The sequence below is a fragment of the Psychrobacillus lasiicapitis genome (genome assembly GCF_006861795.1).
In the GTDB taxonomy this organism is placed as follows: domain Bacteria; phylum Bacillota; class Bacilli; order Bacillales_A; family Planococcaceae; genus Psychrobacillus; species Psychrobacillus lasiicapitis.
The window spans coordinates 230687-313778 of sequence record NZ_VDGH01000006.1; the positions used below are offsets into that span (position 1 = coordinate 230687).

Here is an 83092-nt window from a genome sequence, read left to right on the forward strand (position 1 = left end):
ACTCACGCAACTTATGCAGAGAAGTTCGATGGAAAGTTTGAAGATCTTGGTGCTAGTATGACGGGTGTAAAAATAGGTTTAGTTGTCCCGTCTTATATGGACATTACATCTATTGAAGACTTACAAGAATAAAAGTGTATATGAAAAGGCTCATCATTCGTAATAGGTGATGAGCTTTTTTGAATTAAAGACAGTATAGGGAAACTGCGAGATAAGATACTAAGATGTCCGCCATGATTTCCGCTCCAGGCGGACGCTTTCCGTGGGGCGAGCGGTGAGCCTCCTCCTCCGCTAACGCTACGTGCGGGGTCTCACCTGTCTCGTTAATCTCACAGGAGTCGTCGCCTTGCACTCCAATCAATAGAACCTACTAATAATCACTAAAAAGTAAGTCTTATTCAATTAATCATAGGTTTTCCCTATAGAAAAAACAATATAGTACTAGATCTTGTGCATTATGACTTAGTAATTAGCAAACTTTACTGGATTGTAGCGAAAGGGTGGCGACTCCAGCGGGAACAGCACGAGCTGAAAACCCCGCAGGAGCGTGAGCGACGAGGAGATTGAAGCCGTGCCCGCGGAAAGCGTCCACCCTGTAGCGAAAATCAAGGCGGATACCTAATAAAGCCTTACCGCGCAGTTTCCCTATAATGTACGTCATTCTATTCACAGCTTCTACTTGCTAGATCGAATCAGAGACAGGCACATTGGTCTTTTTCTTACTTTAGACTCGGTAATAATTTATTCAATATAATTGCAACGATGGCAGCAGTTGCAACGGGTGAGTTAAATAAATATTGTAATGTAGTAGGTAAAGCGTATAAGAAATCATCAGGAATGAATGTTAAAGCTAATGTCAAAATCATTGGCACAGCGATGACATACATTTCTTTTTCACCGATATGCTCATTTTTCATCACTTTCATTCCACTAATAGCAATGACGCCGCATATGATGACGAAAACGCCACCGATTACGGCAGATGGAATGGACGATATTAGGGCAGATAATTTACTTGAAAAACCAAATAATACAAACCAGACACCAGCTACAACAAAAACAATTCGGCTAGCAACACCGGTAATGGAAATGATTCCAGCATTCGTTGAATAACCAGTTACAGGAGTCGTACCCAATAACGAAGCTACTAGACAGCCAATCCCCTCACCGATAACTCCACGATTAATGTTTTGATCGGTTAATGGTTTGTCTATTACATTACTTACCGCAAACCACGTGCCAGTTGTTTCTGCCATTAACACAACGTAAATAATAATCATTGTAATAATCGCTGATGGGTTAAAAGAAAAACTAAAATCGATAAAAGGAATTTGGGGAAGACTAAACCATTTTGCTTCTGCAACAGCAGATAAATCCAATACTCCCATAAAACTAGCCGCTATACACCCGACGATTAGCGAGATAATAACCGAAGCAATACGGAAAATGCGACCATTATTTTGAAACAAAGAACCTAACATCACACATAGAATAAGCATAGTACCTGAGATAAGTGCTAAATACACATTTTGGGTAACAGTAGCACCAACCGCATTATAAATATTATCATTTAAGGCAACAGGCATTAAGGACAGGCCGACTACAAAAATGATGGTACCCCCAACAATTGGAGGTACAAAAGATCTAATCAATTTATGAAAGATGCCAGTAAATCCTAAAATAATTACTAGAACAGCGGCAATTAAGCTAGCACCTAAAACCGTACTCCATCCATTTATTCCACCACCACTAGCAGCGTATATACCTACGATAGCCCCGATTGGAATAAAAGAAGGCCCTTGAGCAACAGGTAGTTTCATACAGAAATAGGTTTGTACAATGGTTGCAATCCCAGCAGCTATAAAGGTAGATTGTATTAAAGCTGTTGATTGACCAGCTTGTAGGGAAATCAGCATGGCGATAATAAAAGGAACTACATATACGTCCATAGCTAATACATGTTGTAAACCGAGTAAAATAGACTGCCCACGTGAGACTTTTTCGTCGGGTCCAACCGTTAAGTGTGGATGGTTCCTTTTTTCTTCCGTTTGTTTGTTTATTGGTACTACCATTCCTAGTGAACACTCCTAAACATTCGTATTTGTTTAATATATTTGATATTATAGAGTAATATAAAACAAATTTCTACACCAAACACGAACTATATTTATATTTATTTTAAATAAAGTTTGTGTTTTATGGTGTTGCGAAACGTTCGGAATTAAATTTTATTATTACAATCATGATTTCAATGGAATTTTAGTTCAACTATTGATTCGTTTGAAATTGGGTCATAATTTGTAAATGAAATTACATACAATTCGATTGCAAGTTGTATTTCATTGGAATAACATGAAAAGAAGGAAAAAGTCGTTTGAAGTTTTAAGGGGGAATACGAAAATGGATGCAATAGAAGTACTAACGAATTTAGATCAACTAAAAGTGTGTTTTCAACCAATTTTTAGTGCGGATGAGCATATAGTTATTGCATATGAAATCTCTGGTAAACTTATTGTTGACGATAAAGAGGTGAATTTGAATTCATTTGCCTTTGATGAGGATATTCCGGAAGAGTACCGTGTGGAAGTGACACATAAAATTTGGGATCTTGCTCTTTCTCGATTAGAAGAGGAAGCGAAAGACTTTGATATTTATTTGCCGTGTAATGCCAATTTACTTGTGCTTGACTATGGAGAAAGTTATTTTGATATCATTAAAAAATATATAACAGAAGATGAACTAAAACGCATAGTGGTCGTCCTATCGGAGCACGACTTTAAAGGTGCATTTAAAGAACTAAATAATGTACTTCGATATTTTCGAACATACGGGATAAAAATAGCTATAAACCAGGTTGGTTCAGAAAGTCATCTAGATTATATTAATATGCTATCTCCTAATATCCTGAAGTTGAATATAGCAAAGTTGAGCTATGAGTCATGGGGTGTAGAAAATGATTTGTTCACCTCCCTTAGTACAATGGCACGTAGAATTGGTGCAAATATGTTATTTGAAGGCATTGATAGTGTACACCAGCTTCAATTTGCTTGGAAAAACGGTGGTCGCTATTATCAAGGGAAGTATTTAGCGGATGTAAATACAGCAATGATTCCACGCGATCAGTTGAAAGAAAGCTTTAAAGAAAAATGTAAGCAATTCATATCGGCAGAAAAACGGCTTCTTGAAGAAAACTACAAGGAGTTAAAAAACTTACAGAGTATACTAGAAAAGTCCATACACCTGTTAAAGCCGACAAGTGATGATACAAAACAGCTTCTTGCACTTGCCGAAGCGTTAGATGATTATTCCTTCCGTCTTTATATTTGCGATGAAGAAGGTTTTCAAACATCTCCTAATATTATGCGTGTTAATGACAAGTGGAATATACAAAAAGAAGCGATTAATAAAAATTGGAGTTGGCGTCCATACTTTTTGAAAACGATTATTACTATGCGCAATAATCAAAGTGGAGTTTTTTCTGATGTGTATAGCGACATCGACACTGGAGAAATGACCCGTACTTTTTCAGTGCCCATTAATGCGAATGGCTATTTATTTATTGATATTTCTTATGAATACTTATTTAAGCATAATATTTTTAGGTAAAATAATATATGTTTTAATTGGTCCAAAGAACTTAGGTGAACGTGATGAGTTCTTCGGATTTTTATATGCGGAGGGATGCGACTTTGTCATATTCTTTCGCATTTTTTGATGAGTGAAGTAGTCGTCCGTCTCTCTAAAAAGTATGTCTAAGAGAGCCTAAATAGAGAAGTTAAAATAATATATCTTCATTCTTATAAAAAGTTTCTTATGCTGAAAGAGATATGAATGAAGAAGTTCTTGTCGAAAGTTGAATAACCTTAGTAACTCTGTTTATGACTAATCGTCATAGATGGAGTTTTTTTTCGTTGAAGTAATGGGGGAATGTGAGAGTATCCCATCATACGTAATCCATTTAGTTTATTTTATTGTAATTATATTGAAAAATATATGCTTTATTTCGCTTCGCTTTACTGTACATATTAATGTAATTATCGACAAAATACTAGTTCTTAAGTTCCATAAATTACGTTGACAAAGCTAACGCTCCTGAAGTAGTATTCAGAATATATAAAAAATTATAACAGTTAGTTTGAAAGGGGAATCCTAGTGGAGCCTATTCTAGAGATAGAAGCCGTGTCTTTACAATTCGGTGGAGTAAAAGCATTAGATGACGTCACCTATCATATAAAAAAGGGAGAGATCTTCTCGCTTATTGGTCCTAACGGGGCAGGGAAAACAAGTATGCTCAACTGTATCAGCGGTTTATATCAACCAACTAGTGGTTCCATCCGTTATAAAGGACAGGAAATAGTAAACATGAAGCCTTATCATCGGACAACGCTTGGAATTGCACGAGCTTTTCAAAATATAGCATTGTTTGCTCATATGTCGGTATTAGACAATTTAAAGTTAGGTAGACATACATTGATGAACTCAGGTGCAATAAGCGGGGGATTGTATGTGGGCAAAGCAGCGAAGGAAGAAATTGAACATCGAAGAAAAGTAGAAGAAGTCATTGAGTTTCTAGAACTGCAAGATATACGACATACGCCCGTTGGAACGCTCCCATACGGATTACAAAAAAGAGTGGAAGTAGGCAGAGCGCTAGCACTCGGACCGGAGTTAATACTATTAGATGAACCAATGGCCGGGATGAACAATGCAGAAAAAGATTTGATGGCCCGTTTCATACTTGATATGCATGAGGTGATGGATATAACGGTTGTACTGATCGAGCATGATTTAGGGATCGTCATGAATTTATCTGATCATATTGCAGTTTTAGATTTTGGAAAACGTATCGGATTTGGTACTCCGGAAGAAATACAGAAAAACCCGGATGTCATTCGAGCTTACATTGGGGAAGAAACCGTTATTTAGAAAGGTGGAACAAAAATGGGGTCAAAAAAAACATTACCTAATCTTTTAGCGGAACGTGGATTTAAACACGAACAAGAGGTTGCACTCAGGCAAAAACACCTGGGAATCTGGAACGAAATCACTTGGGGTGACTATTTAAAAAAAGTAGAACAATTAGCTATTTCACTTGCTAATAGATTAGCTTTCAAAAGCGGTGAAAAACTTGCCATCATAGGGGAAAATCGACCACAGTGGCTCTATTCACAAATGGCAGCCCAAAGTTTAGGAGGCATATCGGTTGGCATTTATCAAGAGTCCCTTCCAGAGCAGATTGTCTATTATTTAAATGATTGTCAGGCACGTATCGTTGTAGTGGAAGATCAGGAGCAAGTAGATAAATTGCTTGAAATCGAAGAGGAGATTCCGCTGGTTGAACATATTATTTATTACAACAAACAGGGAATGCGACATTACAGACATTCAAAGCTAATAGATTTGGAGGAACTATTAGATCAAGGAATCAATTTAATAGAGGAAATTCCACACTTTTTTCAAGATAAACTAGCGCAGATACTTGGAGATGATTATGCAATGATTGCATACAGTGCTGCGACAACTGGCAAATCAAAAGGGGTGTTACTTACACATGATAGTTTAATAGAGGCTGCTAAAAATCTTACGCTGGTCGACAAGATGGAAAATAGAGAGGATTACTTTTCTTTTTTGCCGCTATCTTGGATTCATGAGCAAGTGATAAGTAGCGTTATCCCGTTAACAACCGGAATCGTTATAAATTTTCCGGAAAAGCCACATACGGTTATTGGTGATTTACGTGAGATAGGGCCTAAAACACTACTAGCACCGCCAAGAGTTTACCAAAAAATCATGTCTGATTTTACGATCAGAATGGAAGGAGCAAGTTGGTTTAAGAAAAAAGTCTACCAAACCTTTAAAAAGTTTGGAGACAAAATGGCACAATCGAAGCTAAACAAACAAACACTTTCAAGCGGGGAAAAATTCATGTATCAACTTGGAGATGTCCTTATTTTTAGTGCAATCCGAGATCATCTTGGTTTATCTAGGATTAAAAGGGCGTACATTGCGGGAGCTGCACTTGAAGCAGAAGCTTTTTATTTCTTTCATAGTATTGGAGTGAATGTAAAACAAACGTATGGAGGGACAGAACTAGCTGGTATTGCCTTTGTTCAGCATGATAACGATATTAATGTGGAAAGTGCGGGTGTTCCTCTACCTGGAACTGAGGTAAGAATTGGAGAGGATGGAGCTATTTATGTAAGAAACTCCTCTATTTCTACAGAGTATTTACATGAAAAAGATAACGAAACAATTAGCGACGGTTGGGTTACTCTAGGGGATTGTGGGCGCTTAGGAACAGATGGACATCTTTATATGCTTGACCGCAGAGAAGATATTATAAAAGACCAAAATGGTAAACTTATCTATCCGAGAATCGTAGAAAGTAAATTGAAAACAAGTCCCTATATCCAAGAAGCTGTCTGCTTTGGCAAGGAAAAGCCGTACATGACCGCTATTTTGAATATCGACATGAATAGTGTAGGTCGCTGGGCGGATAAAAACAGAATTGTTTATACCGAGTATTCGGATTTAGCAAGAAATGCCCAAGTGGTAGAGTTTATCGAACAACAAGTTACTGAGTTAATGGGTCAAATACCAGCTTATGCACGGGTAAAAAGATTTACTATTTTACACAAACAGTTTACTGCTGATGATGGTGAGCTTACCCGTACATTAAAGGTGAGAAGGAAGTTCATCGAGGATAAGTACCAGATGCTTATAAATGGTATGTATTCAGAAACTCAAAAAGTGACGATGACTAATTTTGAAAAAGAATCTATAGGGGAGATTAGTTTACAGGTCATTCAATTGAACATGAAACAGGGGGTGGCATAAACATGACATTTTTTCTTCAAATGCTCGTAACAGGAGTGGTAGTCGGAAGTATATATGGACTTGTCGCATTAGGATTTGTCCTAATTTACAGAGCAAGCGGAGCCTTGAATTTGGCGAATGGCGAATTCGTTATAATCGGACCTTATATCTGCTTGATCTTAATGACGGCTTATAAAATTCCATTCATCTATGCACTACTTATAACGCTTATTTTCAGCGCTGTTCTCGGATTAGTTGTCGAGAGACTGGTTATCAGGCCTATACAAAATGCACCGGTTGTATCGGTCATCATGGCCACCATAGGCTTATCGAGCTTACTAGGTGGTGCGGTGCATATGATTTGGGGACATCAGACGCGTACATTTCCACCGGTGTTTCCACAAACCCCTATTAATATTGCGGGAGTAATTATTTCTCCTGTTTATCTTTGGTCATTTATAGTAGTAGTCCTGTTGCTTGTCATTTTTTCACTCTTCTTCAAGTTCTCTAAAATGGGAATTGCGATGAGAGCAGTTGCAGATGATCGTCAAGCTGCATTGTCCATGGGGATGAGTGTGAAATACGTTTATGCTGCAACTTGGACGATTGCAGCGGTTGTGGCTGCAGTTGGTGGAGTGCTTCTTGGTAACATAAATGGTCTAAGTCCTACCATGTCTGCAATTGGCTTAACGGTTTTACCAGTCGTTATTTTAGGAGGTCTGGATAGCGTTCTAGGAGCAATTGTTGGAGGATTTATCATTGGGGTTGTTCAAAACTTAGCTGGAGGATATTTGGATCCTCTCGTAGGAGGAGGCCTAAAGGATGTAGTTCCTTTTATCATTGTGCTTCTTATATTGATGTTAAAACCACATGGATTATTTGGTAGTCGAAGAATCGAGAGGGTGTGATGGAGTGCGTAATTTATTTGTAAGGGAAAGTGGGAATTATAAAACTTCCTATAGCGACGATATGAAGTTGTTTGGTACTACGGGAGCTAAAGTCAAAGCCCTACTCATTGTACTTATCGTGCTCGCACTGCCTCTGTTGGTGTCCAATTATTGGATAGGACTGCTCACCTTATGTGCAATTGCATCTGTCGGGGCAATCGGGCTTAATATTTTGACTGGTTTAACGGGACAAATATCGATTGGGGTAGGAGCCTTTCTAGGGGTGGGAGGTTATACTTCGGCAATATTGACGTCCACTTATGGTTTAAGCTTTTGGATTGCGTTGCCAATTGCAGGAATTGTAACGGCCCTAATAGGGGGTCTATTTGGGATTCCTTCCTTACGCTTGAAAGGCTTGTACTTAGCAATTGCCACACTGGCTGCTCAAGTAATTATACTTTTCGTTATTAGCAGATGGGATAGTGTAACAGGCGGAACTGCAGGAATGGTCCTGAACCGACCGTCAATTGGGGAGTTTTCTTTATCCAGTAATACAGGTTATTACTATTTATGTGCAATTATTCTTCTATTAACTATATTGTATGCCACAAATTTGATAAGAACACGAACTGGTAGAGCTTTTTTAGCGGTCCGAGATCGAGATATTGCAGCACAAATAATGGGGATTAATCTCTTCCAATATAAAGTAATGGCATTTGCTATCAGTTCCTTTTTTGTCGGAATAGCAGGTGCGTTATTAGCGCATTACACGATGATTGTTAGCCCAGAGCTTTATAGTTTTCATGTATCGATCGAATATTTGGCTATGATTTTAATCGGGGGCTTAGGAAGTATATTTGGTTCCATTTTAGGAGCTATTTTTATCACGCTTTTGCCGGTAAGTTTAAGCTCCATCATCGATGTTTTAGCTGCCTTTGCACCAGATTTGTACCAGCTCCTTTCTGCTTTTAAAGATTTTGTATTTGGTGCAGTAATTATTTTGTTTTTAATATTTGAACCAGGGGGATTAGCTCATATTTGGCTCAATATGAAGAAGTACTTTAGATTATGGCCATTTTCCTATTAATAATAAAAGGTTTTAACTTCATTCAGCAAATAATAACTGCTGAATAAAGTTAAAGCCTCCGGCGGATGCCACAGATTTTTAGAGGAATTTCTCGAGCAAGCTCGAGAAAATCTGGGCGCAAATACGCCGAGGCGAATTTGATAAAAAAGGGGGATATTCGTGAAAATGAGAAAAAGTAAATTTACGAGTTTGATAATGGGGATAATATTCGTTTTATTGCTTGGGGCATGTTCGGATGAAAAAGTAGCGGTAAACGGAGAAGTAAAAGAAGGTGGGAGAACGGTTAAAATTGGTGGGCTTTATGATATTACTGGAGGAACTGGTGATGTAGGAACTCCTTATGCGGAAGGAGAACAAGCCTATTTCAAGTATTTAAAAAGCAAAGGTGGAGTAGATGGCCTATCCATTGAGTTGACGGGGAAAGACTATGCATATGAAATTCCACAAGCCCAAAAAATTTATCAGGAACTTCGTGATAAGGAAGAGGTTTCCGCTGTTCTTGGTTGGGGAACTGGTGACACGGAAGCTTTGCGTCAACAAGTGGCTAGTGATAAACTTCCATTCTTTTCTGCTTCCTACTCAGAAAACCTAAAAAGTCTCGAGGAAAGTCCGTATAATTTCTTGGCTGCTGCATCTTACTCAGACCAAGGGCGCTCTGTTTTGAAATGGATCAAAGATAATCATAAAGGTTCAGATCCAACAGTCGCACTTTTATATAATGATACTGCATTTGGCCGTTCACCGATTGAAGATATTAAAGCATACGGTGAAGAAATAGGTGTGAAAATCGTAGATGAGCAAATCGTTGATGTACAAGCTACGGAAGCTCAGTCACAACTGCTCAATATGCAAAAGAAAAATCCTGATTATGCAATTATTCAAGAAACATGGGGGGCAACAGCGACTATTTTAAGAGATGCTAATACACTTGGAATCGAAACACAATTTATCGGTTTGAACTGGGCATCTGGTGAAGGGGTAATTGACATTGTTGGAGCTGACGTTGCAGAAGGCTATATAGGAATTCTTTCACATGCGATGCCGTCAGAGGATCTTCCAGGAATGGCTGAAATAAAAGAGTATTTAGATGCAGAAGGAAAGACGTTTGAAGATATAAACCAGAAATTCATTCAAGGATGGACCACTGCCAAAATCCTAGTAGCGGGAATTCAAGAAGCGGCTAAAAAACATCCGGAAGGAGATTTAACTGGGGAAGAAATTCGTTCAGGACTGGAATCTTTAAAGGATTTAGATCTTGGTGGTTTAGGAGCTCCTGTTAGCTTTAGTGCAGATAGCCATACAGGTACTGAACAGACACGCCTTGGTATTGTTAAAGGTGGTAAATGGGAGCCGTTAACAGATTATTTCAGCCACAACGATTAATAAATGCTTACAAATAACTGAATTTGTGGAGAGGAGAATAAGATGCTCCATGTAAATAATGTCGAAGCGGTCTATTCGAAAATCATATTAGCCTTAAAGGGAATGTCGCTTCACGTACCAGAGGGAAAAATTGTTGCATTGTTAGGTAGCAATGGAGCAGGTAAGTCGACAACCTTAAAGTCAATTTCTGGTCTACTGTCTGGTGAGGGGGGGCAAATCACAGCTGGTACAATCGAGTTTCAAGGGAAAAAACTGAACAATATTACGCCAGATGTAATTGTAAAGAATGGCATATTCCTTTGTATGGAGGGGAGGCATGTATTTAGAGATTTAACAGTCGAAGAAAATTTAATGGCGGGGGCCTATTCACGGAAGGATCGGACTAATATTAAAGCAGATATGGAAAAGATATTTGTCTATTTTCCTAAACTAAAGGCTTTACGCTCAAGAAAAGCAGGTTACTTATCCGGTGGAGAGCAACAAATGCTTGCTATTGGCAGGGGGATTATGGCAAAACCAAAACTATTATTGTTGGATGAACCGTCCTTGGGGATTGCACCGCTACTTGTGAAAGAAATTTTTCAAATCATCAAACGGATCAATGAGGAAGAGGGAACTTCCATGCTGGTTGTGGAGCAGAATGCTAATGTTGCCCTTTCCATTGCCGATTATGGATATATTATGGAGAACGGTAGAGTTGTCATGCAAGGAAAGGCGGACTATCTATTATCCAATGAAGAGGTTCGTGAACATTATTTAGGGATAGGAAAGGAGGAAAAAAACTATAAAGAGAATAAAGTATATAGACGACGTCAACGGGTAGTATGGTAATTGCATTGTGTCAATGAGCTGACCATATTAATAGAATAGAACCTCCTTATCGTCCTCTATTTGATGTCGATAAGGAGTTTTTTTAGTAAGTGTCATAAATTTTGTCATATAATTGAAATCTCCTTCTCATCATTTTGCAATAGTATTGACATCTTCAAATGTTAAACTAAGTGTCGTTAGTGAAAAGGAGGAAATTCATTTTATGAAAAAACAAATTGTTGCACTAACCGCTATTGCAGCACTATCAGTAGGAGCAGCGGGACAAGCATCCGCATCAAGCGTTCATACGGTAGAAAAAGGAGAAACACTTTGGTCTATTTCAAAAGAGAGAGATGTAACTGTACAAGACTTACAAGTATGGAATGGACTCGAATCAACTGTAATTTTTCCAGCTCAAGAGTTAAAAATTGAAGATAAACCTGAAACGCATGTCGTTGTTTTGGGAGATTCTCTTTTCAATATTGCCAAACAACATAATATCTCGGTGGATGAGTTAATGGATCGTAATCAATTAACTAGCGACTTAATCCATCCTGGAGATGAATTAATAATTGAAGGTACGAAAAAGATTGTACCGAAAGTAAGTGCTGCTTCTTTACCAAGTGCAGATGTATCTAATGAGACAGCTAAAACTGCAGAACCTGCTGTGGCTAAAGCAACAGCTCCAGTGGAAAAGGCAGTGAAAGAGCTGACGGTTACATCCACAGCTTATACAGCAAGTTGTGCAGGATGCTCAGGTGTAACAGCTACAGGGATTGACCTACTTGCAAATCCTAACCAGAAAGTTATTTCTGTAGATCCTTCCGTTATTCCACTAGGTTCAAAAGTTTGGGTAGAAGGCTATGGGGAAGCAATTGCTGGAGATACTGGTGGGGCGATTAAAGGAAATAAAATAGATATTTTCATCCCATCAAAAGAAGAAGCGGTCAATTGGGGCAAGAAAACCGTTAAAGTAAAAATTTTAGATTAAGATAGTTAGAAAAGATGGGGCCTAGCACTCGTCTTTTTTTGTGCTTGAAATGATAATTAAATCTAAGTTTTCTGGAAAACTTTTTCTCCACAGAATAAGGTATGTTACTTTATAGGGAAACTGCGCGGTAAGTTGCCCTATTAAGGGTTCACTATGATTTTCGCTTCAGGCGGACGCTTTCCGCCGGCATGGCTTCAATCTCCTCGTCGCTTACGCTCCTGCGGGGCTTTCAGCTCATGCTATTCCTGCAGGAGTCGCCGCCTTCCGCTTCAATCATTATGTATGGACTGCTAATTTGGTGTCTGCAGGTATCAAAGTTTTGAATTTATCAAGTTTACCACTCCATAAAAATAAAACCAAATTAGACAATGCTATCACCAAATATGTAGCTCGTTTATTAGGATAAAGCTCGGCTCGTCTTTTTCAACTATTTATTGGTATTACATCTTCTTTATATTCTTCTCCATCTAAGTACGCTTGTTGTTTGGGCGAAGTAATGCTTAACATTTCCCTAATAGCTAGTGGCATTAGGGTAGTAGCATGCTTTATTGGATTGAAGCGGAAGGGCGGCGACTCCAGCGGGATGAGTGAGACAGATAAGCCATCACATCGTACGCGTAGCGTCGGTGATGGCTTATCGCTCACCCCGCGGAAAGCGTCCGCCCTGCAGCGGAAATCCTAGCAGATACTTCATTCAACTCACTACCGCGCAGTTTCCCTATAATTCGAAGTATTACCATGTACTAATATCCAATAAATGGATAAGGGCAATCGAACATCTGTCGAAAGCAACCAGTTCTAGTCTCAGAGCAACCAAACGACAGTTGAGAGCAACTAGTTCTAGTCTGAAAGCAACCAAATCCCTCTTGAGAGCAATCCATTTTCATAAAACAAGTTTACTTGAATCGAGACGCCGATGACTACCGCACAGTTCCCCTAGAATGCGAAATATCCTTTATTACTTCCACTGATTTTGTTAGAAACAGTGTTATTCTTCCGCTCATTGAAGAAACGAGCGACAAACTATATAATAACTGGATAGGCAAAAACACTATATATACTAATGATATTGAAGGTGTGAAGTAAGTTATGGGTGTTCCGATGAAAAAATCGCGAGTGACGTTATTGACACAAATGACGTTACTTATAATAGTTGTTGTGTTAATCAGCACATTGTTAGTAAGCATACTCTTTTCTACGATGCTCGATGATATTGTGGAAAACAATATGGGAAAACAAGCGATGACTGTCGCACAACTAACTGCACAACACCCTACGATTATTGAAGCATTTGAAGACGAAGATCCATCTGAGCGCATTCAACTGATTTCAGAAACAATACGTAAAACAACCGGAGCAGATTACGTAACCGTTGCGAATGATAAGGGGATACGTTATTCAAATCCTAATCCTGCAAACATAGGGAAGCCTACGCTTACGAGTAATGCTGCGTCACTTCAGGAGCATAAATCTATCATTTACCGAGGTAACGGGATTTCAGGACCAGCCATAAAAGCAAAAACCCCAATTTGGAACGATAAAGGAGAAGTAATTGGAGTCTCCTCCGTCGGATTTTTAGTAAATAGCATAGAACAACAAGTACTCAATTATAAAAAACATGTGATTCAATTAGCTATTATTCCACTCCTAATAGGAATAGGTGGTGCAATATTAATAGCGAGAAGGTTAAAAAAACTGACATATGGTTTAGAACCAGCGGAAATCTCCTTTCTTTTTACAGAAAAAGAAGCAACGCTTGAATCTATTCGCGATGCAACAATCACTGTTAATATCGAGAAGAAAATTACATCAATGAATAGGCGAGCACGCGAATTATTTCATGATCAGCAGCTTATTAGTGGTTCAATTATTGCAGACAATCAGTTAGAGAACTATATAAATGAAGCAATCAAAACAAAAGAAAGTTTTACAAATAGAAAGTTGTTGCTTAACCAACAACTCTATGTTCTAGATGCTTCTCCCATATTAAGTGAGCATAATTTAATGGGGATTGTTTTAACAATACGAACAGTATCAGAAATTGAACAATTAACGGAAGAATTTTCGAAGATAAAAACCTTCTCTGAAAACATGAGAGCCCAAAACCATGAGTTTCTGAACAAATTAAATACCATCTATGGGTTGCTTACGTTGAAGGAATATGATCGTGCGATTAGTATCGTATCTTCTGAAGTGAGTGAACGACAAAATATTGTTTCTTTCCTTATGGAGTCAGTAAAAGATCCATTAATAGCAGCTTGCTTGCTTGGTAAAATAAACCGTTCAAAAGAATTGCAAGTCACTTTAGAAATTGATCCTGATAGTCGATTAGATAGCGTCTTAGACAATGCGGAATCGAATCATTTTGTCCCTATAATCGGTAATATTATAGAGAATGCAATGGAAGCAACAAGAAAAAAGAATGAGCATAAAGGATTAGTCAAAGTTTCTTTTACAGATTTAGGTAAAGAAATCGTATTTGATATTGAAGATAATGGTCCGGGTATTCCTACAATGATGGAAGATATTATTTTCCAAGAAGGATACACAACTAAGAGTGGAGAAAACCATGGTCTAGGTCTGGCTATTGTGAAAAATTCCATTGGATTATTGAACGGTCAAATTTACATCGATACAAGTGAATTAGGTGGTGCAAGATTTACAATTGTTATTCCACAAAACAGTAGGATAAAGTGAAACCACTTAACTTTTCGCTTTTCTTCAATCTTGAAGTGGGAGTCATACTGCCCGTTAACGCGGAATGAAAAAGGAGGGGTAAATGGAAATATGTCTAAAGAGATGATAAATGTCATTATTGTAGAAGACGATGAAGATGCAGTGAATATTTATAAACAGTTTACCAATCAACTCGATCATTTTAATGTCATTGCTACGGCAAGTTCTGGAAGCCAAACGTTACAACTATTAAAAGCAATACAGCCTCAGCTTCTATTGTTGGATGTTTTTTTGCCTGATATGAATGGAATCGAATTACTTAGAGAAATTCGAAAGCAGTATCTTGGTATAGATGTCATTATGATCACTGCGGCGAATGATACTAAAACCGTTAGTGAAGCAATACGCGGTGGTGCATTTGGTTATCTCATAAAGCCTATCATCATCGATAAGTTTATTGCCGCACTAAAGCAATATGACGAAGTGCGGGAGCAATTACATCAAAACCCACTAGTTAATCAGGAAAACATAGACGATTTATTCCGGTCGAACAATAAAATAAAGTCGATGCCTAGCATTAGTCAAGTAACTTATCCAAAAGGAATTGATAAACACACGTTGAAACTAGTTAGAAGTAAGATTATGCATATTAATGAGAGTTTAAGTGCAGACGAATTTAGTCGATTAGTTGGAATAAGTTATTCAACTATGCGTCGGTATTTGGAGTATTTAGTTTCACTAGAGGAAATGGAAGTAGAAGTTTTATATGGAAGTGTTGGAAGACCCGAAAGAAAATACAAACTGTTATCCAAATAAAATCCCTATTGATGAATTGTCACATACACTTCTCAATAGGGATTTTTTTATGTGAAGCAAATTCGTGAAAAATATGAAAATAATTAAAACAATAAAAAAAATAACCATTATTATTTTTTTGTATTTTAAATTTTTTATAGCTGATAAGATTAGAAAAATAAGAAAAAGGTGAAGAAAGCGCTATCATTTAATTCATTCATTGGGGATGTTAAGTGAAAGTGAGCACGTTTTCAAAGTAATGAGGGGGTTAATAAATGTTATCACTATTAGGTTTTTCAATGGTCGCAGTATTTATGTATTTGATTATGTCGAAGAGACTGTCGGCATTAGTTGCCATTATGATTGTGCCTATAATTTTCGGAATTATCGGTGGATTCCTGACGGATTTAGGACCAATGATGGCAGCTGGCGTAGAAAAAGTGGCTATGACGGCTATTATGATTTTATTTGCTATTTTATATTTTGGAATAATGATCGATACTGGTCTATTCGATCCTTTAATCGCTAAAATATTGCAGTTAGTAAAAGGTGATCCATTAAAGATTGTAATAGGGACTGCAGTACTTTCTATGATGGTAGCGTTGGATGGGGATGGGACAACTACTTATATCATCACAGTATCTTCCTTGTTGCCACTCTATAAGCGACTTGGTATGAATCGTTTAGTTTTAGCGACAGTAGCTATGTTATCTATGGGAGTTATGAATATGACGCCATGGGGTGGAGCATCCGCGATGGCTATGGCGTCATTAGGGCTAGATTCATCGGAATTGTTCATCCCGATGATTCCAGTAATGGGAATCGGACTTGTTTGGGTTATTGTAGCGGCATTTATGTTAGGAAAAATGGAACGAAAAAGAGTTGGAGTTATTGAACTGGAACCAATCCAAAAATCTGGGGGAAGTCAGTTTGATACAAACCCAGAGCTAGCTGCAACAGCTGAGGTACCTTATTATAAACGACCAAAACTTGTTTGGTTTAACCTTGGATTAACGATTTTACTGATGGTTTGTCTAATCCTTGACTTTATGTCACTTGCTGTCTTGTTTATGATTGCTTTTGGTATTGCATTACTTGTAAACTATCCAGATTTAAAACTGCAACAAGAACGTATTGCGGTGCATTCTAAAAACGCGTTAGCCGTTGTATCTATCGTTATCGCAGCAGGAATATTCACGGGTATTATGAGTGGCACTGAAATGATTGATGCGATGGCAAATACATTAGTTGCGATTATTCCTGATGCACTGGGACCATATTTGACAGTAATCGTAGCGTTTCTTAGTGCTCCATTTACTTTCTTTATGTCGAATAATGCATTCTATTTTGGTGTCTTGCCGATCATCTCGCAAGCTGCCGAAGCATATGGTGTTAGTGCAGTAGAAATAGGACGTGCATCGTTACTAGGTCAACCAGTTCACGTACTAAGTCCTTTAGTTGCAGCAGCACATTTATTGATTGGCTTAGTTGAAACAGAATTTGGTGATTTACAGCGATTTGCATTGAAATGGGCGTTTGGAACGGTTGTTGTAATGACAATTGCGGCGTTAGTGATAGGTGTTATTACAATTGGATAATACAAAAGACGATGAATCTAGGATTCGTCGTCTTTTTAGATTGATCTTAATAAAATGGTAGAAGTCGTTTTTGCGAGACTCATTACAGTATCTAGTCTCGTGCTATTTAATGATTTTATTGGGGAATCTGGGTCTAAATAATTCACAATTCCTTTTAAATGATAGTTACCTACAGCTGGTAACATATTATTGATCGCATATCCTGGAGTGAGGGGACCGTCTTTTAATATAATAGAACCAATTTGGTGACCATCTCCTAAACAGGCATCTACGCCGAAAATAATAGGATTATTGAATTGGAGATGAATTTCTTCTAGTACAGTTTTTAAATTTAGTGCATGTACGGGTTCTGCAATTGTTCCAAAAACATGGAAGGGGAAATTTTGTTCTTTTAACATAGTTCCAACAAATGGACCGAATGAATCTCCGGTCGAACGATCAGATCCAATACATAGAAAGACAATATCACTTTTGGATGCTTTACATAATGTTCGTAGCAAAGAAGCCATCTCATTCATATCTTCTTCCGTAGATGATTCTGCGGAATAAGTGAAATACAACGTATTGTTCTGCATGGTTACTTCTTTTCTTTTCTTAAAAGGAAACACCTCGTCACGCTCCCTCAGTTGAAAGTCCACTTTGTTCTTCAGTTGTAACTGTTTATATTAACTGTAGTATAAGTCTGGATTGTTTGAAACTCAAGTGGAGTTTCTTTGCTTTAATCAAGGGGTATTATGTTTCTGAGATAGCGCGCATAGAATAATTAGGATAAACAGTATGAAAGGGATGATGGGATGTATTTTTCAAACGTTCAATATCCTCCACTGCGGGTCATAACAGTGACGGGAAATGGAAAAGTTGATGCACAACCGAACTATGTACAACTCCAGCTAGAGGTGATTACAGAAGGGGAAGATTTAAGTAGAGTCCAACAAGAAAACGCGAACTTGATGAACCAGGTCATTCAGTCTATTTTAGCATTGGGGATACCTAGAGAGAATATCCAAACTTCTACTTATAACATAGTTCCGAATTATGACTTTGTAGATGGAAGACAAGTTTTTCGCGGGTATGAAGTAAGGAATGCGATTACAGTAAAAGTAACAGACACAGCTCAAGTTGGTACTGTTATCGATACTGCCGTACAAAACGGTGCAAATCGAGTTTCATCCGTGCAGTTTAGAATTGATGACACGTCCCCATACTACCAGCAAGCTCTTCGACTAGCACTCCAGGATGCACAAACAAAAGCAAAAACGATAGCTGAAACGCTGCAATTACCATTACATCCACATCCAATAGAAATAGTAGAAGAAAGTCAAAACCAACCTGTTGCATTTAAGTCAGTCGCCATGTCCGAACAAAATTTTACGACCCCAATTGAAGAGGGTCAAATCACTATTAACGCAACTGTAAGGGTTAAGTTTCAATACTGATAATAATCCCTCTCTGAGCTTGATCAGAGAGGGATTTCATCTTTAAGGAAACCAATCCTCCCTGAAGAGCTCTGTGAAAATGTTAACCTTTTTAATTGCAAGGGAAAATTATAACAATCGTTGGCTTACTCTATCTATCGAGGAAGCCAACAATATTTTCTTATATATAATTTGTTAGAAAAAGTCTGACTATTGCTCTTACAACATTTAATGAGTTATTTGTATATGTGTTCTACTAGAAATGCATTCATTTCGTAATAAATTTTTCTTCCTTTTCAACCAGATCATCATGATTAACAAATTTTTCGCCGAATATAATACACAGCTCTGCAACAAGAGCGCATCTTTCTGCAAACAAATCGAATCGTATATGTTCATGTCTGGCATGAGGACCATCCCCAGGAATGCCAAGTCCATCTATAGTAGGAATACCTAAAGCAGAAGTGAAGTTACCATCGCTTACTCCTCCTACGCTAGTTTCTGTAATTTCAATGTTAAGTTTTTTCCCTGCATTCTTGGCGAGCTTAAACAATTGTTGATTTGCTTCCGTTCTCTCAAGTGGTGGACGGTTTAACTCTCCTGCAATAGTTAGTTTAGCAAGTGGGTTTTTCGGAGTTAGTTGCTCAATGGTTTGCATAATTCGATCTGCTTCATCTAAAGAAGCGATGCGAAAGTCCACTTCAATAGAAGCGTTTTCGGGTACCACATTAGAAGTTGTTCCTCCACTAATAGTGCCAACACTTACAGTTGTCCCCTTTGTATAATCTGTCAGCTCTTGAAGTTGTTGCACTAGGTAAGCAATCTCAAGGATTGCATTCACACCATCCTCATGGTGGTTTCCTGCGTGAGCACTTATACCTTGTACATGCAATTCATACATACCTACCCCTTTTCTAGCTGTTTTCAACGCATTTGTTTTACCCTCAGCTGGCTCCATTACAAAAACGGCATCACAAGTTTTGGCTACTTCTTCGATTAACTCTCTAGAGGTTAAACTTCCAGTTTCTTCATCTGACGTAAATAGAAATACTGGTGAAATGGGCAATTTATCTAGTGTATTTTCTAATGAATTTATTGCCCAGATTGATGATAGTAATCCTGCTTTCATATCAAAAACCCCAGGACCGTAAAACACGTCTTCTTCGAAACGAAGAGGTATTTCACCTTTTTTCCAAACAGTATCAAAGTGGCAAAGAAATAATATACGAGGTTTCGTGTCTTCCTTTTTTTCGAATTGAAGGTGATTACCTGTCTCCCTGTTCTTATGTTCTGTACAGATGTAATTATCTCCAAGACGATTATGGATAATGTCCTTTATTAAATTTCCTGTTAAATCCACAAGGCTTTTTTCAGAACTTGGAGACTCCGATTGTACGAGACTTATAAGATCTTTTCTAATGTTCTCTAGATTTTGCGATATAAATTTATAACTGTCTGTCATTGTCAAATGCATCTCCTTTTCTCCGTTTTTATAGTAATAAGAATAACCTTTTACACTCCAATAAATCAATATATTTACAACATTTTAAATTTTATAAAAATTTATTGACAAGTCACTTTGTGTTCAGTAAGATGAAAAGAATTAATAATGGTAAATTTCCAAAAAGGGGGATAATAAAGCTTGGATAAAAGTATTTTTGAGTTTATTGAAGAGCATAGAGAAGAGTATATAGAGTGGCTGTGTAAATTTTGTGAGATACCTAGTGTTGCCGCACAAAATCGTGGAATGGTAGAAAGTAGGGATTTCCTAGAAAGTCTTTTTGCCCAAGCTTTACAAACTAAACCTGAAATATTGCCTACAAGAGGACAACCAGTTGTTTACGCTCATTTGGCTGGGAAGAAGACTACAACCTTAAGTTTTTATAATCATTACGATGTACAGCCGGAAGACCCCATTGAATTATGGGACAGTCCCCCTTTTGAACCAACGATAAAAAACGGGAAAATCTATGCTCGAGGTGTTGCTGATAATAAAGGAAATATCATAGCACGTATAGCAGCGATTCATGCTATTAAACAAGTAATGGGAGAGTTGCCTATTGATATTAAATTCATTTTTGAAGGGGAAGAAGAGATAGGTAGTATCCATTTAGCTGACTTCGCTAACCACCACCAAGATAAAATTCAATCAGATGGATGTGTATGGGAGTTTGGTTACCGGGATGCCGATGATCGTTTGCAAGTATCACTTGGTGTAAAAGGTATGTTATATGTAGAGCTTTTCATTAACGGTGCAAATACAGACTTACATTCAGCTCAGGCTTCTATTATTGAAAGTCCTATTTGGCGCTTGGTTTGGGCATTAAATTTATTAAAAGATAAGAATGATCATGTACTCATACCTGGTTTCTATGAATCTATTCAACCGGTTACTTCCGAAGAGGAAATTTTACTTTCTCGTTATATATTAGAGGAAAACTCTACATTGGAGCATTTAGGTCTCAAACAATTTATTAATGGACTTTCTGGGGAAAAGTTAAAGTCAAAGTATTTATATGAACCTACTTGTAATATTTGTGGAATCCAATCCGGATACACAGGAGAAGGCTCAAAAACAATTTTGCCTTCTTCAGCATTTGCTAAAATTGATTTTCGTTTAGTTCCAGGACAAAAACCTGATCAGTTATTAAAGGATTTACGAACTTATTTGAATGTAAATGGGTATGAAGACATTGGCATTCGAGTTTTTGGCGCTGAAGAGGCTGCACGAACCAATCCTAGTGAAAAAATTGCAGAAGCAGTCATTGAAACTATTAGCACATATAGCGAACTTCCACCAAATATTGTACCTAACACACCAGGAACAGGACCGATGTATGACTTGTGTCAACGATATGGTATTCCATCTGTTTCCTTTGGAGTAGGTCACTTTGCCTCCTATACACATGCACCAAATGAAAATATAAGAATTGAGGATTTTATTGAAAATATTAAATTGATAGCCGCACTCGTTTTTAAATTTGAAGAAAAGATGAATGAGGAAGGTGGAGTGACAAGTGAAGCAATCTAATACACAGATAAATCCATTTGAACGCGTGAAGGAGTTATCTCCTAAACTACTAGAAATGGTAGACGCTATATTTGATGACATGATTGTCATCAGACGTGATTTGCGTAAGTTTCCGGAACTCGCATTTCAAGAAAAACGCACATCATCCATTGTTGCCTCATGTTTGAAAGAATGGGGATATGAAGTAACGGAAGGTGTTGGTGGGACAGGAGTTATCGGTATTTTGAGAGGAGAGCATCCAGGACCGGTGATAGGACTGCGTGCTGATATGGATGCATTACCGATGCCAGATGAAATTGATGAAATCTACAGAAGTGTCAATTCAGGTATTGCTCATACATGCGGACACGATGTGCACACAACTAATTTACTTGGAGTTGCAAAAATAATTTCTGTTATGGGACTTGAGAGGGGGACCTTGAAATTATTTTTCCAACCTGGTGAAGAAGTAGGAGCAGGGGCTAAAGCGATGATTGATGATGGTGCACTACAAAATCCCCCTGTGGATTTAATGGCTGGCCTTCATGTTGCTCCTTCGTTACAAGTGGGTGAATTTTCTATTACAAATTCAGAATTTAGTTGTGCAGCAGTAGATATTTTCGAACTAGAAGTGACTGGTAAGGGAGGACATGCTGCACATCCTCACCTAGCCGTGGACGCTGTGATGATTACAGCGCAAGTGCTTGTTGCCCTTCAACAAATTGTTAGCCGTCAAATTGATCCACTGGACTCAGTAGTCCTAAGCATTGGACAAATTCAAGGAGGAACAAAAGGCACAATATTACCGAATACGGTAAAAGTCAATGGAACGGTTCGTACGATGATTCCTGCTACACGAGAATCGATGCCAATACGTATTGAGCAAATTGCATCAAATGTAGCCGCCGCTTTTGGCGGTTCGGTACGATTAACATATGAGAAAGTTACACCTTCAGTTCAAAATGATAAAACCGCAAAGGCATTACTTCATGATGTGGTAAGTGAGTTATTTGGAGAAGATGCATTGAAATATACTAATCCATCGATGGGTGGAGAGGACTTTGCTTACTTTTCCCAAGAAGTTCCCTCTGTATTTTTCAGGCTTGGAACGAATTCCGGAGAATCTACCTCTCATGGCATTCACACTACTAAATTTAATGTGGATGAAGAAGCAATTCGATATGGAATTACAGTATTAAGTTATCTTACTTATAAATATTTACAAGATGAAAAGAGGGAAACTAAATGAAGAAAAAGATATTTTCATTACTACTAATATTAATTCTTATTGTAACTGGGTGCTCTAATAGTGATAAAGAAGGTGCAGTAGGTGAAGCACCTGTTGAAAAAAGCGATTCAAAAACATTGGTTATTGCAAATGGAACGGATTTATCATCTTTTGATATTCATAATCACAATACAACTAGTACGGAAGCCGTTCATGTAAATATGTTTAATTACTTAGTGAAAAACGGAGGAGAAGATGGATTTTTACCCGACTTAGCTGAAAGCTGGGAAAACGTGGATGATAAAACGTGGTCATTTAAGCTAAAAGAAGGAGTAAAATTTCACAATGGTGAGGATTTAACAGCAGATGATGTTAAGTTCACGCTAGAACGCGTTGCAAAAGATGATACCTTATTAGAATATGGTTCTTACAAACAAATTAAAGAAGTTGTTGTACTAGGAGACTATGAATTCCAAATTATTACGGAAAATCCTGAGCCTGCGCTTCTAAATCGTTTGTCCCGTCTCGGTTCAAGTATTTTACCGAAAGATTATATTGAAACTGAAGGCTGGGATGTATTTTTAGAAGCACCAGTTGGAACTGGCCCTTATAAATTTAAAGAGTGGAAGAAAGATGATCGCTTAACAATTGAAGCTTACGAAAATTATTTTGGTGAGCCTGCAAAATGGGAAGAAGTTGTATTTCGCAGTATCCCTGAAGATTCCACACGCGTATCAGAATTGTTAACTGGTGGTGTTGATATTGCAGTGAATATTCCACCGACAGATTTAAAACGTATTGAATCTACTGAGGGTGTCGATATTTTAAAATCTCCTACGCAGCGAGTTATGATGCTTGTTGCACGTACAGGGGGAGATGGACCAACCGCTGATCCACTTGTTCGCGAAGCAATCGACTTAGCTATTGATAAACAAGCAATTGTTGATTCTTTACTTGAAGGTGCAGGGAAAGTTACTCGTACCCGTGTTACACCAGGTAACGTAGGTGCAAACGAGGATTTATACGAAAAAACTTTATATGATCCTGAAAGAGCCAAAGAATTGTTAAAGGAAGCGGGTTATGCAGATGGCTTGGAACTTTCGCTTAGCTCTCCAAATGGTCGTTATTTAAAAGATAAAGAATCTGTTGAGTTAATAGCAGCTATGTTACAAGAAGTTGGGATTACAGTTAATTTAGAACTGCTTGAATGGAGTTCGTTTAATCAAAAATATCAAGAACGCTCTTTCGGAGACTTATTTTATATTGGGTATGGAAACTCTATGTTTGATGCATCACTTGCGCTTGACCGTTTAAAGAAAGAAATGGCAGTGGGTGAAACAGATTATGATAACCCGGAAACTGAAAGTTTATTAGTAACTGCAGAATCGAATATGAACTTAGAAGAACGTGCTGAGCAATACAAAAAAGCCCAAGAGTTAATTGCTGAAGATCGACCACAAATTTATCTATATCAGTTGGAGTCCCTTTATGGTGTGAATGACCGAGTTTCTTTCGAGCCTCGTTTGGATGAAATGTTCTATGTAGATAACATTACATTGAAATAATAAAGAGGGGGACAATTCCCCTCTTTTTCAATATTTATCCCGCTTTAACGGGCAGTAAGACTCCAACTTCAAGATTGAAGTTTCACTTTATCTCTTAATACTCCATTTATTAGATTGAGTATATACGACTATAAAAGTCCAAAGGTTGAAAATTATTCGATGGGGATTAAAAGAATTCTACATATTGAATAGACAACTAGATTAGAGGAGGAGCCATTATATGAAATATTTTCTTCAAAACTTGTTAAAAACCATTCCTGTCTTGCTCCTTATTACATTGATTGTGTTCTTGCTAGTAAGAGTTACCGGAGACCCTGTATCCCTTATGCTACCTGAAACTGCAACTGATGAAGAACGTGAATCATTGAGAGAAGCATTAGGTTTTAATGACCCCCTTCCAGTTCAATATTTTACATATTTGAGTGATTTAGTGAGAGGAGATTTCGGGGAATCTTTTAGATACAATACGGATGCTTTTGCTCTCGTATTGGAGCGCTTACCAGCTACATTTGAATTGGCTTTTGCCTCCATGATTGTAGCAATTATAATTTCCATCCCTCTTGGAATATTATCCGCAGTAAAACGAAATAGTTTTCTAGATTTATTTATTACGGGTGGTGCAGTACTTGGTAAAGCAATGCCTAGCTTTTGGTTAGGTATTATGCTCATATTATTTCTAGCAGTTAACACCCAAATATTTCCTGTATCAGGAAGAGGAGGACTTTTGTACTTAGTGTTACCAGCAATTACACTCGGTACCGGTATCGCTGCTGAAATGACGAGACTCATTCGTTCAAGTATGTTGGAGATATTAGGTCAAGACTTTATCCGAACAGCACGTAGTAAAGGGCTAAAAGAAGCACTTGTTGTAAACAAGCATGCATTTAGGAATGCATTAATACCGGTTGTGACGATTATGGCATTACAAACTTCTACATTGGTCGGTGGAACACTGATTACCGAGACAGTTTTTGCTTGGCCTGGACTAGGTCAGCTACTTGTTCAAGCTGTTAATTTACGCGATATGGCCGTTGTTCAGGCAGCGACATTTCTGATTGCTATATTTGTTATTTTAAGTAACCTAATAGCAGATTTAACATATCGTCTACTAGATCCGCGAATCAAATACGACTAAGGAGGCTGATGAAATGACTTCCACTATAGAACGGACAGCTATTGCTGAAAATCGTAATTATGGAAAGCGATTAGGAAAATTAGGAAAACGTTTATTGAAAAGTAAAACTGGGCTTGTTGGTCTTTCAATTGTACTTGTAGTGAGTCTTATGGCTATTTTTGCGCCTTTTATTGCGATGTATGATCCAGCAAAAACAGATGTTGTCCATCGGTTATTGCCTCCTTTTTGGGCAGAGGGGGGAAATATGGATTATCCACTGGGGACGGATAATTTAGGACGAGATGTACTAAGTCGTATTATCTATGGCTCTCGTATTTCCCTATTAGTGGGTATTAGCTCTGTAATACTAGCAGGCATCATTGGTATGTTTTTTGGATTAATTGCGGGTTATTACGGGAAAATATGGGATTTCATAATAATGAGAACTGTAGATTCCTTTCTCGCAATTCCGAACATCTTATTTATGTTAATTATTCTAGCTGTGTTAGGACCAAGTTTAACAACGCTCATACTAGTGCTTGGTGGAACTTCATGGGTTGTATATGCACGTATGGTGCGAAGTGAGACGCTAAGTGTGAAAGAGAGAGACTACGTAAGGTCTGCTAAAGCTATTGGAGCTAAAGACTTTCGAATTATTACCAAATATATTTTGCCGAATGTCATTTCTTCTTTTATAGTCATAGCTACATTAAATGTAGCTACAACCATAATAATGGAAGCAAGTTTAAGTTTTTTAGGTTTAGGTATTCAATCACCTGATGTCTCTTGGGGGCTTATGTTAAGCGATGGACGACAATACGTTGCTACAAGCTGGTGGGTAGCGACTTTCCCAGGTATAGCGATAACAGTTACAGTACTGGGTGTTATTTTCCTTGGAGACTGGCTAAGGGACATACTTGATCCGAAAATAAAAGACTAATCGAGAGGTGATACTATGGTGGAAAAACTAATGAACGTTAAGGATTTAAAAGTACGTTTTAAAACTGAAGACGGTCATGTATCAACTGTAAATGGTGTTACGTTTAATGTGAATGAGGGAGAAACATTAGCGATAGTAGGTGAATCTGGAAGTGGAAAGAGCGTTACTTCTCTTGCTTTAATGGGAATTCTGCCTCCAAATGGTGAGGTATACGAGGGTGAAATGACATTTAACGGAAAAAACTTACGTACACTAAGTAAAAAAGATTATAGAGCATTACGGGGAAATGAAATCTCAATGATTTTCCAAGAACCTATGACTGCTTTAAATCCTGTTTTTACAATTGGTTATCAAATTCGAGAAACTTTAATTGTTCACTATAAAATGACAAAAGAGCAAGCGAATATTCGTGGAATAGAAATGTTAGAACTAGTTGGAATCCCGGACGCAGAAAAAGTAATGGGACGCTTCCCTCACCAATTATCTGGAGGAATGCGTCAACGTGTGATGATAGCAATTGCTTTATCTTGTAATCCACGATTATTAATTGCTGATGAGCCCACAACGGCGTTAGATGTAACTATTCAAGCACAAATTTTGACATTAATGCGAAATTTAAAAGAAAAATCTAATACGAGTATTATGATCATTACCCATGATCTAGGGGTGGTAGCGGAGCTTGCTGATCGAGTAATTGTAATGTATGCAGGCGAAGTGGTAGAAGAAGCATCTGTATTTGAACTGTTTAAGAATCCTAAGCATCCTTATACAAAGGGATTAATGGCATCGATACCAAAAGTACATGATGTCGTAGATGATTTATATTCTATAGAAGGAACTGTACCAAATCCGACGAATATGCCATCAGGATGTAAATTTCATCCTAGATGTCCATTAGCAGACGTTGAATGTAAAAGAATTCATCCAGATTTAGAATATGTAAGTGAAGGACATGCGAAGCGTTGCATTAAAGTGTAGGAGGTGAGGTTGAAATGATTCAATTAAATGAGGAATTAAGCACAGAAGAGAAAGTTATAATAGAAGTACAAAACTTGAAAAAACATTTCGACATGACAAAGGGATTTGTTAAAAAGACCACTACAAAGGTACGCGCGGTAGATGGCCTTAACTTTAAGGTGTATGAAGGAGAAACGCTTGGGATTGTGGGGGAATCTGGTTGTGGAAAGTCGACTACTGGTCAATTGATTCTTGGTTTATTGGATGCCACGGAAGGCCATATATACTTTAAGGATAAAGACATTGCGGGTATGTCCCAAGAGGAATTAAGGAAAGCGAGACGTGATTTGCAAGTTATTTTTCAAGATCCCTATTCTTCCTTGAACCCACGAATGACAGTTGAAGAACTCATTGGTGAGCCCTTGGTTGTCCATGGACTGGCAAGGGGACAGGCATTACGTGATGAGGTAATGCAATTGATGAAGTTAGTAGGCTTGGGAGAACACCAGCTAAAAAGATTTCCACACGAGTTCAGCGGTGGACAAAGACAACGCATAGGTATAGCACGTGCCCTAGCTTTAAAGCCACAAGTAATTGTATGCGATGAAGCTGTTTCTGCTTTGGATGTATCGATTCAAGCACAAATATTAAATTTATTAAAAAAGCTTCAGCGTGAAATGGGCTTGACTTATATATTCATTGCTCATGGATTACCGGCGGTTCGTCACATTAGTGATCGAATCGGGGTTATGTACTTAGGTAGAATGGTAGAACTTGCTGATCGGAATGAAATTTTTGAGAGACCGCTTCATCCATATACCCATGCTCTTCTCGATTCGGTGCCGATTCCCGATCCGCTTTTTCGAAAAGAACACCAATTAATCGAAGGAGAAATACCGAATCCGAGCAATCCACCATCAGGCTGCCATTTTCATCCTCGATGTCCTTATGCTACAGATCTTTGTAAACAAAGTGATCCGGATTATTTAGAGGTATTTCCAAATCATTTTGTCGCGTGTCATTACCTATTAAGTGACAAAAATACAAATATATTACCAGAAGTTATGAAGACTAGAAAGGATAAATGAATATGAAAGTGAGGATTGGAGCAATTGGACCAAGTGATTCACTTATCCAGATTAGGGAAGTGGCAAACAAGGATGCACGTATTGAATTAGTAGAATATGAATATTCGCACCCGAGTCAATTGTCCACCATTTTAAGTGAACATCGATATAATGTCACGCAGTGGATATTTTCTGGTCAAAATCCTTATTACTATTCATTGCATCATGGGTTAATTTCTGAAGAAGAAGCAAGTTTTCCCCCGCTTCATGGAATCAGTTTGCTTGGGACCTGTCTGCGAGTTGTTCAGGATAAGGAAACTATCGTGAAGCGGATAAGTTTAGATACCGTTGATGAGACAACAGTAAGGCTTGTATTGAATGAGTTTTCATTAAACAATTTATCATTCGAATTGTTACCTTATGAACGCTACAAACCATATGATGAGCTAATTAATTTCCACTCAGACTTATATGAAAAAGGAAAGACTCAGGTAGCGCTAACTTGTTTGTTAACGGTATACCAGGAATTAACGAAAAAAGGTATTCCTTGTTATCGTCTTGTCCCTTCTCAACTTGCCATCAAGACTGTTCTGAATTTACTTGTCTCCCGAGCGAATAGTCAAATATATGAAAAATTAAAAGTCGCTATTATTGGATTCGAGTTACGTGCGAAGTTATCATCTAATTTATCTACGTACATATATGAGAATCGGAAAAAAAGTCTTCATCTTGAGTTAGAATTACAAAAGGTTGCTGAATTACTAAACGGTGCTTTGAGCAATCAGCAGGATGGTCGATTCCATATTTACACGACGTATGGAGACTTTGAACTACTCAACTCGGAAAGGTCTTTTGAAGATATCGTTAAAGAAGTAGAATTGCAGACGTCTTTAGGGTTAAGGGTAGGTATCGGATCAGGCTATACTGTACATGAAGCGCAAAAGCATGTAGACTTAGCATTTTCACAAGAATCATCTAAACGTGAGACGAGTATTTTATTTGTTAATGAAGAAAAGAACGTTATTGATTATTCCAAAGAGCATACAAGCTATTATACAGTAGAGAATTTACCTGTTTATTGGAAGAAAACTTTACAAGAAAATTCTTATACACCAGTAATTCCTGCGAAAATATATCACTTTCTAAAGTTAAAACACATTCAGCAATTTAGCAGTGAACTAATAACAGACCTTTTAAAAAATACGGATCGAAACACACGTAGAATTTTAAATGAGCTTGAACAAATGGGGTTACTAGAAGTTGTAAGAGAAGAGTCTTCTGGTAGACCCGGGAGACCGAAAAAAATTTACGAAATCGTGTCAGAATTAACATAGCTATGTCTTTGGTATGAGGTTTTGTATCATTAAAATAGATACACATAAAAGCTCTAGTGAACTATCAAAGTTCTTAGAGCTTTTAATATATCATGCCCAATAAGACTCTCACCTTAAAGGGGGAGCGAAGGATAGTCTGTTAAATGTGAGGAATTACTCGAAATAGAAACTACCAAGTGGTTCGATACTATTTTCAACCATATAACTTGCACAAGTAATAGTAATTTATAAAAAACTACATACAAGAGAGTTTGATATTAGTGCATTTGTTGATCTGTCTGCCTCTCTAGCCTGTCAAAATGAATTTCATACACCTTTTTCGGACGTCCTCGTAATTTTTTCTGAAGTTGTGTAGATACAGTGGCAGCTCCATGTTCCTCTAATTTCTTTAATATGCGATTTGCAGCTCTTGTGGTAATTCCTAGATGGCTGCTTAAGTCTTCTGACGCGATCATGTTAGATTGTAACTTATCCATTACGGCCATAACTTTTTGTATTTGTAATGGAGAAGTGTTCAGTTTTAGACTTAACTTTTCGATCCCCAAATCGTATTGCGTGTCTATTCTGATCCAATCTTTGTCGCCTAGCGGTCCGATCAATGTTTCCTCCTTGGACAAAATATAGGACTGAGTTTCTGAAGTTGCACATATTTGCGAAGCTTTTTCTGCATTAAGTTGTGCTTCTTGAATGGAGTTGCCAATTCCCCAACCGATATGCACAGGAAATTTTAATTCCTGTGTTAAAAATGATGCCAATTGACAATTCTGCATCTCGTTTGTGATTAATTTGAAATCACTATAGTTAGTTATAATTTCATAATAAAAAACATTTCGATGGATAATAAAGGACATGTGGTTGTTCTTACTAAAATCAAGAATTGCTTTATGTAATGACATTTGTCGATATTCTAAATCTGCCATATTATCACGATTAATAGCCATTTCCAAGTGACCAATAACTACTTGGTTTTCAATCAATTGAAGGAGCTGTATTTCTTTCAATAACGCCTCAATTATCTTAATCATACTTTGTTCAGAAGGAACAACTAATATAGGTTTGATACCATGCGGTTCTAACATTTCAGGCAAATTACCTAGTCGCGTCATACTCACATCCACTTTGTTTTGTTTCCACATCTCTATATGAAAATCCCGCAATTTATTATATACATCCATATCTGCGTATGCTTGCATACTAAGATCAAAGAGATACGGGGTATCATCTTTTTCAGCCCATTCATATACACCTAAATAATTGTTTTCTTCATACAAAAAATCTACTAAACATCTTTTCATTTGGAAATCTTTATGTTTATAAATATATTCGGAAAGAGCTCTGTAAAAGTCCGCTTGAGTGACGTCAAAATGCAACATAGGGATGGGTACATTGGGAAAATGTTGTTGAATAAAAAAATAAGGAATCTGTCCACTAAACAATATACCATCTACTTGTTGAATTTTTTCTAAAAATATTTCTTGTAAATGAGCTAGTGAATCATAAACAGTAAACTCAAAATTACAAGGTTCAATGCTTAGTAATTCTACATTTTTAACCCACTTTAATGAATTTTTTGTAGTGAAAATACGAATTCTTGGCATTTTTATACTTTTCTCCTTTTTCTAAAAATATATTGATAATTTTTTTGTATTAGTTTACTCTGTTATTTAAAGACATATCACAAAGGGGTCTTTTAATCGAAAAAAGGGGTGATTCTATTGCAACAAGTATTTACTAAGGCTGAAAAGAACGAGGAAAATAGATTTTCAAAATTCTTGTCGTTTATTGAGAAAGTAGGTAATAAGCTTCCACATCCATTTATCTTGTTTTTCTACTTAACTGTTCTTCTCGTCATTCTATCATGGATTTTAAGTTTGTTTAAGGCGGCGGTTGTCCATCCGAATACGCAAGAGATGGTTGCGGTTAAAAGTATTATATCAGGGGAAGGTATTCAGTTTATTTTATCTGATACACTTAAAAACTTTACGGGCTTCGCTCCTTTAGGATTAGTTCTAACGATCATGCTAGGTATTGGTTTAGCTGAAAAAGTCGGATTATTGGAAATGCTCATGAAAAGGGCAATTTTAAGTACACCAAAAAAGATAATTACATTTGCAGTATTCTTCATCGGAATTTTAGGGAATGTTGCATCTGATGCAGCTTTTGTTGTAATACCTCCTTTAGCAGCACTTGTTTTCTTATCTGTTGGTCGCCATCCTATAGCTGGTTTAGCAGTTGGTTTAGCGAGTACGGGTATTGGATTTTCGGCGAATATATTAATTGCAGGTACAGATGCACTTTTATCTGGAATTTCTACTGAGATTTCGAAAGGAATTAATCCAGATGTTATAGTGACTCCACTTGATAATTGGTTTTTCATGAGTATTTCTACGTTTGTTCTGGCTGCTCTAGGTACTTTGATTACCGAGAAATATGTCGAACCACGTTTGGGAGTCTACAAAGGGGAGCAACAGTCTATCTCCAAAGACATAAGCCCGTTAGAAAAAAGAGGTTTACGTAATTCCTTTATCTCTGCAATCGTTTTCATCGCAGTTATAGTTGGAGGAATGCTTATTCCAAACTCACCACTTTTGAATGAGGATGGCACTATATTACGCTCGCCATTTTTATCAGGCATTGTGCCAATTTTATTTTTATTCTTTTTAGTAGTTGGAATCACTTATGGTGTTAGTACAAAAAAGATTCAGTCTTCTGCTGATATTCCCAAATTGATGACGGAAGCTATTGGAAGTTTATCTGGATATATTGTATTAATCTTTATGATCGCTCAGTTTGTAGCTTACTTCAACTGGAGTAATATTGCCATTTGGTTAGCAGTTCATAGTGCGGATCTATTGACCACACTAAATATGACGAATGTATTTGTTATTGTATTATTTGTTTTATTAACAGCATTCTTAAGTCTATTTATTATTAGTGGTTCTGCTTTATGGTCATTAGTTGGTCCAGTATTTGTTCCACTGTTTATGGTGCTCGGCTATCATCCGGCATTCATTCAGTTAGCATATCGTATCGGTGAATCATCTACCAATATGGTGACACCTTTAAATCCTTATTTTGCGATAATTCTTTCATTCATGCACGTATATGACAAAAAAGCAGGTATTGGTACGCTTATGTCTCTAATGATTCCATATACCATTGGGTTTCTGATTATTTGGACTATATTAATGCTGGTATTTGCATTATTTGGAATTCCAATTGGACCAGGTGTTTCATTGTATCTATAGTTTAAGGAGTGGAAAAGATGAGTATTTTTACGATTAACTCAAGTTTACCTGAACAAATGATGGAATGGAGAAGAGATTTCCACCAGTATCCTGAAATCGGTTGGACAGAATTCCGTACTGCCTCCATCATTGCTCATGAATTAAGTCAATTAGGCTTTCAAGTGGAGGTAGGAAAAGAGGTTGTATCAGAAGACCGGATGGGTGTACCTGTTCATGATCAATTATTAGCTTGTTACGAAAGAGCTGTAAGTAATGGCGGTTACATGGAATATATGGAAAAGATGGTTGGAGGATATACAGGATTAGTTGGAACGATTAAAGGGAAAAAACCAGGACCAACCATCGCATTCCGTTTTGATATGGATGCATTAGAAATAGAAGAATCTAAAGAAGCGTCCCATATTCCTCAGCAATATGGGTTCCGCTCTCGATATGAAGGAAATATGCATGCTTGTGGTCATGATGCTCATTGTGCAATCGGTTTAGGTTTAGCGACTGTACTTGCAAATAATACAGATCAGATTGAAGGAACAATTAAAATCATCTTTCAGCCCGCAGAAGAAGGTGTTCGCGGTGCAAAATCGATGGTAGAGGCTGGCGTAGTAGACGGGGTAGATTACTTTTTGGGTATGCACGTAGGAGCAGGGTCGCCGCTAGGTACAGTAATTGCAGGTACAAATGGATTTTTAGCAACAACTAAAATAAATGCAAAATTTGTCGGAAAAGCTGCACACGCAGGAGCAGAGCCTGAGAAAGGACGCAATGCTTTACTTGCTGCCGCTTCCGCTATTTTAGGAATTCATGCGATTCCCAATCATAGTGGTGGTGCATCCCGTATAAATGTAGGTACTTGTATAGCGGGAGATGGACGTAATATAGTGCCGGCTCATGCATCTTTACAACTCGAAACACGTGGCGAGAACAGCGAGGTACACACATACGTTCATGAACAAGCGATAGCTGTATTAGAGGGAGCAGCGAAAATGTATGGAACAGAGCTTTCTTATGAAGTAGTTGGGGCTGCTAAAACCTGTTCCTCTTCTGAACAATTAATAGAATTAGTTGCTAAAGCAGCTAGGAGCATTCAAGGATTAGAGAAGATTATACCAAGTTCTAAATTTGCCGCTGGGTCAGAGGATGCGACTTATATGATGGACCAAGTGCAAAAGCAGGGTGGACTTGCGACATACGCAGTTTTCGGAACAACATTGGCAGCTGGACATCATCACGAAAAATTCGATATTGACGAAAAGGTACTCTCTATAACTTTGAACACTTGGCTAGAAGCAATTGAACAAATTTATCTAAAGGAAGGTGGGCAACTTTAAATGGATAACATGAAAGATTTAATTGGTTCTTTAATAGAGGCAAAAAGTAAGGAAATCACGGAGTTAAGTGATCAAATCTGGGATACACCTGAAACACGATTTCAAGAACATAAATCTACTAAACTGTTAAGTGATTTTTTAGAGGATAATGGTTTCTCTGTAGAGCGCGGAGTAGGAGGCATTGAAACAGCTTTTACTGCGACATTCGGTCAAGAAAAACCGGTAATTGGGATTCTCGGAGAATTTGATGCACTTTCAGGGCTTAGCCAAAAAGAAGCTTCAGATGTAAGAGAAGCGCTTGAGGAAAACGGAAATGGACATGGCTGTGGTCATAACTTATTGGGGACTGCAGGAATTGCAGCAGTTGTTGCACTAAAGCAACTAATAGAAGAAAAGAAAATTACTGGTTCTATTAAATATTTTGGGTGTCCAGGAGAAGAAGGCGGATCGGGAAAAACTTATATGGTTCGTGAGGGAGTCTTTAACGATATCGATGTTGCGCTTACATGGCATCCAAACTCATACTCAGGTGTCTTCTCGTTTTCATCGCTTGCGAATTATCAAGTTTATTTCTCTTTTGAAGGAAAAGCTTCGCATGCTGCAAATTCACCTCATCTTGGACGAAGCGCGTTAGACGCTGTCGAATTGATGAATGTAGGGGTCAATTATTTACGAGAACATATTATCTCCGAAGCTAAAGTTCATTATGCAGTAACGAATACAGGTGGTTCTTCTCCGAACGTTGTACAATCAGATGCAGAAGTGTTGTATTTGATAAGAGCTCCACATATTAGTGAGGTAGAGGATATTTATCAACGTGTTATTAAAATTGCGGAAGGCGCAGCGTTGATGACAGAGACAAAGGTTACTGTTCGCTTTGACAAGGCATGTTCTAATTACATTCCAAACGATACATTAAATATTGTTTTGCAGGATCAATTAGAACACTTCGGATTGCCAAATTATGATGATAAAGAATTAAGTTATGCACATAAAATGGCTCAAACTATTACGCAAGAAGAAGTAGATGCAGCTATTCTGGATGCAGAAAAACTATCTAACTATCAACTGACGGAAGAATTTTATACGCCAGAATATCCTTTTTTCAATGAGGTTATCCCTTATGCAAAAACTCGCGAAGTGATGCAAGGTTCGACAGACGTGGGAGATGTTAGTTGGATTGTCCCAACAGCTCAATTTTTTACAACTTGTTTTGTAGCAGGAACCCCATTACATACATGGCAGCTTGTTTCACAAGGGAAAACGTCTTTGGCACATAAAGGGCTATTGTATGCAGGTAAAGTACTTGCTGCTAGTGCCGTAGAGGTCTTTGGAAATCCTGAACTAATCGAAAAAGCGAAGGAAGAACTAGCTAAGCAAACAAAAAATGCGTATCGCAATCCATTACCAAAAGAGCTGCAACCTAGTATTAGGTAAATTAATAAATAAAGAGGTACCAGGCTATGTTTATCATGGCCTGGTACCTTTTTTATGGCTTGTCGATCAGTATAGGAAACTGTGCGGTAAGATACTAAGATGTCCGCCATGATTTCCGCTCCAGGCGGACGCTTTCCGTGGGGCGAGCGGTGAGCCTCCTCCTCCGCTAACGCTACGTGCGGGGTCTCACCTGTCTCGCTAATCCCACAGGAGTCGTCGCCTTGCACTCCAATCAATAGAACCTACTAATAATCACTAAAAAGTAAGTCTTATTGAATTAATCATAGGTTTTCCCTATAGAAAAAACAATATAGTACTAGATCTAGTGCATTATGACTTAGTAATTAGCAAACTCTACTGGATTGTAGCGAAAGGGTGGCGACTCCAGCGGGAATAGCGTGAGCTGAAGACCCCGCAGGAGCGCAAGCGACGAGGAGGCTGAAGCCATGCCCGCGGAAAGCGTACGACTCAGGGAAAATCTCGGTGGACACCTGTTAAAGTCTTACCGCGCAGTATCCCTATTTTATGCGATATCCCAATATTGTTCCTCATTTTCATTTGCCATATCAAGGTAGACATAGGCCCTTGCACTTTTGTTCCTTCATTTTAAAACTCAGTCGTCGTAGCCATCGTCATCAAGATCTAATTCCAACACTTTTCCAGTAGAAGCGTCGATTGTAATGTCAGCTTCTCCTTTATTTGTACGTAGTTCTATTTCATACTCATATCTATTATCATCTTTATCCAATTCGATTTTAGTCACTTCGCCTTTTACTTGTTTTTTGGCAATAGCAATAGCTTCTTTTTCAGAAATAAGGGATTTAATCGATGCTGCTGTAGTACGTGCATCATCGTAATGATCATCATCTAAGTCTAGTTCTATTACTTTGCCTGTAGAAGCATCAATGGTAATTTCATGCTCTCCATCAGCGTTTCGTAGGTCTAACTCATATTCAAATCTACCATCATCAGAATCTAACTCAATTTTAACTAAGTCGCCGTCCACTTGATTTTTGGCGATAGTAATAGCTTCTTTTTCAGAGATAATTGACTTTGTAACACTTGGAACTTGCGTGCTTTCAAGCTTGCTGTCATTTCCTTTTGCATATGCATTAATTCCAATTGCACCGCTTACTAAAAGAGTAGTTGCTAATGAACCAATAAATAATTTTTTCATCATTTATGCCTCCTAAGTTTGTTTTGTCTTACAGTTAACACTATAACCAGACAAAACTAAAGGACGGGGAAAGGAAGGTTAAAATTTGGAGAGAAAAAGATTTCATTATTTTAACCAAATAAAACACCAGATTCGACACTAAAATTAGGTGAACCTGGTGTTTATCTCTTATTAGTCATCCCAATCTACTGATTTCACTTCTCCGGTGTAAGCATCCACTTGTACAACGGCTTCACGATCATCGTCCCCATTCTCGATTTCTACTTCTACTAGGTAATAGGGAGATTGACCAGAAATTGCATGAAACTCTGCATCATCCTCTTCTGCCATCCCTTTAAGGTGATTGGCTGCTATTTCTACTGCTTCTTGTTTTGTTATTAAGGTGATTTGAGCGGGTTCTTCTGCTGGTTTTTCTTCTTTTGTCGGTGCTGGTTCTTCCATTTCTACTTGCTCCGATGCTTCTTTGATAGGCTTTTCCGCTTTTTCAGTTTGGGCTAGAGAAAGTACGTCTCCATTTTTTGCATCTATTTTAATAACATATACGCCGGTTTCAAGCTTTATTTCTATTTGATATTCGTCTTTAGTCTTTGTTGTTTTTATAATATCTCCGGGATACTTTTCAAGTACAACTGAATTCGCTTCTGCTTCTGTGAGGTCTTTTGCTGAGATTGAAGGGGCTAGCCAAAATACCAAGCAAACCACAAGGAGAATAATTCCTACCGGCCATATCCATTTCTTTTTCATGTTATATCACTCCATGTAACAATTTATTAGCCATAGTATACAACCTGAAAGTAAGAAAACGATGAGAAATAGGCGATTCTTTTATCCCGCATTAACGGGCAGTAAGACTCCCACTCCAAGATTGAAGTTTCACTTTATCCGCTTTCTGTTGATTTGAAAAAAAGAGTAACAGTAGTTCCACGGTTTTCTAGGCTATTAAGTTCTATCCTTATTCCAATCGCATTTGCTATTTGCTTTGCCATTGTAAGTCCTAGTCCAGAACCACCTTGTTTTCTGCTTCTTGCTTGGTCTACACGGTAAAAACGGTCAAACACATGAGGTAAATCATCCTTTGGTATTCCTATTCCTTTATCTTCAATTTGGATATATGTCTCATCGGATGCTTGTCCGATATGAATCGTAATTTGGTCCTCACTATATTTTCTGGCATTATCTAAAAATATATAAAGTAATTGTCTCAGTTTTTGTGCATCTGTATAACCAGTCGTGATATCGTTGCCCTCCACTAATACTTTTCGTTGATAGGTATTTTGAAAGGTGTTTGCTGTATCTGTTACAAGCTCTGTTAAGTTGATTTGTTCTAATTGGATATTCCATTGTTCCTGTTGTCTTGCTAGTTGTAATAACTGCTCTGTCATTTCTCTCATTCGCACAGCTTCTGAGTGAATGGCATCAATCGATTCTTCAAATAAATCGGGTCTTTCCAAGCCTCTTCGTTTTAGAAGGTCAGCATAATTTTCAATGATTGTTAGGGGAGTTCTCAATTCATGTGAAGCATTGGAGACGAATTGTTCCTGTTTTTCAAAGTTTGACTGGAGTATATCAATCATATGATTAAATGTTTCTCCCATTTCTACTAGTTCACTCTCCGAAGTATTTTCTAGTTCTAATCTTTTAAATTGAGCACTTTTTTGGATTTCCTTCATCGTATCAATCATGGATCTAATTGGTTGGATTATCAAGTTACTCAGAACTCTACTAGACAGAAAAACAGGTATCATCGCAATTATGGTTACAACAATGAGCACAATTCGTAATATATTGAGCATGTTATCCATTTCCTGTATGCTACTTGTTACTTGCAGGTTCACAACACTTCCATCATTCCAAATGACTGGATAGGAGACGAATACATAGCGCTTCTTTTCCAGTTTGACTACTTCACTTGTCTTCCCCATAAAAAAATTCTTTGGTCGTGATTCTAGTGCTGCTTCAGAAGGAGAGGTGATCTTCGCGTGAGTTGTTAAATCATTTTTTACTACTCGAATCATCCCTTCGACGGGAAGATAAGCACGAAGAAGTTGATCAGGCGGAAGACGATCTTTTGTCTTCCCGATATCTGTGACAATCTTTTCGACATTCGCCTCTGCTCTATTAAGTTCGTTCGTCAGCATTAGGTGGCTGAAAAGAAAATAGATAGAAGCATTCATTAGGATTAATAAAACAATAAATAACACGGAAGTATATAAATTTATCTTATTTCGAAGTTTCATGTGGCATCCTTTAAGACATAACCGACGCCTCTTACTGTATGGATGAGGGCATGATCATAATTGGCATCCACTTTTTTTCGAAGATATCGGATATATACGTCGACTATCTTTGTTTCTCCATCGTAATCATAGCCCCAAACCGCTTCTAAAATTTGCTCGCGGTCTAAAACCTGTCGCTTATTTTTTAGTAAATATAAAAGAAGATCATATTCTTTTGGTGTTAAGTCAATATCGCTTTCTTGGCGAATCACTTCTCGTGTTTTCTCGTTTACCTTTAAATCACCGGCATGAAGCCATTCATCATCTCCGAATACTGAGGAGGTTGCAACTTGTTTTATGCGCAAGACTGCGCGAATTCTTGCAAGTAATTCCTCCATTCGAAAGGGTTTGGTAATATAGTCATTGGCACCAAGATCCAGACCAGATACTTTGTCTTCAATCGAATCTTTAGCAGTCAACAATATGACTGGAATTAGGGAGTCTTTTAATCGGATGCGTCGGAGTAATTCAATTCCACTCATTCCGGGCAGCATGACATCTAATAATATTAAGTCCCATTTTTTAGAAAGATAGGCTTCTAATGCATCTATTCCATTTGTTGCTTTCCCTAGTTCATATCCTTCATATTCTAACTCGATTTCCAGAAGTCTTAAAATTTTCTCTTCATCTTCTACAACTAAAATAGATTCTTTGGACAAAAGCTTTTCCACCCCTTGTTCTAAATCAATGTCTATATCTTACATTACTTGAGTAAATAATAAAAAGAAGTTGTTATGAAATCACGAAAAAAGCTCAATTGATTCATCACGAACCAATTGAGTTTACTTATTTCTTTATTTTAGACATATACATGGTGAGACGATAGGAGGTAATAGTCTTTCGTGATCAATTAACAGAATCCGACTGAGTTAACCGTTATACAATCCGATCTATATAATCACCTCCAAATAATAAGTTTTCTCTCATTTAAAGAGATTAGTATAGTGTATTAAATCTATTTGGAAATGCTTAGGTTCCTATCTTGAATAGAAAAAGTGTTGTGCAAATTTCAACTCATGATTAATGATGATTTTAAAATTGGAAGGAATTTGGTGTTTTTTGTCGAATCTATATGTAAACCTTTAAATAAAAATGGTTGTATTTGCATATTTTAAGAGAGAAAGAAATTCATGAGGGGGGAGTAGTTTGAAAAAGGAAGAAGTTAAATCGCTAAATCCGTTTTTCTCCATTTGGCTTTCCACAAGAGAAACGATTCGTTATGTGTTGGATTATAAAGATATAAGGTTTTCATTATTGATCGTGATTATTGCAGGTATACCAAATGCAATTGGTGCGATAGGAGAATGGGAAACGAGGTTTGATATACCTTTATGGCAGTTGCTCATTGGGAGTTTAGTATTGGGTCCAATAATCGGTTTAATTGGATTACCAATTGGAGCAGCTCTGTATACTTTTGTCGGAAAATGGTTTGGTGGAACTGGAAAGTTTAAAGAAATGGTTCAAGCTGTAGGAGTAAGCATGATTCCTATTATTTGGATGACACCTTACTATATAGTAGATGCATTAATTACTAACAAGGCAATGGCAGATACGATAACTTGGCAATTATCCGCAGGTGCAATTGGCTGGTCGTTACTGTCGTTATTTATCATGGCGACATTTTCGATTTGGATGATTGTCATTCAAAGTAAGGCAATTGGGGAAGTACATCAGTTTTCTAGCTGGAAAGGGTTTTGGACGATAATTATCCCTTCTACTGTGATTTTTATTATTGTATTTATTATTACAATTACTATTATATTTTCATCTCTGGGGTAAACATATATTCATATATAGAAGGTGCTAACGCTTTATCTATTTTTCTAGGAAAGTTTTTGCGCCCTTTTGTGTTGATGAAAATAATTAACGAAATTAAAATAAAAAAATTGAAATAATATTTAAAATATTTATAATAGATGAATATAATTGTATTAATAATGGGGGAAGTGATTCATTGTATCTACTAGGGATAGATGGAGGCGGCACGAAAACAGAAGAAGTGGTAGCAGATGCATATGGAAACGTTTTCGCTAAGGTAGTAACTGGATCAAGCAACCCAACATCCATGTCTAGGGAAGATTTTGAATCGATTATGGAGAAAGCGCATTTCTTCGATGCAAATACAGAGATCCGTATTGTTTAAACAGTTGTCGCATAAGAGCCACTCTTCTATTTTGGAAGGGTGGTTTATTTGGTTGAACCAGAAATTATAGAAGATATAGACATGTGGACAACTATTTCGAGAGCATAAGCAATGGCATAGTTTAATCATGATATAGGGAAACTGTGTTGTGGTTAATGGTGTCTTAATCCAAGTAAACTTGTTATTTTAAGAAATGGTTGCTTTCACTAGGAATTTGATTGCTCTTATACTGACTTAGTTGCTTTAGGAATGGAATTGGTCGCTTTCCATGACTGAATGATTGCCCTTAGCCATTAACTGGATAATAGTACAGAAAGATACTTAAAATTATGGAGATTCCGCGTAATAAATAGTCCCAAACTCCTTTCATTTTCGCTACAGGCTCTTCAGCACTTTGAGAATGAAATCTTGCACTTTAGCTTTCTACTAATAGCTCTTTTTTCATGTTATTATAGGAACAATAAAGGAACTTGTTTCCATATCAATAACAATATTAAAAGACGGATTACTTAGGAGGAAAAAATGAGACAAATTATTGCAATGGGGGGCGGCGGTTTTTCAATGGAACCGGAAAACCCGTTATTAGATCGATATATTTTACAGCAATCCACGAAAAAAAGACCGAAAATTTGTTTTATTGGAACGGCGAGTGGGGATGCAGATAGTTATATAGACAAATTTTATGAGTTTTTTCGACAAGAAGAATGTGAGCCGATGCATTTATCTTTATTTAAACCTTCTACACGTGATATTAAGAAATTCATTATGGAACAAGACATTTTGTATGTAGGTGGAGGCAATACCAAAAATCTAATGGTTCTTTGGAAAGAGTGGGAACTTGATAAAGCTATTCGAGAAGCTTATATCAATGGAACAATTTTATCAGGTATTAGTGCTGGATCGCTTTGCTGGTTTGAAGAAGGGGTGACGGACTCTTATGGAGATGAATTGGAGCCTATTTCATGTCTTGGTTTAATAAGCGGGAGCAATTGTCCCCATTATGATGGTGAGGCAGATAGACGTCCTGTGTATCAAAAGTTTATAGAACAAGGCATTATTGGGGCAGGATACGCTGCCGATGATGGAGTTGCTCTACATTTTACAGACGAAAAGTTGTCCAAGATTGTGAGCTCTCGTCCACAAGCACACGGATATTATGTGGATAAGGGCTTAGAAACAAAGTTATCCACAACGTACTTAGGTAAGGAAGATTAAAAGAGGCAAGATGGTTCCTGAACACATACCGAAATAATTGGCGCTAATAAAATGTAATGGGTAGTTTTCGATAAAGAGGCGATTTTTTAGAAATGGATTATATACAAAAAGGAACAAAAGAATTTAAAAAGACGAATCTGGCCTTATTTGCTGCGGGGTTTATAACGTTTGCTAATCTATATAGTACGCAAGCAGTGCTACCAGAGTTTTCAAAGGAATTTCATATTTCACCGGCAGTAGCGAGTTTATCCTTGTCTTTTGCAACTTTGGCATTAGCGATTAGTCTGGTCATATTTGGATCCCTCTCAGAAGCATGGGGACGTAAAAGATTGATGACGATTTCTATTGTTTCGGCATCTGTATTAACGTTGGCAATTGCTTTTTCACCTAGTTTTGAATTTTTGCTTGCTTTGCGAGTCATTCAGGGGATTGCGTTTGCAGGTCTTCCGGCTATTGCAATGGCCTACTTGGGAGAAGAAGTGGAACCAAAGAGTCTCGGAGTTGCTATGGGACTTTATATAAGTGGGAATTCAGTTGGTGGATTAGCAGGACGAATTATTATGGGAACGATGACAGATTTATTTAGCTGGAAAGTTGGAATGATTTTTCTTGGGTTACTTAGTATTGCGATTAGTATTTACTTTGTTGCTTCCTTGCCTACTTCTAAACATTTTGAACCACGAAAATTACAGGTGAAAGCATTAGCAAAGTCGCTATTGGATCATTTAAGAGATCCAGCAATGCTTTGTCTTTTTGGTATAGGCTTTACTTTAATGGCCGGTTTTGTTTCTTTGTATAACTACATTAGTTTTAAATTAATTGATCCTCCATATTCATTGAGTACTACCATTGTTGGTTGGATTTTTATCATTTATTTGGTTGGAACGTTCAGTTCTACATGGTTTGGTAGTCTTGCTGATCGTTTTGGTCGTCAAAAAGTTTTGATTTCGGGGATTATTATCATGTTTGCGGGTAGTCTTATCACGCTTGATGTTCATCTAACCTTGAAGATTATTGGTATTACCATATTTACTTTTGGTTTTTTTGGTACTCATTCGATTGCGAGTGGATGGGTAAGTCATCGCGCAAATCATGATAAAGCACAGGCTTCATCGCTTTATTTATTCTTTTATTATGTCGGGTCGAGTATTGGTGGAACTGCGGGTGGTATTTTTTGGTCCAATTTTGGTTGGGCTGGAGTTGTTAGTTTGATCGCTTTTTTTCTTCTGGTGGCGATGTTACTTTCACGCTTCCTTCATCGATTTTTAGTGTATGAATGAAAACAGGTTTACTAGCCATATTAAAAAGGCACGAATGAGATGAAAGGGTGATGTAAACATGTCTTTTGAAAATTATAAAAAAGCAAGTAAATACACGAATTCGTTAAATCCAGACATTAAAAGCAAAAATATGAAAGAAGAAATTTCGCTTGAGGCTGAATTTGATAGCTTACTACCAAAGCAAGAGCCAATGACGCCGAACCAACGTAAAGAGGGTATATCGGATAAAATGTACAAAGACAAAGGTTAATAAAAAGGGGGCTATCCACAAGTCATTACTGACAATGGGAATAGCCTCAAAATGTTTTCGCTTTAGTTTAGTCCAAATTCGGTAATTAATGCAGCTAATCCACCTTGGAAGCCGCTACCTATTGCATTGAACTTCCATTCGTTATTATGTCGGTAGATTTCTCCAACTACAAGGGCTGTTTCAATGGAAAAGTCCTCACCTAAATCATAACGGACGATTTCTTCATTTGTATCTTCATTAACAATTCGGATAAACGCATTGGAAACTTGACCAAAGTTTTGTTTACGCAGTTCTGCGTCGTGAATAGTAACCGTAAAAACGACTTTTTGTACGACGCTTGGAACAAGTGGTAATTTGACGAGTAATTGTTCATCATCCCCGTCACCGACTCCAGTACGGTTATCCCCAGTGTGGATAACCGAGCCATCTTCACTTTGGAGATTATTATAAAAGATAAAGCTTTTTTCATTAAACGCTTTCCCGTTCCCATCCACGATAAAAGCGGAAGCGTCTAAGTCAAAGTCATTTCCACCACTGTACCTATTCGTATCCCAGCCTAATCCGACTATGACATTTTTTAATCCTGGATTCGTTTTCGTTAAATCAATTTTTTGCCCCTTTGAAAGGTTAATAACTGACATTCTGTTTCCTCCTCATCCATTGTTAAAAGTAAATTATTTTCTTTGCCCGTCCTCGTATTTCTTTTGTAGCTCTTCTAGTCGAAGACGTCCTTGTTCTCTCATCTTGCGGTTTTCTTCTTCAATTGCCTTTGTTTCATTCATCCCACGCATAATCGTATCCCATGTTTGTTCAATTGTTTCAATTTTAATGCTCGGTTGGCCGGACATTCGAGCGATATCGACACTTTGTTTCGAAATGTCATTGGCATTTCGAAGGAGCATTTCATTTGTTCTACGATCTAATTCACTCATCGATTGTGCCACAAGATTTTGTCTTTTAGCTGAAATAGCATTAATAAGTCCGGTTTTAAAAATTGGAATAGTCGTGACAAATGCAGAGTTTATCTTACCGATTAACTTTGTATTGCCCCGTTGTAGCATTCTAATTTGTGGAGCCGATTGATAGGAAACTTGTTTAGCCATTTCTAAATCGTATATGCGTTGGTCGAGTAGCTCGATTGCGTTTTGTAGGCTATTTAGCTCCATTAATACAAGCTGATCACCGGATTCTGCTTTTTGTTGTAAATTAGGAACAAGTTGTCTTAGCTGGTTTACTTTGAGTTCACCTGCAACAATATACTTTTCTAGTTCCATAAAGTAGTTAAAGTTTTTATCATACAGCTCTTCTAATGTAACTGTTGAATTTTTCATCTCTTTTTCATATTTTGTTATTTCCACATATACTTTATCTATTTCACTGCCCATTGTTTGGTATTTGTTGAATAACTTTTCGATAAGCTTTTCGCCTTGTTTGAATATTTTACCGAGGAATGAAGGCTTTTCAACGAAATCTTTTTTGTCGAATTTATCCATGATTTTACCAAGCTGTTTTAAAAGCTCGCTTGATTCTTCCATGCTGCTTGATTTGATCGTGTTTAGAATTTTGCCTGTAAAGGTGGATATTTCATTTGCTGGCTCACGACCAAATTCCAGAAGTTCCACCTGGTTTTTAGGATCTATTCTAGCTACTAGCTGTAATACTTGAGGATCTCGCTTCAGTTGTGCCTTTAAATCGGTACTTTCTTCTAAAAGCTTTTCTTGTTGGTCTATTTCTAACTTTTCTAGTTCCATTTCTTATTCCCCCTCATACTAACGAAATTTTTTAAAGATTTTTTGTACGACACTTGGATTTTTAAATGGTTCATTAAAACTTCGATCATCCATCCAATGTAAGTCGAATGTACCTTCCTGTACCCATTTTTCAATGTCCAAATGACCTTTGGGGTTAACAATGATAACGTCTAGTCCTAGTAAATGCATCATACACAATGCATTAGCATCTGCTCTACTTAACTCTGGTCCATTTTCCTCATTATAAAGAAAAATGGTGGGGACAAATTGTGGATAGTCAAAAGTTTGCAAAAGACGAATAACAAAGTCCGGTAATACCATCGATTGTGCAAATGCATATAGCTGAAGATCTTCCGTTGATTCTTTTCCTTGAGGAAGTAAAATTGGATCTTCTGCATGTTTAGCTATCGCTTCTCCAATAACAGTTTGTGTGCCTGTTGGTAATTTGCCATATGTCCACCAATTGGCAGATTTCATCTTTTCGGCATCTAGTATCCCATTTGCTCCTAATGCATCTCGATAATGAAAAAGCTGATTTGTTTTTTGCTCCTTTGTGAAAGGGAAATGTCGAATGACATGTGTATCTTCACGTTCAGTTAAAGAGTGCACTTTGTTCCAGAAGCGCTTACGATTTTTATCAATTCCCATCATTTTAGCAAACACAACAGGGATAGTTACTTGCTTATTGCTTACCTCAAAATAAGGGCGAATCATCGCTCTTTCTTTTGCGATTAAAAACGCTTCATCTTCTGTCGTTTTTAATCGGATAGAATTCGTGGAAAAAGACTTGAATTGGAATGGCTTATATAATCCTGAGTTTTCATGATGTAATAGTTCATTAATCTCTTGGGTTGCTTTAAAAGCAACAGTTCCTGCAATTTTAGGCATTTCATCTGGCAATGGTTTTAGTTCAGTTTCTATTTTCGGAAAGCGATGGCTATGCTCTGCATCAATTCCTAGCATTTGTTTTGGCCAAGCCTCATCGGAAGGATTAAATACAACTACATGAAAACCAAAATTAGCTAAAAAGGAAAGGAACCATTTTTCGCTCGGTGTAGACTCGCCGTACCAAAGAAATCCAGGTAGGCCTTTTTTAAAATCTACTTTTTCTAAAGCAGGTTCTACATGGTTGAAAATCCACTTCACTAGATCGGTTGTAATTCGTCTATATTCGTGATGAAGGGTTCCTTCTGCATAAGTAGCTTGCAGTTTTTTTAATAGATCTATTAAAGTGGTTCGAATTCTTCTATTTAGGCCAGTATCTTTTAAAGCAGGCAATAGTGCATAACCGTCTAAAAATGCAACCATTCGATTTGGGGATAATCCTTTTTCTTTTCGATGCATATCAAACAATTGATTGATCGAGCGTAACCTTTCTGCTGAAATTTCTTTATTGAGCGCATCAGAAAGGATAGTTAACATGCCAGAAGATTCGTTTACTTGTGTATGCAGGAAAGAGAAATATTCATCTTCATCTAAGGACATACCGACGTATTGGCAAACTAATTGAGGGTAAGTTAATTTTTCCCCGTCAATAGATACTTTCGTAGGATCTCCTAAAGAATCTTTTAACCAATTTCCAATATTGGATGAATCCCACGAGTTCATCCGTTTTGGATTTAAATTCACCATGGGCTCTCCCCCTATTCACAACTATTATAACAAATACTCACATACTTTTTTTACTATTTCTTCCCCTGCAAGCACTCCACTATTGTTTGTGACGTAAACATGAGGAGGGAGTAGTTCCCTTTGTTTTACTGCTTCTCCGTGAGAGGGGATATAGCCCTGGTCAGCACTCATAACCATATCAAAATCAAGCATAGAATCACCAGCAGCAATAACAGTTTTGGCCTCTATTCGATCTTTCACAAATTGAAGTGCCGTTGATTTATTAATACAATTTGGCATAATATACAACTTTCTGCCTTGATGAGAAAGTGTAAAACCCTGTTCATAAAAAATTTGCGAAAGATTTTCAAGTTCTTCCACTGAGAACATTTTTTCATCAATAATCATATATACAAACCAAGACTCTGCATGTAAAACGCGTAGAACGAACTCTTTTTTAGCATATGCCTCTAACTGGGGCATTACATGTTCTATCGTTGTACAATCTAGCTGGAGTTGTTTTTTCACTTTGTCTGACCACTCAGTAAGGGGTTTTCCATTTTCTAAAATAACTGCGCCATTGGAAACGATTGCATAGGTTGGTTTTTCAGATGGTTGGAAAATCCCTGTAATCCGATTATACTGACTCGCAGTTCTTGTAGTAACAGGTACAAAAGTGATGGTAGGTGAAAGTTTATGAAAGTATTCAATTTCTTTTGTGGTCATAAAAGCAGTTGGTTTTTCATCGACCCATTCTACAGCGGAAAGGTCCCTTTCTTGGACCTCGGTACCTCTGGAGTTTTTACTATAAATAAGTGTACGATCTAAATCACTGGCAAAAAGAATAGTCATCGTAGATCCTCCGATTCAATCAGTCCAATGGCAAGATAAAATAATTCTGGAACAACTTCAATTGGAATATTTTTTTCCTTGCTCAACTGCAAGATATGGCGGACTGATTCATGGTTCGTATCCCGTACTAGTATTTTATATGGTTTTCTTCTCAATAATACCCTTGTTGTTTCTCCAACACTTGGTTTTACTTTACTAATATCTATTGTTTGATAGAACTGTTTACCAATTGCTTCTACTTCCTGCATTCCTCTCCAAGTTCTTGCATCCGTAATAGGAAATTCTGCTGCTAATTTCTTGATACTTTCTTCCTGCTCTGAAAATAGTATGGAAATATGGTCAACAAAATTATTGGATACATCTTCATTTTCAAGTTCTGCATAATACTTTGCACCATGAAAATCACCGGGTTGATGAAATTGATCGTTTAAAACGGTGCGACTAACAAGGCCGGATACTGTAGAGTTTAAGCATGCATTTGGAATAAGGAAATCTTCCCGTGTACCAAAAATTGTGGCGCACTCCCCGGGATCGGTTAAAACAGCCAAATCATCATTTAAACGAAATTGATATGCTGCATTTAAATGCTGTACTGATTTTGTAAGCTCGTTTTGAATGGCTCCTTTTCCTGTCCAACCATCTACAAATTGTATATGGCTATTTGGGTGAAGTTCCCTGATTGTTTTAACTGCTTCCTCATCGATTCCTTTTCCTCTTAGTATAGATATACTAAAATGAGGCCAATTAAGTTTCAAAAAGTTTTTAGCATATCTTTTCATTAATATGCCGATTGGACTTCCTGCTCGTGCAAGGGAAACAAGTACGACATCATCCGTATTTGCGAATTTTCGCACTCGTCTTGTTAAAATGCCAACTAGTTGTGCGATATGATCAGCAGAATCCTTTAGCGCTTGCTCGTAAACTTTAACGTATTCAGCGGTGGGGCGATATTCAATCGGTAATGACTCAGAATAGTGAGAACCGCTTTGAAAAGACTTTTCCCGTGATTCGATTGATGACTCGATTTGTACGTTCGATAAATCCTTCAATAAAAAAGTAATATCTTCTGGAGAATAGCTTGTTTTTACTAACTCATTCGTATGTAACTTCATGTTATTCTCCTCCTTCTTCATATGGCATGGTAAGGGATATCCATGTTACAGGTGCTAAATTTTCTAGATGTGTAAGCAGTGGAAACCAGGTCGTTTTTTCTTTCACAGATTCTGCTATTACAATGATTTGTTCTGCTTCAACTTCTGCTAGGTTATATATATATTGATCGATTCCGTTTGAGTCCGGTAAAGTGAATTTACATTTTTGTTTAATAGGATAGGATTTTTCATTTTTAGCGAAAATAGGGCTTCTTGTCGTTGTTTGTACTTTCGTCTTTTCGCCAAAAGCCAAAGCAAATCTTAATGGAAAATATATATTTTCTCCCACACCAATCACGAGTGTGGATTTGTTTCTATCTATAGAAGGGAGCTTAAAAATCATATTTTGAATCCATTCTTCCATTTCTTCGTGATGATCAGCGGTTAAACCAAATCTGCCTGTAAAAGTATTGTACGAAGCATGTGTACTATAGTAAGTAGAAGTGACTGGTGTTGTTAATGCTGTGTCCGTAAATAGTTCAAATTTCTTCTTGCCTTCAAGATAAGTCAGCTCTTTTTCTTCAATCGATGCTTCATTGCTCAATAAAAACTGACCAGAAAGAATAGAAATTACTTCTGCTGATATACCGCGAGCTTTCATCACATGATTAAATTCACTTCGTTGATCGTCACTTCGCCAATCTAAAATAGATAATACTTTATATTGTTTGTCAGGAAATGATTTACTTAACGCTGCGATAAGGTTGGAGGCGGTAAGGCCTGTTGTAATTTCATCATCCACCAGGACAATCGTTTCCGCTTCCATTAATATTTCTTCAGGTGCATAGACGCGGTGTGAGGTAGCGTGAGAATGCTCTTCTTCAAAATAAAAGGAAGGCTTTAAATTGATTATTTCTTCTCTCGTTGTATGGATATATGTTGCATCATAAAAGTGGTTGAATACCGCATGTCCTAAGCCAGTAGCAGTTTCAGCAAAACCAATAAAAACAGTTTTGGTTGGTAATTTTGCTTTGTATGCCAATGATTTTGCGTTTAATGCTCGATTTGGAATACCTGAATTAACCATTTCCACAATTTCATCTAACTGTGGAAGAGGTTTTTGTCCTTCATTCTCAAGTAGCATAGAAGCTAAAATAGACCCGGTTGCAAGAGAGATGGCGGGGTCTACCGCCAAATGCTTTCCGAGTAAGCGGCTAACGAATAAAAAGTTTCTTTTTTTGTTTATTCTTACCCCCATTTCAAAAAGGGCATCAGGTGAAAAGTTATTTGGATTGCTTTTTACTTCAATTGTTAATTTTAAGTCTCCGTGTAAGTTGTACGTTTTTGATATGTTGGAGGAAGTCGAGTGATGTAACATTTTCTTTAAGCACCCCATATATTTCTGCTTGTGTTAGTATTTTTAAAGCCCAGTTATAATGAGGCTTCACTTCATTCATTTTGTTTCTCGCCGAACTTCGTAAAACTCCGTTCGTCTCGTCTTTATTTCCGACGATTAATCGTGCATCATCGTATATTTCTTTTGGTACTATGTAAGCAGCATTCACAATGTCAATTTGAGAAGGATGAATACAGGTTTTCCCGAAAAAACCATTGTCAATATCTAGTTGTACTTCGTTCCATAGAACAGCTTCAAATCCATTTAAGTCATCAGTAGTTATCGCATGGTTTTGCGAGCTAAAATAATCATAAACAGGACCAGAGACGATAAAGTTATCCTCTTGTCTTGTGAATTGGTTTAAAATAGCAGTTAAACAATCTGAAACAAGTTTTATATCATATACAGTTCGGTTGCCAGGACGTCTTAAACCAAAGAGGCTTGTAAAGTCGGTTGCCCCTACACGAATGGTTAAAATAATGTCTTCGTATTGCTTGAATAACTTGTACAAGCTTGTAATCTCTTGTTCTCTAGATTCTGCATAAATTATTTCTTTTGTTTCGAGAATAGGCAATGCGTATAAATAGGTTGAATAATATTGATTAATATCTTGTAAGCAGGATAAAAAATTCTCGGCATTCGAAGTTGTACATTTTGGGAAAACAATCCCAGTGAAAAGGCGAATGGTGCTTCCTAATTGTTCTGCTAGTTTTTGAAGCTGCTCTGCATTTCTGATGCGAAGGAATAGAAGGGGGAGTTCATGTTCTGAAATTACTCCTTTTTCAAAACCTTGGTCTATTAAGCGGAGCTCATGGATCACGTTATTTTCTGCCAAGAAAAGCTCGGAATCTGCAATCGAGTCTTCTAAGCAAATAATAGCGTTTGTTAAATTTTTTAACTGATTGTTCGTTAACTTTGATTTGATGTCGGGCATAGAACCTGGAATATATAAGGTAGCTCCTAGTGCAATGCCTAAATTTTTTTTATCTAGATCTTTCGAAAAATCTTTAGGCGTTGCATGAAAAAATTGTTGTAATTCCTTTTCATGCACTCCTCTAAAATGCTTCATGAATACCACTCCTAAAAATGAAGAAGGCGCTGTTAGGTTCACCCATATTCCACTTATGTTTTACTTTTTGTAAAATAAAAAGCAAGGAAAAAGACCCTTGCTTTTTGCTTGTGCTGTTTTAGTTAAGACCGAAGTCAGTAACTAAAGCTCCCAAACCACCTTGGTATCCACTACCAATTGCGTTGAACTTCCATTCGCCATTATGACGATATAATTCTCCTACAACAACTGCAGTTTCAATGGAGAAGTCTTCCCCAAGGTCGTAGCGGATTAATTCTTCTCCGGAATCTGCATTTAAAATACGTACATACGAGTTACTTACTTGACCGAAGTTTTGCCCACGTGTTTCTGCATCGTGAATAGTAATGCTGAATGCGATTTTTTCAATGGAAGATGGAACAGTTGATAAGTTGACATTTACTTGCTCGTCGTCACCATCACCGTCTCCAGTACGATTATCTCCTGTATGGACAACAGCACCGCCTCCACCTGTTGTATTGTTATAAAATACGAAGTCGCTTTCAGAAGTACATTTCCCGTTGCTTCCAAGTAAGAATACGGATGAGTCTAAATCGAAATCATTACCACCGTCGTATTTGTTTGTATCCCAACCTAACCCGATTGTTACATTCACCAAACCTGGGTTTGTTTTTGTTAAATCTACCTTTTGTCCTTTTGATAAGTTAATGCCCATTCATAAACAGCTCCCTTATAAGTATTTGTTTGCAATTGAACCTATGTCTAAATCGGAAGTACCTTCACCGACAGCGGAGAATTTCCACTCAGAACCGTGTCTATATAACTCGCCTGGGAAAAGAGATGTTTTTCCGGCGTAGTTCTCGGATAAGTTATAATGTACTAATTCTTCTTTTGTTCCGTTATCTACAAGTCGGATGAAGGCATTTTGAATAAGACCGAAATCTTGCTTTCGTTGTTTTGCTTGATAAATGTTTACTACAAATACTAACTTATGCACGGAAGGTGAAATCGCGTTTAAGTTAACATTGATAACCTCGTCATCGCCTTCACCAGCTCCAGTTAAATTATCCCCTGAGTGAACGACGCTACCATCTTGACTAGCTTTGTTACCAAAATACACTAGATTTTTTTTAGATTGCAATTTGCCGTTCTCATCCAAAAGTAGCACTGATGCGTCACAATCTACTTCAGCTCCGCTAGCCCCGCCACCTAGTAGACCTCCTAAAAAACCACCACTTTTTTTCTTTTCAACTGGATCCCAGCCTAAACCAACCATAACGCTTGATAAGGAAGATCTACCTTTAGTTAAATCTATTTTTTGACCTTTTACCAAATTAATGCCCATTCATATCCCTCCATTTAAAAATAGCCTTATAAATGATACGTTCTTGCGTGCAAAAAGTTTCAAAAAATAGAAGAAATCATACATTCTGTTTTTATAAAGAACAGAATTTTTTACCTATTACTATTATTAACACAAAAAGAGCTGAACTTCACTTAATATGAAATTGTGTTGTAATCGTTTTTGATTTTCTTTTTTTCATATATAACAAATTGCAGACCCTATAAATGCAGGTACAATCCATCCTAGCCCCAGCTCTGAAAAAGGAAGATAGCCCCTATATGTGTCAATTATGCCGAAAGTGAATCCAAATGCTCTAAGGCCGTCATATAAAGCTATTATACTAGTAAGTGATATCGCACCGATATAAACATAAGAAGAGCCTCCAAATAGCGGATGAAAATAGAAATTACTATTAACACAATCGAAGAGTAAGTAGCTACTAAAAATGGAACACTCAACGAGAAAATTGTATTTAGTCCAAAATTTACAACCCCAAACTAATGAGTGTAAAAAATAATGCAATCTTTTTATAGCTTACTGTAGGTACTCACGAATGAAAATAGTTTCCACAAGCAGAAACTAGCCCTACACAAATAGTAAAACAGGCTAACACGAAAATAACTCCTAACAGCAAATTACCCCACGGACCAAATATTTGTATTATTTATTTTACCGGTAGATACTCGTTCTATGTGAACTGATAAGTGTTGCACCATATACTTCTCAATTAGTAAGATGACGATAAGGGTTTTAGGAGGTGATCGTTATGGACGAGCGATTAAAGGATTTTCATCTTCGTATACAAAAAATTGGTCACGTAGACCGTGAAGTAAATCGCGGGATTGAATTTGTGTTAGTGATCGAAGGGGAACTTACGATCGAGACGAGTAGTAGAATTTATCAAATGAAAGAAAAGGATCTACTTGTTATTAATCGAAACGAGCTTTTTGAGATGAAAGGAAATAAAGAAAACAGTGTTCTGCGATTCACCATTTCTGATTTGTATATGGAACAATCCTATAAAGATTATCGATACCAATGGTTTGAATGCTTTTCACAAAACATAGACATCGGGCGTGAGGCATTAATGGATCAGCTCCGGACATTATTTGGTGAAATGGTCATCACTTTCTATCGTAAAGACGATATTTACACGATAGAAATGCAACGGATTGTAAGTGAAATTCTTCTTATACTTATTCGTCGTTTCAAAGAGGAAGGAAATGCATTAGGGCAGCTAGATACTGAAGATGATAGACTCGTACAGCTCATTGATTATATGGAGAGACATTATCAAGAACAGATGACATTAGAACAGATGGCCCATATGTTATATATGTCACCGGGATACTTATCTCGCTATTTCAAACGAAAAATGGGCGTGGGATTTAGTCGTTTTTTGATGGATGTCCGATTAAGACATAGTGTGAAAGACTTGCTTTATACAACAGACTCCATTGCTTCTATAGCGATGAATAATGGTTTTCCGAACACGAAATCCTTTACGAGCCTTTTTAAGGAAATTTACGAGGAAACACCAAAAATATATCGGGAAAGACATAAGAAAGAGAATGTAAACATTGATAAAACGGCAAACATAAAAGGCGTGGAAACAATCACTAACTCATCCTCCATTTTTCTTCAATTAGGATCAATGCTTGCTGAAACAAATAAAACATACAGCAATACGGAAACTCGTTTTGAAGAGTTGCGTATTGATGTGTCTGTTCCTTCCAGTGACAAAATTACTCGCCCCGATCATGTCTTAATCGTTCGAGAATTAAAAGAGCTCTTAAAGGAGGATATACGGGAGCAAGTACTAACTGTAAAAGAAAATTTGAGGCTTAGTTATATAGGCATTCAGAACTTAGTCAGTAATGCTACATTTCTACCCACTGTTGAAACAGACGAGGCGATTGCGACTTCTTCCCCGTATTTTAAAGCGGATATGGCTATTAACTTTTTGAAGAAGCATGATCTTGCCATATTTAGCCGTGTTAGCTATCAAGATATATCAGTGGATGAAGCTTCTTATTTTAAAAAATTGGAGGAATTTCTTCGCCATTGTCTTCAAGTGTTTGGAGAATATTATGTAAGTAAGTGGCATGTTCTCTTTTATGAATCATATTTTACAGCAGTTGAACCAAAAGAATTATGTCGGATGTATAAGAAATTGTATAGCAGTATCAAAAAAATTGTTCCTGGAATTCATATTGGTGTGTATTTGCCATTTTCTTATAAAGAAGAAAAAACAAGCAATCGCCATACGTGGATTTTACAAGAAGACGATCGCATAGATTTTATTGGTTTCCATGCCAATCAAAATGAAGTCATTGATTTTGAAGAGACGAGTAATGATCGATTTTTGTTAGCAAAGGATTATATTAAAGAAAAAACAAATAAAGTGAAATATTTTTTAAAGCAGCATCATATCGACAAACCGCTCCATTTAGTGACGTGGAATACGTTATCTGGAAATACACGTTATACAAATGGCACATTTTTCCGAGGGGCTTTAGTGTTAAAAAGTGCTTGGGATATTTCAAATGATGTCGACTCACTTGCTTTTTGGATTAACACGGAATTGCATGAAGTCGATGATCAGTATCACCGAATTCAGTTAGAAGGAATGGAATTGTTTCATTATTTTAATGGAAAACGTCCGGCTTTTTATGCAATGTCGTTTGCGGAAAAATTGTCTGGAAGCATTGTCGCACAAGGCCCAGATTTCATCATGACGGAGTATGAGAGGGGCTATCAATTAGTGCTCATGAATTGCATTAATGTAAACCCCTATTTCTCTATTGAAGATGCATTTTTGAAAAAGTTGAATAAAGATATACGTGTAATTATTGAAGGCTTGAAGCCTGGGGAGTATCAGGTACGAAAGTATACGTATGATAAAGATAATGGAGCTCTTTATACAAACTGGTGGAATTTAGGTAGTAAGCATGGAGTAGATATAGAAATAGCTGAATATATTCATCGACTCAGTCATCCATCCTTGCAAATTTTTGATGAAACAATAGATGGAGACTGGTCATTCTACTCATATTTAACGATCAATGCCATTCACTTTTTTGATATACGCAAATCGTACGTTTAACAGCAATCGTATGAAATCTTGGAACACATCAGTGAATACTAGCGTAGCTAGTGTCCACTGGTGTGTTTTTTGTACAACAAATTATTCTCTATTCCTCCAACCCTCGAGGAAAATTTACACCAAAAGGTATAATATTAACCGTCTTTTTTGTACCTAACATTTCGCTAATCATAATAATATCCAATTTTGTATAGCAACACATCAAAAAAAGCATGATGAAATAATGATCATTCTTTTAAAATATAGCTATAGGGAAGCTTACCTAACAAGTTAAAACAGGCCTTGAACTAATTATTAAATATTTTGCATGAAACAGCATTTTTAACAAATAATCAATACGTACGTATGAAGCAACGAAATAAGGAGTGTATATGATGGGAACAACCTATAAAGGTTCAAATAAAATGATTACAGGTATTGTATTTGGTGTATTAACATTCTGGTTATTTGCCCAAGCAATGGTTAACGTAGTTCCAGCGATCCAAAAAGATTTAGGGATTTCAATGGGAACATTAAATATTGCAATTAGCTTAACGGCATTATTCTCAGGTATTTTTATCGTTGCGGCAGGTGGTCTTGCAGATAAAGTAGGACGGAAGAAAATCACTAATATTGGACTGATTTTAAGTATTATCGGTTCACTTTGTTTAGTGTTAGCAAACGGTGCTGCATTACTCATTATTGGTCGTATTATTCAAGGGATTTCAGCGGCATGTATTATGCCTTCTACAATCGCGTTAATGAAAGCTTACTTTGAAGGCGCTGAGCGTCAGCGTGCACTAAGCTTTTGGTCTATTGGTTCATGGGGTGGTTCTGGTGTTTGTTCTTTATTAGGCGGTGCAATCGCAACATATATGGGTTGGAAATGGATTTTTATTTTTTCCATTATCTTCGCAGTTCTTGCGTTATGGTTAATAAAAGACACGCCTGAAAGTAAAGCAAAAGACAGTGGTAATTCGAAATTCGATATAGGTGGATTAATTATCTTCATTATCACGATGTTGGCGTTAAATATTTTCATCACACAAGGTGCTGAAATTGGCTGGACAAACTGGATTACAATCGCTTTAGTAGCGGTGACAATCATTGGGGCAATTATCTTTGTGAAAGTAGAAAATGGTAAATCGAATGCGTTAATCGATTTTGGGCTATTTAAAAATGCCCCATATACGGGTGCAACAGTTTCTAACTTCTTGCTTAATGCGGTTGCAGGTACATTGGTGGTTGCAAATACGTATGTACAAGAGGGTAGAGGATTTACATCTTTCCAATCGGGTATGTTATCAATAGGCTACCTCATTGCAGTTCTGGGTATGATTCGTGTTGGTGAAAAAATTCTACAAAAAATCGGTGCGAAAAAACCAATGCTTTGGGGCGCATTTTTGACACTGATCGGTGTTGGTGTAATGGGCTTAACATTTTTACCGGACGTAGCTTATACAATTGTCGTATTCATCGGTTTTGCACTGTTCGGCTTAGGTTTGGGGCTGTACGCAACACCGTCTACAGATACAGCGGTATCCAATGCACCTGATGATAAAATTGGGGCAGCATCTGGTATTTACAAAATGGCTAGTTCCCTCGGTTCAGCTTTTGGGGTTGCGATTTCAGCTACTGTTTATGCAATGATTGCAGACAAAAGTGGGGTTGATGCAGCGGCAACTGGTGGTATTATAACAAACGTGATTTTCGCGATCATTGCATTGCTATCAATTCTCTTCATGGTTCCTAATAACGCTGGTAAAAATGAAGTTAAATAAGGAGAGTGCAGATATTATGAAAGAAACATTAATGAAAATGTTAGAAGAACGAGAACAAGAAATTATTCAAATTCGCCGTTATTTACACGAAAATCCAGAACTATCATTTAAAGAAGAAAAAACAGCTAAATATATTGAAGACTTTTATAAAGGAAAAGACGTGGAAGTTCAAACGAACGTTGGAAATGGATACGGTATCATTGTTACGATTAAAGGGGATAAACCCGGTAAAACTATTGGGCTTCGTGCAGATTTTGATGCACTCCCAATTATGGAAGAAACACCAGTTCCATTTAAATCAAAAAACGAAGGAGTTATGCATGCATGTGGTCATGATGGACATACCGCTTATTTATTGGTATTAGCTGATTGCTTGATCCAATTAAAATCAGAGTTATCTGGAACGATTAAAATTATTCATCAGCATGCAGAAGAAGTTCCACCTGGTGGGGCAAAAAGCATTGTGAAATCTGGATTAATAGATGATTTAGATGAAGTGTATGGAATTCATTTGCTACCAATGGGTCCGGCAGGATTAGTCGGCTATCACGCAGGTTTTGCTTTCAATGGAAGAGCGTATATGAAATTAAAGATTCAAGGTAGAGGTGGACATGGTTCCTCTCCCCATTTAGCAAACGATGCAATTGTTGCGGGTGCTCATTTTGTTACGGCAGCTCAAACAATTATTAGTCGCAGATTAAGCCCATTTGATATTGGAGTAATTACCATTGGTTCGTTTGATGGGAAAGGCACATTCAACGTCATTAAAGATAGTGTTGAACTAGAAGCTGACATTCGCTATATGACAGTGGAAACAAAAGAAACGATTGAAAGGGAAGTAAGACGCCTTGTGAAAGGATTGGAAGAAGAGTTTGGTGTTACTTGTGAGTTAACATACACACCAGATTATCCACCAGTTTACAATAACCCTGAGTTAACAGCGAAAGTGGCTGAGACACTAAAAAATGCAAATGATCCACATATTAAAGAAGTGAGAGAGTTCCCGGCATTAGCGCCATCGGAAGATTTTGCTTACTACGCGGAGAAATTCCCAGCGTGCTTCTTCTATATTGCTTGTACACCTGAAGGAGTGGAGGATCCATACTTCAATCATCATCCAAAATTTGATATTGATGAAGCATCTTTATTAGTAGCAGCAAAAGCTGTAGGACAAGTTGTATCTAGTATGCAGGAATAAACTAAGTAAGGCTATCTCCCAGTCAGTTTTGACTGAAGAGATAGCCTTATTTTTTTCGACAACGTTGCGCATTTGAATTGGAATGTTGCGCAAATTCTATATCATGTTGCGAGTAATGACTGGAACGTTGTGCATTTTTTATTAAGAAATCTTCTCCAGCTAAATAACTTTTATATATGTGCCGTAGCGCGCTGGGCCGCATAAACCTCAGCCATGAGACCAGCTCGTGTGCAACACAAGTTGTTCTCATGCAAGGTGTGGCAAGCAAGAAGGCTAACAATCACCTTTTGAGATAAACAATCCCAAACTTATTACTGTGTTCCGTAAATCCCTTACACCGTAAACTTCGAAATTCTTTGCTGTAACTCTTCTGCAAGGTTAGCTAAGGAAACGGCTGCAGCTGTGACTTCTTCCATAGAGGCTAATTGCTCCTCGGAAGCAGCAGCAACGGAATTAGAGCTGTCCGCAGTTATTTTAGCGACGTTAGTCATCTCTTGCGCATGAGTAGATACTTGTACCATTTGATCGTTAATATTGTTAGTGACTTTCGTAATAGTGCTTACCTGCTCTTTTACAAGCTCTACAGAAACAAGGATATCGTGGAATGTCTCTTCGGTATGATGGGCAATTTCTAGACCTGCATTCACTCTATCTTTCACATCATTAATCGAAGCAATGGTCTTGTTTGTATCTAGTTCAATTTCAGAGGCGATTCCAGAAATACTTGATACAGAATTTCTTGTTTGCTCGGATAGTTTCCTTACTTCATCTGCTACCACGGCAAATCCTTTTCCTGCTTCCCCGGCTCTTGCAGCTTCAATCGCAGCGTTTAGTGCAAGTAAATTTGTTTGTTCTGAAATATCAGTAATTAGTTTTAATACGTGTACGATTTCTTTAGTACGATCATTTAGTATAATAAGTGCTTTGTCTGTTTCTTCAACGGATGTGCTGATCGATTTCATCTGTGAAACGGTTTCTTGAACGAACTCAGCACCTTGTTTTGTTTTTTCATTGGTTGATACGGAAAGCTCCATAACAGCATTCGCTTGCTCTGCTATTTGTGTTACTGCGTTTACACTTTCTTCAGCTGAACGTGCAGATTCATCAGACATGAAGGTTTGTTGGTCCGCTCCATCTGAAACGAGTTGAATAGAAGTAGAGATTAGCTCGGTTCCTTTCATAGTTTCATCAGCACTTGCCATTAATTCTTCTGCAGAAGCAGCAACTTGGTTGGAGCTATCTGATACATGTGTAATGACATCTCTTAAATGGATGGTCATTTGTTGGAAGGAATTTTGTAAAGCTGCCACTTCATCCCGAGTTGTGACATTTGCTAGTTTGACGGTTAAATTTCCTTTTGCAATTTCTTCTGCGTTATTTGTAATTTGCTTTATTGGATGTACAATCCGGTTCGTAAAGAAGAAAGTAGATAAAATACTGCCAATTAAAAGGGTTGCAACTAAAATAATGGAAATAGACATAATTCCATTAATCTTCGTTTGTAAGTCAGACTGCATCATTAGATATTCAGATGTAATACTTCGTTTTAGTTCGATTACATCATTTATCATCCCTTTTGTTCGGAGAGATTGCCGCTTTATTTCTGCTATGTTTTGTGTACTTAACGCGCGGTTTGTCTCGTTTAAAATTTCTTCATATTTACGCAAGAGTTGTTTCGAAATAGCTTGCTGGTCCTCTTTCGTTAAGGTAGGGCTTAGTGAGTCGTAGAGCGATAGCATATTTGCTAAGTCGATGTCTATATCGTTTTTATTGCTCTCGGAAATATTTAAAGAATAAGCGCTTAAAGATTTTTGAAGGCTTTTTGCGGTGCTATTCAGTTCTTCTACTTTCACTAAGTCCTTCACGATTTGTTCGGTAGAAGATTTTAGTGAAGCTAATTGAGTAATGTTATATCCAATAATGCAAGCAGAAAGCAGTAATGGAATAAGAGAGATCAGTAATATTTTTTGTTTAAGTTTCATCTACTTTCACCTCGCTTTTTATTATTGTATGGTAATTGATCCATTTGAAATCTCTTCTTGTAGTTTATCGAGTTTACTCTGTTCGTCGGGTGAAAGATTAATGACACGAATAGGAGCCAAATTTACACCTTTTTCTTTTATGCCTAACACCTGATTTTTTTCGGAAATTTTCCCAGTTTCCACAAACTCTTTGATCGTATTGAAAATGGCGATGTCTACTTGCTTTAACATAGAGGTCACGATACTGTTCTCCGCCAAATAATATTGATCGCTATCTACTCCAAATGAGTAAATACCAGCTTTCTGGGTTTCTAGAATTGCCCCCACTCCTGTAAAGCCAGCTGCAGGATAAATAAAATCTGCTCCCCCAGCAATCATCTCTCTTGCAATACTTGCTCCAAGTTTGTCGTCACCAAAACTATTGGCATAAGTAGTAAGCACTTGTGCTTCTGGGTTTTGGGATTTGACTCCTGCTGTAAAACCTTTCTCGAATTTTTGGATAAGGGGAGTATCCATGCCACCTATAAATCCAACAACATTACTTTCTGTTCTAAGAGCAGCTAAAGCACCTAATAAATATGAGCCTTCATCTTCTTTAAAAGTAACATTATAAATATTAGGCACATCCGATACGGAATCAATAAGTACGAAAATAGTATCTGGATATTTTGGAGCTATTGTTTCAAGTGCCTCTTGTAAAGAAAAGCCTAATCCTATGATTAAATCATTTCCTTGTGCAACTAGCTCTTCCAAGCCATTTTCATATGTCTTTGTATGTTGAATTTCTCGGTAATCAAAAGATATATTTAACTCGTCACGAGCTTGTTCCAAGCCTATTAAACCAAGATCCGAGAATGATTGATCTCCTAGACCATCATCTGAAAGCATAACCCCTATCTTTACTCGTTCATTGGCATTTGTACGCTCTTCCTTATTCGAACATCCAGTGAGTATAAGCGCCAAAACGATGAACGTAGATAAAATAATGCCCTTCTTCATAAAATCATTCCTAACTATTTATTATTTCCACTTAATATGTATCGGCAAGTCGGTAAAGTTATTAAGAATTAGTGGTATGGGGTGTTAAAAGTAACGATAAATTACAATCTATTTACAAATTATTTAACACTTATGAATAAATACAATGATTAGATAATTAAATATTTCCAAGTTATAATGAATTGAGTAAAAAGTGAGTATAAAAAAATGGATATATAGGTAAAAGTGATATTCAACACTTCCTATAAAACGGGTACTAAGTATCATTCGTATTATTTTAATCTAGAAACCCGAAAAGATTGGAGGAAAGTGGTCATGAAAGAAGTGTTAAGCAGATTGCAGGCAGAGGTTACGCAGTTACGAGCTGATGGGAAATACCAAGAAACAATAGAGCTAGCCAGCGAGCTATTAGAGCTTGGAACAGTACATAAAGATTACAAATCTATACTTATCGCTCATATCACTCAGGCCGCTTCTTATTATTCAATTGGAGACATAGAGGAAGCCTTTATAAGTATGGAACGGTATGAAGAAATTACACTGGCTCATGGAGATGATACAGACTATCTGCAATTATATAATGTATTGTTTTTGTTATATGAATTCAACAAACAATATGAGTCTGCAAAGGAAACCTTAAACAAAAGTATGCAGCTTGCGAAGCGACTAAAGAGATATAACATTTTGAGTAATGCCTTTAGTAATTATAGTCATGTTTGTATTAAGCTCGATGCTTATGAAGAAGCATTAGAAAATGCTAAAAAAGGACTTGCGGCCGCAAAGCAACACGAGCCTAATTCTCCTGTTCTAGAAGTACGGGTAATGTTCAATATTGCTCATGCGTATATTTGTTTGAATCTATTAGAAGATGCGAGATTAGTGATGGATGAAATGGAAAAGAAAAATGTGTTCGAATCCTTTATACGAGAACGTGCACAGTTCCAAATGTTAAAAGGGGACTGGCTAAGTAAGAAAGAAGCGTATGAAGAATCATTTCAAGCATATTCAACTGCTAAGGAAATTGTAGATACTTATCAGGATGTGTATTTATTAAAGACTATCCAAGAAAAACGTTTGAAAATAAGTGAGGTGATGAAGGACATCCATCAATCCTATCAAGTGCAAAAAGAATATATTCAGCTTTTACAGACGATTAATGAACGAGAACTTGAATTTAAGGCGATAAAGCTGAATATAAAACATCAATTGTCTAAGATACAGAAAAAAGCAGAATTAGATTACTTGACAGGTTTGTACAATCGAAGCTATTTAAATGAACTTGCTACTAGCTGGTTCAGTGATCTAACAAATACAAATGCACCAATTAGTTGTATAGCATTTGATCTAGACGGGTTTAAGATGGTTAATGATGTACATGGACATTTGATAGGTGACGAAGTTATTCGAGAAGTAGGGATGCTATGTAAAAATACGTTAAGCTCGGGGTGCTTTGTTGGTCGTTACGGTGGAGATGAATTTGTAATAATTAGTAGAAAACCTTTTGAGGAGACGCTGAGACTTGCGAATATCCTAAAAGAATCGATAGCAAGCCTGCAATTAGTGAAAAACGGGCAATCTATACAAATAGCGGCCAGTTTTGGAATTTCTTCTACGGAACATGAGTCCATTAATTCATTCAATGAGCTTTTCCATCTAGCAGACATGCGGCTCTATCATGCAAAGCAAAATGGAAAGAATCAAGTTTACGCTAGAAGCTAAAAATCAACAAATAAATGCTAGCCAAATAAGTTGTTGGCGAAATAGAAATGGGACTCTATCAGAGAGTCCCGCAAGTTAGTATTATTGATCCTTCAGAAATGCTAGTAAATCTTGATGATTTTCTGGAGTTACCCCGTGCCCATCTCTGTAAGCTTTAAACGTTACATTTGCTCCGAGCGCTTCGAAATAATCTTTGCTTTCTGCCCCCCACTGGGAAGGAATGACATAATCATAATCCCCATGTGAAATGAAAATGTTCAATTGATCGACTGGACGTTTACTATATTCTTCTTTTACAAAATCAGGTATGTATCCACTTAATGCAACAACGCTGTTAATAGCATTCCCCATAATTAGTGCTAATGATTGTACAAGTATTGCTCCTTGGCTAAAGCCTAAAAGCGTAATACCGTTTGGATCTAGGTCATACTCTTCGATTGCTTCATGTATAAATGATTGAATAAAGGTTAGTACTTTATCAAATACATCGCGATCAGGTTTTCCTACTTCCGCAATGGTAAAAAACGCATAACCTGGATTGTGAACAATCGGTCCACGTAAACTGAAAATATGGTGGCTCTCCTCAAAATTTTTAACAAGTTGTGGTAAGTCTTCTTCGTTACTTCCCATGCCGTGTAATAAAAAGATAGCCGGTTGCTTTCCAGCTTCTAATGGAGCTGTATGTTTATACGTAAAAGGTGAGTTCATTTCATTTCTTCCTTTCAAGCTAAAAGTACTTCCATTTTATCATAGCAGAAGTTTTTCATCGTCAGATTTCTATTTAGTGAGTTTTAATAGGAAGGATAAGGGAAGAATAAGTAAAGGAGAAATCTATGGAGATGTAAAAGGAGACGGATCATATGACGGGTTCTAGCCAAGTACCGCGTGAAGAGGGAATAGATAATAGTTTAAGCTTGTTAAGAGAAGGATATATGTACATTCCAAATAGACGGCATAGCTTTGCAACTAATGTTTTTGAAACACGCTTATTAGGGCAAAAAGCAATTTGTATGGGCGGAGAAGAAGCGGCTGAGATTTTTTATGATAACGAAAAATTCATAAGAAATGGGGCAGCTCCCAAACGTGTGCAGAAAACATTATTTGGTGAAAAAGGGGTTCAAACCTTAGATGGAGAGGCCCATACGCATCGTAAAAAGATGTTCATGTCCTTAATGACTCCGGAAAAGCTAGAAGAACTTAAAAGTATTACTACAAAGCAATGGGCATATGCCGCGGAAAAATGGGAACATAAAGAAGACATCATACTTTATGAAGAAAGCAAACAGATCATGTGCCGCACAGCTTGCCAATGGGCAGGTTTCCCATTGGAGGATGGTGAGGTACTAGAACGAACGAAACAGCTAGGGGATCTATTTGAATCTCCAACTTCAGTAGGCCCAGAGCATTGGAAAGGGAGACATTCACGTAAAAAGGTGGAAAAATGGGTAGAGGAGATGATTCTACAAGTAAGAGAAGAGACGATGAAATGCTCGGAAGATTCTGCGCTATATACTATTTCTATGCATCGTGATTTAGAAGGAGAATTATTAAATATAGAAATCGCTGCTGTGGAATTGGTCAATATATTAAGACCAATTGTGGCGATTGCAATATTCATTAATTTTACGGCGTTGGCCGTACATCATAATCCTAAGGAAAGAGAAAAGCTGAAAACAGGGGACGATCAATACACTTACATGTTTGTTCAAGAAATTAGACGCTACTATCCATTCTTTCCTTTAGTGGCAGCTAGAGTAAAGAAAGAATTCACTTGGAAAGATTACACATTTGAAGAAGGAACACTAACCTTGCTTGATTTGTACGGAACAAATCAGCGAAGCTTTGGGAGGATGCTGATATATTCAAGCCAGAAAGGTTCGCTGACTGGAAGGGAAGTCCATTTAGTTTTATGCCTCAAGGAGGCGGAGATTATATGATGGGTCACCGCTGTGCAGGAGAATTTGTCACCATTGAAGTGATGAAGGTAAGCTTAGATTACTTGGCGAATCGTTTATCCTATCGATTTCCGGCACAAGATTTAAGTTTCAGTATGGTGAGCATGCCAAGTATCCCACATAGCAAAGTAATTCTTCAAAACGTCAAACGATTATAGTATGGGACAGGAGATATTAGTAGTGAAAGAATTCAAAATAACTTACTTTTTTGATGAAGAGCATTATATTCGGAGATTCATCCATATAGAGTCCCAGGAAAAAGCGGAAGAACTCGTTCAAAAGGAGCGAGATCAATATATTTCTTTCACTGATAGCAGAGATATTTACCATGAACTGAATACGCGAAACGTTCGAGTGATTCAAATATCTGAATATCACAGAATAGATAAAACGAAAAAATATTAGGTTATACTGAAACCTAATATTTTTTTAATAAGGAATCTATAAAGGTTTAGTCATGTGATACTTTTTCAAGTAGCATCAGGGATGGAATATTTTTATTTTAAACATGGTATAGAGAAACTGCGCGGTAAAGAGACATGGCAAAGGCAATTGATTTCCGCTCCAGGCGGACGCTTACCGCGGGGCGGGCGGTGAGCCTCCTCGTCGCACGCTCCTGCGGGGTCTCACCTGTCCCGCTGTTCCCGCAGGTGTCGCCGCCTTGCGCTTCAATCAATGTAACTTGCTGACTAATCAAAGGTTTTCACCCATAGAAAATGCAACATAATACTAAATTTAGTATCTCCTTATGGAGTAAACAGCAAACTCTATTGGATTGTAGCGAAGGAGTGGCGACTCCGGCGGGAACAGTACGAGCTGAAAGCCCCGCAGGAGCGGGAGCTCCGAGGAGATTGAAGCCGTGCCCCCGGAAAGCGTCCACCCTGTAGCGGAAATCCCAGCGGTCACTTCATTCAACTCCCTACACGCAGTTTCCCTATTATACGCGTTATTCCATTTATCATTCCTATAAGCTAAATCGGATCAGAAACAGGAGCTTTAGCACTTTTATATTTCTTTTTGGGGAACAGAGCCTCGTCTTCTACCATACAAATGTACAATCAATACACCTGCGATTGCTGTAGTTCCTCCAATGATAGAAAGAAGAGTTGGTAGTTCACCTAACCACAACCAAGCGACGACTATTGCAATAACCGGTTCTGCATAGAGTAAGCTTGAGATGGAGCTTGCTTTACTTAGCGATAGAGAAATCGCCCAAGTTAAATAGGCAACGGCTGTTGGAAATACTCCTATGTAAATTGCAGACAAATTTGCTTCTAGAGTTGCATGCCCGATGTCTTCTAAGAATCCTGGAGCAAACACCAGAAAAGGAATGGTACCTGTCCAAGTAAAATAGGCAGTCAACTCAATTGGATTGTATTTTAACAGTAAGGATTTCTGATAAACAAAAAATATGGAAGTTGCAATAGCTGCTATAATAACTAGAAATACGCCAGGTGAGATGTTGAATAAGGAATCTCCAGTACCTATTCCGATTAACAATATCCCCACAAAACCAAATCCTAATCCAAACCATCCAATTGTTCCAAGACGTTCTTTTAATACGATTACTGCGATAATAGTTGTGAAGATGGGAGCAGAACCAATTAGCATCCCTGCAGTTCCGGCAGTAATAGTCAGTTGTCCAAAGGTCACACATATATGATATAAGCTGATCCCGATCCAACCAAGAACCGCTATTTTCAGTAAATCTTCTTTTTTGGGTAAACGAAAACTAACCCCTGGCCAACATGCAATTATAGCGAAAATAATGGATGCGATGATAAAGCGGAATAAAATCAAGTGACCGGCAGAATAGCCTCCATGTAAGCTAGAACTAATTGCGGCAAAAGTAGAACCCCAGATAAAGACTGTAAATGAGGCTAAAATGAGTGCTTTCTTATTCAATTTTTACACCAGACTTTCTACTAACGGATAGACGAAAAAACGCCTACCGTTACTTATATTACATAGTAAAAGTAAACAACTAATACTACAATAAAACCCACTATAAAACAACTGATTGAAAAGTAGTATCCTATTAGGCGAATGTAGTGGCTAAATGGTTTTCCATACATACTTTATAGAGAAAAAGTGGATAAATGAATGGGTGGCTATTCCTATGAAAACCATTGTGTTTATTGGAAGTTACAAGTATGGAACAAGTAAGGAAGCCCTGATGATAGCGAAAGAAATGGGATATTATGTCGTTCTGTGCACGGACAAGACTAAGCACATCACGAGCAATTCTGATTTCTCGGAAGTTGATCAGATTGTGTTGATGGAAGATTTATTAGACGAACAGCAAATGGTGGAAGAAATAACGAGTCTAATGGACCAAGGGAAACAAATTTGCGCATGCGTTAGTTTAATTGATCCATATGTTTCTTATGCGGCTAGTATTTCGAAGTATTTTGAGCTAGCTGAAACCTCCACCGATTCCTTAAGATTAATGGAAGACAAAATAGCGATAAGGGAAAAACTAAAAAACCTTCCGATAACCCCTTTTTATACAATTTTTCAACCTGAGGATTCCCTTGAAAAATTGGAAAATGAATTTAAATCCCTCCTACCCTTTATTATAAAACCCCCCATATCAAATGGTTCAAAGGATGTACTACTTGTCGAAACGATAGAAAAATTTGCAAATGCTTTAAAGTTGCTGAAAAAAAATCACCCAAATAATCCACTGTTAATAGAAGAATTTTTACAGGGACCGCAGTATCTTATTGAGATTTTAGTTTATAACAACGACATTAAATTTCTGGGATTAGTGGAGCAGGAAGTATTATACAATGGCAGATTTATCGTGACTGGTTATAGGTTTCCGGGAAAAGTTGATATAGCTGAATATCGTAGCTTATGTACTTGCATTTCCAAAATTATAGAAGAAATAGGTCTTGAAAATGGCTCCTGTCATATGGAGATGAAACTTGTTAGTGGTGAATGGAAACTAATAGAAACAAATCCGAGGATGGCTGGAGGAGAGATGAATAGAATTATAGAAGAAGGAACCGGGATTAATCTGTTAAAAGAAATATTAAAAGTACATTTAGGTGAGGAGCCTATTCTACTAGAAAAGAAGAAAAAGCATGTGTATGCCAAATATCTAACGATAGGTTCTCGAGGAAAGCTACTTAAAATTTTAGGAAAAGAGCAGGCTTTAATGCATGAAGGTGTGAGGCACGTTCACATTAAACCACTTGAAGGAAGAATTCTAACGACCCCATACTCAATGGGAAATCGCTATGCATGTGTCATTGCTGTTTCAGAAACGGCGGAACAAGCAGTAGGGATTGCCCTAGAAGCTGCAAAAGAAATTAAATTTTATCTGGAACCTTTTTGAAACCAACATGGTTCAATGAGGTAGTCTGTTTACCCGTGTAACCTTCTCAAACCGTAATATTATAAGTACTAAGAGTAGGAAGGGGGTTGAAAATCAAATGAGCAGCGAAATAAAAAGTAACCAATGTATATGTGATGCACTCTGTGAATTGAAATTGCTCCAGGATTTATTGAATAATTCCCAAACGAAATTTTTCGGTCGATTACTTGCCAAAATAGCAGGTACCGATACGATTCCCTTACTCTTAATAACAAAAAAAGGGGACCCTTTAAGCTTTAGCAGTACGGAAGAGTGTTTTGAAACAATTTATTTTAGAATAGAGTCCATCGATAAAGAAAGTTGCTGTACAACAATTTCGTTATTACGTCCTCTTGATATTGAAGGCAATTACTCTAATTCTTTTTGCGATTTGGTTAGATTAGAAAAAACATCTATATGTAAGAATGTTGATTTGTCGCGTATTTGTGCCATACAACTATTGGAGACCGAATTGTTAACAAGAAAAATAATTATTGAGCCGAAGTGGTAATGGCATCTCTTCACCCTACAAGTATTGGGGTGTTTTTTTATTTTTACTAAAAAAACTGAACGTTTGTCCGTATCCAAAGCAGGATGGATGAATTTAATACAAATATAATCACACGAATGTTAAAAGGAGAATATTAAATGACAACAATAGGAATGCTGCACCATCGTAAAGATCCAAAATCCGTCATTAAGTCATATGCATATGCTGCAGTCGCCAAGGCAGAAGGGGTCAACTTTTTTTACTTTTCACCCGGTGTAGTAAATTTTGTGAATCGATCTATTCGAGGTCAAGTTTATGAAAATGGAAGCTGGAAAGAGAAAACCCTGCCTTTTCCAGATGTAATTTATAACGCAGGGAGTCCTGAAAAATTAGCTAAGTCAAAAGAAATCATTGATAAATTGAAAAGTGAAATTCCATTTACTACAAACTCGATAGGTAACAAATGGAATATAAATGAACGACTCATGGAGGCTAAGGAATTTGCAAGTTACTTAATCCCTTCTGAAGTGGTAAAGAACGTAGAGAACTTTTACAAGTTCATTTCTTCTTTTCATAAAGTTGTCCTTAAACCGATTGATGGAAGAAAGGGCAAAGGAATCTTTTTTATTTCGGAAATAGAAAAGGGTTATGAAGTAAGGAAAAACACAGAAAATGAATTTTATACAAGGGAACAACTAAATGTCTTTTTGGAGGATAAGCTATCGTCTGGCACTTTTATAGTTCAACCATATATACAATCTGTCAATAAATCTGGTCAAGTGTACGATTTTAGGCTTCATGTCCAAAAAAATGGAGAAGGCAAGTGGGTGATCACAACTATTTACCCACGTGTAGCTCCAAAAGGATCGATTATTCCCAATATTAATAATGGTGGTTTTACCAATTATTTAGATCCATTTTTACTACAGGAATTCAAGGAAGAAGCATTTGATATTAGACGGATGCTAGAGCATTTTTCGTTATCGTTAGCTAATCATTTAGATGAAATACAAATGGTGAAATACGGAGAGGTTATCGATGAAATAGGAATTGACGTTGGACTAGATGAAAATTTAAAAATTTGGATTTATGAAGTAAACTGGCGTCCAGGCTGTCCTCCTGCTTTTTATTTGGAACTAGATGTAGTAATTCATTCCATTCAATATGCAAAATTTATAGCAGAAAATCAAGTGAAAATAAAAAAGGAAATTAGCAAAGTAAAGAGGAAAAAAATCGAAGAAAAAGGAGATATACCGATCATTGCAATAACGGGAAGCGCTGGTAAAACAACGACAAAGGCATTCCTTGCATCGATTTTGTCTAAGAAGTGGAATATTTTTGAATCCAAAGATTATTGGAATACAACAGAGCATACCAAAAAACATGCTGCAGAAATTAATGATGCTCACGAGGCGGTTGTATTAGAATATGGTATGGCTTATCCAGGGGTTATTACAGAGCATTGTAGCATTATTAAACCAAACATTAGTATAGTGACCAATATCGGTCTTGCCCATGTCGGAAACTTTGATAGTGATATTAGAGGAGTTGCTCATGCAAAATCCGAACTTATTCACGGGATGGATCAAGAAGGTATCCTTGTTGTAAACAGAGATGATGAAAATTCTAAATATTTAGAGACTCAGCAATTTAAAGGAAAAATAATGACAGTTAGTACAAAGTCACCAGCAAACTACAGAGCTTATAAGATTCAATATAAAGAGAACGGTATGAGTTTCAAAATGAGGTTGCAGCGACAAGAAATTGAACTATTTATCCCTATTTTAGGGGAGCATCATGTATACAATGCATTAAATGCGATTGCTGTGGCTGATTATTTAGGTTTCACACCAATGGAAATTAAAGCCGGGTTGATTTTTAGAAAGCCACCTAGAAGATTAACAATATATAATTGTCGAGACAACATTACAGTAATTGATGACACTGTCCACTCCCATCCACAAGGGGTTCGTGCTGCGTTGGATGTACTAGCTAATATAGGGAAACAACGAAAAATAGCTATCATTGGACAAATGAGAGAGTTAGGGGAGTTGAGAGAAGAAGAATATCGGAAAGTCGGCGATTACGTTTATGAAAAAGACATTGATATATTAATCACCTATGGATTTAGAACGGAAGAAATTGGTGCTCAAGCGAAAGTAAAAGGATTTCCCTCAAAAAATGTTTATCATTTTCTAAACAAGGAACAATTACATGAATTATTGGTAGAGATTGTGGAGAAAGACGATACGATCTTGATCAAAGGAGCAAGTAAAACGAATATGTTTGATACAGTTAAGTTTTTGGATCAAACGTTTAAAGAATAATCTTAAAAAAACCTGAAAAACGCACTCTTACTAAAAGAGCGTTATTCAGGTTTCTTGTATTTGGCTAAGAAACAATAAAAATTTAGACATGTTAATAACTTTTTTAAGTAACATAAGTTATGGCAGTTTTTATGATTCGTTATATAGGGGTAATGCGTCTTAAGACAGAGCTATTATGTGTCCGCTGGGATTTTCGCTACAGGGTAGACGCTTTCCGCGGGCACGGCTTCAATCTCCTCGTCGCTCACGCTCCTGCGGGGCTTTCAGCTCGTGCTTTTCCCGCTGGAGTCGCCACCCTTTCGCTACAATCCAGTAGAGTTTGCTAATTACTAAGAAATGATGTACTAGATTTCGTACTATATTGTTTTCTATAGGGAAAACCTATGAATAATTGAATGAGACATACTTTAGCAATTATTAGCAAGTTCGATTGATTGAAGCGCAAGGCGGCGACTCCTGTGGGATTAGCGAGGCAGGTGAGACCCCGCACGTAGCGTTAGCGGAGGAGGAGGCTCACCGCTCGCCCCACGGAAAGCGTCCGCCTGGAGCGGAAATCATGGCGGACATCTTAGTATCTCTTTACGACGCATTATCCCTATAATATTCGTCACTCCATGTATCTTTCCCCCTTGCTAAATCGAGCAAAGACTGGAACTACACTTTTGTTTATAAAATTAAAAAAAGAGCACCTATAAGGTGTTCTTCGTGTCACTCTTCTTCTAAATGAAAAGTAATTTCACTTGCTGCATTATTTGCGAGTTTTTTGGCTTCTTCTAAACTACTACCCACCGCAATGACATAAGCATATCGATGCCCCATGGATAATGGTGGCGTTAAAAGAGTTCCTTTTTTAGGCTTTACGTAAACCTCTACGACTCCCGGTGATTTTTTAGCCCTCGCTTTTCCGGTTACTTTTGCTAGTATTCCTTTCTTGGTGGCAATAACATATTTGGTAAAAACAAACTTCTTAAATTTAGGTAATATAGCAGGGCTTTTTCCTAAATATAATTTAAGCGTCTCTTCTACTAAATTAATTCCGAATGCTGCTTGAATCATTTTGTTCATGGCACCTCCGGAAATTCTCGGATTAATCTCGATTAGTTTCCAACCATTCTTAGCCAAACGGATTTCCAAATGTAAAGCTCCATTTTCAATATTTAATTCTTTAATGATGGATTGAAGAACATTTTCAATTCCTGTTCTAATCGTTAAAGGAACATTTGCAAGAACACCATAGCCTGTAATGATAAATCGCTTGTTCTTTGTAATTTCTTGTTCAAGAATTCCAACAATACGAGGTTTCTGTTTGTGAACGAGTACTTCTACCAAATATTGAGCACCATCTATATATTCTTCGATCATTATTGTGGTATCCGGATTCTTACTCAGAAGATTTTCAATATGCTTTTTTAATTGTTCTTTTCCTTCAGCTAGCAGTACGTCTTTAGATCCGGTAGACTTGGGTGATTTTATAATAATAGGAAAATCAAACTGTTCACATATTGTTTCTATAGGAATCGTATCGCCTGGGTTAATCAAGAAAAACTTAGGGGTATACGGCTGATCTTTTAAAGCCGACCTTGTCTCCTCTTTATTTTCCATTATTTCAATGGCTTTAGACAGAACATAATTGTGACAAAATTCATCACAAAGGATGGATGCAGTATGAACAAAAGGGTCCACAAAACTAACGATGGTTTTTATATCGACGCCAACTTTTTGTAACTTGAAAATTTCTTTTCTCATATCGTCTAACTCATATGTGTTTACAAAAACCATTTTATGGATATCTGTATATTCCTGTCTTTGTTGAATTTGCTTCTCGTTGTTTGTGAAAAGGATGGTAAAGTATCCTAAATCTCCAGCTGCTTTAATCGCTTCCCTGCTAGATCCGGATTTGTTTGTGCTGATGAAAATAATTGCTTTCAAACGGCTCACTCCCTCCTGAAAAATTGATAAAGACTTTTCTTTCTATATTTATGACATGTTCTAGCTTTGGCATAGTTATGTATCACGCAATTATATTCCATTTATCCAGTCAATTTCCGTTTGAAAACATATTATATAGATGAAAGGAGTGTGAATAAACTAATGAAATCCCATACAGTCGGCAATATAAGAGCAATCATCTCTGGTGAGTTGGTGCAAGGTTCTGATGAAGTGCTAGTTAAATACGGGGCATACCGTTTAAAACAAATAAAAAATCAAAATACCATACTTTTTACTGACAAAAGAATTATTGACTGGAGAAGCCTTAAAAAGTTTTTCCCTTTAGTACTTGCAACAGAGTGGAAATATAATAAAGATGAAATTCCGGAGAATGTAACTGTCATCCAAGTAACGAATGCCGACGAAGCATATTGGAAATTTGTTCGCTACTATCGCAGTCTATTTCATATCCCTGTGGTAGCCATAACAGGAACCTCAGGGAAAACAACAACAAAAGAGATGATCAAGCATATTCTTTCAGCAGATAGGATAGTTACAGCTACAAGCCTTACTAGTAATTCTAGAACAGCAAATCTGCAGTATCTTTTGAGCATAGACGAAGAAACGGATGCGGCTATTTTTGAAACGGCTGTTGGTTCACCAGGGGATGTATTAAAAGCAGGGGAATATTTCAAACCTACCATAGGGATCATTACGAACATCGGGGCACATCACCTAAATTATTGCAAAACGCTAGAAGCCTATATTGATGCGAAAGGGGAGATGTTACAAATTGTTAATCCGACGGGTGTATTAATTATTAATGCGGAGGATAGCAATACAAGCAAGATTAATATGAGTAGTTTTCAAGGGAAAATTATTAAAGTTGGAACTCATAGATCTTGTCATTTTCGAGCTCGTAATATTCAGTACTGTCAAGATGGTATGGAATTCAGTGTTAAGCACAAGAAGAGAAATTATCAAGTATACGTACCTGGACTCGGTGTTCATCAAGTCTATAATGCGCTAGCAGCTATTGCGGCTGTTTATGAAATGGGAGTAACTATCCCGGAAGCTGCTTATCAATTAAAAACGTTCCGGAAGTTTAATAAGCAACTGCAAGTGGTGGATGGTATAAATGACTCTGTGATTATAGATGATACGTGGAGTATAACAACAACCTCTTTAGAAGCAGCATTAAAAGTATTAAATGAAATTGGCAAAGGAAAAAAGAAGGTAGCAATCATAGGGACAATTACTGATTTAGGTTCATGGGGTTATTTTATTCATGAACAGGCAGGAGATTTAATATACCAGAATGGAGTGGATGTACTCATTACGATAGGAGAGCATGCGAGCATAATAGCAGACCATGCGGTAAAAAGAGGTTTTACTTCACCGGTCTACACATTTAGGAATGAAGTCCTTGTTTTACATCTATTAAATAAAATTATAGACTCCAATACAATTGTTCTGATTAAGGGAGATATGTACAGCCAGCCAATAATTGAGTTAGCTGCATTATTGAGGAAGAAGAAATAATGCATCACCGCACCAAGCTACTAATTTAACCGATAATACTGTTTTGAAATATTGGTGATAAATAAATTTAAAAAGATGGACAAACACTGTGCACATTTCATACCTAATCATCTAAAAACTGATTTCATACTATACAAAGGGAAGGAGGGTACTATGAAACCTTTACGTGTGAAAGAAATCCGGAATTTATTACAAGGGGAACTAATAAGTGGTTCCGAACTTTGGAATGTAAGTAATGCTATTTACTATAATCGGCATGAACTAACAACACGAAATTCACTAATGTTTGTAAGCAGAAGTGATTCTATTAACTGGCAGGAAATTAATAATAAGGGACCTTCTCTTGTGATTTCAGATAAGCCTTCCTCAGAATTGAAAGATGCTCTATCGGATACAACCGTTATAAGAGTAAGAAGTCTCGTGCAAGCGTACTGGAAATTCATGGATTACTATAGAAATCTATTTGAAATACCAGTAGTTGCAATAACAGGGACATGTGGTAAAACTACAACGAAGGAAATGATCAAACATATTTTAAGTAAAAAATGGAATGTGCAAGCATCTATTAGCAGTAAAAATGAACCGCGTCAATCTTTACCTTATTTGATGGGCATTGCTGAAAACACAAATGCAGCTGTTTTTGAGCTTGGATTGGGTAATACCGGGAATATAAAACATCAGTGCAATATTTATCAGCCGACAATTGGTATTATTACAAATATCGGTGTTCATCATTTAGATGGTTGTGGAAATCTGGAAGGATATATAAAAGCGAAGTCAGAAATAGTGGATGGTATAAAGAAAAACGGCACATTAATACTAAATGCCGATGATGCTAATACTAAAAAAGTTCCGTTGCAATCATTTAAAGGGAAAATAATTTATTTTGGAGTAAGTGAGAAGTCTCATTTTAGAGCTTCTAATATTAAATTCGCAAATAATGGAATGAATTTTCAAATTCATATTTCCAATAAAAAATATAATGCATTTATACCAGGGTATGGAGAGCATCAAGTGTATAATGCGCTAGCAGCAATCGCAGCTGTAAATGAAATGGGGATGGATATAAATGAAGCCATTTCCCAATTAGCGACCTATAAAAATATGACAAGACACCTAGAATTTTCAGATGGTCTAGGTGGAAGTACAATTATAGATGATACTTGGACAAATAATCCTACATCTGTCGAAGCTGCATTAAAGGTGCTAGATTCAATTGGGCAGGGTAAAAAAGTCATCCTTGTACTCGGCGATATTAAGCGATTAGGAAACTTTGAAAAGAAATATCATCGAGAAATTGGAAGTATGGTTGCGAAAAGAAATATTCATACACTTATTACAATAGGGAGCAAAGCAGAAGATATTGCAAAACAAGCAAAAAAAGATGGAACAGAGGCAACAGTCCATATTTTTTATGATGTCAAAGGGGTTATTGATATATTAGATCCTATCCTTGACGAAAATTCCATATTATTGATAAAAGGTCCAATGTCGAGCCGATCGATGATTGAATTCGCCAATAGCTTGAAAGAAAATAAAAGAAAATAATAGAACGATAAAAAAGAAGCATTCAGGCGCTACGCATTGAATACTTCTTTTGTTTTACCAGCTTTTAAGATATCGAAAAAGAGGGAAGGAAAGTGGCCGACCACTTTTCTTCCCTCTAAAAATATAGTGACTTGTTTTTCGATATACGGTTGAAACATTTAAAAAACGCGTTTTGCTGTTATATAATGCTGATTGTAATAATCAACAAATAGCACTCTTGTTATAACTCCGTTTGAATTTGGAATAATGATACGATGATCCCCCGCGTAAATTGCTACCATAGTTGGTGTTTTAGATCCTTTAGTACTGTTAAAGAAGATTAAATCACCTTTCTTTAAGTTGGAGCGAGATACGGTTGTTCCTTTTTTCATTAGTTCTTTCATATTAGTTGTTCCTAATTTAACACCATTTGCTTTGTACACATAATCCACAAACCCAGTAGCAGTGAAACGTAATGCTGCAGCATTATTGACATTACCCATCTTCACTTTGCTCTTTAAACTGATCGTTTTTGCGACGATATTATCCCCTTTAGTTGCAGGGTTTGCAGGAAGTAGAGTCGGTAATACTCTTCTTGCTGTAATATAGTTATCTTTATAATATGGCTTACTATTTAAGTCTGAAATAACAATATTTTGTTTTGGGTCTGCCATGTGAATGACTTTATTGTTCCCTATATACATGGCAACGTGATTTGGCACTTTACCACCTCTACTATCAAAGAAAAGAAGATCCCCTTTTTGTAGTTGAGCTCTAGAAACGGCTGTTCCTTGTTTCATCATATAATCTTCATTATACGTTCCAAGGTCTACTCCATTTTTCTCAAAAATGTACATTAGAAAACTTGCACATGAAAATTTGTAAGGATATATATCCTTGTAAACTGTATTACTATAAGTAGCCTTGCCTATTAAACTCTTAGCTGTTTGAATTAATTGATTGGCCTTTGCTTCTACTGCTTGTTGGTTATGCTGACTATTAACGGCTGCAGCTGAAGCCTCTATTGGATGAATAACAGTAGGAGAAACCCCTAATGCACTAAAACCGATTACTACTGATAATGTAGTTGTGATGAATTTTTTTTTCATTATGTCCCTCCTGAATTTTATTGGTGGCTTTCACTGCACTGATTTTAGCATGTAAAAGTGTGGCTACTTTTAGGTAGATTATTCCACGAGACTATGTGACAGGAAGGAAGCCTTGCCACTAATAGGTTTGTCGAGGAACTTTACATTTTGATTACAAATGTTACGAAAACCTCATATTTTTCCGTACAGAAGCATGGAAAGTAGTAGATGCATCTTTACGGTTTGGTTAAGTCTATAAACAGCAAGTACGCTTCTTCGTACCATTAATTCCAATGAAAATATCAATCACTATATTTTTAAACTAATAGGCCACATTTGCCCAAATTTCTGCATATGATGTGGAGAAGGGGTGTATGATGAACGATTATATAAAGATGTTTAAGCAATTTTTACCGCAAACTGCAACTGTATTAGAATTGCAACAACCTGAAAAGAAACCTGCAGTGATAGTAGCAGATATTGACGGGGATCATGTGGCTGAGTTAATCGGGGCTTTCCAGTATCAAGGGAAAAACTATATTTTAATTCTAAAAAACAGAAACAATCAGTGGCAGCCATTGATCATGATAAGTGGAGGTGGTTACGGTATTTCAGATTTGTTAGCCTTCCCACTCACAGATACTGGTGTAAATACGCTCATCATAGGTTGGCAGCAAGGTAGTATATGGTCCCAATTAAATTTACTACAATGGACAAATAACGGTTTTGTCTGGTTACCTACAAATGATATTGTCTATAGTAAGCTAGAAGTAGAAGATATGAACGAAGACGGTAAATATGAACTTGCTATTTGGACGCATGATACTGGAGAAGCTTATAAAGTAGAAGTTTATCGCATCGAAAACAACAATCTTGTACAGGCGAAAGACGTCTATCCTTATTATTTTAAAAAAGTAGCGGCCTATTATGAAAACTTACTTCAAACAAATGATTATTCTTACTACTGGTACTACTTGGCTGATGCTCAAATGAAAGCGGGGGAGCTGGATCAAGCTTTAGCGTCTATTGATAAAGCTCTATCTTTTTCTTCTCCGTATCCATCAAAAGAAGTGCTGACAGAAAAAAGACAGGAAATATTAAATCAACAGGGGACAACAAATTCAAATAGACCAGTTGTAATAGATTGGGTAATGGGAGATGTAACCGGTGATGGAGTCCAGGATACTGTCTATTTAACCGGGGAAGTGACAGAGGGAAGTCCACTTTGGAAAAACATTACCCTTGTAATACTAAATGGAAAAACGAATATGTACGAAAACATACCTTTAAAAGAAAATATGGGATACAATCCAACGATTTTTCTCGGTGATTTTACTGGAAATCAGGTAGATGACATTCAAATAGTGATCGATACTGGTGGAAGTGGCGGTACGATTTATGCATATGTTTTTGCATTTTTAGATGGGAAAATGAAACAAATATTTGATACCGATGTATATAATGAGCATTCCAAATATGAAGTTAACTATCGAGACCATTATAAAGTAACAGTAACTAGCTCGAATCCAATGAAGGAATACACAATAGATTTAATGTACAAAGGAGAAGAGTATTTATCGGAAATTTATAATAAGGACGGTACACTAAAAGAACTGATAGAAGGATGGGTAGACCCGATTAGTGGTTTGTATCCAATTGATTATGCAAGAGATGGCACTTATGAGCTCCTGTCTTATCAAGAAATTGCAGGTAGATACCACGCGGATGCACTGGGATACGTTCAAAATGAATGGAAATGGGATGGACAGGAATTTGTAGTCAATCGACAAAGTGTTTCTATATTCGGTAAGGATTTAAATGCATAGAGGAACAAGTTACAACCCCTTTTTTAATTGAAAGGGGTTTTTGGGTTTGAGGAATAAAAAATAGGGCACTATAAGCGTGTTATCTCAAATGAAAGGAGAAACTTCATGTGAAAAAAACTTGGATCATGACTCAGGAATGGCATCATGTATTATTTCTGCATTGGCCAGTTTCTCCTGAGAAAGTACGCACATATATCCCCGCCGAACTCGAAATGGATTTATATAATCATCAAGCATGGATTGGAGTAGTATTTTTCCAAGTGAAAGGAAATCGCCCAAGATTCATCCCTCCTTTACCTGGGTTCAAATCTTATTTAGAACTAAATGTTCGAACATACGTTACTTATAAAGGAAAAAAAGGAGTGTATTTCTTCAGTTTAGATGCTAATCATCCCTTTGTTGTGGAATTAGCGAACCTGGGTGGTTTTTTACCGTATCGTAATGCCAAAATAAGTTTTAAAAAACATAAAAAAACATTTTCACTTTACAGCAAATACGAACGCCCAAATGAAAGTATCCTTACTACATTCAAACCGAACGCTAAACCTTTGGAAAGCACTCGGCTCAATACTTGGCTTACAGAAAGGTACTGTCTATGGACGAAAACAAAAGGACGATTGTTCCGAGTAGAGATAACCCATACTCCTTGGAAACTGCAAAATGTAAATGGGCTTGTTTATGAGAATACAATGGCTCCCTATTTAAAAGAGAATTTTAGTATGAAGCGTCCCATAGCTCATTATTCCACGATGAAAAAAGCTCGATTTTACCCTCCAATATTAGAAAAGTAAATGAATAAATAGTAAAAAACAACGCACACTATCCTCGAGTAATTAGATTAAAAGGAGGATTTAATATGAACAAATTGCTACAAATTTCTATGATGATGCTTCTGGTTGGATCATTAGCAGCGTGTGGAACAAATAACAAAAATGATGATGTTGCTGACAATAACGCTACTACAACGGATAATGCGACGGATACAAACATCAATACAGACACCGATACTGTTAATACCGACACGGACGATACAAATGGTCACGAAGGTCATAAAGTAGAGCTAGCGGATGATGTGGCTGACAAAATCGAAGGAATGGAAGAAGTAAAAGGTGCAAGTGTATTTGTAACAGATAACAATGCTTATGTAGCTGTTGACCTGAAAGATGGGGTAGACGCGAGCGAAGAATTGGAAAATAAAGTTGCAGATGAGGCTAGAGCGGCAAATGCAAACTTTAATAATGTGTACGTGACAACAAATCCAGATTTCACTAAACAATTTAATGAATACGGCGAGAAAATTAGAGCCAATGAACCTGTAGAAGGATTTTTTGAAGAGTTTTCGGATACGGTAAAAAGAGTATTCCCAGATGCACATTAATTAAAAGTAAAATCTGTGGCAATCATTTCCGTTGATTTTCACATGAGATAGGTTTATTATATAAATACGAGCTGCATTGTACGTATGGATATTAAGTTTTAACCTTTATGCTGTAACAGGGAGTTTTATATAGAAGCTGGAATGACAGGCCTTATTCTCTTTTGACAATAAGGACATGCAAGATAGCTTTTGCGAACACCCACTTTGAGGAGTGGTGGTTTAAAACTTTCTAATAAAATACGGCAAAGGCGGCTTATCTAAAAAGCTTATAATAGCAATATTTATAGAGCACTCCTTCCAGAAATGGTTGGGGTGTTTTTTTTATGGATTTTTGGTTTGTCGCAATAAAATTGAAATTTATATCTAAATATAAACTTATGCATAAATTTCTTATTATCGCTTAGCGTAATCACATCTAAGCCAGTAGATTATACTAAATGAATCGTGATATCTGAATCTGTACACCAATGTCCTTTTATTACGTATGGTATAGTATGCCATTTATGACCTTCCTTACAACGGAAAACTAAAGGTGTTTTTGAATCAATGAACTCATTAGATAAACAAGTTCCTTCTCTTTCATGAACGATTTTAAGTAATTCTTCAAAATGTATTTGACGCCGTTTCTCAGAGTTGCAATGTTTACACCATTTACCGAGTACTTCTAATTCATAAGGTTTTAGTTGGAAAGTATGGCCCTTGTGGCACTTGAAGTCGAGTTTGGTCAAATAATGCTCATAATGGTTAGTTAGGAGTTCGCCGCTATTCAATTTTGCAAGAGATTTCAGATAAGCTATTTTACTTTTAGATCTGTAAACCGAGTCCGTACTAATTTCTATCTTCTCGTTATAAGGGATGTTACGCTTAATTAATTCATGTTTGATAAAATCACTTAATTCTTCGGGATGATTGTAGGGGATTTCAATTAAATGAATGTTTAACTCCTTGCAGCGATGCCTTTTTTCTAAGTCGAGAATTATTTGTTTCATAAATCCATCAGCATTGCCATGAAAGTACTTATTAAACTTATAATGTTGCTCTCCTTGATATTCAAAAGCAATTTTTAATTGATTTGGTAACTCACAATATCCATCAAGCTCTAGTGAATCACCTAAGATTTTTCGGGTTTTAATAAATATGGATATCATAGAGTGAAAAATAAAAGAAATTCAAATCTTAAATTTTGAAGATGTACTTATAACTACCACGGTCTTAGGGGATCTTAAACTCTTCTGCTACTGTAACATTTGGTCGGCCTCTTCTTAGTAAGAGGAAATACATGAAATGAGTTTCTTCTATAATATATAATTTTCGGTAAATCGATTGTTCGAAATTTTTTTTAGAAATTTCGAGAAAAAACTTGCTATAATATTTAGAGGGTGGTATGATAATAACCTGTCGTTTTAATTACTAATTTTAAAAAAACGACATTAAAAGTTGTTGACAACGACAACTGAACTTGTTATCATATAAAAGTTGCCCCGAATAATCGGTTGCGAAAAATGAACATTGAAAACTGAACATGCAAAACGTTAAGAAATATAGCTATTCAGATTAACTTGTTAGTCTGATAGCAAAACAATTATGACATCATTTAATGATGATGCCAGCAATTAAGTAGGGGCATCGACTAAAAACGCCACATCCGTGTGGCAACGTCGATGTCAGCACCTCGTGTGCAAGTGAGCTTTTTAAGTTCTCTATTATGGAGAGTTTGATCCTGGCTCAGGACGAACGCTGGCGGCGTGCCTAATACATGCAAGTCGAGCGAATGATGAAGAAGC

General features: G+C 37.1%; 70 protein-coding genes, 1 rRNA gene and 1 other RNA gene (1 of these 72 only partly in view). 46 read left to right on the forward strand and 26 right to left on the reverse strand.

The genetic code is table 11. From position 1 onward, the window contains the following. Positions 1–132: the final stretch of a glycine betaine ABC transporter substrate-binding protein gene (locus FG382_RS11925; protein ID WP_142539099.1), read on the forward strand. 768 nt of this gene lie to the left of the window's left edge; 132 of the gene's 900 nt are visible here — the last part of the coding sequence; the start codon falls outside the window, past its left edge; it ends in the stop codon at positions 130–132. Between the two features lie 587 nt (positions 133–719). Here the strand turns inward: FG382_RS11925 and FG382_RS11930 are convergent. Further along, the gene (locus FG382_RS11930; RefSeq protein WP_142539100.1) at positions 720–2072 is read right to left on the reverse strand and encodes a uracil-xanthine permease family protein; all 1353 of its coding nucleotides are present in this window, start codon (positions 2070–2072) and stop codon (positions 720–722) included. Between the two features lie 328 nt (positions 2073–2400). Between FG382_RS11930 and FG382_RS11935 the strand changes: the two genes are divergently transcribed. The 11 genes from FG382_RS11935 (at position 2401) to FG382_RS11985 (ending at position 17043) form a co-directional block, all read left to right on the forward strand. Next, a complete protein-coding gene (locus FG382_RS11935; protein WP_142539101.1) occupies positions 2401–3606 on the forward strand; it encodes an EAL domain-containing protein in 1206 nt (401 codons plus the stop codon). A gap of 546 nt (positions 3607–4152) precedes the next feature. Then, positions 4153–4926, forward strand: a complete 774-nt coding sequence (locus tag FG382_RS11940) for an ABC transporter ATP-binding protein (RefSeq protein ID WP_142539102.1) — start codon at positions 4153–4155, stop codon at positions 4924–4926. A gap of 15 nt (positions 4927–4941) precedes the next feature. Then, the gene (locus tag FG382_RS11945; protein WP_142539103.1) at positions 4942–6837 is read left to right on the forward strand and encodes an AMP-binding protein; all 1896 of its coding nucleotides are present in this window, start codon (positions 4942–4944) and stop codon (positions 6835–6837) included. Between the two features lie 2 nt (positions 6838–6839). Further along, positions 6840–7724 carry a branched-chain amino acid ABC transporter permease gene (locus FG382_RS11950; RefSeq protein WP_142539104.1) on the forward strand — a complete coding sequence of 295 codons (885 nt, stop codon included), beginning with the start codon at positions 6840–6842 and terminating at the stop codon, positions 7722–7724. Positions 7725–7728: 4 nt separating this feature from the next. Continuing rightward, entirely contained in the window at positions 7729–8790 is a 1062-nt protein-coding gene (locus tag FG382_RS11955; protein ID WP_142539105.1) for a branched-chain amino acid ABC transporter permease, read from the forward strand. A gap of 159 nt (positions 8791–8949) precedes the next feature. Further along, entirely contained in the window at positions 8950–10173 is a 1224-nt protein-coding gene (locus FG382_RS11960; protein ID WP_373287609.1) for an ABC transporter substrate-binding protein, read from the forward strand. 42 nt (positions 10174–10215) lie between these two features. Further along, positions 10216–11004, forward strand: coding sequence for an ABC transporter ATP-binding protein (locus FG382_RS11965; protein WP_142539106.1), 789 nt, complete (start codon positions 10216–10218; stop codon positions 11002–11004). A 202-nt stretch (positions 11005–11206) separates the two neighbouring features. Continuing rightward, positions 11207–11974 (forward strand): LysM peptidoglycan-binding and 3D domain-containing protein, encoded by a 768-nt coding sequence (locus FG382_RS11970; RefSeq protein ID WP_142539107.1) that lies wholly within the window; start codon positions 11207–11209, stop codon positions 11972–11974. Between the two features lie 1101 nt (positions 11975–13075). After that, positions 13076–14671 carry an ATP-binding protein gene (locus tag FG382_RS11975; protein WP_229677379.1) on the forward strand — a complete coding sequence of 532 codons (1596 nt, stop codon included), beginning with the start codon at positions 13076–13078 and terminating at the stop codon, positions 14669–14671. Positions 14672–14761: 90 nt separating this feature from the next. Beyond that, positions 14762–15466, forward strand: coding sequence for a response regulator (locus FG382_RS11980; protein ID WP_142539109.1), 705 nt, complete (start codon positions 14762–14764; stop codon positions 15464–15466). A gap of 254 nt (positions 15467–15720) precedes the next feature. Beyond that, the gene (locus tag FG382_RS11985; RefSeq protein ID WP_142539110.1) at positions 15721–17043 is read left to right on the forward strand and encodes a CitMHS family transporter; all 1323 of its coding nucleotides are present in this window, start codon (positions 15721–15723) and stop codon (positions 17041–17043) included. Positions 17044–17078: 35 nt separating this feature from the next. Here FG382_RS11985 and yyaC read toward each other — a convergent pair whose 3' ends face one another. Beyond that, positions 17079–17651, reverse strand: coding sequence for a spore protease YyaC (yyaC, locus tag FG382_RS11990; protein ID WP_229677378.1), 573 nt, complete (start codon positions 17649–17651; stop codon positions 17079–17081). Between the two features lie 186 nt (positions 17652–17837). Here yyaC and FG382_RS11995 point away from each other — a divergent pair, with 186 nt between their 5' ends. Further along, entirely contained in the window at positions 17838–18479 is a 642-nt protein-coding gene (locus FG382_RS11995; RefSeq protein ID WP_142539111.1) for an SIMPL domain-containing protein, read from the forward strand. A 247-nt stretch (positions 18480–18726) separates the two neighbouring features. On the opposite strand, the gene FG382_RS12000 is transcribed toward FG382_RS11995, so the two are convergent. Then, on the reverse strand, positions 18727–19920 hold the full coding sequence (locus tag FG382_RS12000; protein WP_142539112.1) for a M20 family metallopeptidase: 1194 nt from the start codon (positions 19918–19920) through the stop codon (positions 18727–18729). A gap of 180 nt (positions 19921–20100) precedes the next feature. On the opposite strand from FG382_RS12000, the gene FG382_RS12005 reads away from it, so the two are divergent. The 8 genes from FG382_RS12005 to FG382_RS12040 all read left to right on the forward strand — a co-directional run bounded on the left by FG382_RS12005 (position 20101) and on the right by FG382_RS12040 (position 29673). Then, positions 20101–21489 (forward strand): M20/M25/M40 family metallo-hydrolase, encoded by a 1389-nt coding sequence (locus FG382_RS12005; protein ID WP_142539113.1) that lies wholly within the window; start codon positions 20101–20103, stop codon positions 21487–21489. Continuing rightward, positions 21476–22717, forward strand: a complete 1242-nt coding sequence (locus FG382_RS12010) for a M20 metallopeptidase family protein (protein ID WP_229677375.1) — start codon at positions 21476–21478, stop codon at positions 22715–22717. The genes FG382_RS12005 and FG382_RS12010 overlap by 14 nt, the downstream gene beginning before the upstream one ends. Further along, entirely contained in the window at positions 22714–24261 is a 1548-nt protein-coding gene (locus FG382_RS12015; RefSeq protein ID WP_142539114.1) for an ABC transporter substrate-binding protein, read from the forward strand. The genes FG382_RS12010 and FG382_RS12015 overlap by 4 nt, the downstream gene beginning before the upstream one ends. 220 nt (positions 24262–24481) lie before the next feature. Beyond that, a complete protein-coding gene (locus tag FG382_RS12020) occupies positions 24482–25396 on the forward strand; it encodes an ABC transporter permease (RefSeq protein WP_142539115.1) in 915 nt (304 codons plus the stop codon). Between the two features lie 13 nt (positions 25397–25409). Beyond that, positions 25410–26315, forward strand: a complete 906-nt coding sequence (locus tag FG382_RS12025) for an ABC transporter permease (RefSeq protein ID WP_142539116.1) — start codon at positions 25410–25412, stop codon at positions 26313–26315. Between the two features lie 15 nt (positions 26316–26330). Then, the gene (locus tag FG382_RS12030) at positions 26331–27293 is read left to right on the forward strand and encodes an ABC transporter ATP-binding protein (RefSeq protein ID WP_142539117.1); all 963 of its coding nucleotides are present in this window, start codon (positions 26331–26333) and stop codon (positions 27291–27293) included. Between the two features lie 14 nt (positions 27294–27307). Next, positions 27308–28360 (forward strand): ABC transporter ATP-binding protein, encoded by a 1053-nt coding sequence (locus tag FG382_RS12035; protein ID WP_142539118.1) that lies wholly within the window; start codon positions 27308–27310, stop codon positions 28358–28360. A 2-nt stretch (positions 28361–28362) separates the two neighbouring features. After that, positions 28363–29673, forward strand: a complete 1311-nt coding sequence (locus FG382_RS12040; RefSeq protein ID WP_142539119.1) for a hypothetical protein — start codon at positions 28363–28365, stop codon at positions 29671–29673. Between the two features lie 257 nt (positions 29674–29930). On the opposite strand, the gene FG382_RS12045 is transcribed toward FG382_RS12040, so the two are convergent. Then, positions 29931–31271: a helix-turn-helix domain-containing protein gene (locus FG382_RS12045; protein ID WP_142539120.1), complete on the reverse strand. Its 1341-nt coding sequence runs from the start codon at positions 31269–31271 to the stop codon at positions 29931–29933. A gap of 117 nt (positions 31272–31388) precedes the next feature. Here FG382_RS12045 and FG382_RS12050 point away from each other — a divergent pair, with 117 nt between their 5' ends. From FG382_RS12050 to FG382_RS12060, 3 genes are read left to right on the forward strand one after another with little or no spacing between them, the layout of a single operon-like run. Next, the gene (locus FG382_RS12050; protein WP_142539121.1) at positions 31389–32921 is read left to right on the forward strand and encodes an AbgT family transporter; all 1533 of its coding nucleotides are present in this window, start codon (positions 31389–31391) and stop codon (positions 32919–32921) included. A gap of 17 nt (positions 32922–32938) precedes the next feature. Beyond that, positions 32939–34249, forward strand: coding sequence for an amidohydrolase (locus FG382_RS12055; RefSeq protein WP_142539122.1), 1311 nt, complete (start codon positions 32939–32941; stop codon positions 34247–34249). After that, positions 34250–35686: a M20 family metallopeptidase gene (locus FG382_RS12060; RefSeq protein WP_142539123.1), complete on the forward strand. Its 1437-nt coding sequence runs from the start codon at positions 34250–34252 to the stop codon at positions 35684–35686. A 613-nt stretch (positions 35687–36299) separates the two neighbouring features. On the opposite strand, the gene FG382_RS12065 is transcribed toward FG382_RS12060, so the two are convergent. From FG382_RS12065 to FG382_RS12080, 4 genes are all read right to left on the reverse strand, one after another. Then, on the reverse strand, positions 36300–36863 hold the full coding sequence (locus tag FG382_RS12065; protein ID WP_170206503.1) for a PepSY domain-containing protein: 564 nt from the start codon (positions 36861–36863) through the stop codon (positions 36300–36302). Positions 36864–37034: 171 nt separating this feature from the next. After that, entirely contained in the window at positions 37035–37607 is a 573-nt protein-coding gene (locus FG382_RS12070) for a PepSY domain-containing protein (RefSeq protein WP_142539125.1), read from the reverse strand. Positions 37608–37741: 134 nt separating this feature from the next. Then, a complete protein-coding gene (locus FG382_RS12075) occupies positions 37742–39100 on the reverse strand; it encodes a sensor histidine kinase (protein WP_142539126.1) in 1359 nt (452 codons plus the stop codon). Continuing rightward, positions 39097–39798: a response regulator transcription factor gene (locus tag FG382_RS12080; RefSeq protein ID WP_142539127.1), complete on the reverse strand. Its 702-nt coding sequence runs from the start codon at positions 39796–39798 to the stop codon at positions 39097–39099. The genes FG382_RS12075 and FG382_RS12080 overlap by 4 nt, the downstream gene beginning before the upstream one ends. A 487-nt stretch (positions 39799–40285) precedes the next feature. Here FG382_RS12080 and FG382_RS12085 point away from each other — a divergent pair, with 487 nt between their 5' ends. The 5 genes from FG382_RS12085 to FG382_RS12105 all read left to right on the forward strand — a co-directional run bounded on the left by FG382_RS12085 (position 40286) and on the right by FG382_RS12105 (position 44027). Continuing rightward, on the forward strand, positions 40286–40918 hold the full coding sequence (locus FG382_RS12085; protein ID WP_142539128.1) for a Yip1 family protein: 633 nt from the start codon (positions 40286–40288) through the stop codon (positions 40916–40918). A gap of 175 nt (positions 40919–41093) precedes the next feature. Beyond that, complete coding sequence (locus tag FG382_RS12090; protein WP_170206504.1) at positions 41094–41282, forward strand: hypothetical protein; 189 nt, start codon at positions 41094–41096, stop codon at positions 41280–41282. Between the two features lie 522 nt (positions 41283–41804). Further along, positions 41805–42497 (forward strand): Type 1 glutamine amidotransferase-like domain-containing protein, encoded by a 693-nt coding sequence (locus FG382_RS12095; protein ID WP_142539130.1) that lies wholly within the window; start codon positions 41805–41807, stop codon positions 42495–42497. 92 nt (positions 42498–42589) lie between these two features. After that, positions 42590–43777, forward strand: a complete 1188-nt coding sequence (locus FG382_RS12100; RefSeq protein ID WP_142539131.1) for an MFS transporter — start codon at positions 42590–42592, stop codon at positions 43775–43777. A gap of 58 nt (positions 43778–43835) precedes the next feature. Continuing rightward, the gene (locus FG382_RS12105; RefSeq protein ID WP_142539132.1) at positions 43836–44027 is read left to right on the forward strand and encodes a hypothetical protein; all 192 of its coding nucleotides are present in this window, start codon (positions 43836–43838) and stop codon (positions 44025–44027) included. Between the two features lie 62 nt (positions 44028–44089). On the opposite strand, the gene FG382_RS12110 is transcribed toward FG382_RS12105, so the two are convergent. The 11 genes from FG382_RS12110 to FG382_RS23540 all read right to left on the reverse strand — a co-directional run bounded on the left by FG382_RS12110 (position 44090) and on the right by FG382_RS23540 (position 53785). Continuing rightward, positions 44090–44668 (reverse strand): TerD family protein, encoded by a 579-nt coding sequence (locus FG382_RS12110; RefSeq protein WP_142539133.1) that lies wholly within the window; start codon positions 44666–44668, stop codon positions 44090–44092. Between the two features lie 33 nt (positions 44669–44701). Continuing rightward, complete coding sequence (locus FG382_RS12115; protein ID WP_142539134.1) at positions 44702–45778, reverse strand: toxic anion resistance protein; 1077 nt, start codon at positions 45776–45778, stop codon at positions 44702–44704. Between the two features lie 18 nt (positions 45779–45796). Continuing rightward, a complete protein-coding gene (locus tag FG382_RS12120) occupies positions 45797–47410 on the reverse strand; it encodes a YceG family protein (protein ID WP_142539135.1) in 1614 nt (537 codons plus the stop codon). A gap of 24 nt (positions 47411–47434) precedes the next feature. Beyond that, positions 47435–48241 (reverse strand): HAD family hydrolase, encoded by an 807-nt coding sequence (locus FG382_RS12125; protein ID WP_142539136.1) that lies wholly within the window; start codon positions 48239–48241, stop codon positions 47435–47437. Next, complete coding sequence (locus FG382_RS12130) at positions 48238–49353, reverse strand: cysteine protease StiP family protein (RefSeq protein WP_142539137.1); 1116 nt, start codon at positions 49351–49353, stop codon at positions 48238–48240. The genes FG382_RS12125 and FG382_RS12130 overlap by 4 nt, the downstream gene beginning before the upstream one ends. A gap of 1 nt (position 49354) precedes the next feature. Further along, positions 49355–50710: a phosphoribosyltransferase domain-containing protein gene (locus FG382_RS12135; protein ID WP_229677374.1), complete on the reverse strand. Its 1356-nt coding sequence runs from the start codon at positions 50708–50710 to the stop codon at positions 49355–49357. Then, positions 50637–51797 carry an HpcH/HpaI aldolase/citrate lyase family protein gene (locus FG382_RS12140; protein WP_142539138.1) on the reverse strand — a complete coding sequence of 387 codons (1161 nt, stop codon included), beginning with the start codon at positions 51795–51797 and terminating at the stop codon, positions 50637–50639. The genes FG382_RS12135 and FG382_RS12140 overlap by 74 nt, the downstream gene beginning before the upstream one ends. Positions 51798–51915: 118 nt before the next feature. Further along, a complete protein-coding gene (locus tag FG382_RS12145; protein ID WP_142539139.1) occupies positions 51916–52491 on the reverse strand; it encodes a TerD family protein in 576 nt (191 codons plus the stop codon). A 15-nt stretch (positions 52492–52506) separates the two neighbouring features. Beyond that, on the reverse strand, positions 52507–53121 hold the full coding sequence (locus FG382_RS12150) for a TerD family protein (protein WP_142539140.1): 615 nt from the start codon (positions 53119–53121) through the stop codon (positions 52507–52509). A gap of 195 nt (positions 53122–53316) precedes the next feature. Continuing rightward, positions 53317–53643 carry a branched-chain amino acid transport system II carrier protein gene (locus tag FG382_RS23535; protein WP_170206505.1) on the reverse strand — a complete coding sequence of 109 codons (327 nt, stop codon included), beginning with the start codon at positions 53641–53643 and terminating at the stop codon, positions 53317–53319. 25 nt (positions 53644–53668) lie between these two features. Continuing rightward, a complete protein-coding gene (locus FG382_RS23540) occupies positions 53669–53785 on the reverse strand; it encodes a branched-chain amino acid transport system II carrier protein (protein ID WP_142539184.1) in 117 nt (38 codons plus the stop codon). A gap of 102 nt (positions 53786–53887) precedes the next feature. Here FG382_RS23540 and FG382_RS12165 point away from each other — a divergent pair, with 102 nt between their 5' ends. From FG382_RS12165 to FG382_RS12175, 3 genes are all read left to right on the forward strand, one after another. Continuing rightward, the gene (locus tag FG382_RS12165; RefSeq protein WP_142539141.1) at positions 53888–56227 is read left to right on the forward strand and encodes a helix-turn-helix domain-containing protein; all 2340 of its coding nucleotides are present in this window, start codon (positions 53888–53890) and stop codon (positions 56225–56227) included. Between the two features lie 371 nt (positions 56228–56598). Further along, complete coding sequence (locus FG382_RS12170; RefSeq protein ID WP_142539142.1) at positions 56599–57987, forward strand: MFS transporter; 1389 nt, start codon at positions 56599–56601, stop codon at positions 57985–57987. 16 nt (positions 57988–58003) lie between these two features. Continuing rightward, positions 58004–59185, forward strand: coding sequence for an amidohydrolase (locus tag FG382_RS12175; RefSeq protein WP_142539143.1), 1182 nt, complete (start codon positions 58004–58006; stop codon positions 59183–59185). Between the two features lie 332 nt (positions 59186–59517). On the opposite strand, the gene FG382_RS12180 is transcribed toward FG382_RS12175, so the two are convergent. Both FG382_RS12180 and FG382_RS12185 read right to left on the reverse strand, forming a co-directional pair. Next, positions 59518–61167, reverse strand: coding sequence for a methyl-accepting chemotaxis protein (locus tag FG382_RS12180; RefSeq protein ID WP_142539144.1), 1650 nt, complete (start codon positions 61165–61167; stop codon positions 59518–59520). A gap of 21 nt (positions 61168–61188) precedes the next feature. After that, positions 61189–62166: a BMP family lipoprotein gene (locus FG382_RS12185; protein WP_142539145.1), complete on the reverse strand. Its 978-nt coding sequence runs from the start codon at positions 62164–62166 to the stop codon at positions 61189–61191. 315 nt (positions 62167–62481) lie between these two features. On the opposite strand from FG382_RS12185, the gene FG382_RS12190 reads away from it, so the two are divergent. Then, complete coding sequence (locus tag FG382_RS12190; protein ID WP_142539146.1) at positions 62482–63885, forward strand: tetratricopeptide repeat-containing diguanylate cyclase; 1404 nt, start codon at positions 62482–62484, stop codon at positions 63883–63885. Positions 63886–63966: 81 nt separating this feature from the next. Here the strand turns inward: FG382_RS12190 and FG382_RS12195 are convergent, their stop codons facing one another. Continuing rightward, on the reverse strand, positions 63967–64593 hold the full coding sequence (locus FG382_RS12195) for an alpha/beta hydrolase (protein WP_142539147.1): 627 nt from the start codon (positions 64591–64593) through the stop codon (positions 63967–63969). A 152-nt stretch (positions 64594–64745) separates the two neighbouring features. On the opposite strand from FG382_RS12195, the gene FG382_RS12200 reads away from it, so the two are divergent. Genes FG382_RS12200 through FG382_RS12205 form a run of 3 tightly spaced genes read left to right on the forward strand, consistent with a single transcriptional unit; the run spans position 64746 to position 66245 of the window. Then, complete coding sequence (locus FG382_RS12200) at positions 64746–65822, forward strand: cytochrome P450 family protein (protein ID WP_308421251.1); 1077 nt, start codon at positions 64746–64748, stop codon at positions 65820–65822. Further along, entirely contained in the window at positions 65795–65998 is a 204-nt protein-coding gene (locus FG382_RS23435) for a fatty acid alpha hydroxylase (protein ID WP_342354596.1), read from the forward strand. Before FG382_RS12200 ends, FG382_RS23435 begins: the two co-directional genes overlap by 28 nt. A 22-nt stretch (positions 65999–66020) precedes the next feature. Further along, positions 66021–66245: a hypothetical protein gene (locus FG382_RS12205; RefSeq protein ID WP_142539148.1), complete on the forward strand. Its 225-nt coding sequence runs from the start codon at positions 66021–66023 to the stop codon at positions 66243–66245. A gap of 600 nt (positions 66246–66845) precedes the next feature. Here the strand turns inward: FG382_RS12205 and FG382_RS12215 are convergent. Beyond that, the gene (locus FG382_RS12215) at positions 66846–67745 is read right to left on the reverse strand and encodes a DMT family transporter (RefSeq protein ID WP_142539150.1); all 900 of its coding nucleotides are present in this window, start codon (positions 67743–67745) and stop codon (positions 66846–66848) included. Between the two features lie 214 nt (positions 67746–67959). Here FG382_RS12215 and FG382_RS12220 point away from each other — a divergent pair, with 214 nt between their 5' ends. The 3 genes from FG382_RS12220 to FG382_RS12230 all read left to right on the forward strand — a co-directional run bounded on the left by FG382_RS12220 (position 67960) and on the right by FG382_RS12230 (position 72018). Continuing rightward, positions 67960–69183, forward strand: a complete 1224-nt coding sequence (locus FG382_RS12220) for an ATP-grasp domain-containing protein (protein WP_170206506.1) — start codon at positions 67960–67962, stop codon at positions 69181–69183. A gap of 97 nt (positions 69184–69280) precedes the next feature. Next, complete coding sequence (locus FG382_RS12225; protein ID WP_142539152.1) at positions 69281–69712, forward strand: CotY/CotZ family spore coat protein; 432 nt, start codon at positions 69281–69283, stop codon at positions 69710–69712. A 137-nt stretch (positions 69713–69849) separates the two neighbouring features. Then, positions 69850–72018, forward strand: coding sequence for a YheC/YheD family protein (locus tag FG382_RS12230; RefSeq protein WP_142539153.1), 2169 nt, complete (start codon positions 69850–69852; stop codon positions 72016–72018). 708 nt (positions 72019–72726) lie between these two features. Here FG382_RS12230 and FG382_RS12235 read toward each other — a convergent pair. Beyond that, complete coding sequence (locus tag FG382_RS12235) at positions 72727–73947, reverse strand: ATP-grasp domain-containing protein (protein ID WP_425328522.1); 1221 nt, start codon at positions 73945–73947, stop codon at positions 72727–72729. A 162-nt stretch (positions 73948–74109) separates the two neighbouring features. Here FG382_RS12235 and FG382_RS12240 point away from each other — a divergent pair, with 162 nt between their 5' ends. Together FG382_RS12240 and FG382_RS12245 are read left to right on the forward strand one after the other, a co-directional pair. Then, positions 74110–75489, forward strand: coding sequence for a Mur ligase family protein (locus tag FG382_RS12240; RefSeq protein WP_142539155.1), 1380 nt, complete (start codon positions 74110–74112; stop codon positions 75487–75489). 153 nt (positions 75490–75642) lie between these two features. Beyond that, positions 75643–77037, forward strand: coding sequence for a UDP-N-acetylmuramoyl-tripeptide--D-alanyl-D-alanine ligase (locus FG382_RS12245; RefSeq protein ID WP_142539156.1), 1395 nt, complete (start codon positions 75643–75645; stop codon positions 77035–77037). A gap of 158 nt (positions 77038–77195) precedes the next feature. Here FG382_RS12245 and FG382_RS12250 read toward each other — a convergent pair whose 3' ends face one another. Then, entirely contained in the window at positions 77196–78125 is a 930-nt protein-coding gene (locus tag FG382_RS12250) for a C40 family peptidase (RefSeq protein ID WP_142539157.1), read from the reverse strand. Between the two features lie 356 nt (positions 78126–78481). Between FG382_RS12250 and FG382_RS22980 the strand changes: the two genes are divergently transcribed. The 4 genes from FG382_RS22980 (at position 78482) to ssrS (ending at position 81567) form a co-directional block, all read left to right on the forward strand. Continuing rightward, positions 78482–79930: a tetratricopeptide repeat protein gene (locus FG382_RS22980; protein ID WP_211356389.1), complete on the forward strand. Its 1449-nt coding sequence runs from the start codon at positions 78482–78484 to the stop codon at positions 79928–79930. A 107-nt stretch (positions 79931–80037) separates the two neighbouring features. Beyond that, the gene (locus tag FG382_RS12260) at positions 80038–80721 is read left to right on the forward strand and encodes a YqjF family protein (protein ID WP_142539158.1); all 684 of its coding nucleotides are present in this window, start codon (positions 80038–80040) and stop codon (positions 80719–80721) included. Positions 80722–80786: 65 nt separating this feature from the next. After that, positions 80787–81308 carry a YhcN/YlaJ family sporulation lipoprotein gene (locus FG382_RS12265; RefSeq protein ID WP_142539159.1) on the forward strand — a complete coding sequence of 174 codons (522 nt, stop codon included), beginning with the start codon at positions 80787–80789 and terminating at the stop codon, positions 81306–81308. 65 nt (positions 81309–81373) lie between these two features. Beyond that, positions 81374–81567, forward strand: a non-coding RNA gene (ssrS, locus tag FG382_RS12270) — 6S RNA. Positions 81568–81736: 169 nt separating this feature from the next. On the opposite strand, the gene FG382_RS12275 is transcribed toward ssrS, so the two are convergent. After that, positions 81737–82456, reverse strand: coding sequence for a hypothetical protein (locus FG382_RS12275; protein ID WP_211356390.1), 720 nt, complete (start codon positions 82454–82456; stop codon positions 81737–81739). A 554-nt stretch (positions 82457–83010) separates the two neighbouring features. Here FG382_RS12275 and FG382_RS12280 point away from each other — a divergent pair. After that, positions 83011–83092, forward strand: a 16S ribosomal RNA gene (locus FG382_RS12280); the annotation flags it as partial.

Bases quoted from the DNA above. Each gene is read 5' to 3' on its own strand.
- FG382_RS12030 (WP_142539117.1), top strand. From the start codon at position 26,331: ATGGTGGAAAAACTAATGAACGTTAAGGATTTAAAAGTACGTTTTAAA.
- FG382_RS12190 (WP_142539146.1), top strand. From the start codon at position 62,482: ATGAAAGAAGTGTTAAGCAGATTGCAGGCAGAGGTTACGCAGTTACGA.
- FG382_RS12055 (WP_142539122.1), top strand. From the start codon at position 32,939: ATGAGTATTTTTACGATTAACTCAAGTTTACCTGAACAAATGATGGAA.
- FG382_RS12220 (WP_170206506.1), top strand. From the start codon at position 67,960: ATGAAAACCATTGTGTTTATTGGAAGTTACAAGTATGGAACAAGTAAG.
- FG382_RS11980 (WP_142539109.1), top strand. From the start codon at position 14,762: ATGTCTAAAGAGATGATAAATGTCATTATTGTAGAAGACGATGAAGAT.
- FG382_RS12060 (WP_142539123.1), top strand. From the start codon at position 34,250: ATGGATAACATGAAAGATTTAATTGGTTCTTTAATAGAGGCAAAAAGT.
- FG382_RS12230 (WP_142539153.1), top strand. From the start codon at position 69,850: ATGACAACAATAGGAATGCTGCACCATCGTAAAGATCCAAAATCCGTC.
- FG382_RS12275 (WP_211356390.1), bottom strand. From the start codon at position 82,456: ATGATATCCATATTTATTAAAACCCGAAAAATCTTAGGTGATTCACTA.
- FG382_RS12135 (WP_229677374.1), bottom strand. From the start codon at position 50,710: ATGTTACATCACTCGACTTCCTCCAACATATCAAAAACGTACAACTTA.
- FG382_RS12130 (WP_142539137.1), bottom strand. From the start codon at position 49,353: ATGAAGTTACATACGAATGAGTTAGTAAAAACAAGCTATTCTCCAGAA.
- FG382_RS12145 (WP_142539139.1), bottom strand. From the start codon at position 52,491: ATGGGCATTAACTTATCAAAAGGACAAAAGGTAGATTTAACAAAAACA.
- FG382_RS12175 (WP_142539143.1), top strand. From the start codon at position 58,004: ATGAAAGAAACATTAATGAAAATGTTAGAAGAACGAGAACAAGAAATT.
- FG382_RS12035 (WP_142539118.1), top strand. From the start codon at position 27,308: ATGATTCAATTAAATGAGGAATTAAGCACAGAAGAGAAAGTTATAATA.
- FG382_RS23435 (WP_342354596.1), top strand. From the start codon at position 65,795: ATGCCTCAAGGAGGCGGAGATTATATGATGGGTCACCGCTGTGCAGGA.
- FG382_RS12000 (WP_142539112.1), bottom strand. From the start codon at position 19,920: ATGACAGACAGTTATAAATTTATATCGCAAAATCTAGAGAACATTAGA.
- FG382_RS12185 (WP_142539145.1), bottom strand. From the start codon at position 62,166: ATGAAGAAGGGCATTATTTTATCTACGTTCATCGTTTTGGCGCTTATA.
- FG382_RS11965 (WP_142539106.1), top strand. From the start codon at position 10,216: ATGCTCCATGTAAATAATGTCGAAGCGGTCTATTCGAAAATCATATTA.
- FG382_RS12200 (WP_308421251.1), top strand. From the start codon at position 64,746: ATGACGGGTTCTAGCCAAGTACCGCGTGAAGAGGGAATAGATAATAGT.
- FG382_RS11950 (WP_142539104.1), top strand. From the start codon at position 6,840: ATGACATTTTTTCTTCAAATGCTCGTAACAGGAGTGGTAGTCGGAAGT.
- FG382_RS11995 (WP_142539111.1), top strand. From the start codon at position 17,838: ATGTATTTTTCAAACGTTCAATATCCTCCACTGCGGGTCATAACAGTG.
- FG382_RS12095 (WP_142539130.1), top strand. From the start codon at position 41,805: ATGAGACAAATTATTGCAATGGGGGGCGGCGGTTTTTCAATGGAACCG.
- FG382_RS12265 (WP_142539159.1), top strand. From the start codon at position 80,787: ATGAACAAATTGCTACAAATTTCTATGATGATGCTTCTGGTTGGATCA.
- FG382_RS12015 (WP_142539114.1), top strand. From the start codon at position 22,714: ATGAAGAAAAAGATATTTTCATTACTACTAATATTAATTCTTATTGTA.
- FG382_RS12070 (WP_142539125.1), bottom strand. From the start codon at position 37,607: ATGAAAAAGAAATGGATATGGCCGGTAGGAATTATTCTCCTTGTGGTT.
- FG382_RS12040 (WP_142539119.1), top strand. From the start codon at position 28,363: ATGAAAGTGAGGATTGGAGCAATTGGACCAAGTGATTCACTTATCCAG.
- FG382_RS12100 (WP_142539131.1), top strand. From the start codon at position 42,590: ATGGATTATATACAAAAAGGAACAAAAGAATTTAAAAAGACGAATCTG.
- FG382_RS12195 (WP_142539147.1), bottom strand. From the start codon at position 64,593: ATGAACTCACCTTTTACGTATAAACATACAGCTCCATTAGAAGCTGGA.
- FG382_RS11975 (WP_229677379.1), top strand. From the start codon at position 13,076: ATGAAAAAATCGCGAGTGACGTTATTGACACAAATGACGTTACTTATA.
- FG382_RS12250 (WP_142539157.1), bottom strand. From the start codon at position 78,125: ATGAAAAAAAAATTCATCACAACTACATTATCAGTAGTAATCGGTTTT.
- FG382_RS12105 (WP_142539132.1), top strand. From the start codon at position 43,836: ATGTCTTTTGAAAATTATAAAAAAGCAAGTAAATACACGAATTCGTTA.
- FG382_RS12240 (WP_142539155.1), top strand. From the start codon at position 74,110: ATGAAATCCCATACAGTCGGCAATATAAGAGCAATCATCTCTGGTGAG.
- FG382_RS12045 (WP_142539120.1), bottom strand. From the start codon at position 31,271: ATGCCAAGAATTCGTATTTTCACTACAAAAAATTCATTAAAGTGGGTT.
- FG382_RS12140 (WP_142539138.1), bottom strand. From the start codon at position 51,797: ATGAAGCATTTTAGAGGAGTGCATGAAAAGGAATTACAACAATTTTTT.
- FG382_RS11930 (WP_142539100.1), bottom strand. From the start codon at position 2,072: ATGGTAGTACCAATAAACAAACAAACGGAAGAAAAAAGGAACCATCCA.
- FG382_RS12020 (WP_142539115.1), top strand. From the start codon at position 24,482: ATGAAATATTTTCTTCAAAACTTGTTAAAAACCATTCCTGTCTTGCTC.
- FG382_RS12065 (WP_170206503.1), bottom strand. From the start codon at position 36,863: ATGAAAAAATTATTTATTGGTTCATTAGCAACTACTCTTTTAGTAAGC.
- FG382_RS12245 (WP_142539156.1), top strand. From the start codon at position 75,643: ATGAAACCTTTACGTGTGAAAGAAATCCGGAATTTATTACAAGGGGAA.
- FG382_RS12075 (WP_142539126.1), bottom strand. From the start codon at position 39,100: ATGAAACTTCGAAATAAGATAAATTTATATACTTCCGTGTTATTTATT.
- FG382_RS12165 (WP_142539141.1), top strand. From the start codon at position 53,888: ATGGACGAGCGATTAAAGGATTTTCATCTTCGTATACAAAAAATTGGT.
- FG382_RS12150 (WP_142539140.1), bottom strand. From the start codon at position 53,121: ATGGGCATTAATTTGGTAAAAGGTCAAAAAATAGATTTAACTAAAGGT.
- FG382_RS11985 (WP_142539110.1), top strand. From the start codon at position 15,721: ATGTTATCACTATTAGGTTTTTCAATGGTCGCAGTATTTATGTATTTG.
- FG382_RS12110 (WP_142539133.1), bottom strand. From the start codon at position 44,668: ATGTCAGTTATTAACCTTTCAAAGGGGCAAAAAATTGATTTAACGAAA.
- FG382_RS11945 (WP_142539103.1), top strand. From the start codon at position 4,942: ATGGGGTCAAAAAAAACATTACCTAATCTTTTAGCGGAACGTGGATTT.
- FG382_RS22980 (WP_211356389.1), top strand. From the start codon at position 78,482: ATGAACGATTATATAAAGATGTTTAAGCAATTTTTACCGCAAACTGCA.
- FG382_RS12170 (WP_142539142.1), top strand. From the start codon at position 56,599: ATGATGGGAACAACCTATAAAGGTTCAAATAAAATGATTACAGGTATT.
- FG382_RS11970 (WP_142539107.1), top strand. From the start codon at position 11,207: ATGAAAAAACAAATTGTTGCACTAACCGCTATTGCAGCACTATCAGTA.
- FG382_RS12025 (WP_142539116.1), top strand. From the start codon at position 25,410: ATGACTTCCACTATAGAACGGACAGCTATTGCTGAAAATCGTAATTAT.
- FG382_RS12115 (WP_142539134.1), bottom strand. From the start codon at position 45,778: ATGGAACTAGAAAAGTTAGAAATAGACCAACAAGAAAAGCTTTTAGAA.
- FG382_RS12180 (WP_142539144.1), bottom strand. From the start codon at position 61,167: ATGAAACTTAAACAAAAAATATTACTGATCTCTCTTATTCCATTACTG.
- FG382_RS12225 (WP_142539152.1), top strand. From the start codon at position 69,281: ATGAGCAGCGAAATAAAAAGTAACCAATGTATATGTGATGCACTCTGT.
- FG382_RS11935 (WP_142539101.1), top strand. From the start codon at position 2,401: ATGGATGCAATAGAAGTACTAACGAATTTAGATCAACTAAAAGTGTGT.
- FG382_RS12125 (WP_142539136.1), bottom strand. From the start codon at position 48,241: ATGACTATTCTTTTTGCCAGTGATTTAGATCGTACACTTATTTATAGT.
- FG382_RS12120 (WP_142539135.1), bottom strand. From the start codon at position 47,410: ATGGTGAATTTAAATCCAAAACGGATGAACTCGTGGGATTCATCCAAT.